This is a genomic window from Kitasatospora sp. NPDC032121 (assembly GCF_055580145.1).
In genome coordinates this window covers 538,869-649,785 of record NZ_JBVILX010000001.1, presented here as the reverse complement: position 1 = coordinate 649,785, position 110,917 = coordinate 538,869, and the positions used below count along the sequence as shown (strand labels likewise).

Genomic DNA, 110,917 nt, shown 5'->3' with positions numbered 1-110,917 from the left:
GGGGCCCGCTGGCTCGGCACCCCGCCGGTCGGCATCCCCACCGACGGCGACCCGCTGGAGGTGCTGCGCGCCGCCCTCCAGGCGCTGCACACCCCGCGCATGACGGACGACGGCCTGCCGCCACTCACCGGCGGCCTGGTCGGCTACCTCGGCTACGACATCGTCCGCCGGCTGGAGAAGCTCCCCGACCTCAACCCGGACGACCTCGGCCTGCCCGAGCTGACCATGCTGCTCGCCACCGACCTCGCCGTGCTCGACCACGTCGACGGCACGGTGCTGCTGATCGCCAACGCCGTCAACCACAACGACCTGGCCAGCGGCGTCGACGAGGCCTGGGCGGACGCGGTGGCCCGGCTGGACGCCATGGAGGCCGAGCTGTCCAAGCCGGTCGACCCGGGCCTGGCCACCTTCACCCCGGCCGGCCCCGGCGAGGTGCACTCGCCGTTCGGCGGCGAGCCGTACCGGGCCGCGGTGGAGGAGGTCAAGGAGCGGATCCGGGCCGGCGAGGCCTTCCAGGTGGTGCCCTCGCAGCGCTTCGAGGCGCCCTGCCCGGCCTCCGCGCTGGACGTCTACCGGGTGCTGCGCACCACCAACCCCAGCCCGTACATGTACCTGTTCCGCTTCCCCGGGCCGGACGGCGCCGCCGAGGGCGGCTTCGACGTGGTCGGCTCCAGCCCGGAGGCGCTGGTGAAGGTCACCGACGGCGAGGCGATGCTGCACCCGATCGCCGGCACCCGGCACCGCGGGGCCACCCCGCACGAGGACGCGGAGCTGGCCGCCGAGCTGCTCGCCGACCCCAAGGAGCGGGCCGAGCACCTGATGCTGGTGGACCTCGGCCGCAACGACCTCGGCCGGGTCTGCGAGCCGGGCAGCGTCGAGGTGGTCGACTTCATGCAGATCGAGCGCTACAGCCACGTGATGCACATCGTGTCGACCGTCACCGGCAAGGTGGCGCCCGGGCGCACCGCCTTCGACGTGCTGACCGCCTGCTTCCCGGCCGGCACCCTGTCCGGCGCGCCCAAGCCGCGGGCGATGCGGATCATCGAGGAGCTGGAGCCCACCCGTCGCGGCCTGTACGGCGGCTGCGTCGGCTACCTGGACTTCGCCGGGGACTCGGACACCGCGATCGCGATCCGCACCGCGGTGCTGCGCGACGGCACCGCGTACGTGCAGGCCGGCGCGGGCGTGGTCGCCGACTCCGACCCGCACGGCGAGGACACCGAGTGCCGCAACAAGGCGGCCGCCGTGCTGCGGGCCGTCGCCACCGCCAATACGCTGCGGAGGCCGGAACTGTCCTGAGGCGCGAGGAGGCGGCCGGGATGCCCGAGGTGCCGTACGACGAGCTGCGCTGGGCGGTCGTGCTCGGCGCCGCCGGACAGCTCGGCGAGCAGCCGGCCGGTCACGGGCGGGTGCTGTCGGGGGTGGCGATCGACTTCCCGGCGGCGCCCGGCGGCCCGGGGCCGCACGGGCCCGACCGGCCGGACCTGGTGGTGCTCGCCCCGGACCTGGCCGTGCTCGCCCGGGACGCGGTGCGCGGCGGGCGGGGCCGGTTCGGCGCGGCCGGGGTCGAGGCGGTGCTGGAGGTGGCCCGGCCCGGTCTGGCGGAGGCGGCGAGGGCGTACGCGCGCAGTGGCGTGCCGCTGTACCTGGTGGTCGATCCGGCGGCGGCGGTCTGCACCCTGCACACCGCGCCGTCCCCCGAGGGCGTGTACCGGGAGGCCGAGCGCGTGCCCTTCGGCAACGACCTGTTCCTGGCGCTCGGCGGCCGCACGGTGGTGCTGCGCACGGACGAGTTCCCGACGCCGTCATCCGCTCCGCCCGCAGCGCCGCCCGACGCTGGGGACCCGGCGCCGTTCCCCACCCCGGGTACGGACCCGGGCGTCGGCCGGGGGATAGTGGACGGGTGACCGCAGAGCAGACTCCCGCCCCCGCCGCTCCCAGCCGCCGCACCCTCGGCGTGATGCTGCTGCTGACGGTGCTGAGCGCCGTCCTGGTGCTGACCGCGGCCGGGCGGACCTGGGCCGAGGGCCGGGCCGGCACCCTGGACGTGTCCGTCACCGGCGGCAAGATCTCCGAACTGCCCGGCGGGCTGGCCCTGGTGGGCCTGGCCGCGGCCGTCGCGGTGTTCGCGGTGCGCGGCGTCGGACGGCTGGCGGTCGGTGTGCTGACCCTGCTGGCGGGGCTCGGCGCGGCCGCCGCCTCGGTGGCCGGGGCGGGCGACACCGCCGCGCTGGACGCCGAGGCCGCCCGCAAGCTGGCGCTGACCGGATCGGCGGCCACCGAGGTCGCGCACACCGCCTGGCCGTGGGTCGCGCTGGTCGGCGGGCTGCTGCTGGCCGTGGCCGGAGTGCTCACCCTGCGGTACGGCCGGGGCTGGCCGGCCATGGGCAGCCGCTACGAGGCGCCGACCCGCAAGGCCCCGGTGAAGACCGACACGCCGGGCGACCTGTGGAAGGCGCTGGACCGGGGCGAGGACCCGACCGCGGTGTGAGCCGCGGGCATGTGACGCGATAGACCCGCCACCCGCTTTGGGCCACCGATGTGTGGCCCGGCACAATGGAACCCGTCAACCCGCCGGCGGCCCCGCAGGCCCGGCCGGGCCCCGAGAGCCAAGGAGCACCACTCAGATGGCAGCAGCAGCACACGGCCACACCCCCGCCGCCTGGACCGGCGTCGTCATCTCCTTCGTCGGTTTCGGCGTCGCGGGCGTCGCGATGATCCTGCCGTCGGTGCTGCTCGTCTGGGTCGGCCTGGCGGTCGTCCTGGCCGGCGGCGTGGTCGGCAAGGCCATGTCCCTCGCGGGCATGGGCAAGCAGGCCAGCACCAACGTGTACAAGTCGGCCGAGGAGCAGATCGCGGCCCGTGAGGCCCGCGCCGCCGTCGCCGCCTGACGAACGGCTCGTCGCACCACACGTTTGTCGTACATCGGAACGGCGGGCGCGCCACGCCCGCCGTTTCGTCGTGTCCGGGCCCGACCCGGGCAGAATCGGGGCGTGACCTCCGCCCCCACCGCCTCCGCCCCGCCGCCCGTGCTGCGCCGGCTGAGCCCGCCGCTGACCGCGCTGGCGGCGGTGGCCGTCCCCGCCGCGTACGTCGCCGTGGTGGACCCGAACACCCCCGGGCACTACCCCGACTGCCCGTTCCTGACCGCCACCGGCTGGTGGTGCCCGGGCTGCGGGGGGCTGCGCTGCGTCCACGCGCTGACCCACGGGGACCTCACCGGCGCCCTGCACGACAACGCCGTCCTGGTCCTGCTGGCCGGGGTGCTGGCGGTGCTCTGGCTGCGCTGGGGCTGGGCCGCGCTGACCGGCGGGCCGCCGCCCAGGATCACCGTCGGGGCCCGGCGCTGGGCGCTGATCGCCCTGCTGGTGCTGGTGTTCACCGTGGTGCGGAACTCGGGGATCGGCGCCGGGCTGGCACCGCCGCTGGTCTGATCCGGCCACCCGGGGGCCCCTTCCGGCCACCGGACCGCCGTCCGTCCGAACCGCCGGCGGCGGGCTCGAAGAGCGGCCGAAAACCAGTGCGAAGACCGGCCGAAAACCGGTGCGGGGCCGGTGAAGCCGCAGCTGGGGGCCGTCGGCGCGGAGGTCCGGTCCGCGAGACGCGGCTCGAACCGATGCGCCCCCCGCCGCCGGGTGCCGATACCATCGAAGAGCCGGTGGGCTGTCGCCCGCCGGCTCGCGCCGACCAACTGGCAGAAAAGATGGGGGCTCCTGAGTGAGTGTGCTCGACTCGATCATCGAAGGGGTCCGCGAGGACCTCGCCGAGCGGCAGGCCCGGGTCTCCCTGGACGAGCTCAAGGAGCTCGCCGCCAGGGCCCCGGAGGCCAAGGACGGCGTCGCCGCCCTCAGGGGCGACGGGGTCCGGGTGATCTGCGAGGTGAAGCGCTCCAGCCCGTCCAAGGGCGCCCTGGCCTCGATCGCCGACCCGGCCGCCCTGGCGGTCGACTACGCGGCCGGCGGTGCGGCCGCGATCAGCGTGCTGACCGAGCGGCGCCGCTTCGGCGGCTCGCTGGCCGACCTCGACGCCGTCCGCGCCGCGGTGGACACCCCGGTCCTGCGCAAGGACTTCATGGTCACCGCCTACCAGCTGTGGGAGGCCCGCGCGCACGGCGCCGACCTCGCGCTGCTGATCGTCGCCGCCCTCGACCAGCCGGCCCTGGTGTCGCTGATCGAGCGCGCCGAGTCGATCGGCCTCACCCCGCTGGTGGAGGTGCACGACGAGGAGGAGATCAAGCGCGCGGTGGACGCCGGCGCCCGGATCATCGGCGTCAACGCCCGCAACCTCAAGACGCTCGAAGTGGACCGCAACACCTTCGAGAACGTCGCCCACGCCATCCCGGACGGCATCGTCAAGGTCGCCGAGTCCGGCGTGCGCGGCCCGCTGGACGTGATCAACTACGCCAACCTGGGTGCCGACGCGGTGCTGGTCGGCGAGACCCTGGTGACCGGCAAGGACCCGCGCGCCGCGGTCGCCGACCTGGTCGCCGCCGGGGCCCACCCCGCCGTCCGGCACAAGGACTGACGCCGCCCGATGAAGATCGCCGCCCGACTTGCCCCCGGTTGCCGCCCGCGCGGCTGCCGCGCACCCGCACGCCGGGTGCTGGGGCGTCGGGTGCGGTACGTCATCGGGTGCGAGCCCGGGCAGGTACCGGGACGGCGATGGCGCGTGACGTCCGGCTGACCGGCCCACCAGCCGGGGCGGCCGAGAAGACGTCATCGTCGTTCATCTCCGTTCAAGGGAAACCACCATGTCCGAGAAGGACTACCTGTCCGGTGCCCAGGTGCCGGACGCGCGCGGCTACTTCGGCGCGTACGGCGGCCGCTTCATCCCCGAGGCGCTGGTCGCCGCGGTCGAGCAGGTCGCCGAGGAGTACGAGAAGGCCAAGGCCGACCCGGCCTTCGCCGCCGAGCTCGACGCGCTGCTCAAGGACTACACCGGGCGCCCGAGCCCGCTGACCGACGTGCGCCGCTTCTCCGCCGAGGCGGGCGGCGCGCGCATCCTGCTCAAGCGCGAGGACCTCAACCACACCGGCTCGCACAAGATCAACAACGTGCTGGGCCAGGCGCTGCTCACCAAGCGGATGGGCAAGACCCGGATCATCGCCGAGACCGGCGCCGGCCAGCACGGCGTGGCCACCGCGACCGCCTGCGCGCTGTTCGGCTTCGACTGCACCATCTACATGGGCGAGGTCGACACCGAGCGCCAGGCGCTCAACGTCGCCCGGATGCGGATGCTCGGCGCCGAGGTGGTGGCCGTCAAGTCCGGCAGCCGGACGCTCAAGGACGCCATCAACGAGGCGTTCCGGGACTGGGTCGCCAACGTCGACTCCACCCACTACCTGTTCGGCACCGTCGCCGGGCCGCACCCGTTCCCGATGATGGTCCGGGACTTCCACCGGATCATCGGGGTCGAGGCGCGGCAGCAGGTGCTCGACCGGACCGGCCGGCTGCCCGACGCGGTCGTGGCCTGCGTCGGAGGCGGCTCCAACGCGATGGGGATCTTCCACGAGTTCATCCCGGACGCCGGGGTGCGGCTGGTCGGCTTCGAGGCGGCGGGCGAGGGCGCCGAGACGCCCCGGCACGCGGCCACCCTCACCAAGGGCGACCCGGGGGTGCTGCACGGCTCCCGGACGTACGTCCTGCAGGACGAGGACGGGCAGACCATCGAGTCGCACTCGATCTCGGCGGGCCTGGACTACCCGGGCGTCGGCCCGGAGCACGCCTGGCTGAAGGACACCGGGCGGGCGGAGTACCGGCCGGTCACCGACGACGCCGCGATGCAGGCACTGCGGCTGCTGTCCCGCACCGAGGGGATCATCCCGGCCATCGAGAGCGCCCACGCGCTCGCCGGGGCGCTGGAGTTGGGGCGCGAGCTCGGGCCGGAGGCGACCATCCTGGTCTCGCTGTCGGGACGCGGGGACAAGGACATGCACACCGCGGCCCAGTACTTCGGACTGTACGACGAGCAGGCCGGCGGTTCGGGCGACGCCTCCGCCGAGGGGGGTAAGTGACCATGACTTCCAAGCTGAGCACCAGCAAGCTGAGCGGCCGGCTGGCGGCCGCCAAGGCCGAGGACCGGGCCGCGCTGATCGGGTACCTGCCGGCCGGCTTCCCGACCGTGGACGGCGGCATCCGGGCGATCAACGCGCTCATCGAGGGCGGCTGCGACGTGGTCGAGGTCGGGCTGCCGCACTCCGACCCGGTGCTGGACGGCGCGGTCATCCAGACCGCCGACGACATCGCCCTGCGGGGCGGCGTGCGGATCAAGGACGTGCTGCGGACCGTCCGGGAGGTCGCCGCGGCGCACCCCGAGGCCGCGGTGCTCGTGATGACGTACTGGAATCCGGTCGACCGCTACGGCGTGGCGCGCTTCGCGGCCGACCTGGCGGCCGCGGGCGGGGCCGGGTGCATCCTGCCGGACCTGCCGGTGGAGGAGTCCGAGGAGTGGCGCAAGGCGGCGGACGAGCACGGTCTTGACACCGTGTTCGTGGTCGCCCCCAGCAGCAAGGACGCCCGGCTGGCGGAGGTCACGGCGGCCGGCAGCGGCTTCGTGTACGCGGCCGCGGTGATGGGCGTGACCGGGACGCGGTCCGCCGTCGGGTCGATGGCCGAGGACCTGGTCGCCCGGACCAGGGCGACGACGGACCTACCGGTCTGCGTCGGGCTCGGGGTCTCGGACGCGGTGCAGGCGGCGGAGGTCGCCCGGTTCGCGGACGGGGTGATCGTCGGGTCGGCGTTCGTCAAGCGGATCCTGGCCGCGGGCGAGGACGAGACGGCCGCGCTGGACGCGGTGCGGGCCCTGGCCGGGGAGCTGGCCGAGGGCGTGCGCCGGCACTGACGCGCGGCAGGGACATCCGGCCGACGGCCCCCCACTCCACCGGGAGTCGGGGGGCCGTCGGCGTTCCACCCGGCGTCGCCGATCCGCTGCGGGGCGCGGGCACGGGCGTGCGGCTCCGCTCCGCGCTCCCGGCCGGGCTCGCGGACCCGAACGGGTGAACAAGGGGTGGGGACACGCATCAGCCGGGGTTGACGGACGTTGAGAGGAGGGACGAGTGCACGAACGGTTTCGCGGTCGAGCGGAAGGGGTGAGCCGGTGCGGAGTCTCCAGCGGGCCGTCCTGCTGCGGGCGGCGACGGCCGTGTTGGTTCTCGGCGCCGCCGTCGGCGTGCACGTCCAGGTGGGGCACGTGCTGGCCAGACGGGGGGCCGAGCGGGCGGAGCGGGAGGCGGTGGCGTGCGCGGAGGCGGCCCGGCACCCCGAGCTGTTCGAGGCGGGGTGGTCGGCCGGGTGCCGTTGACGCACGGATGTTCGTCACATCCGGACAGAACGTCACTCGTCCGGCTTAATTCCTGAATGCGGAGGAACCACTCTTCATCCCCCGCGGTTCATCAGGGAGTGAACGAGCTTCCCGAGGGGGATTCCCTGATGACCGCGCAGCCCGAGGGCTCCGCGCCCGCGCCGTCGGCGCGCCGGCCGGTGCCGGCCTGGAGCGAGTGGCTCGGCACGGTCGTCCGGCTCGGCCTCGCGGTGGTCTGGGGGTGGGCCGGGCTGGCGAAGGTCACCGATCCGGCGGAGGCCGCGCAGGCCGTCCGCGCCTACGAGATCCTCCCCGAAGGCCTGGTCAAGCCGATCGGCTACGGCCTGCCGTTCCTGGAGCTGGCACTGGCCGTGCTGCTGCTGGTGGGCCTCGGCGTCCGGCTGGTGGCCGGGATCTCCGCCGTGCTGCTGCTGGTCTTCATCGCCGGGATCGCCTCCGCCTGGGCGCGCGGCATCTCGATCGACTGCGGCTGCTTCGGCGGCGGCGGGCACGTCGACGAGTCCCAGACGAAGTACCTCCAGGAGATCCTGCGCGACACCGGGTTCCTGCTGATGGCCGGATGGCTGCTCTGGCGGCCCCGCACCCGGCTGTCGGTGGACGGCTGGCTGGCGAGCTGACCCCACCCGCCCCCCCACGACCCCGCCCCCACATCCCGCACCCCGACGAAGGCCCCCGACCGTGGACGTCAACGCAATGAGCGAGAAGAACCGAGAAGGCAAGCGCACCGCCCGCGAGCGGATGCTGGAGCAGCGGGCGGCCGAGGAGGCCACCTCCAAGCGCAGGAAGAAGCTGATCGTCGGCGGTTCCGTGCTCGCGGTGATCGCCGCCGCCGTGATCACCGGCGTCGTGGTGCAGAACCAGCGCTCCAAGCCGGAGACGCCCACCGCCGCCCCGGCCGGGACGATCGGCGACAAGAACCTGGTCATCCCCGTCGGCGCCGCCGACGCGCCCTCCGTCCTCACGGTCTACGAGGACCCGCGCTGCCCCGCCTGCGGCACCTTCGAGCGCGAGTTCTCGTCCACCATCGACCAGATGGAGGACGCCGGGAAGATCTACACGAACTACCACATCGTGTCGTTCATCGACCGGGCCGTGGGCGGCAAGGGCTCCAGGACCGCCGCCAACGCGCTCGGCTGCGCCCAGGACGCCGGGCACTTCCGGGACTTCCACGACGTGCTGTACCGCAACCAGCCGGACGAGACCAACGACGCCTTCGGCGACAAGAACACGCTGCTCGGCCTCGCCAAGCAGGTCAACGGCCTGGACACGCCCGAGTTCCAGGCCTGCGTCAACGACAACAAGTTCGGCGGGTGGGTGTCCGCGGTGCAGCAGGACTTCGACAAGTCCAGCTTCAAGTCCACCCCGACGGTGCTGCTCAACGGCCAGCCGATCTACCCGAAGAACGGCAGCGAGGAGATCACCCCCGCCAACCTGGCGAAGTGGGTGGACGCCGCGAACCAGGGCAAGCAGCTGGGCACGCCGGGTTCGCACGGGCAGAGCCCGGCGCCGACCAGCGCCGCCTCGGAGGCCAACAACCCTTCGCCGACGGCCGGCTGAGCCCGTTCCACCGTGCCGCCCCCTCCCCGTCCGGAGGGGGCGGCGCCGTCCGTTGTTCGGTTTCTGTGACCCCAGGGGTGTCCGAGCGGGCCGCCGGACCCTGTAGCGTCGGAACTGCCATGGATATCGCCTACATTCCCAGCCCGTCGCGGGGCGTCCTGTACCTCGGACCGATCCCGCTGCGCGCCTACGCCTTCTGCATCATCCTCGGTGTCGTCGTCGCCGTCTGGCTCGGCAGCAAGCGCTGGGTCGCCCGGGGCGGTGCCAAGCACACCGTCGGCGACATCGCCGTGTGGGCCGTGCCGTTCGGCCTGGTCGGCGGCCGCCTGTACCACGTGATCACCGACGGCGGCCGACTGTACTTCGCCGAGGGGAAGAACCCCTGGGACGCCCTCAAGATCTGGGAGGGCGGCCTCGGCATCTGGGGCGCGGTCGCGCTGGGCGCGGTCGGCGCCTGGATCGGTGCCCGCCGCCGGGGCGTGCCGCTGCCCGCGTACGCCGACGCCATCGCGCCGGGCATCGCGCTCGCGCAGGCGCTGGGCCGCTGGGGCAACTACTTCAACCAGGAGCTGTACGGCCGGTCGACCACCCTGCCGTGGGGCCTGGAGATCGACAAGACGCTGGCGAACGGCGAGGTCGTGAAGGGCGTCTACCACCCGACCTTCCTGTACGAGTCGCTGTGGTGCGTCGGTGTCGCGCTGCTGGTGATCTGGGCGGACCGCCGCTTCACGCTGGGCCACGGCCGGGCGTTCGCACTGTACGTGGCCGCGTACACGGTGGGCCGGTTCTGGATCGAGTGGCTGCGGATCGACGACGCCCACGTCTACTTCGGCCTGCGGCTGAACGACTGGGTGTCCATCGCGGTGTTCGCGGGCGCGGTGGCGTACTTCGTGATCGTGGGCCGGACGCGGCCCGGGCGGGAGGACCCGGCGAGCATCGACCCGGCCGCGCACCTGGCGGAGGACGCCGAGCCCGCCGACAAGGGCGGGAAGGGCGCCGGGGAGAAGGCCGACGGGAAGGCCGTGGACAAGATCGTGGACAAGGCGGACGGGAAGCCGGTGCTGCGCGAGCCGGCCGGGCCCGTGGACGGGGAACCGGCCGCCGGGACGGCCGGCAAGGACGCCAAGAACCCGATCTGACCAGGGGTTTCCCCCCGACTGAGGCCACCCTTCGCGAACGCCGCGAAGGGTGGCCTCAGTGGTGTTCGGACAGCCTTACTTTGCTGGAAATGCCCAGGTCAGGCGGGCTACGGTCAAGGCCGAGGAACGACGACCGAGGGGAACAACGATGAGTGCGACCGCTGTGGAGGCCGACGCCGGGCACCAGCCGCGGATACCCGCGGCCGACCACCACCGGGACGTCAACGGCGGCTGGCTGCGGCCGGCCGTGTTCGGCGCGGTGGACGGACTGGTGTCCAACTTCGCGCTGATGACCGGGGTGGTCGGCGGTGCGGCGTCCAACGGGACGGTGATCCTGACCGGACTGGCGGGCCTGGCGGCCGGTGCCTGCTCGATGGCGGCGGGGGAGTACACCTCGGTGGCCTCGCAGCGGGAGCTGGTGCAGGCCGAGATCGAGGTCGAGCGGCTGGAGCTGAGCCGCAACCCGCACGGCGAGTTGGCCGAGCTGGCCCAGCTGTACGTCTCGCGCGGGGTGGACCCCGAGCTGGCCCACGAGGTGGCCCGGCAGCTGTCCGCGGACCCGGAGCTGGCCCTGGAGGTGCACGCCCGCGAGGAGCTGGGCGTCGACCCGACCGATCTGCCCTCGCCGCTGGTGGCGGCCGGCTCGTCGTTCCTGTGCTTCGCGCTCGGCGCGCTGCTGCCGCTGCTGCCGTACCTGCTGGGGGCGACCACGCTGCTGCCCGCCCTGCTGCTGGCGGGGGCCGGGCTGTTCCTGTGCGGCGCGGTGGTGGCCCGGGTGACGGCCCGAAGCTGGTGGTTCAGCGGGCTGCGGCAGCTGGTGCTGGGCGGCGCGGCCGCCGGGGTGACCTACCTGCTCGGGTGGCTGATCGGCGGCCACGTGGGCTGAGCGCGGCAGTGCATGACTATGCTGACGAGTGCGTGACGTTTCACACATGAGTGCCGAGTGGCGCCTGGCAGTGTCTCATCATTCGGGCCCCCGACCCGCGGATTCGCATCCGCGGACGGGCTCCCGGAATGGAATCCCAGGCACCCGTGATCGGCTTCCGTGGCGGGCCGGTTTCGCCCCTGTTTCAGGCCGTGGACGGTTGGGCACAATCGTCGGGACGTGCACTGTGGCGCGTCCTCTCACACACCCCTGACCTGCGCGTCGTCCCGCCATCTGGACGGGATATTTCCGCTTCTCGGGATCACGGGCATCATGTAACTTGCACGACACCGCACCATCGCATCAGGGCCAACGTCGTCCCTACTTGCACCAACTTGCCGAAAGACGACGACGGGAGAGCCGATGCTGTCTGCATCCATGCACTCCGCCAACGAGCCCCAGGCCGGCACCGCCCGCCGGCCCTACGCGCTCGTGCCGGATGCGCGACCTGCTGCTCAGGGCCTGTACGACCCGCGGAACGAGCACGACGCCTGTGGCGTCGGTTTCGTCGCCACGCTGACCGGCATCGCCGACCACACCATCGTCGAGCAGGCGCTGAACGTCCTGCGCAACCTGGAGCACCGCGGCGCCACCGGCGCCGAGCCCGACTCCGGCGACGGTGCGGGCATCCTGACCCAGGTCCCGGACGCCTTCCTGCGCGGGAAGGTCGACTTCGAACTCCCGGCCGCCGGCGCCTACGCCGTCGGCATCGCCTTCCTGCCGGACGAGGACGCCGCCGACGCCGCCGCCGTCGCGCAGGTCGAGGCCATCGCGGCCGAGGAGGACCTGACCGTCCTCGGCTGGCGCGACGTCCCCGTCACCCCCGACCTGCTCGGCGCCACCGCACGCGGCGTGATGCCGCGCTTCCGGCAGCTCTTCCTGGCGAAGGACGGCCTGGCCGGCATCGAGCTGGACCGGATCGCCTTCGTGGTCCGCAAGCGCGCCGAGCGCGAAGCCGGGCTGTACTTCCCGTCGCTGTCCGCGCGCACCATCGTCTACAAGGGCATGCTGACCACCGGCCAGCTCGAACCCTTCTTCCCCGACCTGTCGGACCGCACCTACGCCTCCGCGATCGGCCTGGTGCACTCGCGCTTCTCCACCAACACCTTCCCGAGCTGGCCGCTCGCCCACCCGTACCGCTTCGTCGCGCACAACGGCGAGATCAACACCGTCAAGGGCAACCGCAACTGGATGCGCGCCCGGGAGTCCCAGCTCGCCACCGACCTCATCCCCGCCAACAGGAACGGGCAGGGTCTGGAGCGGATCTTCCCGATCTGCACCCCCGAGCACTCCGACTCCGCCTCCTTCGACGAGGTCCTGGAACTGCTCCACCTCGGCGGCCGCTCGCTGCCGCACGCGGTGCTGATGATGATCCCGGAGGCGTGGGAGAACCACGCCACCATGAGCCCCGCCCGCCGCGCCTTCTACCAGTACCACTCCAACCTGATGGAGCCCTGGGACGGCCCGGCCTGCGTCACCTTCACCGACGGCACCCGGATCGGCGCCGTGCTCGACCGCAACGGCCTGCGCCCCGCCCGGTACTGGATCACCGAGGACGGCCTGGTCGTCCTCTCCTCCGAGGTCGGCGTGCTCGACATCGACCAGGAGAAGGTGGCCAAGAAGGGCCGCCTCCAGCCCGGCCGGATGTTCCTGGTGGACACCGTCGAGGGCCGCATCGTCGAGGACGAGGAGATCAAGTCCGCCCTCGCCGCCGAGCACCCCTACGAGGAGTGGGTCGAAGGCGGACAGATCCAGCTCGCCAAGCTGCCCGAGCGCGAGCACATCGCCCACACCCACGCCTCCGTCACCCGCCGCCAGCAGACCTTCGGCTACACCGAGGAGGAACTGCGCGTCATCCTCGCCCCGATGGCGCGCACCGGCGCCGAGGCGCTCGGCTCGATGGGCACCGACTCGCCCATCGCCGCGCTCAGCGAGAAGCCCCGCCTGCTGTTCGACTACTTCGTGCAGCTCTTCGCACAGGTCACCAACCCGCCGCTGGACGCCATCCGCGAGGAGCTCGTCACCTCGCTGCTGTCCAACCTCGGCCCCGAGGGCAACCTGCTGGCCGCCGAGGCCGCGTCCTGCCGCTCGGTCGGCATCACCTTCCCGGTGATCGACAACGACGAGCTGGCCAAGCTGGTCCACATCAACGCCGACGGCGACCAGCCCGGCCTCAAGGCCGTCACGCTCTCCGGCCTCTACAAGGTCACCACCGGCGGCGAGGGCCTCGCCGCTCGGCTGGCCGAGATCGCCGCCGAGGCCGACGCGGCGATCGCCGACGGCGCCCGGATCATCGTGCTCTCCGACCGGCACTCCGACGCCGAGCACGCCCCGATCCCCTCCCTGCTGCTCACCTCGGCCGTCCACCACCACCTGATCCGCACCAAGCAGCGCACCCAGGTGTCCCTGCTCGTCGAGGCCGGCGACGTCCGCGAGGTGCACCACGTCGCCCTGCTGATCGGCTACGGCGCCGGGGCGGTCAACCCGTACCTGGCGATGGAGACGGTCGAGGACCTCGTCGCCCAGGGCGTCTTCATCCAGGGCCTCGAAGCCGAGAAGGCCATCAGGAACCTGATCAAGGCACTCGGCAAGGGCGTCCTCAAGGTCATGTCCAAGATGGGCATCTCGACCGTCGCCTCCTACCGCGGCGCCCAGGTCTTCGAGGCCATCGGCCTCGCCCAGGACCTCGTCGACGGCTACTTCGCCGGCACCACCACCAAGCTCGGCGGCATCGGCCTGGAGGAGATCGCCCGCGAGACCGCCGCCCGGCACGCCAAGGCGTACCCGGCCTCCGGCATCCCGGCCGCGCACCGCGCCCTGGAGATCGGCGGCGAGTACCAGTGGCGCCGCGAGGGCGAACCGCACCTGTTCGACCCGGACACCGTCTTCCGTCTCCAGCACGCCACCCGCAACCGCCGGTACGACATCTTCAAGCAGTACACGGACCGGGTGAACGAGCAGTCCGAGCGGCTGATGACCCTGCGCGGCCTGTTCCGACTGGACGGCCTCGACCGGGAGCCGATCCCGGTCGAGGAGGTCGAGCCCGTCTCCGAGATCGTCAAGCGCTTCTCCACCGGCGCCATGTCCTACGGCTCGATCTCGCGCGAGGCCCACGAGACCCTGGCCATCGCGATGAACCGCCTCGGCGGCAAGTCCAACACCGGCGAGGGCGGCGAGGACCCGGACCGCCTGTACGACCCGGAGCGCCGCTCCGCGATCAAGCAGGTCGCCTCCGGCCGCTTCGGCGTCACCTCCGAGTACCTGGTCAACGCCGACGACATCCAGATCAAGATGGCCCAGGGCGCCAAGCCCGGCGAGGGCGGCCAGCTGCCCGGCCACAAGGTCTACCCGTGGGTCGCCAGGACCAGGCACTCCACCCCCGGCGTCGGCCTGATCTCCCCGCCCCCGCACCACGACATCTACTCGATCGAGGACCTCGCCCAGCTGATCCACGACCTCAAGAACGCCAACCCGGCGGCCCGCATCCACGTGAAGCTGGTCTCCGAAGTCGGCGTCGGCACGGTCGCGGCGGGCGTCTCCAAGGCCCACGCCGACGTGGTCCTGGTCTCCGGACACGATGGCGGCACCGGCGCCTCGCCGCTCACCTCGCTCAAGCACGCCGGCGGCCCCTGGGAACTCGGACTCGCCGAGACCCAGCAGACCCTGCTGCTCAACGGGCTGCGCGACCGCATCGTCGTCCAGACCGACGGCCAGCTGAAGACCGGCCGCGACGTCGTCATCGCCGCGCTGCTCGGCGCCGAGGAGTTCGGCTTCGCGACCGCCCCGCTGGTCGTCTCCGGCTGCATCATGATGCGCGTCTGCCACCTGGACACCTGCCCGGTCGGCGTCGCCACCCAGAACCCGGTGCTGCGCGAACGGTTCTCCGGCAAGCCCGAGTTCGTCGTCAACTTCTTCGAGTTCATCGCCGAGGAGGTCCGGGAGATCCTGGCCTCGCTGGGCCTGCGCTCGATCGAGGAGGCCGTCGGCCACGCCGAGCACATCGACGCCCGGGCCGCGATCGACCACTGGAAGGCCGCCGGGCTCGACCTCGCCCCGCTGTTCCACGTGCCGGAGCTGCCCGAGGGGGCCGCCCGCCACCGCACCACCGCCCAGGACCACGCGCTCGACAAGGCCCTGGACAACCAGCTCATCGAGCTCGCCCAGGACGCCCTGGAGCGCGGCGAGACCGTCCGCATCGAGCTGCCGATCCGCAACGTCAACCGCACCGTCGGCACCATGCTCGGCCACGAGGTCACCAAGCGGTACCGCGGCGAGGGCCTGCCGGAGGGGACCATCGACGTCACCTTCACCGGCTCCGCCGGGCAGTCCTTCGGCGCGTTCCTGCCGCGCGGCGTGACCCTGCGACTGGAGGGCGACGCCAACGACTACGTCGGCAAGGGCCTCTCCGGCGGCGTCATCGTCGTCCGCCCGGCCCGCGAGGCCGCTGCCATCGGCAACGACGCGCAGAACCACGTCATCGCCGGCAACACCATCGGCTACGGCGCCACCTCCGGCCGCGTCCACCTGCGCGGCAAGGCCGGCGAGCGCTTCGCCGTCCGCAACTCCGGGGCCACCCTCGTCGTCGAGGGCGTGGGCGACCACGGCCTGGAGTACATGACCGGCGGCCGGGTCGTCGTCCTCGGCGAGACCGGACGCAACCTCGCGGCGGGCATGTCCGGCGGCATCGCGTACGTCCTGGACCTGCGCCCCGCCAACGTCAACGACGGCATGGTGGGCATCGAGGCCCCCACCGCCGCCGACCGCGACTGGCTGCGCGAGACCGTGCAGCAGCACTACGAGGAGACCGGCTCCACCGTCGCCGCCGAGCTCCTGGCGGACTGGGGCAGCGGGGTCTCCCGCTTCTCCAAGATCATGCCGACCGACTACAAGGCAGTGCTCGCCGCCAAGGACGCCGCTGAGCGCGACGGCCTCTCCGAGGCCGAGACCACCGCGAAGATGATGGAGGCGGCTAATGGCTGACCCCAAGGGCTTCCTGACCACGCCCAAGCAGCTGGCGGAGCGCCGCCCGGTCGACGTCCGGATCAAGGACTGGAACGAGGTCTACGTCGAACGCAGCCTCCTGCCGATCATCACCAAGCAGGCCGGCCGCTGCATGGACTGCGGCATCCCCTTCTGCCACAACGGCTGCCCGCTCGGCAACCTCATCCCCGAGTGGAACGACCTCGCCTACCGGGACGACTTCGTCGGCGCCATCGAGCGGCTCCACGCCACCAACAATTTCCCGGAGTTCACCGGCCGCCTCTGCCCGGCCCCGTGCGAGTCCGCGTGCGTCCTCGGCATCAACCAGGACGCGGTGACCATCAAGAACGTCGAGGTCACCGTCATCGACAAGGCCTGGGACCGCGGCGGGGTCACCCCGCAGGTGCCCGAGCGGCTCTCCGGCAAGACCGTCGCCGTCGTGGGCTCGGGACCGGCCGGCCTCGCCGCCGCCCAGCAGCTCACCCGGGCCGGGCACACCGTCGTGGTGTACGAGCGCGCCGACCGGATCGGCGGGCTGCTGCGCTACGGCATCCCCGAGTTCAAGATGGAGAAGCGCCACATCAACCGCCGCATCGAGCAGATGCGGGCCGAGGGCACCCGCTTCCGCACCGGCGTCCACGTCGGCGAGGACATCACCGGACAGCAGCTGCGCGAGCGCTTCGACGCCGTGGTCGTCGCGGCCGGCGCCACCACCGCCCGCGACCTGCCGGTGCCCGGGCGCGAGCTCAAGGGCGTCCACCAGGCCATGGAGTACCTGCCGCTGGCCAACAAGGTGCAGGAAGGCGACTTCGTGGAGTCGCCGATCAGCGCCAAGGGCAAGCACGTCGTCGTGATCGGCGGCGGCGACACCGGCGCGGACTGCGTCGGCACCGCGCACCGGCAGGGGGCGGCCTCCGTCACCCAGCTGGAGATCATGCCCCGGCCCGGCGAGGAACGGCCCGGGCACCAGCCGTGGCCGACCATGCCGATGACGTACAAGGTCACCTCCGCCCACGAGGAGGGCGGCGAGCGGGTCTACTCCGTCAACACCACCCGCTTCACCGGCGACCAGGACGGCAACGTCCAGGAACTGCACCTCGTCGAGGTGGAGTTCAAGGACGGCCGGTTCGAGCCGGTGCCCGGCACCGAGCGGGCCATCCCCGCGCAGCTCGTCACCCTGGCCATGGGCTTCACCGGGACGGACGTGCGCAACGGACTGGTCGAGCAGCTGGGAGCGGACCTCGACGCGCGCGGTAACATTGCCCGTGATGGCCGGTTCGCCACCAATGTCGATGGCGTGTACGTCTGCGGAGACGCCGGCCGTGGCCAGTCGCTGATCGTCTGGGCCATCGCGGAAGGCCGTTCGGCCGCAGCCGCGGTGGACAGGTACCTGGGCGGCAAGACCCCGCTTCCCGCCCCCATCCGGCCCACCGACCGCCCCCTGGTGGTCTGACGGACGGACGGTCTCCGACCGGCCCCCACCGAACGCCCGGCGCCGCATCGCCGGGAGCTCAACCCGCTGCCCCCGCCAGCGTCGCCGGGCCAACGCGGTCTCCTGGCGCCTGCCCTCTTCCCCGACCAGTTGGAGGGCGGGCGCCGTCGCGTTCTCCGCAGGACCCGACCCCGCAACCGCGACGACCCCCGGACACCCGGGGCCCGTCTCCCGGAACCCGGCCTGAGCCGACCGCAACCCCCACGGTTCGCAAGGCAGCGGACTGTTGTTCGTCGGTGCCAGGTGGCAGACTGCGGCCGACGGCCGGGGGGCTGGGCGAGTGCGGAGGACGACTTCGATGGGCACGACTCAGGCAGGCGGGGGCGCCACCGTACGGCGTCTGCAGCTCGGCACCCAGCTGCGCAAGCTCCGCGAGGCCAGAGGCGTCAGCAGGGAGGAAGCCGGATACTCGATCCGGGCCTCCGAATCCAAGATCAGCCGGATGGAACTCGGCCGGGTCGGCTTCAAGGAACGGGACGTCGCCGACCTGCTGACCCTCTACGGAGTCGAGGCCGAACAGGAACGCGCCACCGTCCTCGGTCTGCTGCGCGAAGCCAACGCCAGCTCCTGGTGGCACGAGTACGGAGACGTGCTGCCCGGCTGGTTCCAGAACTACCTGGGCCTGGAGGAGGCCGCGGCCGAGATCCGCAGCTACGAGGTCCAGTTCGTCCACGGGCTGCTCCAGACCGCCGACTACGCCCGCGCCGTGGTCACCGCCGGCTGCCACGCCAACGGGCCGGAGGAGATCGAGCGCCGCGTCGACGTACGGCTCAAGCGGCAGGCGGTCCTGACCGGCGAGCGGGCACCGCACCTGGTCGCCGTCCTGGACGAGGCCGCGCTGCGCCGACCCTGGGGCGGACCGGAGCTGATGCGGGGCCAGCTGGACCGGCTGCTGGAGGCCGGCGAACTGCCCAACGTCCGGATCCAGGTGCTGCCGCTGGGCAACGCCGGACTGAGCGCGGAGAGCGGCGCCTTCACCGTCCTGGGCTTCTCCGAGGCCGAGTTGGCGGACGTGGTGTACCTGGAACAGTTCACCACCGCGCTCTACCTCGACAAGCCCGCCGAGGTGGCCGAGTACCGCAAGGCGATGGACGACCTGCTCGCCGACAGCCTGAGCCCGGAGCGGACCCGCGACCTGCTGCACGCGGTGCGCCAAGAGCTCTGATCCGTCAGTACGATGATTTCCCATCAGGTCGGTGCATGAGAGGGAACAGATGTCGTACTTCTCCGAGTTGGCGCTGCAGTACATCGATGGCGAGTGGCGCAGCGGCAGCGGCTCCTGGGACATCGTCGACGTCGATCCCTACACCGGTGACAAGCTCGCCACCATCACCGTCGCCACCGTCGCCGAGGTCGACCAGGCCTACCGCGCCGCCGAGCGCGCCCAGAAGGCGTGGGCCGCCACCAACCCGTACCAGCGGCGGCTGGTCTTCGAGCGCGCGCTGCGGCTGCTGGAGGAGCGCGAGCCGGAGATCGTCCAGGCGATCATGCTCGAACTCGGCGGCACCGCGCTGAAGGCGGGCTTCGAGCTGTCGCTGGTCAAGGACGTGCTGCGGGAGTGCCTGCACCTGTCGGTGGCCGCCGAGGGCCGGCTGCTGGCCTCGCCCGCCCACGGCCGGGAGAACCGGCTCTACCGGCTGCCGGTCGGCGTCGTCGGCGTGATCAGCCCGTTCAACTTCCCGCTGTTCCTGGCGCTCAAGGCCGTCGCCCCGGCGCTCGCGCTCGGCAACGGCGTCGTCCTCAAGCCGCACCAGGAGACCCCGGTGGTCGGCGGCGGGCTGATCGCCAAGCTCTTCGAGGACGCGGGGCTGCCGCCCGGCCTGCTGAACGTGGTGATCACCGACATCGCCGAGATCGGCGACAGCTTCCTGGAACACCCGGTGCCCAAGGTGATCTCCTTCACCGGCTCCGACAAGGTCGGCCGGCACGTCGCCACCGTCGCCGCCGCGCACTTCAAGCGGACGGTCCTGGAGCTCGGCGGCAACAGCGCGCTGATCGTGCTGGACGACGCCGACGTGGACCACGCCGTGGACGCCGCCGTGTTCAGCCGCTTCGTCCACCAGGGGCAGGTCTGCATGGCCGCCAACCGGGTGCTGGTGGACCGGAGCGTCGAGGCCGAGTTCACCGAGAAGTTCGTCGCCAAGGTCGCCTCGCTCACCGTCGGCGACCCCAAGGACCCGGCCACCCACATCGGCCCGCTGATCAACCCCGTCCAGGCCGACAACCTCCTCGCCAAGGTCGACCAGGCGGTCGCGGCCGGCGCCACCGCGCTGCTGCGCGGCGGCACGGTCGGCAGCCTGATGTCGCCGACGGTACTCACCGGCCTGGCGCAGGATGCGCCGATCCTGCGCAACGAACTCTTCGGCCCGGTCGTGCTGCTGGTGCCCTTCGACGGCGAGGACGAGGCCGTGCGGCTCGCCAACGACACCCCGTTCGGGCTCAGTGGCGCGGTGCACACCGCGAACGTCGAGCGCGGCGTGCGGCTCGCCCAGCGGATCGAGACCGGCATGATCCACGTCAACGGCGGCACCATCGCCGACGAGCCGGGCGTGCCCTTCGGCGGCGAGAAGAACTCCGGCGTCGGCCGCCTCAACGGCGAGTCCACGGTGGACGCCTTCACCACCGTGAAGTGGATCTCCGTCCAGCACGAGCGCGCGGTCTTCCCGTTCTGACCACGGGCCGCCGAACGGTCATGGCCTCCTGGCGGCAGCCGCCAGGAGGCCCGGAACGCATGACCGTTCAGTCCTGGTAGCGGAGCAGGCCGTCGGTGGCGAGCGTGAAGCCGAAGGGGGCCGGGATCGGGACCGGGTCGCCGAACTTGCCGTTCCACTGGCGGTGGTAGCCGCTGCCGGAGGGCTCGGAGTAGAGCGTCAGATCGCCCTCGCGCGGATCGATCACCAGGTAGAGCGGGATGGCCATGAGCGGGTAGTCGCGAACCTTGCCTACCAGGTCGTTCTCCGGGTTCGACGGGGAGACGATCTCCACGGCGATGGCCGCCTGTTCGGCGGGGACCTGGTTGCCGCCCTCCTCGAGTGCCGAGAGAGGGATGTAGGTCAGGTCGGGGTTGCGCAGCTTGCCGACGTTCGGGGAGGCGAGGTCGGTGTTCTCGCTGGGCATCGTGTCGGCGGGGCGGTGGGCGTCGAACTGCTCGCGTACGAGCAGCAGGTTGCGTTGGTGGATCACCGACGGACCGGCCGTCATGATGATCTCGTCACCGGAGATCTCGATCTTCCAACCGGCCGGAGGCGTGAGGCTCTGCGCGTAGGCCAGCAGCCGTGCGTGGCGCTCCGGGATCTGGAACTCGCTCATGGCGCCATTCTTTCACCGGACGGGCCGGAAGGCCGTCGCCTGCGGGGCGACGGCCTTCCGGTGGGTCGTGCGGGTCAGAAGACCGGCTGGCCGGCGCGGACCAGGCGCCAGGAGTCGGTGAAGAAGTCCGCGGGGTCGATGGTGCCCTTGGCCTTCACCCAGGCGATCATGGTGTTGCGGATCTCGTCGGAGTTCGACCAGACCACCTTGGCCTTGGCGACGTGCGGGAAGTTGCCGCCGCCGTTGGCGCGGTAGTTGTTGACGGCGAGGACGAACTCGGCGGCCGGGTCGATCGGCTTGCCCTGGAAGGACAGGTTGACGATCCGCTGGCCCTTCGGCTGGGCGATGTCGATGTCGTAGCTCAGGCCGTAGACCGAGTCGTAGTTGTAGTCCGGGGTGGCCTCGGCACCGGTCAGCTTGTCCTTGTCGACCGGGGCGCCCGGGGCGAGCTGGTTGTAGTACTTGACCGAGTACTCGAGGTAGTCCTTGAGCTGGGCGCCCGTCATGATGCGGGCCTCCAGGGTGTTCTCGTAGATGTAGAGGCCCGCGGCGTCGCGCAGCTTGACCTGACCGGACGGGATCAGGGCGGTGCGGTTGAACGGGGCGGCCTGGGCGAGCACCGGGAGGTTGGCGTACTGCCCGCCCGCCAGCGCGGCCTTGACGGCGTCGGCCTGGACCCGGCCGATCAGGTCGATGATCGGGGTGGCCTTGAAGGGCGCCTCGGCGATCGAGAGCGCGATCTTGCTGGTGCCGATGTTCTGGTTGACGTACGCGACGACCTTCTTGTGCTGCTCGGCGATCGCGTTGGTGATCTCCGGGTTCTCCGGCACCGTGTTGGAGTTCAGCAGCCGGGAGGAGACCGAGGTGACCTTCCAGGCACCGGCCGCGAACTCGACCTCGAAGTCGAAGCAGGTCAGCCGCTGGCCGTAGCAGAGCGGCTCGGAGAGCACGACCGTCCGGCCGGTCTTCTTGTTGACGACCAGGCGCTGCGCGACCTCCTTGTGGGCGTGGCCCACCAGCACCGCGTCGATGTCGGGGACGGTCTCCGCCAGGGCCACCGAGACGTTCTCGGCCCAGGGCAGCTGGTCGCCCCAGGTGGTCGCCTCGTCGCAGCCCGAGTGCGCGGAGACCACGATGACGTCCGCGCCCGCGGCCTTCATCTTCGGCACCCAGGTGGCGGCGGTCTCGACGATGCCCGGGAAGACCATCTTGCCGCTGACGTTGGCCTTGTCCCAGATCGCGATGCCCGGGTTGGTGAGGCCGAGGATGCCGACCCGCACCGGACGGCCGCCGCCCAGGCGCAGCTCCTTGATCACGTACGGCTTGAAGGCCGGCTTCTCGTTCTTGGCGTTCAGCGCGTTGGCGCCTAGCAGCGGGAACTCCAGCTGGTCCTGGTAGGCCTTCAGGAGCGGGATGCCGTAGTTGAACTCGTGGTTGCCGAGCGCGGCGGCGTCGTACTCCATGAGGTTCATGGCGACGGCCATCGGGTGGTCCGGCACGGTGTTCGCCTCGGTGTCGATCGACTCGATCCGGGCGTAGTAGTAGGACAGCTGGGTGCCCTGGATGGTGTCACCGGAGTCGATCAGCAGGCAGCGGTCCCAGCCCTTCTCCTCGCGCACCTGGTTGGCCAGGGTGGAGATCTTGGCGAGGCCGACCGCGTTGTGGCCCTTGTCGGTGTACTCGGCGTCGGTGAAGTAGTCCCAGTTGAGCACCCGGCCGTGCAGGTCGGTGGTGCCCATCACGGTGAAGGCCTGCTTGTGCGGCTGGGGCCGGCCCTTGGCGGCCGCCGTGTCCGGCTGGGCGGCCGCGGCGGAGGGGGCGGCGGCCAGGGCGGCACCGCCGGCCAGGGCGGCGCCGGCGGCGGTGGCGGCGGACCGGGTGACGAAGTCACGGCGGTTCAGGGGCATGGACGACTCTCCCGAGTGGGACCGACGGCGGATGGGCCGTCAACTGGCATTCGTTGGCAGGTGTGCGTGTACGCGTCGACGCGCGTAGAAGGACGCGCGTAGAAGTGTGCCGTGCAGGTCGGGTCGCTGGATAGCCCCCGGACCTGTCCAGGAGGTGAGATCTTAACGACTCGTTCGTGACGGGACGGGGGAGGTACCGGGTGGTAGGGCGGAGGGCGGACCTCCTCCGGAGACCGACCCCGGGACGGGGGCGAACGTCGGGCTCCCGGGGGCGGCCCCGGGGCGGGGCGAACGTCGGCTTCCGAGGGGCGGCCCCGGGACGGGCGGGCGGGAGGCCGCCGCCGTCCCGGGGCGGACGGTCGGTCAGGACAGTTCGGCCGTGAGCCGGTCGACCTCGCGGCCCAGCTGGACCGCCGGATCCGGATCACCCGGCCCCGCCCAGGGCTGCCAGGTCCGCGCCCGCAGGTAGCCGGCCACCGCCACCGGCAGCCGGTGCCGGACGATCCGCTCCGCCACCGGCCCCGGGCCTGCCGCCCGCAGCGCCGCCAGCAGGGCGTCCACCCGCGCCGAGGGCGGCAGCGGCACCGTGTCCAGGTAGGCGGCCAGCGCCACCAGCTCCGGATCGGGTGCGGGGGCCGGCTCGGGCTTGGGCTCGGGCGGCGCGGGCTTGGGCTCGGGCGCCGGAGGCCGCGGCTCCTCGAGCCCCGGCACCCGCGCGCCGGGCAGCTCGGGGGCACCGGGATCCGGCCCAGGACCCGGGCGGGGTCCCGGGCCGGGCGTCAGCAGCGCGCCCACCCCGTACAGCCCCGCCACGACCCCCGGCCACCAGGCCCCGCCCAGCCCCGCGAAGTGCAGCCCCAGGCCGACCGCGCCACCCGCGCAGCCGACCAGGTTCCTGGCCGACTCCAGGTAGCGCAGCACCCGGGGGCCGAACCCGTCACTGGTAGCCACGGATCTCCTCGAACACCCCGTCCAGCGAACCCGTCCCGTCGAACAGCTTGCCGCCGCTCAGGTCCGCGATCCCCTGGAGCTGGCCCACCGCCGCCTCCCCGAACTTGATCGGGAACACCGGGATCGACCTCTCCCCGGCCGGCAGCGCATCGTGGAAGCGCTTGAAGTCGCCGTCCGTCGCACCGGCGTTGCTCTCCCCGTCGGTCATCAGCACGATCGAGGTGAACCGGTCGTCACCGGCCGCCGCCTGCTGACGCTCGATCACCCGGTACGCCTCCTCCAGCGAGGAGTACACCGCCGTCCCGCCCTCGGCCGCCAGCGACTGCACGTCCGCCTGGATCGACGCCAACTCCGCCTGCGGGCCCGGCTGGCTCCCGGTGGCCGGCACCACGTGGGTCTTGGTCCACTTCACCTCGGAGGCGAAGGAGAGCAGCGTGATCTCCTCGCGGTCCCGGAAGCGGCGCACCCCGCGGGTGTCGTCCGCCCCGGTCAGCCGGCCCAGTGCGCTCTTCAGCGCCGCGATCCGCGAGCCCTCCATCGAGCCCGAGGTGTCCAGCACGTACACCGTCCGGGACGGGCGGCGCAGCTCGTTCTGGTACGCGGCCAGCAGGCCGTCCGCGACCGCCCTGGTGCCCGGGAACGGCAACTCCTTGCGGCGGTCCGCGGGCAGCCCGGCCGCCGGGGTCACGCCCGCCGTCACCGGGCGGCGCAGCGTCGCCTCGGAGATGCGTTTCTGCACGTCCTCCTTGAGCAGGTACGCCGTCAGCCGCTGGAAGGAGTCGCGCTGCTCCGGCGCGGCCGAGGACATCAGCCCGAGCGGGTAGTCCGCCGACACCACGCCGTCCAGCGGCCGCACCACGGTCAGCTGCTGCTGCGGCGGCAGCGTCCGGTTCAGCGACAGCAGCACCGACTCGTAGTTCACCAGCGCGCCCACCGTGCCCGACTCGGCCCGGGTGTACGCCTGCGCCAGCCAGCCGGAGGAACCGGAGGTCAGCTTCTGGCCCTTGAAGAACTGCTTCAGCTGCGGCGAGGCCTTCTGCACGTCCGCGTCGGTCAGCGCCGCGCCCGCGCCGGAGAAGGCCGAGGCCACCGCGACGAGCGTGGAGAAGCCCGAGTTGGAACGGGACGGGTCGGCCATCCCGTACGCCAGCCTGCCGGCCGCGGCCGCGTCCCCGACCTGCGCCCAGGTGACCTTCGAGCCGTCGCCCCAGCCGAGTTCGCCGAGCGTCGAGGAACGCACCCCGATCGCCACCGGCGAGACCATCACCGGGATCTCGGAGACCACCTTGGACCGGCCGGCCGGATCGAGCCGCAGGTACTGGTCGGACGGGAACCACACGGCGTCGTACTTGCCGTCGGCCCGGCCCGAGGCGACGGTGTCCGCGCCGTCCAGGGTGCCCGTCCAGGAGAACTGCACGGTCACCCCGGTGGCCTTGCGGGCCTCCTCCAGAACCGGTGCCAGGTCCTGGAGTTCACTGCCCGCCAGGACGCGCAGCACCCCGGGGCGGGCCGTCTCGGCGGGCGGGCCGCTGGGGTCGGGGCCCGGCCCGGAGCCGGAGCCGCCGGAGGTGCAGGCGGTCGCCGCGACGAGCACGGCGGCCAGCGCGGCCACGAGCCGGCCGCGCCGCTTCTTCGGGATGGTCACTTGGTCCCCTTCGCCGCGGCGGTCAGCTTGATCAGGTTGTCCAGCGAGGGCAGGGTCGCCTGCTTGATCCTGGCGGCGTTCAGATCGGGGGCGAAGGTCGGTTTCCTGTCCCGCATCAGGTTCGCGAAGGCCTCCGGCTTGGCCTGCGGCCGCAGGCCGAACCTGGCCTCCAGGCCGCGCAGCACCTCGTCGTTCTGGAGGACGTCGGCGAGCCTGCGGCCGCTGTCGGTGTGGGCCACGACGGTGTGGTCCGAGTAGACCGTGGTGTCCGGGTACAGCACGACCATGTCGCCGGTGGGCTTGCCCTGCAGCGACAGGGCGGCGGCCTGCGACTCGTACGCGAAGATCAGCGGGCTGCCGATCCCCGCGCCGAAGTCCCGGAACGGCTCGTCGCTGCTGCTCTTCTGGATGCCCTGCAGCGCGTTCGCGGTGTGCAGGACGTCCTTGACGGCGGCGACGCCGGCGTCGTCCGACACCACCTGGTGGTTGTTCGCGATGTACGAGAGCAGCGCGAGGTACATCGCCCCGGAGGACGAGCTCTCCGGGTCGGTGGTGGTCACGAAGAGCTGGCCGGACAGCTCCGGGTGCTCGCGGGCACCCGCCAGGTCCTCCCATCTGCGGTTGCTCCGCAGCGCGTTGACGTACTCGTCCATCCGGAACGTCCAGACGCCGGTGGAGTCCCTGTCGGCCAGCTTGTTCTGCTTCAGGACGTCGGCCACCGGCTGGTGGGCCACGATCACCAGCGGCGAGTAGAACGGCACCGGCGGGGAGTCCTTCAACTTCCAGATGCGCTGGATCTCCTGGGCCGGTGCCGCGCTCGCCGGGAAGGCGAAGTCGAGCCCCGGGGTCTTGTCCGCCTGGTCGCTCATCGTCCAGGAGCCGGTCGAGTCCGCCCTGACCTCCAGGCCCTGCTTCGCCAACTCGGCCTTGACCTCGTCGTTCTCGAAGAAGGCGCGCTTCTCCGAGCCGATCAGGCCGGTGACGGTGACCGTCCTGGTGTCCTTCTTCGGGTCGTCGTCGGGGATCAGCGCGAAGGCGACCCCGCCCAGCAGCGCCAGGGCCGCAACCACCCCCAGTGCGCGTCGCATACCGAACGCCTCCCCCTCGTCCGCTACTTCGTCCGGGTGGTGACCCGGGGCGCCCGGGTAGCCACCCGGGGGTGACGAGCGTCCCGCCGGGCGGGGAGCGGGGGCGGAAGCGGTGGTGAACCAGGGGTGAACACCCCTTCACGGAATCGCATCGACGGGCGGTGTGACGGGGGCGCGCAGGGCGTGCGGAGAGCGCGCGGCGAAGCGCGTTCGCACTGCGGTCCGAGGATGTGTCAGATTGTTCAACTCGCCTTACGCAAACGGTCATCCCGCAGTCCGGGCCCGCGTCGCGGTTACGCACCGGTAATGCCTAGTCTCAGCACTATGCGCCGAGCAAAAATCGTCTGCACCCTCGGGCCCGCCACCGACTCGTACGACCGGATCAAGTCCCTGGTCGACGCCGGGATGGACATCGCCCGACTGAACCTCAGCCACGGCTCGCACGCCGAACACGAGGAACGCTACCGCCGCGTCCGCAAGGCCGCCGACGAGACCGGCCGCAGCGTCGGCATCCTCGTCGACCTTCAAGGCCCGAAGATCCGGCTCGACACCTTCGCCCACGGACCCGTACTCCTCGAACGCGGCGACGAGTTCACCATCTCCACCGACAGGGGCGTCGTGGGGGACAAGGACCGCTGCGGAACCACCTACTCCGGGCTCGCCGCCGACGTCAGCCGCGGCGAGCGCATCCTGGTCGACGACGGCCGGGTCACCCTGGAGGTCGTCGCCGTCGACGGCCCGCAGGTGCGGTGCCTCGTCATCGAGGGCGGGCTGGTCTCCGACCACAAGGGCCTCAACCTCCCCGGCGTCGCCGTCTCCGTCCCCGCGCTCAGCGACAAGGACGTCGCCGACCTGCGGTGGGCGCTGCGGACCGGGGCCGACCTCGTCGCGCTCTCCTTCGTCCGCAGCGGGCGGGACGTCGAGGACGTCCACCGGATCATGGCGGAGGAGGGGCGCCGCGTCCCGGTCATCGCCAAGATCGAGAAGCCGCAGGCGGTGGAGAACCTGGAATCCGTCGTCGACGCCTTCGACGGGATCATGGTGGCCCGCGGCGACCTGGGCGTGGAGATGCCCCTCGAACAGGTCCCGCTGGTCCAGAAGCGCGCCATCAAGCTCGCCCGCCGCAACGCCAAGCCGGTCATCGTCGCGACCCAGATGCTCGACTCGATGATCAATGCCTCCCGGCCCACCCGCGCGGAGGCCTCCGACGTCGCCAACGCCGTCCTGGACGGCACCGACGCCGTGATGCTCTCCGGGGAGACCTCCGTCGGCAAGTACCCGGTCGAGACGGTCAAGACCATGGCCCGGATCGTCGAGGCCGCCGAGAACGACATCCTCGCGGCCGGACTGCTGCCCCTGATCACCGGCGGCAAGCCGCGGACCCAGGGCGGCGCCGTCGCCCGCGCGGCCGCCGAGATCGGCGACTTCCTGCACGCCAAGTACCTCATCGCCTTCACCCAGTCCGGCGACACCGCGCGCAGGCTCACCCGCTACCGCTCGCCCATCCCGGTGCTCGCCTTCACCTACGAGCCCGCCGTCCGCAGCCAACTCGCCCTCACCTGGGGGGTGGAGACCTTCCTCGGCCCGTTCGCCCCGACGACGGACCAGATGGTCGAACAGGTCGACGCGGCGTTGTTGTCCCTCGGCCGCTGCCAGAAGGGCGACATCGTCGTCATCACCGCCGGCTCGCCCCCCGGCCTGGCCGGCTCCACCAACCTCGTCCGCGTCCACCACGTGGGGACCCTGGACGCCTGAGCGGGATTCGACCGGTCTTCCGGGGGCGGCATCCCTCATTCGGGGGGATGCCGCCCCTTCGGCGTCCGAATCGTGGCCTGTGGGAGTAGCGGCTCCATAACATCCGTGTTATGACTTGGGGAGATGTGGAACTGGAACCAGAGGTCCAGGACTGGTTCTACAGCCTGAGCCATGGCGACAGGGAAACGGTCACGTTCTACGTCGACCTGCTCGCCGTCCGCGGCCCATTGCTCGGGGAGCCCCACAGCAGACAACTGGACGGCAAACTTCGGGAACTGCGCTTCCACCTGAACGAACTGGACATGCGCATCACCTACTGGATCGCGTCGGGCAGGAGGATCATCCTGCTGACCGTGTTCCGAAAGACACGCATGCGGGAGATCGCCGAGGTGGACAGGGCGAGGCGGGCGCTGCGTCGGTGCACGGCTGAGCAGCACACCACAGACGAGGACGAGGAGTGGGCCAGATGAGAGAGCGCGCGTCCTGGCGTGCCATGCGTGAAGAAGTCCTGAACCGCCCGGGAGCCGGCGCGGCCTACGAAGCCGCTCGGATCCGCTTCGAACTCGGCGAGGCTGTGCGGCTGCGCCGTGAAGTCCTTGGGATGACCCAGGCGCAGTTGGCGGCGGCGACCGGGATGCAGCAGCCCGCCGTGGCCCGGTTCGAGGCGGGCGGGACGATGCCCACGATCGTGGTCCTGGAGCGTTTCGCGGATGCGCTCGGCATGCGGCTCACGGTCGAGCTGGAACCGTTGGACAAAGCGAGCTGATTTACACCAGAAAGGCGCGAAGCCGGACAGGCCGCGAGGCGGCCAAAAGGTGCCGGGTGCGGGATTCGAACCCGCAAGCCCTTTCGGGCAGATGTGTTTGAGACATCCGTGTATGCCGTTCCACCAACCCGGCGGGGTCAGTCCCGAGAGAGCATACCGGCTGTGTGTGGTCGGCCGCTGCTAGGTACCCTCATTTATGCAGTACCCCGCCGGAACTAGGAGCCCCGTGAGCACCGCCGACGAGCAGGCGCAGCCGCTTGAGACCGATACGCCCCAGATCACGCGGATCGTGATCGCCGAGGACGAGGCGCTGATCCGCCTCGACCTCAAGGAGATGCTCGAGGAGGAGGGGTACACCGTCGTCGGTGAGGCCGGGGACGGGGAGACGGCGGTGCGGCTGGTGGAGGAGCTGAAGCCGGATCTGGCGATCTTCGACGTGAAGATGCCGATCCTCGACGGGCTCTCCGCGGCCGAGCAGATCCACGAGAAGCACCTGGCGCCGGTGCTGATGCTGACGGCGTTCTCGCAGCGGGAACTGGTGGACCGGGCGCGCGATGCCGGGGCGATGGCGTACATCGTCAAGCCGTTCTCGAAGTCGGACCTGGTGCCGGCGATCGAGATGGCGGTGTCGCGGTACGCGGAGATGCGGGCGCTGGAGAAGGAGATCGGGGATCTCAGCCAGCGGCTGGAGACGCGGAAGCTGGTGGACCGGGCGAAGAGTGTGCTGCAGACCAAGTTCGGGCTGAACGAGCCGGCGGCCTTCCGGTGGATCCAGAAGACGTCGATGGACCGTCGGATGACGATGGCGGCGGTGGCCGAGGCGGTCATCGAGGAGGGCGAGGCCCAGGACCGCAAGAAGGCGGAAGAGGGCAAGTCCGAGTAACGCGCGTACGAAGGCCCGGCAGAACGTTTCTGCCGGGCCTTTCGCGTCCGCAGAGGGCTCAGTCCTCGCCGAGGTACGCCTTCCGCACGGACTCGTCGTGCAGGAGGTCGGCGCCCGTGCCGGAGAGGACGATGCGGCCGGTCTCCATGACGTAGCCGCGGTCGGAGAGGGAGAGGGCCGCCTGGGCGTTCTGCTCGACCAGGAGGATGGTCGTACCGGACGACTTCAGTTCCACGATGGTGGACATGATCTTCTGCATCATCAGCGGGGAGAGCCCCATCGAGGGCTCGTCCAGCATGAGCAGCTTGGGCTGGGACATCAGCGCCCGCCCCATCGCGAGCATCTGCTGCTCGCCGCCGGAGAGCGTCCCGGCGGCCTGGCGGCGCCGTTCGCCGAGGATCGGGAACAGGCCGTAGGCCCGCCCGACGTCCGCGGCGATGCCGGCCGCGTCGGTGCGCAGGAAGGCGCCGAGGAGGAGGTTCTCCTCGATGGTCATCCGGGGGAAGATGTGCCGGCCCTCGGGGGAGTGGGCGAGGCCGAGGGCGACGATCCGGTGGGCGGGGACGGTCGAGAGGTCCTGGCCGTCGAAGGTGATCCGCCCGGCGGTGGGCTTGAGCAGGCCGGACAGCGTGCGCAGGGTGGTGGTCTTGCCGGCGCCGTTGGTGCCGATGAGGGTGGTGACCTCGCCCTGCTCGACGGTGAAGCTGATGCCCTTGACGGCTTCGATCTTGCCGTAGGCGACGCGGAGGTCCTGGACCTCGAGAAGTGCGGTCACTGGTCGGACTCCGTAACGTTCTCCGGGGCAGCCGGGGCAGCCGGGGCAGCCGGGGCAGCCGGGGCGGCCGGGGCAGCCGAGTCGGTGCCTTCGAGCGGGGCGCCCAGGTAGGCGGTGATGACGCGTTCGTCGTTCTGGACGGTCTCGCGGTCGCCCTCGACGATCTTCTGGCCCTGGACGAGCACCGCGGTGCGGTCGCAGAGGTTGAAGATGAACCGCATGTCGTGCTCGATGACGAGGATGGAGATCCCCTTGTCGCGGATCGCGAAGACGAGTTCCTCGGCGGCCCTGGTCTCCTGGGGGTTCATGCCGGCGGTGGGTTCGTCGAGGAGCAGCAGGCCGGGTTCGGAGGCGAGGGCGCGGGCGATCTCCAGTTTGCGCTGCTCGCCGTACGGGAGGTTGCGGGCGAGGTGGTCGGCCTTCTCGGCGAGGCCGGTGAACTGCAGGAGGTCCATGGCCTTCGCGCGGCTCTCGGCCTCGGCGCGGTGGTAGCCGGGGCCGCGCAGGACGGCGGAGAAGATGCCCTCCTTGGTGCGGGTGTGCCGGCCCACCATGACGTTCTCCAGGACGGTCATGTTGGCGAAGAGCCGGATGTTCTGGAAGGTGCGGGCGATGCCGGCCTGGGTGACCAGGTGGGGCTTGGGCGGCAGCAGGGTGTCGCGGAAGCGGACGGCGCCCTCGGTGGGGACGTAGAGGCCGGTGAGGCAGTTGAAGAAGGTGGTCTTGCCGGCGCCGTTGGGGCCGATGAGACCGATGATCTCTCCCTCGCCGACGGTGAGGGAGACGTCGTTGACCGCGGTGAGGCCGCCGAAGCGCATGGTGACGCCGGTGACTTCGAGCAGGGGTGCGGCGGTGGTGGTCATCGGGTCGGTCACGCCCCTGCCTTGGTGAGTGCGGTCGGCTCGCCGGCGGTCTGGGCCGGGAGGGCGGTCTCGTGGAACTCCAGCTGTCGGCGCCGGTTGGGGATGAGGCCTTCGGGGCGGACCCGCATCAGGACGATGAGGGCGGCGCCGAAGGCGAGGAGCTGGTAGTCGGCGAGGAATTCGAGCTTCTTCGGGATGAGGAAGAGCAGGGTGGCGCCGGCCAGCGGGCCGCTGATGGTGCCCATGCCGCCGAGGATGACGGCGGCGAGCAGGAAGGCGGAGTTCGGCGGGAGGGCCTCGGCGAAGGTGTACTGGTCGGGGGTGACGGTGTAGCTGACGTGGGCCTGGACGGTGCCGGCCAGGCCGGCGAGCAGGGCGCCGAGGGCGAAGGCGAGCAGTTTGAGGCGGAAGCCGTTGATGCCCATGGCCTCGGCGGCGGTCTCGTCCTCGCGGATGGCGACCCAGGCGCGGCCGATGCGGGAGTTGCCGACGCGGGCGAAGACCAGCACGACGAGGGCGGTGACCAGCAGCATCAGCAGGTAGTAGTTGGAGAAGCGGCCGAGTTCGATGCCGGCGACGGTGTGCGGTTTGCCGAGGTCGAAGCCGAGGATCTCCAGGTCCGGGATGCGGGGGATGCCGTTGGAGCCGTTGGTGACCTTGGGGCCGGTGGTGCCGTTGAGGTTGAGCATGGTGATGCGGAAGATCTCGCCGAACCCGAGGGTGACGATGGCGAGGTAGTCGCCGCGCAGTCGCAGGGTGGGGGCGCCGATGAGGACGCCGAAGACCATGGAGACGACGGCGCCGGTGAGCATCGCGGCCCAGAACGGGAACTGGACGTGGATGGGCGAGGCGGGGGAGCCGGAGACCAGGGCGGCGGCGTAGGCGCCGACGCCGAGGAAGGCGACGTACCCGAGGTCGAGCAGGCCGGCGAGGCCGACGACGATGTTGAGGCCGAGGGCGACGGTGGCGAAGATCAGGATGTTGGTGGCGACGGAGGTGTACTGGTCGCTGGTCTGGGTGAACGGGAAGCTGGCGGCGGCGGCGAAGGCGGCGCCGGTGGTGACGGGGCGGTGCTTGACGGTCAGCGCGCGCAGCCGGGCGATCAGGCCGGACCTGGTCAGGGCGGGGACGGCGAGGGCGACGAACAGCAGGTAGCCGGTGAAGAGTTCGCCGTACTCGGTGTCGATGCCGAAGGTGATGGCGAACAGTCCGAGCCCGAAGGCGAGGACGATCAGCAGCACCTCGACCCAGGAGGGGAGGGCGCGCGGCGCGGCCAGGGGGCGGTCGGCCCGGCCGAGGCGCAGTCCGCTGTTGGCGAGGTGGCCGAGCTGGAGCAGCAGGACGACGCCGGCCGCGATGGCGAGGCCGCCGGCCAGGGCGGTGAGGACGGGGGCGACGGGCTGGTCCGTGGGGACGGCGTGGGCGCCGAACCAGGCGGCGGGGGCGATCGGGACGAGCAGGAAGAGGCGCTTGTCGAGGATCCGCAGCGGGACGGCGGTGCGGCGGTCGAGGGGCAGGCCGAGGGCGCCGAGGACGCCGATCAGGCCGCCCGCGGCGAGTACCCAGCCGCCGGGTTCGAGGTTGGCGAGGCCGCCGAGTTCGGCGGAGATGGCGGACACCGCGTAGACGGCGACGGCGAGGGCGCCGGTGGCGGCGTACAGGACGGCGTTGTTGCTGCGGGTGGGGGCGGCCCAGCGCAGGCCGGGGAGGCCCTGGCAGGCGAGCAGCAGGACGAGGGTGAGCAGGCCGGCGGCGAGGGCGAGCCACTGGAGTCCGGCGGGGGAGCCGTAGTAGGTGAGGTCGCCGGGGAAGTCGGCGGTCCAGGTCCAGGACATGGCGGCGGAGGCCGTGGTGGCGAGGGCGCCGAGTCCGGTGGCGGCCGCGGCGGCGCGGGCGGGCAGCGGGATGACCGGGGTGGTTTCGGTGCGGGTGGTGGTCATGGTGGTCACGCCCTGTCCGCGACGCGCTCGCCGAGCAGGCCCTGGGGCCGGATCAGGAGCACGAGGATGAGGAGAACGAACGCCCAGACGTCCTTCCAGGCGCCGCCTCCGAAGAGGTGCATGCCGGGCAGGTGCTGGATGTAGCCGGTGGCGAGGGCTTCGGCGAGGCCGAGGGCGAGGCCGCCGAGCATGGCGCCGTAGATGTTGCCGATGCCGCCGAGGACGGCGGCGGTGAAGGCCTTGAGGCCGAGGATGAAGCCCATCCGGAAGTCGACCTGGCCGCTGCGCAGCCCGTAGGCGACGGCGGCGACGGCGGCGAACGCGGCGCCGATGGCGAAGGCCATGACGATGATGCGGTCGGTGTCGATGCCCATCAGCTTGGCGGTGTCCGGGTCCTGGCTGGTGGCCTGCATGGCGCGTCCGGAGCGGGTGCGGGTGACGAACCAGCCGAGGGCGAGCATGCACAGCGGGGCGGCGATGATCAGGAAGAGGTCGCTGCGCTGGATGGTGACGGAGCCGAGGCTGAAGGGGTCGCCGGGGAGCTTGGGGAAGACGCGGGCCTTCTTGGCGTCCGGGTAGAAGGAGAAGACGAGTTGCTGGAGGAAGATGGACAGCCCGATCGCGGTGATCAGCGGGGCGAGCCGGGGGGCGTTGCGCAGGGGGCGGTAGGCGAAGCGCTCGGCGGCGACGGCGGTGAGGGTGGAGACCAGGATGCCGGCGATCAGCATGAGCGGCAGGGCCAGCCACAGGGTGGTGCCGCCGGGGAGGGCGAGGTAGGCGGTCAGGGCGCCGAAGCCGCCGACCATGACGATCTCGCCGTGGGCGAAGTTGATGAGCTGGACGATGCCGTAGACCATCGTGTAGCCGATCGCGACGAGCCCGTAGAGGGCGCCGAGGATCAGGCCGTTGGCCAGCTGCTGCGGTAGGTCGTGCACCGCTGGGCCTCCGTAGTGCGTTCGGGGGTTGTCCGCGTGGGTGGTGGATGTGGGTGCGCGCGGGGGCACTGGTGGCGCCCCCGCGCGCGATGGTGGTGAAGTGGCGCTGGTGATGCGGGTGGTGACGGTGCATCAGGCTGCTTGGGCCTGCGTCGGCCCGGGTGGGCCTGCGCGGCCGTGCGGGGCTGCGTCGGCCCGTGCGGGCTTGTGCCGCCCCGTGCGGGCCTGTGCCGGCCCGTGCGGGCCTGTGTCAGCCCTTGAAGGTGCCGGACTTCTCCACGGCCCACTTGCCGTCCTTGACGGTGTAGACGGTGAGCTGCTTGTTGGTGGTGTCGCCGAACTCGTCGAAGGAGACCTTGCCGGTGACGCCGTCGAAGGAGACGTTCTGGACGGCGTCGCGGACGGCCTCGCGGGTGAGGGGCTTGCCGCTGGCCTTCACGGCCTTGACGCCCTGGATGACGGCCCAGGCGCTGTCGTAGGAGTAGCCGCCGTAGGTCTCGTAGGCGTCCTTGTAGCCGGCGGTCTTGTAGTCGGCGATGAACTTCTTGGCGGTGTCGAGGCTTTCGACGGGCAGGCCGACGGCGGTGGCGAAGTCGCCCTGGCTCTTGGGGTTGAGCTTGATGAAGTCGGCGCTCTGGATGCCGTCGCCGCCCATCAGCGGGATGGTGGCGCCGGCCTCCTTGAGCTGGAGGGAGAGCGGGCCGGCCGCGGGGTACTCGCCGCCGTAGTAGACGGCTTCGGCGCCGGAGCTCTTGACCTTGGTGGCGATGGCGGCGAAGTCGCGGTCGTCGGGGTTGACGTGCTCCTCGCCGACGAGGGTGCCGCCGAGCTTGGTGAACTCGCCCTTGAAGGTGCCGGCCAGGCCGGCACCGTAGGTCTTCTGGTCGTCGATGAGGAAGACCTTGGTCTTCTTGGCGTCGTTGTAGAGGAACTGGGCGGCGAACGGGCCCTGGACGGCGTCGGTGGTGGCGGTGCGGAAGTAGGACTTGAAGGGGCGCTTCTTCTCGCCGCTGGCCCACTTCTCGCCCTGGCTGAGGGCGACGCCGGTGTTGGCGGGGGAGACCTCGACCAGGTTCTTGTCGTCGAAGATCTGCTGCATCGACTGCGCCACACTGGAGTTGAGCGGGCCGACGACGCCGAGGACCTTGGAGTCGCCGACCAGCTGGGTGGCGTTCTGCTGGCCGGGGGCGGGCTTGCCGGTGTCGTCCAGCGCCTTGATCTCGAACTTGACGCCGGGGACCTCGTTGGTCTCGTTGGCCTTCTTGATCGCGAGGTCGACGGAGTTGCGGATGCCGAGGCCGAGGGCGGAGAGGTCACCGGTGAGCGGGGCGTCGACCCCGATGACGACGGTGGTGGAGGCGGAGTCGCCGCCGCCGTTGCCGCTGTTCTTCTCTCCGCGGGAGCCGCAGGCGCTGAGGCTGAGGGCGCCGATCACGGCAATGCTCACGACAACTGCTGAACGATGACGCACGAGGGTCCCCTTCGGTTCGGGAGGCGCCCGCGCCGGAGTGGCGGGAGCCGGAGTGCGCGGAGGGCCTGGCCCAATCGAATGGCGCGGTGACTGGCCGTGACTCTAGATGCCGTTGGGCGACTCGGGCAGTGCTGGGAGCAGGCTGTGATTCTCTTGTTATGAGCACACGGAGTATGTGTCTCACGATGTGGTCGTTCTGGCTCGATCGATCCCGCGATGACGGGCGTTTACGCGCTGATAGGGCGATGTAAGGGCCAGAAATGGGGGTTGCAGCTGGCAGCGTCGACTATCGGACGCCCGTGTCCGATGCCCTGGTTCCGGCCTTGAGCGTCCGTATTGCGGACAGCGAGGGCGCGGCCGAGTCGCTCCGGGGCGCCTGAAGGCCTCGGAACCGGCAATTGATCGGATTTCCTACTTGTTACGCAGCGTTACAAGCGCGGGATTCGTGCCCGCCGCCCCCGGACATGCGAACGCCCCCTTGTCCAGATCAACGCCTGCCCAGGCCGGCGGATGGTCAAACAAGGGGGCGGAAAAGGGACTTGATGTTGTCCGGAGTGAACTCACCGACGCCGTAGGGACGTTGTCGGGAGCTTTCGGGGTGCGGTCGGTCAGAGGTCGCGCAGCATGCAGGTCAGCCGGCAGCTGGTGATCCGCCGGCCGGTGTCGTCGGTGATCGCGATCTCGTACGTGGCGGCGGTGCGGCCCTTGAACACGGCGGTCGCCACCCCGGTCACCAGTCCGGAGGTGGCCGAGCGGTGGTGGGTGGCGTTGAGGTCCACGCCGACCGCGTACCGGCCGGGGCCCGCGTGCAGCATCGCCCCGATCGAGCCCAGCGTCTCGGCCAGCGCCGCCGAGGCACCGCCGTGCAGCAGCCCGTACGGCTGCTGATTGCCCTCCACCGGCATGGTGCCGACCACGCGGTCGGCGGAGGCCTCGACGATCCGGATGCCCATCTTCTCGCCGAGGTGGCCGCCGGAGAAGGTCTGCGGGCTCACGCCGAGCTTGGCGAAGTGGTCCAGCACGTCCTGCGGGACGTTCAGGACGGGCTCGGTGTCGGGGGCGGTGTCGGGGGCGGTGTCGGTCATGGGGTGCTCCTGCCGCTGGGGGACGCTGGGTGTCGCTCGGGGGGTTGCTCGGGTGGTTGCTCGGGGCGTTGCTCGGGGGGTGCTCGGGGGCGTTCCGCCTGTGATCGTACGACCGTCCTACTCGTAGGTAACAGCTGTGGCCGGATCGGCGCGGCGCCCTTTTTGTCGGTGCCGGGCCATAGGATCGGTGGCCGGTAGTGGAATCGGCAGGAACGGACGTTGACGTGGCTACGCAGAGTACAGACAAGGGCGCGACGGGTGGCGGCGGGGCCGGCCCGCGGCCCCGGCTGATGCTGCTCGACGGGCACTCGATGGCCTACCGGGCCTTCTACGCCCTGCCCGTGGAGAACTTCAACACCTCCACCGGCCAGCCCACCAACGCGGTCTACGGCTTCGCCTCGATGCTCGCCAACACCGTCCGCGACGAACAGCCCACCCACCTCGCCGTCGCCTTCGACGTCTCCCGGCAGACCTTCCGCTCCGTCGAGTTCCCCGACTACAAGGCCAACCGCGCCAAGACGCCGGACGAGTTCCGCAGCCAGGTCGGCCTGATCGGCGAACTGCTCGACGCCATGAACATCCCCCGGCTGACGGTCGAGGGCTTCGAGGCCGACGACATCATCGCCACCCTGGCCACCGCCGCCGAGGCGGCCGGCTTCGACGTCGACATCGTCACCGGCGACCGCGACTCGCTGCAGCTGGTCACCGACCACGTCACCGTGCTCTACCCGACCAAGGGCGTCTCCGAGCTCACCCGCTTCACCCCGGAGAAGGTCACCGAGAAGTACGGCGTCACCCCGCGCCAGTACCCGGACCTCGCCGCGCTGCGCGGAGACCCGTCCGACAACCTGCCCGGCATCCCCGGCGTCGGTGAGAAGACCGCCGCCAAGTGGGTCAACCAGTTCGGCTCCTTCGACGAACTCGTCACCCGCGCCGACGAGGTGAAGGGCAAGATCGGCGAGAAGCTGCGCGACCACCTCGACTCGGTCAAGCGCAACCGGGTGCTCACCGAGCTGGTCCGCGACGTCGAACTCCCGCTCGGCGTCGCCCAGCTGGACCGCAAGCCGTTCGACCGGGACGCCGTCGGCACCCTGATGGAGTCGCTGGAGTTCCGCAACGCCAACTTCCGCGACCGCGTCTACGGCATCGACCCGTCCGCCGGCGAGGACTCGGCGGAAGCCGAACTCGCCCCCGGCGTCGAGGTCGACGGCGAACTCCTCACCGACCCGGGCACCCTCGCCACCTGGCTCGCCGAGCACGCCGCCGACGGCAAGACCACCGTCGCGCTCGCCGCCGTCTACCAGTGGGCGCTCGGCGCCGGCGAGGTCACCGAAGTCGCCCTCGCCGCCGGGGAGACGGCCGCCTGGTTCGACCCGGCGCTGCTCGCCGAGGAGGACGAGCGGGCCTTCGCCGCCTGGCTCGCCGACGCCACCGCCCCCAAGGCCCTGCACATCGCCAAGCAGGTCATGCGCGCCTTCGCCGAGCGCGGCTGGACGATCGAGGGCGTCGTCGCCGACACCGCGCTCGCCGCCTACCTGGAGAAGCCCGGCCGCCGCACCTTCACCCTGGAGGTGCTCGCCGAGGAGTACCTGGCCCGCTCGCTCACCCCGGCTCCCGCCACCGAGAGCGGCCAACTCGCCTTCGACGCACCGGAGGAGGACCCGACCGCGCACGCCCAGTCGCTGATGCTCCAGGCCCGCGCCGTGCTCGACCTCGCCGCGCTCTTCGACACCCGCCTCGCCGAGGTCGGCGCCGCCGGGCTGATGCACGACATGGAACTGCCCATCGCCGCCCTGCTCGCCCGCATGGAGCGCTACGGCATCGCCGCCGACCGCGAGTGGCTCACCGGCCTGGAGGCCCAGTTCGCCGCCGAGATCCAGCGCGTGGTGGAGGAGGCGCACGCCGCCGCCGGGCGCGAGTTCAACCTCGGCTCGCCCAAGCAGCTCCAGGAGATCCTCTTCGGTGAGCTCGCGCTCCCCAAGACCAAGAAGATCAAGACCGGCTACACCACCGACGCCGACGCGCTCACCTGGCTGGCCACCCAGACCGACAACGAGCTGCCGGTCATCCTGCTGCGCCACCGCGACCAGGCCAAGCTGCGCACCACCGTCGAGGGCCTGCTCAAGACCGTCTCGCCCAAGGGCCGGATCCACACCACCTTCAACCAGATGGTCGCCGCCACCGGCCGGCTCTCCTCGCAGGACCCGAACCTGCAGAACATCCCCGTCCGCACCGAGGAGGGCCGGGCGATCCGCCGCGCCTTCGTCGTCGGCCAGGGCTACGAATCGCTGCTCACCGCCGACTACTCGCAGATCGAACTGCGGATCATGGCGCACCTGTCCGAGGACGAGGCGCTGATCGAGGCCTTCGCCTCCGGCGAGGACCTCCACAACACCGTCGCCTCCCAGGTCTTCGAGGTGCCGCGCGCCGCGGTGGACGCCGAGATGCGCCGCAAGATCAAGGCGATGTCCTACGGCCTGGCGTACGGGCTGTCCGCGTACGGGCTCTCGCAGCAGCTCGGCATCAAGCCGGCCGAGGCCCAGGGCCTGATGGACACCTACTTCGAGCGCTTCGGCGGCGTGCGGGACTACCTGCGCCGGGTCGTCGACGAGGCCCGGGCCACCGGCTACACCGAGACCCTGCTCGGCCGCCGCCGCTACCTGCCCGACCTCAACAGCGACAACCGCCAGCGCCGCGAGATGGCCGAGCGGATGGCTCTCAACGCCCCGATCCAGGGCTCGGCCGCCGACATCGTCAAGATCGCCATGCTCCGGGTGGACGAGGCGCTGCGCGCCGCCGGCCTCACCTCCCGGATGCTGCTCCAGGTGCACGACGAAATCGTGCTGGAGCTGGCCCCCGGCGAGCGCGAGCAGGTCGAGGCCGTCGTCCGCGAGCAGATGGCGGGCGCCTACCCGCTGCGTGCCCCGCTGGACGTCTCCGTCGGCGTCGGCCCCAACTGGGAGGCCGCCGCGCACTGACGGCCCCTTCGCCGAACGGGCCCGGACGCGTGGAGCGTTCGGGCCCGTCGCCGTTCGGGCGGCCCGAGGACCTCCACACGGCCGAGCGGGTCGTGATCGAGGGCTTCGAGTCGGACGGATTCGAGCCCCACCGCCCCGGCGAACTCTTCCCGATGGCGCTGATCGAAGGGCGGGGCGTGGACGTGTTCACCGCGTCGGTCGACGGGGCCGGTCACCCAGGCCGATGACACGAAGGCACCGCGGGTCGTCCTCGGGCCGGGCCCGACCGTACGAGTGTCCGAGCCCGGCGCTACGATCCTGCCGGTCCGCCGCGCGGTGGGCGAGGCTGCGAGCGGGGGCGCGACGATGGCGGAGACGGACGAGGGAACGCGGGGGCGGAAGTTCGCGCGGCCCCGGGCGGTGGTCCCGGTCGCACTGGCAGCGCTGATGCTGGCAGGGGGGTCGGTCTGGGCGCTGTCCGGCGGCGGGGGCGGTGCGCCGGCTTCGGCCGGAACGGGCGGGGCCGCGCCGAGCGCGACGGCGACCGCCGAGCCTCCGGCGGCGGTCGAGCCGTCGGTGACGCCGACGCCAACGCCCACGCCAACCGAGGCGCAGCCCTCGCCGAGCCCGTCGGCGGCGCCGGAGCCCGTCCAGGCCGCCGCCGAGCCCGCGGCCGGCGAGCCGGGCGACGACGCCCCGAGCGCGACCCGGAAGCCCGCCACGAAGGCCCCCGCCGCCCCTGAGGCCACCTCCGCCAAGCCGCAGGGCGGCGCCCAGGCCACGAAGCCCAAGGCCCCGTCCGGCACCGACCCGCACAACGAACCGCCGGTGGCGTGCACCGACTGCGGGACCAGGCCACAGGGCCCGGACCCGGACGCCAACTGCATCCACGACGCGGCCGGCCGCGTCATCACCTGCAGCCCCGTCCAGACCGGCACCCCGATCCTGCGCCCGGGCCAGTCGATGGGCACCCCCACACCGGGCTGGCCGAACCATACCCACTGACCCGGGACCGGCGACGGGGGCCGACCGGATCGTCTTCGACCACCTGCACGCGGCAAGCCTGTCGAGCTGACGCCCGGCTGGGACGCAACCGGCCGGGGCAGTGCCGGCACCCCCGCCGGACCGGATTCCGGTCGCGGGTGCCACCGCGAGTCCAACTGCGGTACGTTCAGGCGCTTTCCGCGTTCGGAACCTGGTGTGATGCGCGCCCACCACCTACTCGAAAGTGTGTCCTCCTGCCGTGATACAGCTGCCGATATCCCCGTCGCACGCAGTCCGTCCCACGACCCCCTCCCGTCGGCGGCGGCCGATCGTCCTCGGTGTGGGCGCGCTTGCCGCCGTGCTCATGGTGGCCGGGTGCAAGGCCGAGTCCGACGCCACGTCGGCCACGGGCACTGCCGGGACGAGCGGCACGTCGGTTCCGAGCGTCGTCGGCATGCACGGGGACAAGGCCAAGGACGCCTTGCGGCAGGGGGACGCCCGCGTCGCCAAGAACGTGGACTTCAAGGACGTCCACCCGGGCGAGTCCCACACCCGCTCGGTGCTCATGCCGAGCCACTGGAAGGTGTGCTCCCAGCAGCCGGCCGCCGGGGAACCCGCGGTGAAGGACATGACGGTGACGCTGTCCGTGGTGAAGAACGAGGAGGACTGCCCGGGGGCCGTACCGCCCTCCCCGGCCGCGAGCGCGACCGAGGCGGCAGGCGCGGCACCGACCTCGACGGCCGCTCCCGCCGCTCCTGCCGCCCCGGTTGCTCCTGCTGCCCCGGCCACCCAGGAACCGGCTCCGGCGCACACCCCGCCGGCGCAGCAGTCCGTGCCCACGCCCACGCAGCACCAGGCGGCTGGGTGCACCACGGATTCCAAGGGCGCCTGCATCGTCCGGGGTCGGTTCTGCCCCAACAGCGCCCACGGCGACACCGGCACCGATGCCGCAGGGCGCGTCCTCACCTGCGAGGACAAGAACGGTTGGCGCTGGGAGTGATCGACGGGCGGAGCCCGGGGCCCGGACCTCTTCGAGGGTGAGCCCGGGCGCGCAGGAAGTCGGCGCGGTCGACTTCCTGCGCGCGGCACGGGTTTCAGGTGTGGCCGACAGCTCGGGTGCGGCAGCCGGCCGGGTGCCCGGAGGACGGCGCTGAACGGTGGTCCGGCTTCTTCGAGGGCGTACGCCCGCCGAGGCGGCCGATGCGGTGGAGCACGGTGTGGCAGATGACGAAGCTGGGTCGGCCGCCGGTGTTCTGACAGGTAGCCCAGCACGGTCGGGTTCGGATGGAGGAGGGCGTCGACGGCACGCCGCACGCCCAAGCCGGTCATGAAACGAGTGCCTGGACCTCATGGACGGTGTGGCATCCGCCCGGAACAGAAGGAACTCGCGGCGGTGCGTTCGGCCATGACCGTCTATCGCACACGAGGAATTCCGGGCGCTTCCGAGCCGGCTCAGCGGGTTGCCGAACTCGTATCCGCGTGAATCCGGCTGGACCTTCCGAGGAGCGCACTGAGCGGGTACGGTGCGAACGGGGATCCGGGAGGGGAGAGCGGAATGAAGCGGCCAGGGTTCGCAATCGCGGTCGTGCTCGACATCGTGCTGCTGATCGGACTGCTCCAAGGCTGGCTGCCCACCAGTTCCGAGGGTTTCCGGAAATTCCTGATCCTCCTCACCACCTTGGTCCTCACGCTCGTCCTCTACTCCGCGATCCGGCCGAACCGGCGCGACTGACGCGGCCGCCCGGCTACTCGCACTTCCACGCCTACCACGTCACCGGCTGCACCCGGATCGGCGAGCCCGAGCACGTGTCCGGGGCGAGGCGCGTGGAGTGCCAAATGGCTTCGGGCACCGTGGGCCCTGCCGATTTGGCAGGGCCCGCGGTGCGGGGAGCTACGGCCCGTCCTCGATAGGTGGCGTCCTTGCCGCCTACCGCCTACCGACGGCCTGACGGCCCGGACTCACTTCAGGTGCCGGGCGAAGAAGCGGGCCCCGGCGTCGACCTCGTACTGCGGGACGCCGGTGTGCCCGCCCATGTTGGCGTGCAGGGTCTTCTCCTTGGAGCCGAAGGCGTCGAACAGGTCCAGGGCTGCCTGCCGGGGGTTCCCCTCGTCGTCCCACTGCAGCAGGACCTGCAGCGGGATGGTGACCTGCCGGGCATCCTCGAAGATTGCGGCGGGCACGAGACTTCCGGCGAAGAGACCGGCGGCCGCGATGCGCGGCTCGACGACCGCCAGCCGGACGCCGATGGAGATGATTCCCCCCTCGTACCCGACCGGGCCGGCGATCTCGGGCAGCGCAAGGAGGTCGTCGAGCGCTGCCTGCCATTCCGGGACGGCCCTCTCGACCAGCGGGAGGACCAGGGCGTCGATGATCTCGCCGCTGACCGGCTCCCCCGCCTCCATGGCCCGGCGCAGGTCGGCGCGGGCCTGGTCGGCGGCGGCCCAACGGGGACGGTCACCGCTCCCGGGGAGTTCGATGGTGGCCGAGGCGAAGCCGTACTCCGCCGCGTAGTACCGGGCCCGACCCGCCAGCCGGGGGTACACCTTGCCCAGTCCGAGCGGCGGGGGACAGATCAGGATCAGCGGTACCGGCGCGGCCGCGGAGGCGGCCGCGGGCGTCCACAGGATGCCGGGGATCTCGCCGAGAGTGAACTCGCGCTCGACGACGTCGTCGTCGAAACGCTGCTCAGAAGTGAAGCGCATGGTCGTGCCTTTCGGGAGTGCTCAGAGACGGCGCTCCCGGACGACGACCTATCGCCCGACCGTGACCCCGGAGGGGAGCACCCATGTCGATACTGCGTTCACGGGTACCACCTCCTCGTTCTCTCACACGGCCTCCGGAAAGGTAGCAGTGGTCGCCGTGGTCCGCCAAGCGGGTTGTTGCGCGGGCTCCGTGGCCGGATGCGGAGCGCACTGAGCGGGTCGGTGCGAACGGGGATCCGGGTGGGCGAGCGAGGGAAGTGGTCCGGCCGAACCGGCGCGACTGACGCCGCTGCCGGGCAGCGTCGGTCGCGCAGGCTACTTCCGCGCGTTGGTGCGGCGGGTGGGTTCCGCCGTGGTCGGGTCTTCGGGCCAGGGGTGGCGGGGGTAGCGGCCCCTGAGATCCGCTCGGACGGCTCGGTAGCCCTCGCGCCAGAAGGACTCCAGATCACCGGTGACGGCGGCGGGGCGGCCGGCGGGGGAGAGCAGGTGGATGGTCAGCGGGACGCGTCCTCCGGCCAGCGCCGGGGCAGCCCTCCAGCCGAAGAGTTCCTGCAACTTGACGGCCAGCACTGGACGTTCGGTGGTGTAGTCGACGCGTATCTTCGAGCCGGACGGCACGGTGATGCGTTCGGGAGCGAGTTCGTCCAGGCGGCCCGCCTCGCCACTCGCCCATGGCAGCAGGCGTTGGAGGGCGGACGTCGTATCGATCCTGGCCAGGTCCGCGCGGCGGCGGGCGCGGGACAGTTCGGGCTCCAGCCACTCGTCGGCGCGTTCGAGCAGCGCCTCGTCGCTGACGTCGGGCCAGGGGCCGCCGATGGCGGTGTGCAGGAAGGTTAGGCGCTCGCGCAGGTTGGACGGGAACGTCAGCAGGGTGCTGACGCCCTCGCGCGCGAGGCCTTGGAGGAGGGCGTTCCGGACGAGGGATGCGTCCGGGCGGTTGAGGGGCTTCTCGGCGAGTTCGATGGCGCCCAGGGACTCCACCTGGCGGGAGACGACTTCGCCCCGCCGGGTGTCCCAGTGGACTTCGGCGCGACCGTCGAGCAATGCCGCACCGGCGAGCAGCGCCGTGCCCTCGTCCAGCGCCGCGGCGTGCAGGATGCGGGCCGAGTGGGACCCCGCCGGGCGGTCGGCGACCGCGACGGCGAGCCAGGGCAGCGCGCCGAGCCGGGTGTCGGGGGCGAGTTCGGCGGCGGTGCCGGAGGCCATCAGGTACGGGCTGCGCTCGCCGGGGGCGGGCCGTTCGACGCGGGCGCGGGCGATCCGCTCGGGGAAGGCGAGGGCGACGACGAGTCCGGCGGCGGTCGCGTCGGGCAGCTGGGTGGCGGGTTCGTCGGAGGTGACGCGCAGCAGGCGGCGGACTTCGTCGCGCCAGCGGCCGGCGTAGGGGTCGCGGGAGTCCCGTACCGTCCGCCACACCGCGCCGAGGTCGTCGCCCAGCGCCCGAGGCGGTTCCTCGGACAGCAGCGCGACCACCTCGGCCGCCCGCCGCGCGCCGACCACCGGCGCGCCGTCGACCAGCGCGCGCCCCAGCCGGGGGTGCAGCCCCGTGCGGGCGAGGCGCACCCCTCGCGCCGTGGCCCGCCCGTCCGAAGAGACCGCGCCGAGGGCGAGCAGGGTCTGCCGGGCGGCGGCCATCGCCCCTGTCGGCGGCGCGTCGGGCAGGGCGAGGCCGGTGGCGTCCGGGTCGCCCCAGCAGGCGGCCTGGAGAGCGAACGAGGTGAGGTCGGCGAGCGCGATCTCCGGGGTGGGGAAGCGGGCGGCGAGGGCGTCCTCGGCCTCGTTCCAGCAGCGGTAGACGGTGCCGGGGGCCTCACGCCCGGCGCGGCCGGCCCGCTGGCGGGCGGCGGCGAGCGAGGCCCGGACGGTGACGAGGCCGGCGAGGCCGCGGGCGTGGTCGGTGCGCGGTTCGCGGGCGAGCCCGGCGTCGACCACGACCCGTACGCCGGGCACGGTGAGCGAGGACTCGGCGACGGCGGTGGCCAGCACGACCCGGCGGCCCTCGCCGGGCGAGAGGGCGGCGTCCTGCACGGCCTGCGGGGCGCGGCCGTGGAGTTGCAGGACGTCGAGGCCCACGCCGCCCAGCGCCCCGGCGACCCGGGCGATCTCGCCGACGCCGGGCAGGAAGCAGAGCACGTCCCCCTCCTGCTCGGCGAGGGCTCGCCGCACCACCGCCGCGACGTGGTCGAGCAGCGCCGGATCGACCCGGATGCCGTGGGCGGGCCGGACGGCGCGCGGCGGTGGCGCCCAGAGCACCTCGACCGGGTGGGAGACGCCGTGCGCCTCCACCACGGGTGCGCCGCCGAGGAGTTCGGCCCAGGCCTCGGTGTCGGAGGTGGCCGAGGCGCAGACCAGCCGGAGTTCGGGCCGCAGCGCCGCCCGGACGTCGAGCAGGAAGGCGAGCGCGGTGTCGGCGTCCAGGTGCCGTTCGTGGCACTCGTCCAGGACCACCACGTCCACGCCGGGGAGCTCCTGGTCGCGCTGGAGCCGCTGCAGCAGCACACCGGTGGTGACCACCTCGACCACCGTGTCCGGCCCGACGCGTCGCTCGCCTCGCACGGTGTACCCGACCCGGCCGCCGACGGTCTCGCCGAGCAGCCAGGCCATCCGCCGGGCGGCGGCCCGTACGGCGAGCCGGCGCGGCTCGGCGACCAGCACCCGCCGTACCGGGCCCTCGGGGGAGAGCAGCCCCGCCAGCGCGAGCGGCACCAGCGTCGTCTTGCCGGTGCCGGGTGGTGCGGCGAGGACGGCGGTGCCGTGCTCGTCCAGCGCGCCGTGCAGGGCGGGCAGGGCGGTGCGGACGGGCAGTTCGCGCCAGGCGGGACGCAGGGCCGGGTTCATCAGGGCGCTCAGCCCCGTTCGGTGACGAAGATCGCGGTGCCGGGGATCAGCCGCCCGCGCAGCGGGGACCAGCCGCCCCACTCCTGCTCCAGGCCGGCCGGCCACTCGGGCTCGATCAGGTCCACCAGGCGGAAGCCGGCGGTGACGAGTTCGCGGACCCGGTCGCCGAGGGTGCGGTGGTGCTCGACGTAGGTGGCGCGGCCCTGCTCGTCCTGTTCGACGTACGGGGTGCGGTCGAAGTAGGAGGACATCGCGGTGAGGCCCTCGACGCCCGGCTCGTCGGGGAACGCCCAGCGGATCGGGTGGGTCACCGAGAACACCCAGCGCCCGCCGGGCCGCAGCACCCGGTGCACCTCGCGCATCAGGGCGGCCGTGTCGGCGCTGAACGGGACGGCGCCGTAGGCGGAGCAGGCGAGGTCGAAGGACGCGTCGGCGAAGGGCAGCACGGCGGCGTCGGCCTGGACGACCGCGACGGGTGCGGTGCCGCGGCCGAGGTCGATCCGGCGGGAGTGCTGGAGCTGGCGGTAGGAGATGTCCAGGGCGACCGGTCGGGCTCCCTGGGCGGCCAGCCAGCGGGAGCACTGGGCGGCGCCGGCGCCGATCTCCAGGACGTCCCGGCCGGCCACCTCGCCGAGCAGGTGGGCGTCGGCCTCGTCCAGGCCCTCGGGGCACCAGGTGAAGCGGTCGTCGCCGAGGAACTCGCCGTGTTCGTCCTGGTACTCGTCGGCGTTGCGGTCCCACCAGTGCCGGCTGGCCCGGCTGCTCTCCCCGGTGCCGGCCTCCCGGCGGGTGGCCTCGTCGCCGTCCTCCTCCTCGTCCCGCGCGGGGGAGGTGTCAAGATCGTGCAGGTCTGACTGGGGGGTGGTGGCCACGGTGACAATGCCCATCGCGTAGGGTATGGAAGTGCGGAAGCGCCGCTGCCGCGAACCGGCCCGTGAGGGTCCGGATCCTGGCGGTGGCATCCGGGGACAGGGCCCCTTCGGGCGCCGCCGCGAGGCGCGCATTCGGAGGATATGGCCTGATCCGTACCGGGCTCCACCGTCTTGCCGTCCTTCGGCATTGACCGTGCCTGGCCGTCCCCGTATGCTACAAGTTGCGCTGCGGGCCTGCGCGCCTCGGACGGAGCAGGTCGCGCTCGCATCTGTCGAAGACCCCACGGTCGCAAGACGGACACCGGTTCTCGTTGTACGGGATCTTGGTGTGCCGTGTTCTTGGCTGTCCGGCTTTCGGTGGGAGCGATACAGGCCCTCCGCGTGGCATTACCTACGACTTTCATGTCCGTACCGGAGCCCTTTTCCTAATGACGAGCCCCACCGACTCCTCCCTCAGCACCACCCCGCAGGTCGCGGTCAACGACATCGGCGACGCGGAGGCGTTCCTCGCCGCGATCGACGAGACCATCAAGTACTTCAACGATGGCGACATCGTCGAGGGCGTCATCGTGAAGGTCGACCGTGACGAGGTTCTCCTCGACATCGGTTACAAGACCGAGGGCGTCATCCCGTCCCGCGAGCTCTCGATCAAGCACGACGTTGACCCGCACGAGGTCGTCGCCGTCGGTGACAACATCGAGGCCCTGGTTCTCCAGAAGGAGGACAAGGAGGGTCGTCTCATCCTGTCCAAGAAGCGCGCTCAGTACGAGCGTGCCTGGGGCACGATCGAGAAGATCAAGGAAGAGGACGGCATCGTCACCGGTACCGTCATCGAGGTCGTCAAGGGTGGTCTCATCCTCGACATCGGCCTCCGTGGCTTCCTCCCGGCCTCGCTCGTCGAGATGCGTCGTGTCCGCGACCTCCAGCCCTACGTGGGCAAGGAGCTCGAGGCCAAGATCATCGAGCTGGACAAGAACCGCAACAACGTGGTCCTGTCCCGCCGTGCCTGGCTGGAGCAGACCCAGAGCGAGGTCCGCCAGACCTTCCTCACCACCCTGCAGAAGGGCCAGGTGCGCTCCGGCGTCGTCTCCTCGATCGTCAACTTCGGTGCCTTCGTGGACCTGGGTGGCGTCGACGGTCTGGTTCACGTCTCCGAGCTGTCCTGGAAGCACATCGACCACCCGTCCGAGGTTGTCGAGGTCGGCCAGGAGGTCACCGTCGAGGTTCTCGACGTTGACATGGACCGCGAGCGCGTCTCCCTGTCGCTGAAGGCGACCCAGGAGGACCCGTGGCAGCAGTTCGCCCGTACCCACCAGATCGGCCAGGTCGTTCCGGGTAAGGTCACCAAGCTGGTTCCGTTCGGTGCGTTCGTCCGCGTGGACGAGGGCATCGAGGGTCTGGTCCACATCTCCGAGCTGGCCGAGCGCCACGTCGAGATCCCGGAGCAGGTCGTCCAGGTCGGCGACGAGATCTTCGTCAAGGTCATCGACATCGACCTCGAGCGTCGTCGCATCAGCCTGTCGCTGAAGCAGGCCAACGAGGCCCTGGGTGCCAACCCGGCCGAGGTCGAGTTCGACCCGACCCTGTACGGCATGGCCGCCTCGTACGACGACCAGGGCAACTACATCTACCCGGAGGGCTTCGACCCCGAGGCGAACGACTGGCTGCCCGGCTTCGAGAAGCAGCGCGAGGAGTGGGAGCGCCAGTACGCCGAGGCGCAGGCCCGCTTCGAGCAGCACCAGGCCCAGGTCATCAAGAGCCGCGAGGCCGACGCCCAGGCTGCCGAGGAGGGTGGCGACGCCGTCGCCGCTGCCGCCGGTGGCTCCTACTCGTCCAGCAGCGACGAGGGCTCGGGCGCCCTGGCCTCCGACGAGGCCCTGGCCGCCCTGCGCGAGAAGCTGGCCGGCGGCCAGAGCTGAGGCTCTCGCTTCCCGCTAGCCGATAGCTAGACGGTGGGCCCCACCCGGAATTTCCGGGTGGGGCCCATTTCGTTTTTTGCGATGATTTATACCGACTTGACTTATGTGAAGCTGATGTGAAGAAAAGTGTGAGATGAGGCTCATTGCCCATCTATAGGCCTTGGTTCGGGTTCCACCTAGATTGAGAGGAGCTGCCCGAAAGGCTTTTCATGCGCAATACCTCCTCCGTCGCCCCCACCGCCGTGGTCGGCGGCCGGCTCGCGGCCATCGGCCGGTTCTGCTTCCGTCACCGTCGCTGGGTACTCGGCCTGTGGGCCGTCGTCCTGGTGGTCGGTGTCCTGATCGGGGGCCGGGTCTTCGAGGGCTCGGTGGCCGGGGCGTCCTCCGCCAGCGCCGAGGCCGACCGGGGGAGCGCGGTGGTCGCCGCGGCCGACCCGGCCAAGGGCACCGTCACCGCCGTGGTGGACGGCAGGCCGGTGGGCGATCCGACGGTGAAGGCCGCCGTGGAGCGGGCCACCGCCGAGATCGCCGCCCTGCCCGGCGTCTCCTCCTCGCTCGACGCGTACGGCACCGGCCCGGAGGCGGCCGCGCTGAGCTCCGCCGACGGGACGGCGAGCCTGGTCACCGTTCGGATGGCCGACACCGCGAGCACCGCCCAGACCGACGCCGTCACCGCGCGGCTCGCCGCGCTGGACGGAGTGGGCGGCGCCCACGTCACGGTCGGCGGGGACCTGGTGCTCCAGCAGGAGGTCAAGCAGCAGACCGAGAAGGACACCCGGTTCGGTGAGCTGGTGACGCTGCCGCTCACGCTGATCGTCATGGTGCTGGTCTTCGGCGGGCTGGCGGCGGCCTCGCTGCCGGTGATCGGGGCGGTCGCCTCGGTGGGCGGCGCGCTGCTGGCCATGTTCGGTTTCAGCCGGATCATGGACATCGACACCAGCGTGCTGCCGATCGCCACGGTGCTGGGGCTCGGGCTCTCGATCGACTACGCGCTGCTCATGGTGAATCGTTTCCGCGAGGAACGCGGCCACGGCGCGGGCATCGCCGCCGCCGTGGAGCGGACCGCGGCGACCGCCGGACGCACCGTCGCCTTCTCCGGGCTGACCGTGGCCGTCGCGCTCTCCGGCCTGTTCGTCTTCACCAGCCCGGTGCTCGGCGCGGTGGCGGCGGCCGGAGTGAGCGTGGTGGTGATCGCCGTCGCCGCGGCGCTCACCCTGATCCCCGCGCTGCTCGGCTTCGCCGGCGCGCGGATCAAGACGCCCACCGCGCCCGTCGCGGACGAGGGGTTCTTCAGTCGGACCGTGCGCCGGGTGCGCAAGCGGGCGGTCGCCGTCACGCTCGCCTCCGTCGCGCTGCTGATGGCGGCCGGGGCGCCGTTCCTCCACGCCGACATGCGCAACTCCGGCGCCGCGGTGCTGCCCGCCTCCTCGGCCGGGCGACAGGTCGCCGAGACGATCGACCAGCGCTTCCCGCAGGTCTCGGCCGCGCCGATCACGGTGGTGGTCGAGGGCGGGGCGCCGGTGGCCCAGGCGTACGCGGACGACGTGATCGCCAAGCTGCCCGGGGTGAGCGGGGTACGGGCGGTGTCGCCGGTGGGCGACACGGTCTCCACGATCGACGTGCTGGTGCACGGGGACCCGCAGGGCGCACAGGCCAAGCAGGTGGTGGAGGAGCTGCGGGCCGACCGCGGCGGGCTGACCACCTACGTCACCGGCGGCGCGGCCTCGGTGGTGGACTTCCAGGACGAGCTGCTCTCACGCGGGCCGTGGGCGCTGGGCCTGGTGGCGGTCGGCACCCTGGTGCTGCTGTTCCTGATGACCGGCTCGGTGGTGATGCCGGTCAAGGCGCTGCTGATGAACCTGCTCTCGCTGGGCGCCTCGCTCGGCGCGCTCACCCTGGTGTTCCAGGACGGCTGGTTCAGCGGGCTGCTCGGGTTCAGTCCGACCGGCGGACTGGAGACCTTCATCCCGGTGCTGGTCTTCGCCTTCGCCTTCGGGCTGTCGATGGACTACGAGGTGTTCCTGCTCTCCCGGATCAGGGAGCTGACCCTGCGCGGGCACGACTGCGTCCGGGCGGTGGAGCTGGGCGTGCAGCGCAGCGGTCGGATCATCACCTCGGCGGCACTGCTGATGGTGATCGTCTTCGCCGGGTTCGCGCTCGGGGACATGCTGATGGTCAAGCAGATGGGCATCGCGCTGGCCGTCGCCGTCGCGGTGGACGCCACCCTGGTGCGCTGTCTGCTGGTGCCCGCCGCGATGAGCCTGTTCGGCGAGTTCAACTGGTGGGCGCCCGCTCCGCTGCGGCGGCTGCACCGGCGGTTCGGACTGAGCGAGCACGTCGACCTGCCGGAGATCCGGCCGGCGGCGGTCCCGGTGCCGCGGCCGGTGGCGGAGCCGGTGGGAGAGAGCCCGGTGGGAGCGGCGCCGGCGGGCAAGGATCTGGTGGGCTCAGCCCAGTCGGCGTAGCAGGTCGACCGCCGCGCGCAGCCGGTGCTGCTCCTCGGGGGTGAGCCGGGCCTCGATGGCGGTGGCGATCCGGTGCTCGCGGCGGGCGCGCTGGTCGAACAGGGCCCTGCGGCCGGCCTCGGTGGCGGTGACCAGCAGCTTGCGGCCGTCGGTGGGGTGGGGCTGCTGGGTGACCAGTCCGGCCTCGGTCATCAGCGCGACGGTGCGGGCCATCGACTGGTGGCGGACCCGCTGGAGCGCGGCGAGTTCCGCGACCGTGCAGGTGCGCCCGTCGCGGACCAGCAGGCCGAGGACACCGGCCTGGTTCTGCGGCAGCTCGTCGCCGTCGCGCAGGGAGCGGACCAGGCCCCCGAGGGCGGCGCGCAGGTCGGCGGCGAGTTCCAGGGTGTCCGGGTGTGGGTGCGGGTGCGGGTGCGGGGCTTCGCTGCTCATGGGATGAGTCTATCGGGAAGATCTACAGCATTGCTGTACAGCCTTGCTGTATGGTTCCCGGTATGCGAATCACCAAGTTCGGACATGCCTGCGTACGCGTCGAGCACGGCGACACCACCGTCGTCGTCGATCCCGGGGCGTTCACCGACTCCGCTGCCGCCCTGGCCGGCGCGGACGCCGTCCTGATCACCCACGAGCACATGGACCACTTCGAGGAGTCCGGGCTGCGCGCCGCGCTGGAGGCCGACCCGGCGCTGCGGGTGTGGACCAACCGGGCCGTCGCCGCCCAGCTGGACGGCGTGGCGCGGCGGGTCACCGTGGTCGGCGAGGGCGACGCCTTCGAGATCGGCGGGCTCGGCGTTTCGGTGCACGGCGAGTGGCACGCGGTGATCCACCCGGACATCCCGCGGGTGCACAACATCGGCTTCCTCTTCGACGGCCGGCTGTTCCACCCCGGCGACGCGTTCACCGTGCCGCCGCACGCCGTGGAGACGCTGCTGCTGCCGCTCGCGGCGCCGTGGAGCAAGGCCTCCGAGGTGATCGACTACGTCCGGGAGGCCGGTCCGCGCCGGGCGGTGCCGGTGCACGAGGCGGTGCTCAGTCCGATCGGGTTCGCCGTGCAGACCCGGCTGGTCGGGCCGCAGGGGCCGGGGACGGGAGCGGAGCTGACGGTGCTGGGGGAGGGCGAGAGCCTTGAGCTGGACTGAGGGGGCTCCGGGGTGGCCCGTGCTGACGGGTCCGGAGCCGCGCCGGTAGCCTGACGCCATGCTGAAGATCGGACTGACGGGTGGCATCGGCGCGGGCAAGAGCGAGGTGTCCCGGCTGTTCGCCGCGCGCGGCGCGGTGATCGTGGACTCCGATGTGATCGCCCGCGAGGTGGTCGCCCCCGGGACGGACGGTCTGGCGGCCGTGGTCGCCGAGTTCGGACCGCAGGTGCTGCGCGAGGACGGCACACTGGACCGTCCCGCGCTCGGGGCGGTCGTGTTCGCCGACCCGGAGCGGCTGAAGGCGCTCAACGCGATCGTCCACCCGCTGGTGCGGGACCGTGCCGCCGAGCTGGAGGCGGCGGCCGCGCCGGACGCGGTCGTGGTGCACGACGTGCCGCTGCTGGCCGAGAACGGCCTGGCGCCGCTGTACGACCTGGTCGCGGTGGTGGACGCGGCCGACGAGGTGCGGGTGGACCGGCTGGTGCGGCTGCGCGGGATGGCCGAGGAGGAGGCCCGGGCCCGGATGGCCGCACAGGCCTCCCGGGAGGACCGGCTGGCGATCGCCGACCTGGTGATCGACAACAGCGCCGGCCTGGCGGAGCTGGAGGCGCGGGTGGACGAGGTCTGGGAGGAGCTGGCGCGGCGCGCGGCGGCCTGAGCCCGGGCTTCCGCTGAGGGCCGGGGCTGCGGATACACGCCGCGGATACACGCTGCGGATACGGGCCGGGTTCGGTGCCGGGGTCCAGGCGGCGCCGAGCGGCAGCCGGTGGCGGCGGCGCAGGGCCAGGGCGAGCACGCCGATCGCGATCAGGCCCGTGCTGGTCGCCGGTGAGGCGGTCGGGCCGAAGTCCGGGTCGCCGGCGGCGAGCGGGACGAGGAGCAGCAGCACCAGGACGGTCGGCGCCCCGCCCGGACCGGGCGGGGCAGGTGCGGCGGTGGGCCGGGCAGCGGTGCGGCGAGGTCCTCGGCCGACGGACCGGCGGCCGACCGTCCGGCGTCTGACGGCCCGGCGGCCGACTCGCGGGTGGCCGACCGGTCGGTGGGCTGCTGCACGAGGGGCACGCTTCCACACCGGCGCGGCGCCGGGACGATCGTCGGATCGAGTGGCCGGGAAGGGACTGGTGAAAGGTCCGGGCGGGAGGGGAGCATGGCGGGATGGATGATCGTTTCTCGCCCGAGCCGGCCCCCGCCGGGGTGCCGGTGGTCGAACGGCTCGCGCAGTACGGCCGCGTCGAGCAGGAGGAGGTCCTCGGCCCGGGGAAGGACCCGTACGGCGTCGCGTACACCGGGCTGACCTTCCGGCCCAAGGAGATCCACTTCGGTATCCGGGCCGCGGACGGCCGGCTCGTCGCCCACACCGGGCTGGTGCCGCTGCCGCTCACCGCGGGCGGCACCGACCTGACGGTGATGGGCGTCGGCGGGGTCTGCGTCGCCCCCGACCGGCGGCGCGGCGGCCTCGCGCAGGCCGTGGTCGGGGCCGCCCTCGACCACGCGCGCACGCTCGGCCACCGGTACGCGCTGCTGTTCTGCCGCCCGCCGCTGGCCGCGTTCTACCGGGGGCTCGGGTTCCGGGAGGTGGTGCGGGGGGTGACGGTGGAACAGCCCGAGGGGCGGCTGGCGGAGATGCCGTTGCGCACCATGTGGGCGCCGCTGGCCGCCGGGGCCGGGTGGCCGGAGGGCCCGGTACGGCTGCGCTCGCTGCCGATGTGAGGTGCGCCCGGGCCGCCCCGGGCCCGGCTCGGGCCGGCGCGGCGAGGAGGCCGGCCGTTCCGGGCCGGGGTCAGGCCGTCGTGGCCGGGGTGCCCGCGTCCGCGTGGGCCACGGCGGCGCCGGCCAGGGCGCGGATCATGGGGTGCGCCCGGGTGCCGTCGCCGGACAGCTCCGGCTGGAACAGCGAGGCCAGGAAGAACGGGTGGCCGGGCAGCTCCAGGATGCGTGCCTCGCCCGACCCGTCCGCGCCGCTGAACCGCAGGCCGTGCGCGGACAGCCGGTCCAGGTAGGCGCCGTCGAGGCCGTACGCGCAGTGGTAGCGCTCCAGGACGCGGGTGGCGCCGAGGACCCGCTCGGCGAGGCTCCCGGGGGTGACCGTGACGGACCCCTCGTGGCCGACCAGCGAGCAGGCCAGCGGCGCGATCACCTGCTGCTCGGCGTCCGGGTGCGCCTCGCCGTGGACGGCGTCCGTCAGGCCGCAGACGTTCAGGGCGTACTCCAGCACCGCGTGCTGGAACCCGGCGCAGGTGCCGAGGAAGGGGATGCCGCGCTCGCGGGCGGTCCGGACGGCGGCCAGCGCGCCCGCCTCGCTGCGGTACGGACTGCCGGGCAGCAGCCAGACCGCGTCGAAGCCGGCCAGGGCGTCGGGCGCGGCGGCGTCCCCTGTCGGGATCCAGTAGGCGTCCAGGACGAGGTGGTCGTGCTCGGCGAGGGCGTCCAGCAGGCCCGGGATCCGGGCGTGCGAGCGGACGGCGGGGGAGCGGTCGCCGACCAGGGCGACCCGCGGGGTCAGGTAGGTCATGGGGCTATCCTGACCCCGCACCCGAGATCAGTGCCAACGATGATTCCTTAAGCTTCGATCAGATCGGTTGATGGCCGCCGTGGACCCGCAGCAGCTGCGCACCTTCGTCACCGTCGCCCGCCTGGCCTCCTTCTCGGAGGCCGCGCGGGAGCTCGGCTACACCCAGTCCGCGGTCTCCCAGCAGATCGCCGCGCTGGAGGCGGACCTCGGGGCGGCGCTGCTGGTCCGCCGTCCGGTCGGGCCGACCGGCGCCGGGCGGCGGCTGCTGGAGCACGCCGCGCCGCTGCTGGTCCGGCTGGAAGCGGCGCGTGCCGACGTCGCGCGCCTGGCGGGCGCACCGAGCGCCCGGCTGGTGCTCGGTGCCACCCCGCTGGCGGTCGGGGCGACCCTGGGCCGCGCGCTCGGCGAGGTGCGCCGGAGCTACCCCGGGGTGGAGCCGGTGGTCCGAGTGCTCGCCCAGGACGCGCTGCCCGCCCAGGTCGCCACCGGAGAGGTCGACCTCGCCCTGATCGACGGACTGGCCGCGCCCAGCGACCCGCTGGCGCTGCCCGACGTCGGCCCGCTGCGCACCGTCGCGGTGGCCGAGCGGCCGGTCGCCGTCGCCCTGCCCGTCGGCCACCCGTTGGCCGGCCACCGCGGCCTCGCGCTCGCCGACCTCTCCGCCGCCCGCTGGCTGGACGCGCCCGACCTCACCCCGACGGCGGCCCGGCTGCGCGCGGCCGCGGGCGTCGACGGCTTCCGGCCCGCCATCCGCTACCAGGGCACCGACCTGCACGGACTGCTCGCGCTGGTGGCGGCCGGGCACGGGCTCACCCTGTTGCCCGAGCCGGTGCTCGCGCGGGCGCCCGGGGTCGGGTCCGCGCCGATCGCGGAGCCCCGGCTGGCGCACCGCACCGAACTCGTCCACGGCAGCCTGCCGGAGGGCCCGGCGGCGCTGCTGGTGCGTCTGCTGGAGGGATCCCGGGGCGATCGGGACCGGTCGGCGGCGGCGCCGAATTCGGTTGCACGGGGTGCTGGCCCCGATGAAATGATCACGCGATGAGTACCGGAATCATCATCAGACGGGTGCGGGCCGAGGAGTGGCAGTCGCTCAGGGACCTCCGCCTGGAAGCGCTGCAGGACCCGGTCGCGGCCGTGGCCTTCCTGGAGACGTACGAGCTGGCCGTCACCAGGCCCGACGAGTTCTGGCAGGACCGCACGACCCGGGCCGCGACCAGCCCGGACGTGGCGCAGTTCGTCGCGCAGACCCAGGACGGGCGCCTGCTCGGCTCCATGACCGGGGTGGTCGAGCGGGTCGGCGGGGACGGGGCCCTGGAAGGCGACGTCATCGAGGTCGACCAGGTGCACGTGGTCGGGGTCTACGTCCGGCCTCAGGCGCGCGGCACCGGGCTGGCGCGGGACCTGATCCGGGCCGTCCAGGACTGGGCGTGGTCGCTCACCGAGCCCAGGATCGAGCGGGTGCGGCTGTTCGTCCACGAGGACAACCCGCGGGCCGAGGCGATGTACCGCAAGGCCGGCTTCGAGCCCTCCGGCGTGTCGCTGCCGGTGCCCGGCGACGGGGCCGGCCGGGAGGTCGAGCTGGCGGTGCTCCGGGGCTGACCGGGGGCGGAGGCGGTCGGTTGTGGAGACTCGGGCACCAGGCGTTCACGCCCCGGGCCTGACGGTGGTCGGCCGCGAGGTGCTGTCATGAGCACAGTCGCCCGGCGAAGGGCCGGGCCGGCCCAGGAGTGCTTCCCCCATGATGCTCCGTCACCGTCTCACCGTCGTCGCCTCGACGGCTGCCCTCGCCGCCGCCGGGCTCGCCGCCGGCACCGCGCGGGCCGCCGCCCCGGCCCCGGCGGCCACCGTCGGGTCCCGTGCGCTCGCGGCGAGCTGCTCGCAGGCGTACCTGCCGCTGCCCGACCCGTACTGCACCCCCGGTGCGTACAACCCGGACGTCACCCAGGCGACCATCGGGCAGACCATCTGCGTCTCCGGCTGGACCGCCACCGTTCGCCCGCCGACCAGCTACACCAACGCGCTGAAGGTGCAGCAGATAGCGGCGTACGGCTACGCGGACACCAGCACGGCGGACTACGAGGAGGACCACCTCGTGCCGCTGGAACTCGGCGGCGCCCCGCGCGACCCGGCCAACCTGTGGCCCGAGCCGCGCTACGGCAGCCAGCCGGCGCAGAGCAAGGACTCCGTCGAGACCAAGCTCAAGAACGCGGTCTGCGGCGGCCGGGTCGGCCTCGACGACGCCCGCGCGGCGATCGCGAACGACTGGACCACCGCCCTCGGCGTCCTGGGGCTGTGAGCCCGGCTCCCCGGGAGCGGGCGTGAAGGGGCCGCCCGGCCCGTCCGGTCCCCAGGGGGGCGGACGGGCCGGGCGGCCTTCCGTGCCGTGCGGTTCCTCCGTGCCGTGCGGGTGGGCGCCCGCCGGGGGTCAGTGCCCGTTGCAGCCCGGGAGGGCCTCGCACATCGGCGCGGCCATGCCGGTGCCGACGTACTTGTCCTCGGGCGCCTTCCAGGCGTCCTTCGGCTGGGCGCCGGCCTTGGTGGTGGCCCAGACGGTCAGCTCGCTGACCACGCCGCCGTCGCTGACCACGTACTCGTGCAGGGTGACGGTGCCGCCGTCGGCCTGCGGGACGGTCAGGACGGCCGCGAAGTAGGGCGCCTCCGGGGCGCTGTCGACCTTCACGGTGGCGCCGGGCACGGTCTTGGCGCAGGACTTGACGGCCTCCGTCAGGCGGGCCTGGGCCAGGTTGGTGGACTGCTTGGCGCCGCTGCTGTGGGTCGGGTCACCGTGGAATAGCAGGGTCTGCTGGGCCGCCCAGCGGTCCCCGCCGAAGCCGACCTCGGACTTCGCGGCGGCGGTGCCGGTGAACAGCGCCTCGTCGTCCTTGGCGACCGCGGCGCGGCACAGCTCCATGCCCTTGAACTGGGTGACGCCGGAGACCTGCTTGGCGTTGGCCGCCAGCGGCGTGTAGTGGTAACTCTCGTCCATCGGGATGCTCTTGGTGTCCATCCAGGCCTTGTCCGGGATGCCCTTGTCGCTTCCGGTGGGCTTGGTGGGGTTGGTGGCGGGGGTGGTGGCCCCGGCCGGGGCGGCGATCGTGCCGCCGTCCTGGCCGTTGTCCGGCCCGCAGGCGCTGAGCGCGCCCAGGCAGACGAGGGCTGCGGCGGTGGCGGTGACGACTCTGGTGGTGCGCAACTGACGGTTCCTCGGATGTCCGGTGGCATTGGTCGGGGTCGGGCGCGCGCCGGCCGTGGGCCGCTGGTGCGCGGCGCCGTCCGTCCGTCCTCGCCGCCCGGTCGACCCGTGGTCACGGGCGTGCGGCATGGCGGCTCCTCCCCCTGTGCTTGGGGCCGCCTGGCTCCTCGCCCCGCCCGCCGCCCCGGGATTGAGGGGTGGTCAGGGCCGATGCGCATCGACGGTGATCGAAAACCTATGCCAACGGACCGTCGGTCGCAAAGCCGGGTTCCGGGCCGGACGCCCGGATTCCCTTTTGTGGTCGATGGTGCTGATTGGGCCTGTGTGGTCGATGTGATCGGATGCGGTGGGGCCGTGGGCGGGGCGCGGGGTGGCCCTCGGGGTGCGTGATCGCCCCCGCGCGGGGCCGGCGGCCGGGGACGCGTCCGGCCTGGTCAGGCGACCAGGCCGCCGATGCCGGAGCGGCCCGCCGGAACGCCGTCGAGGGTGACCACGGTCTGTCGGCCGACGGCCTCGCCGAACACGGCGGCGATCGCCCCGGCCGCCGCCGCGACCAACCGGGCGGGCGCGTCCGGGAACTGCGGCAGGTGGTACGCCGCCTCCCGCATGCTCAGTGTGACCACGGGGGCGGCCTCGTCGGTCGGCACCCCGCCGATGCCCCGGCGGCGCTGCGGGACCCCGACCAGCTCGACCGCGACCCGGGGGCGGAACTGCTCGCCGAAGACCGAGGTGACGGCGTCGGTGAGGCCGGAGATGAGCGTCGGCTCGACGTCGGGGGTGAGGGACTCCTCGCGGATGTGCAGGCTCAGGTGCGGCATGGTGGAGTTCCGTTCGGCTCGGTTCGTACCATGGGCTGACGGGTTCGCTTTGCACGTAAAACAGCTTTGATATCAAAGATAGTTGGGGAGAGGTGGGCGATGTCAACGCCCGGGGGAGAACCGCGGAACGCGGGAGCGGCGGGCGGGGAGGGGCTCGACGACGCCGTGCGGTCGATGCTGCTGCTGATGCCCCGGCTGGTCGGGCGGGCCAAACGGATCCCCGTCCCCGAAGCGCTGCGCGGCCTCGCGCTGGCGCCCCGGCACCTGTCCCTGCTTGCCTGCCTGCTGCTGGACGGGCCGATGGGCGTCAACGAGCTCGCCGCCCGGCTGGAGGTCGCCCCCACCACGGTCAGCCTGATGGTCGGGGACCTCAGCCGGCAGGGCGTCCTCGAGCGGCGGGAGGACGAGGCAGACCGGCGGCGGCGCATCGTCGCGATCACCCCCGACCGGCTGCCCGCCATCGAGGCCTGGCTCGCCCCCGGGGCCGCCGCCTGGCGCACGGCCCTCGGGCCGCTCGGCGCGGCCCAGCGACGCCTGGTGGTGGACACGTTGCTGGCGTACGAGGCGGCGGTGGGGCGGGAGCGGGACTGACGGTCGGGGTGGCGCGGTACGGCGGCCGGGGCGCGGGACGCTACCCGCGGGCGCCGGGGACGCCGAGCTGCTGGGCGAGCCAGGGAAGGGCCCGGGCGAAGGAGGCGGAACCGGTCTGCCAGGTGTGCTTGCCGGAGCCGACCACGTTCACCGTCCTGATGCCGTCCTTCCTGGCCGCCGCGTCCAGGGCCCTGGCGGACTCGATCTGGCCGTGCTCCTCGTCGCCCTGGGCGAAGTAGCCGGACACGCCCTGGTAGCGGGGGTGTTGGGCGAGCACGGTCAGCGGGTCGTGGGCGGCCCAGGCCGCCGCGTCGCCGCCGTACAGCTCCTGGACGGTGTGGTCCCGGTCGCCGATGTAGGGGGCCTTGTCACCGGAGAAGTCGCCGAAGTGGGTGAAGACGTCCGGGTGCTCGACGGTGAGGTCGAAAGCGCAGGTGCCGCCCATCGACCAGCCGGCCACGCCCCACTTGTGCGGGTCGGTGGCGGCGTTGAAGGTTTTCTGGACGAACGGCGGGACGTCCCTCAGCAGGTGGCTCTCGGCGTGGCCGTGCGGGCCGTCGACGCACTCGGTGTCCACCCGGAAGCCGCCGGTGGCGTCCACGAAGACCAGGATCGGCGCGAAGCCGTTGTGCTTGGCGGCGAAGGCGTCGGCGGTCTTGACGGCGTCGCCGGAGCGGATCCAGTTGTCCGGCGCCGCGAACTCGCCGCCGATCATCTCCAGCACCGGCAGCTTGGGCCGGGACCGGCTGCGGAACCAGGCGGGCGGCAGGTAGACCAGCTCCTGGCGGTGGGCGAAGCCGCTGGCGGTGTCCGGTATGTCGACCTGGACGATGCGGCCGGTGCCGCTCCTGCCGTGGATCGACCCGAGCTCGGCCAGGGTGATCTGGTCCGGTAGCGGCTGCCCGCCGAGCTCGCCGATCGCGTCGCTCAGGGTCGGGTAGTAGCCGGTGGCGATGTTCAGGCTGTTCGCCGCGGAGAACAGCGCCAGCAGCACGGTCGGCGCCACCAGCGCCCGCCGCCACCACCGCGCGCCGCGCCAGCCGAACCCGAGCACGCACAGCGCCGCGACGGCCACCCCGCCCCACAGCCACACCCCGAGCGGGATCGGGTCGGTGATCCCGCTCAGCGCCGGCACGGCGAAGGCGGCGACCGCGGTGAGGGTCGACGCCGTCCCGAGCGCGAGCGGCCCCCGCCTGCGCAGCCACGGCAGGTCCCGCCGGCTCGCGGTGACCAGGAGCAGCGCGAGGGCCGTGGCCTGGACCGTCCACGGGAACCAGCCGTCGAGCAGGGAGACGTTCATGCGGCCGGAGGCTAGGCGCGGCGGATGAGAGGCCGGTTAGAGGCTGACGGTTCGCTGGAAGAGCGCTGTGAGGAGGAAGGGCACGCCGAACAGCGCCGAGTCGGGCCCCTGGGCGGCCATCGGGCGGATCTCCAGCGGGGTGAACCCGCGGAACAGCGAGCGGAGTTCGTCCGGCGAGTAGGCCAGGCCGCCCTCCAGCGCGCCGAGCCGGTAGAGCTCCTCGTCGGGCCGCTCGGACCCCATCGCGCCGGCCGCGAAGGCGGTGACGGCGAAGTGCCCGCCCGGCGCCAGGACCCGGTCCAGCAGGGCCAGGTAGCTGACCCGGCGGTGCGGCGGGAGGTGGTGCAGGCAGCCGGAGTCGTAGACCAGGTCGTAGCGGGCGTGCGGGAGTTCGGCCTCGAAGATGCTCGCCCGGTGGAACCTCGGGCCGGTGTCCGTGTCGAGGCCGCCCGCCTCGCCGGCGCGCTCCTCGGCCCAGGCGATGGCGGTGGCGGAGAGGTCGACGGCGTCCACCTCGAAGCCGAGGGTGGCCAGGTGGATCGCGTTGCGGCCGTTGCCGCAGCCGAGGTCGAGCGCCCGGCCGGGGGCGAGCAGGCCGCGGTCGAGGTAGTGGGCCAGGTTCTCGTCCGGCTTGGGAGCGAAGAACGGGCGCCCGGCGGACCGGTCCGCGTAGAACCGGTCCCAGAACGGTTCGGCCGGCGGGAAGAGGCTGTCGAGGAGGGCGAGGACGTCTTCGGTGGTGCGGATCGTACGGTTCATGCGGCCGAGCCTAGGCGGCTCGCCGGACGGGTGCGCGGAGCGCGATGACCGCTGTACGGAGGCCTGTTGGGCCTGTCGACGGCCAGGTCGGGACGAGGGGCCGGGCCCGGGGCCGGCGGGCGGCGGCGCCCCCGCCAGGAGCCGGGAAGGGCCGTTTCCGCGGGGCGGGGAGAGGCGCCCGGGGGAGCGTTCCGGAAATTCCTCCGGGAACTTCCGGGTGAAGGGCCGAAGGGTGCGCGGAGCCGGTCAAAACGGCACGCCGGGGCCGGACATGACGGCGATGAGAACCTGGTGGGACCGTGACGGCCCGCGCCGCCCGTGTGCTAGGTTCGCGCGCATTCGAACGGTCCGGTGTGCACGGGGGGAAGCATGGTGGCGGTGCCGATGAGTGCCCGGTGGCTGACCGGGCTGGGGATCGTGGCGTTCCTGCTGCCGATGATCGCCATGACGGCGGGCCGCGGGACGTCGGCGCTGGTGTTCTACCTGCCCGCGCTGTTGTGCGTCGCGGTCTGTGCCGTGCCGTCGTTCTTCCGCCGCCGGGACCGTTTCCGGATCGCCTGCGCGGCCGCCGGGATGACGGTCGCGGCGGTGTCGGCTCCGCCGGGGGTCCTCGGCCTCTGGTTCGCGGTGTTCGCGCCGGGCTGGGCCCGCCTGTTCTACCTCGCCTTCCTCGCCCTGCCGGTCACCGCGATCGCCGCACTGATCGCCGGCTTCCAGCGGGCCAAGGGCCGCGAGAGCGGCCGGCGGGCGGTCGCGGTCGCCTGGGCGGCCACGGCGATCACGGTGGCCGGCTGGGGGTACATCGGCGGCCTCGCGATGGCCTGAGCGACGGACCTTCGAGAGGATCATCGGATTGCCGTCCCACGGCCCGGTCGGATAGGAAACTCGCATGCTCAGGGGAAGCAAGGTCGGGCTCAGGGCCCGGCACGAGGAAGACATCCCGGTCCTGCGGACCGAACTCTTCGACGACGTGGTCACCTCCGCGCGGTCCGAGGGCGCCCCGTGGCGGCCGGTCTCGCCCGGCTCGACGGACCGCCGGCTCGTGGTGGACGACACCGTGCCGACCCACGTGCCCTTCTCCGTCGTGGAGTTGGACGGCGGCGCGCTGGTCGGCACCGCGACGCTGTGGGGCATCGACACCCACCACCGGTCCGCGCACATCGGCCTCGGCATGCTGCCCTCCTGCCGCGGCAAGGGCTACGGCACCGACGTGGTCGCGGTGCTCTGCCACTACGGCTTCGTCGTGCGCGGCCTGCACCGGCTGCAGATCGAGACGCTGGCGGACAACGCCGGGATGCTGCGCTCCGCCGAGCGCAACGGCTTCGTCCGCGAGGGCGTGCTGCGCTCCGCGGTCTGGGTGATGGGCGAGTTCGTGGACCAGGTGGTGCTCGGGCTGCTGGACCGGGACTGGAAGCCGGACGGGAACCACCCCCGGCCGGAACGGCCCGGGGCCGGCGGATGATCACCGTCCCGGCCGGCCGGGTCACCCTCTCCGACCGTCGCACCCAACGCAGTTGGGCCGTCGAGGTGGCCTCGTACCGGCTGGCGGCCTGCCCCGTGACCCGCGAGCAGTACGAGGGCGCGACCGGCGACCACCGCCCCGCGCACAGCGTCTCCTGGCTCGACGCCGTCCGCCACTGCAACGAACTCTCCCGCCGTGAAGGCCTCGTACCCGCCTACGCGGTGGACGGCGAGGAGGTCTCCTGGGACCGCGCCGCCGACGGCTACCGGCTGCCCACCGAGGCCGAGTGGGAGCACGCCTGCCGCGCCGGCACGGACGGCCCGCGCTACGGCCCGCTGGACGAGATCGCCTGGCACCGCGGCAACTCGGGTGAGCGGGCGCACGAGGTGGGCGGGCTGCGCCCGAACGCCTACGGGCTGTACGACCTGCTCGGCAACGTCTGGGAGTGGTGCTGGGACCACTACGACCCCGAGGTGTACGGCAGTTACCGCGTGCTGCGCGGCGGCGGCTGGTTCGACGAGCACTGGAGCTGCCGCGCCTCCGTCCGCCGCCGCAGCCACCCGACCCTGCGGATCGACGACGTGGGATTCCGGCTCGCGCGCTCGATCGCCGGGTGAAGGCGGGCCGGTGAAGGACGGGTCGGGCGCGGTGAAGGCGGGCGCGGTGAAGGCCGGGCCGGGCGCGGTGGACGTCCCTCCGGCGCGGTGAGTCGCGGGCCCTCGGACATCCGTCCGGAATTTCTCGCGGAATCGAGGAACCGTCACGAACGGACCCGCGTTGGCGCCTGCATGAGTGACGAGAGATCCGATGAGCCGGTGTCCCTGCGCCCGATCGCCGAGGCCGACCTGACCGTGATCGAGGAGATGGTGAACGACCCGGAAGCCCTGGGTGAGTTCCAGTGGTACGGCTGGCGGGACCCGCAGCGGTTCCGCCGCCAGTGGCTGGAGGGCGGGCTGCTGGACGACCGGCAGTGGATGCTGGCGGTCGTCGTCGGGGGCGGGTTCGGCGGCTTCGTCGCCGCCAACCGCAGCGGGGTGCGGCCGTCCGCCCCGTACTGGAGCATCGGCGTGCAGCTGCGGCCCCAGGTGCGCGGGCGCGGGATCGGCACCCGGGCCCAACGGCTGCTGGTGGACTACCTGTTCGCGCACTCGCCGGTGATGCGGCTGGAGGCGGACACGGAGGCCGGCAACCTGGCCGAGCAGCGCGTCCTGGAGAAGCTCGGCTTCACCCGGGAGGGCGTGCAGCGCGCGGTGACCTTCCGCGGCGGCGAGTGGCGCGACGTCGTGCGGTACAGCCTGCTGCGCACCGACCCGCGGCCCTGACCGGCCCCGACAGGCTCCGGCGGACCTGGACGTAGCGGACCTGGACGCCGAACCACTCCTCGGCGAGGGCGTCCGGCGTCCGCGCCGAGGGCTTCGACTCCCGCAGGTGCCACGGCAGGTTGCCGTGCACGTGGAGCAGGGTGTACGCCCTCGGCAGGCGGGACTCGACGCGGCGTCCGTAGGCGTCCGGCAGGTGGCCGAGCAGGTGCGGGCCGGCCCGGGCGGTGAACGCGGCGCCGTTCCGCGGCGTCGGTTCTCAGCCCCCGTCCCGGCGGCTGCCGCAGGCGTCGGCGTCCGTGGCGACCGGCTCCGGGGTGGACGGGTCGCGGGTGAGCAGGTAGCGGGCGCCGGGCCCGGCCTCGCCCGCGCGGTCGGCGGCGTTGTAGAGGGCGCAGCGCGACAGCGAGAGGCACCCGCAGCCGATGCAGCCGGAGAGCTTCTCCTTGAGCCGCCGCAGTTCGGCGATCTGCTCGTCGATCCGGCTCTGCCAGGACTCGGCCACCCGGTCCCACTCGGTGCGGCTGGGGGCCGGGCGGTCGGGGAGGCGGTCGAGGGCGACCTTCGCCTCGTCCAGCGAGAGGCCGACCCGCTGGGCGGCGCGGACGAAGGCGATCCGGCGCAGCGTGCCGCGGGTGTAGCGGCGCTGGCCGCCGGTGGTGCGGGTGGCGTGGATCAGGCCGAGGCTCTCGTAGTAGCGCAGCGCGGAGGGGGCGAGGCCGCTGCGCCGGGCGAGTTGGCCGATGGTGAGCAGGTCGCTGTGGTGCGGGCCGGGGGCGTGGCGGGCTTCGGGCCGGGCTTCGGGGCGGTCTTCGTGGCGGGCGGTCACGGGGACCCACTCTAGCCATTTGACCTCAAGTCGGCTTTAAGTTGCACGATCGGGGGCATGACGACGAACCCGACGGCCGAGGCCGGGACCGGCACCCGTTTCGAGGACCTGCCCGCCCTGATGAGCCTGATGACCGGCGACGAGAAGCACGGCCCCGCCGCCACCTCCACCCTGGACGCGCTCTGGGTGCTCTACGACCGGGTGCTGCGGGTGGCCCCGGAGACCGCCGACGCGCAGGACCGCGACCGCTTCCTGCTCTCCAAGGGCCACGGCCCGATGGCGTACTACGCCGTGCTGGCGGCCAAGGGCTTCCTCGACCCGCAGGTGCTGCCGAGCTTCGGCGGCTACGACTCGCCGCTCGGCCACCACCCGGACCGCATGCTGGTCCCCGGCGTGGAGATCGCCTCCGGGTCGCTCGGCCACGGCCTGCCGCTGGCCGTCGGCACCGCGCTCGGGCTGCGGGCCCAGGGCCTGACCGACCCTGCGGTCTGGGTGCTGGTCGGCGACGCGGAGTTCGACGAGGGCTCCAACGCCGAGGCGGTGGCCTTCGCCGGGGCCTACGGGCTGGAGCGGCTGCACGTGGTGGTGATCGACAACTCCTCCGCCACCCACGGCTGGCAGGGCGGCATCGCCCAGCGGTTCGCGGCCGAGGGCTGGTCGACCGCGACGGTGGACGGCCGCGATCACGAGGCGCTGTACCGCGCCTACACCGCCGAGCACCCGGGCCGCCCGCACGTGGTGGTCGCCCGGGTCGAGCCCAAGTACTCCTGAGCACCCACGTACTCCTGAGCACCCACGTACTCCTGAGCACCCACGACTCCTGAACACGCCGAGCCCCGCCGACCTCCCGGCGACGAAAGGATCTTCACCGATGGACACCATGCGCGACCGCTTCGTGGCCGTGACCACCCGCCTGCTGGACGAGGACCCCCGGCTGGCCCTGGTGCTCGCCGACATCACCGCGGCCGCCTTCGCCCCGGCCCAGGAGATCCACCCCGACCGGGTGGTCAACGTGGGCATCCGCGAGCAGCTCCTGATCGGCGCGGCGGGCGGCCTGGCGCTCACCGGGATGCGGCCGATCGCCCACACCTTCGCCAGCTTCCTGATCGAGCGGCCCTTCGAACAGGTCAAGCTGGACCTCGTCCACCAGGGCGTCGGCGCCGTGCTGGTGAGCGCGGCGGGCTCGTACGACTGGCCGGCCGGCGGCCGCACCCACATGTCCCCGGGGGACGTCGCCCTGCTGGACACCCTGCCGGGCTGGACGGTCCACGTCCCCGGCCACCCGGACGAGGCCGAGCAACTGCTGCGCCACGCCTACGCGGACGGCGACCGCAACGTGTACGTCCGGCTGTCGGTGCAGCAGAACGCGGCCCCGCTGCCGGTCGAACCGGGCCGCTTCACCACCGTCCGGACGGGCTCGCGCGGCGCGGTGCTCGCCGTCGGGCCGATGCTGGACGCGGTGCTCGCGGCCACCGAGGGCCTGGACGTCTCCGTGCTGTACGCGGCGACGGTGCGACCCTTCGACGCCGCCGGACTGCGGGCGGCGCTCGGCGAGCGGGCCGATGTGGTGCTGGTCGAGCCGTACCTGGCGGGCACCTCCGCCGGCGAGGCGCACGCGGCGCTCGCCGACCGCCCGCACCGGGTGCTGGGCCTGGGCGTGCCGCGCGAGGAGCACCGGCACTACGGCTCGATCGAGGAGCACCTGGCCGCCTACGGCCTGGACGCCCCGTCGCTGCGGGAGCGGATCGGCACCTTCCTCTGGTAGGCGACTCCCACGGCGGGTTCCTGCCGGAGGTGGACGCTCAGACGGCGACGATCGCCACCGCGTCCGCCGCCAGCCGCACCGCCGGCCCCTCCAGCGCCGCCGCCCCGAAGGCCGCCACCACCTCGCGCCCGGTGGCCCCCAGCGCCGGCGCGGCCTCGCCCGGCCCGAGGTTGACGGCGATCCGGTACGGCCCCCGGTGCACCACCAGCAGGCCCGCCGCCTCGTCGTGCGTCACCCGCACCGCGCCGAGGTCCGGGTCGGACAGTTCCGGGCGCTCGCGCCGCAGCCGGATCAACGTCCGGTACCAGGCCAGCAGTTCGGTGTGCGGGGCGCGCCGGGGCTCGGTCCAGTCGAGGACCGAGCGCAGTACGGTGGCGGGTTCCTGCGGGTCGGGGACGGCCTCGGCGGCCCAGCCGTGCTCGGCGAACTCCCGCCGCCGGCCCTGCCGGACGGCCTCGGCGAGGTCCGGGTCGGTGTGGTCGGTGAAGTACTGCCAGGGGGTGGTGGCTCCCCACTCCTCGCCCATGAAGAGCATCGGGGTGAACGGCGAGGTGAGCACCAGTGCCGCGCCGCAGGCGAGCCGGCCGGGGGAGAGGCTGGTGGAGACGCGGTCCCCGAGCGCCCGGTTGCCGACCTGGTCGTGGGTCTGGAGGTAGCCGAGCAGTCGGTGTCCGTCGCCGAGCGGGGCGAACGGGCGCCCGTGGGTGCGGCCGCGGAAGGAGGACCAGGTGCCGTCGTGGAAGAACCCCCGGGTGAGCGCCTTGGCGAGGGCGGCGAGCGGCGCGCGCGCGAAGTCCCGGTAGTAGCCGTGGGATTCGCCGGTGAGCGCGCAGTGCAGGGCGTGGTGGAAGTCGTCGCTCCACTGGGCGGTGAGGCCCTGCCCGCCGGCCTCGGGCGGGGCGGTGGTGGCCGGGGAGTTGCGGTCGGACTCGGCGATCAGGAACAGCGGCCGGTTGGTTGCGACGGCCAACTTCCGTACTTTGCTGGAGAGTTCCTCCAGGAAGTGGACCGCCCGGTGGTCCACGAGGGCGTGCACGGCGTCCAGCCGCAGCCCGTCGATCCGGTAGTCGCGCAGCCAGGCCAGCGCGCTGCCGATCAGGTAGGCGCGCACCTCGTCCGAGCCGGGCGCGTCCAGGTTGACCGCCGAGCCCCACGGGGTGTGGTGCCGGTCGGTGAAGTACGGGCCGTACGCGGGCAGGTGGTTGCCGGAGGGGCCGAGGTGGTTGTGGACGACGTCCAGCACCACCCCGAGGCTCCTGCGATGGGCGGCGTCCACGAAGCGCTTGAGCCCGTCGGGGCCGCCGTAGGGCTCGTGGACGGCCCAGGGCGAGACCCCGTCGTAGCCCCAGCCGTGCTTGCCGGGGAACGGGCAGACCGGCATCAGCTCGACGAAGTCCACGCCCAACTCGACCAGGTGGTCCAGACGTTCGGCGGCGGCGTCGAAGGTGCCGCGGGCGGTGAAGGTGCCCACGTGCAGTTCGTACAGCACCGCGCCGGGCAGCGGCCGGCCGCGCCGGCCCTCCTGCGACCAGCGGAACGCGGCGTGGTCCACCGCGCGGCTCGGCCCGTCCGGCCCGTGCGGCTGCCGGGCCGAGCGCGGGTCGGGCAGCGGCGGGCCGTCGTCGAGCCGGAAGGCGTAGTCGCCCGCCGGAGCCTCGCCGGACCACCAGCCGTCCCGGTCCGGGCAGCGGGCCAACTCGTAGGCGAAGCCGTTGACTTCGACCCGCACGCGGTCGGCCGCGTGGGGCGCCCACACCTCGTAGGCCGGCATCATCCCCTCCTCGTCAGCAGCGCCACCGGCAGGGCCGCCAGCAGCTCGGCCACCGGCACCGCGCCCGCCGGGAAGCTCCGCCCGGTCAGCTCGTCCGTCCACGGCCCGCCCGCCGGCAGTTCCAGCACGGTGTCGCGCCAGCCGCCCGCCCGCTCCAGCCCGTACGGCAGCCGGGTGACGGCGGTGACCACGTCCTCGCCCCGGGCGAAGGCCAGCAGGTGGTCACCGGCGAGGCCCACGGCGTGCAGCGGCCGGTACGGGCCGAGCGGGTGGGAGCGGCGCAGGTGCAGCGCGGTGGCGGTGAGGTGCAGCTTCTCCCGGGCGAGGTCGCCGGGGCGCGGCGCGGCCGCGTCGGTCAGCCGCACGGCGAGCGCCCCGAAGTCCACCACGCCCCGGTTGTCCGGGTCCACCAGGGTGTACAGCGGCTCCTCGCTGCCCTGGTAGAGGTCCGGCACGCCCGGCACGGTGAGGTGCAGCAGCGCGGCGGCGAGGGTGTTGGCGCGGGCGTACGGGGCGAGGGCGTGCACGGCGCCCTCGATCCTGGGCAGCAGCCCGGGGTTGCCGTGGACGGAGCGGGCGCGCTGCTCCAGGGCCCGCTCGTAGCCGGGGTCGGGGCTGGTCCAGGAGGTGTGCAGCTTGGCCTCCCGGGCGGCCTTGAGCAGGGCGGCGACCAGCCGGTCCGGGTCGATCGGCCAGGCGGCGACCAGGGTGTGCCAGAGCAGCCAGTCGGCGTCCCGGTCGAAGCCGGGGCCCGCGGCGGTGGACCACGCGGCGGCCTCGGCGGCCCAGGCGTCCGGCCGCTCGGCGAGCACGGCGAGGCGGGCCCGGGCGTCGGCGCTGCGCTTGGTGTCGTGGGTGGAGAGCGCCGTCATGCTGTGCGGCCAGGTGCCCTCCAGGTAGCGGCACCAGTCGTGGAACTCCGCCGGGTGCAGCCCGGGCCGGGCGGGCTCGCCGCCGACCTCGTTGAGGCCCGGCAGGGCGTTCCAGCGGTAGAAGGCGGTGTCCTCGACGCCCTTGGCGGCCACCGCGGCGGCGGTCTGGGCGAAGCGCGCGCAGAACTCGTCCTTGTCGGCGCCGCGGCCCAGCTCGCCGAGCGCGAGCGCGGCCACCAGCCGGTCGGTCGGGTCGGCGGAGCCGTCCAGGGCCGCCCGCAGCTGCTCCACCGACGCCGTCGACGGCGCCTCGCCGGGCCGGGCGTACGGCCGGTACGCCGGGTAGCCGGTGAGCAGCCGGCCGAGCGCCGCGCGCAGCTGCCTGGGCGCGTGGTCGGCGTGCGCGGGCTCGGCCGCGCCGATCCGCAGCGCGATCCGCACCAGCCGCTCGACCTCGGCGGCGAGCTCGCCGTCCGGCCCGGCCATGTCGGCGCGCCCGCGCCGGGCCTCGGCGATCGCGGGGTGCGGGTCGGCACAGAGGTCTCGGACCGGCCCGCCGTGCAGGAAGGACTCGTACGCCCCGGCGAGGCGGCAGGCACCCGCGTGGTCGATGAGCACGCCGTCGATCCGGCGCAGCGCGTCGTAGCCGGTGGTGCCGGCCACCGGCCAGTCCGCGGGGAGCCGCTCCTCGCCGGTGAGGATCTTCTCGACCACGACGTACGCCCCGCCGGTGGCCGCCGCCAGGCGCTCCAGGTAGCCGCGCGGGTCGGCGAGCCCGTCCGGGTGGTCGATCCGGAAGCCGTCCAGGACGCCGTCGGCGTGCAGCCCGAGGAGGACGGCGTGGGTGGCGGCGAACACCTCCGGGTCCTCGGCGCGCAGCGCGATCAGCTCGTTGACGGTGAAGAAGCGCCGGTAGTTGAGCTCGGTGCGGGCCAGCCGCCACCAGGCCAGCCGGTACCACTGGCGGGCGAGCAGCTCCGGCAGCGGCAGCTCCTCGGTGCCGGGGCGCAGCGGCAGCTCGTGCCGGTGGTAGCGCAGCACCCCGGCGTCCACGGTGAGCTGGTCCAGCACCGCGCCGAGCCGGTCGCCGAGCAGCGGCAGCAGCACCCGCCCGCGCCCGGGGGCGTCGACGGGGCCCGCCTGGGCCGTCCAGTCGATGTCGAACCAGCGCGCGTACGGCGAGTCGGGCCCGTCGCGCAGCACCTGCCACAGCGGCCGGTTGAGCCGCTCGGGGGCGGGCACGGCCATGTGGTTGGGCACCACGTCGGCGATCAGCCGCAGGCCGTGGCGGTGCGCGGCGGCGGCCAGCTCGCGCAGCGCCGGCTCCCCGCCGAGCTGCTCGCTGATCCGGGTGTGGTCGACGGTGTCGTACCCGTGGGTGGAGCCGGGGACGGCCTCCAGCAGCGGGGAGAGGTGCAGGTGGGAGACGCCGAGGGCGGCCAGGTAGGGGACGGCGGCGGTGGCGTCGCGGAGGGTGAAGCCGGGCTGGAGCTGGAGGCGGTACGACGACGAGGGGACGGCGGCGGCCGGGCGGGGCTGCGCGGGCTCGGCGGCGGGGGTCATAGCTCCATAGGTACCCGGGGGAGGGCGCCGCCAAGACCCGCTGCTGACCCGAACAGGTGACCTATCCGGCCGTCCGAAGGGCCGCGCCGCTCCCGGGGAACGGCCGGGCACCGCCTGCGAGGACCCGCTTCGAGGACCGCCTTCGGGTACCGCCTGCGCGCGCCGGCTACGCGGGCCGTTGCAGCACCATCAGCGAGCGGTCGGTCAGCCACAGGCGGTCCCCGGCCTTGACCCGCGCGCCGGTGCCGGGGGCGGGCAGCCGGGGCCGGGCGGTGTCGACCACGACCTGCCACTCCTGCCCGTGGTCGGCGGGCACGGTGAACTCCAGCGGCTCGAAGTGGGCGTTGAACATCAGCAGGAAGGAGTCGTCGACGATCCGCCCGCCGCGCCGGTCCGGCTCGGAGATCGCGTAGCCGTTGAGGAAGACGGTCAGCGACTTGGCGTGGCTGGCGCCCCAGTTGCGCTTGGTCATCTCCTCCCCGGTCGGGGTGAACCAGGCGATGTCGGTGAGGTCGTCGAAGCCGCCGGAGGCGGACACCGGCCGGCCGTGGAAGAACCGCCGCCGCCGGAACACCGGGTGGTCGCGGCGCAGCCAGATCATCCCCTGGGTGAACTCCAGCAGCCGCGCCTGCGGCCCGTCGCCCTCGGGCCAGTGCACCCAGGTGAGCTCGTTGTCCTGGCAGTAGGCGTTGTTGTTGCCCAGCTGGGTGCGGCCGAGCTCGTCGCCGTGCGAGAGCATCGGCACGCCCTGGGAGAGCATCAGGGTGGCGATGAAGTTCCGCTGCTGGCGCTCCCGCAGCTCCTCGACGGCCGGGTCGGCGCTGGGGCCCTCGACACCGCAGTTCCAGGAGCGGTTGAAGGACTCGCCGTCCCGGTTGTCCTCGCCGTTGGCCTGGTTGTGCTTCTCGTTGTACGAGACCAGGTCGCGCAGGGTGAAACCGTCGTGGCAGGTCACGAAGTTGATCGAGGCGATCGGGCGGCGGCCGTCGTCCTGGTACAGGTCGGAGGAGCCGGTGAGCCGGGAGCCGAACTCGGCGAGGGTGGCGTTCTCGCCGCGCCACAGGTCCCGCACGGTGTCCCGGTACATGCCGTTCCACTCCGTCCACAGCGGCGGGAAGTTGCCCACCTGGTAGCCGCCCTCGCCGAGGTCCCAGGGCTCGGCGATCAGCTTGGCCTGGGAGACCACCGGGTCCTGCTGGACCAGGTCGAAGAAGGAGGACAGCCGGTCCACCTCGTGGAACTGCCGGGCGAGGGTGGCGGCGAGGTCGAAGCGGAAGCCGTCCACGTGCATCTCGGTCACCCAGTAGCGCAGCGAGTCCATGATCAGCTGGAGCACGTGCGGGCTGCGCATCAGCAGGCTGTTGCCGGTGCCGGTGGTGTCCTCGTAGAAGCGCTGGTCCCGGGCGAGGCGGTAGTAGGAGACGTTGTCCAGGCCGCGCAGCGACAGCGTCGGCCCCAGGTGGTTGCCCTCGGCGGTGTGGTTGTAGACGACGTCCAGGATCACCTCGATCCCGGCCGCGTGCAGCGCCTTGACCATGGACTTGAACTCCTGCACCTGCTGGCCGCGGTCGCCGGTGGAGGAGTAGGAGGAGTGCGGGGCGAAGAAGCCGACGGTGTTGTAGCCCCAGTAGTTGGCCAGGCCGAGGTCCCGCAGCCGGTGGTCACGGACGAACTGGTGCACCGGCATCAGCTCGATCGCGGTGATGCCGAGCTTGGCCAGGTGCTCGATCACCGCCGGGTGGGCCAGGCCCGCGTACGTCCCGCGGATCTCCTCGGGGATGCCCGGGTGCAGCCGGGTGAGGCCCTTGACGTGGGCCTCGTAGATGACGGTGCGGTGGTAGTCGGTGCGCGGCGGGCGGTCGGTGCCCCAGTCGAAGTACGGGTTGATGACCACCGAGTGCATCGTGTGCGGGGCGGAGTCCAGGTCGTTGCGGCGCTCGGGGGCGCCGAAGTGGTAACCGTAGACCGACTCGTCCCAGTCGATGTGCCCGCTCATCGCCTTGGCGTACGGGTCCAGGAGCAGCTTGGCACTGTTGTGCCGCTGGCCCAGGCCCGGGTTGTACGGACCGTGCACGCGGAAGCCGTAGCGCTGGCCGGGCTGGACGCCCGGAAGGTAGGCGTGCCGTACGAAGGCGTCCGTCTCGCGCAGTTCGACGGCCGTCTCGGAGCCGTCCTCGGCGATCAGGCACAGCTCGATCCGGTCGGCGCTCTCGGAGAACACCGCGAAGTTGGTGCCGGCCCCGTCGTAGGTGGCGCCGAGCGGGTAGGGCGTACCGGGCCAGACCTGCATGACTCCTCAACTTCCTTCCTGGCGACGGAAACTGGCACGTGATCCGAGGGCGATCCGGATCGCCTGCCCGGACCGGACGCTCTCTTCCCGGCCGGGCGGCCGGGCATGTGCGCGACCGGGCGCCGTGACGCACGGCACAGCGGCCGCGACGGGCGGCACAGCGCATACTCCCCGAGCCCGTCCCCGGCGGCCGGGACATCCGGCCCGGGTTGGGCCGAACGAGCGCCCACCGGGCATTCGTGTGAAGAATGCGCCCGGTGGTGCGGGGGAGCCCCCCGGGCATCCGGCTGCGAGCGGCTCGCGCCGGGCAGTACCCTTGATCGTCCGGCCGCGTGGGCGGGCCTCCAGGAAGTCACAGGGAGTCAGCGGCCCCCGCGCCCGCGGGGGCCGGCCGCAGCAGACCAGACGAGGTGGCGCATGGTGTTCCCCGCCGACGGCCCCGGCCGGGGCGCGGCCCGCAGCGAGGCGCCCACGGTCGTCATGCGCCCCACCCTGACCGGCCGGGCCCTGGTGCCCGCCCAGGGCGGCCCGGTCGAGGTGCCCGCCCTGGCCTGGTCGGCCGGCGAATGGGAGGACGCCTACCAGCGGGTCCGGCTGTCCGGCCGCGCCTACGTCTGGCTCAACCTCGTCGAACAGCGGCTGCGCGCCCTGGTCGACGAGGTGCTGCACCCGATCTACGCCCCCGCCCACGGCGAGGACTGGGTCACCGCCGCCGCCGGGCCGGCCGGCGAGGAATGGGCGCACCGGGCCGGAGCCGTCCGCGAGGTCAGCCGCCGCAAGGGCTACCTCCTCGACCCGGCCGACGACGACCCGCTGGTCTTCCTCACCCTGCCCCAGCTGCGCGAACTGATGGTGCAGCACTGGCCCTGCTTCGAGCCGTACCTGGCCGACCGGCGCGAGATCGAACTGGCGCTGGACGAACTGGAAGTGGCCCGGCACGTGGTCTCCCGCAACCGGGCGCTCACCCAGACCGTGCTCGCCCAGACCGAACGGGCCGCCGCCCGACTGCTGGCCGTGCTGGACGGCGGCGCCGGCGGGGTGCCCGCCGACGTGGTCGAGTCCCTGGTGGCCGGCCGGTACGCCGACGTCGTCGCCGTGCACGCCGACCGGGTCCGGCTCCAGCGCGACCTGCCCGTCGAGGACCTGCTGGACGGCGCCCGGCGCCTGGACGCGCTCGGCATCGGCCTCGGCATGCTCTGCCAGAACTACACCGGCAAGCGCCTGGTGCGCCTGGCCGGCGAGGGCTGCCGGGTACGGCTGCTCTTCCTCAACCCGGCGAGCAGCGCGGTGCGCCGCCGCGAACGCGAACTCGGCCTCAGCCGCAGCGAGTTGTCCCGCTCCATCGAGATGAACATCATGCACGTGCGACGGGTGCGGGCCCGGTTGCGGGACCAGGGCGGCTTCGAGATCCGGGTCTTCGACGAGACCCCGCGCTTCACCGCCTACCTCGTCGAGGGCCCCCGCACCGCCGGCCAGGCCGGCGGCCGACGGCAGGGCCGCGACCTCGGCGTCGTCCAGCCCTACCTGCGCCGCGCCCGCGGCATGGAGTCCCCGGCCCTGGTGCTGCGCGGCGGCGCCGGCCAGCAGCCCGGCGGCACCGAACCCGGACTGCTGGAGGTCTACCGCGAGGAGTTCGAGGGCGTCTGGGCCGACTCCCGGCCCGTCTCCTGAGCCGCGCACCCTCGAATGAGGCGCTGGTCGGGGCGGTCGCGCCGCCTCCGGACCGCGGCCGTGAACAGCGAACCCGACTGGAGCCTGCGCCCCGCCACACCCGAGGTCCCTGCGCTCTTGAGTCGGCGGTGGACGGCGAGGTACGCCGCGGCCTCCCTTCGCCGATGTCGGCGATCCGGCCCCGGTATCCGGCTCGCACACCGTCGAGGACCCGCTCGAGCACGGCCCGGCGCAGTGGATCGGGCGTGGCATCGACGCCTGCCCGGACCTCGCGACGGTGATGACGCCGAGGCGGCGCTCATGGTCGGCTCCTTCGCCCCGGTCCGAGGAACAGCGCAGGGCGGGCGGGCCCGTGATCGGGCTCCCCGTGGGTCGGGCTGTCGGTGGGGCGGGTGATGATAGGGGCTGTTTCGAGAGGCAGGACGGAAGGACACACCTGATGAGCTGGTGGCAGCAGCCACTGGTCGGCTTCGACCTGGAGACCACGGGCACCGACCCGGCCGTGGACCGCATCGTCACGGCCGCACTCGTGGACACCGTCGGGGCCGCCCTGGTGGGCACCGCGCACTGGCTGCTCGACCCCGGGGTGCCGATACCCGCCGAGGCGGAGGCGATCCACGGGATCGGGGACGAGGTGGCGCGGAGCAAGGGCAGACCGGCGAAGGAAGCGGTGGAGGAGATAGCCGCCGCGCTGTGCGAGCGGATCGCCGACGGGCGGCCGGTGGTGGCGTTCAACGCGCCGTTCGACCTGTCGCTGCTCGACGCCGAGCTGCGCCGGCACGGGCTGGCGACGCTCGCCGAGCGCCTGGGCCGCCCCGTCGGGCCGGTGCTGGACGCGCTGGTGATCGACCGCGCCGTGGACAAGTACCGCAAGGGCTCGCGCACCCTGCAGCGGGTCTGCGAGCTGTACGGGGTGGAGCTGACGGACGCCCACGAGGCGGGCAGCGACGCGCTGGCCGCCGTCCGGGTCGCCGTCGCGCTGGCCGGCCGCTACCCGAACGAGGTCGGCGCGCTGGACCCGGCCGAGCTGCACCGGCGGCAGATCGACTGGTACCGGCAGTGGGCCGAGGGCCTCCAGGCCTGGCTACGACGCGGCAAGGACCCGCAGGCGGTGATCGACCCGCGCTGGCCCGCCCGGTGACGGACGCCCGCCCGGTACGCCCCGCCCGCCCCGCGGCCCCGCCCGGCTTCCTCGCGCTCGCCGCCGAGGTCGAGCCCTGGTTCGGCCCGATGGCCGCCGAGCCGGGCTTGCGCCGCGCCGGGCCCCGACGGCCTTACGCGGCCGGGAAGTCGAAGGTGTAGCCCTGGGCGACCAGCCAGGGCAGCAGCTGCTTGAGCGCGGCCACGGTCTGGCTGCGGTCGCCGCCCCCGTCGTGCATCAGGATGACGCCGCCGGGCTTGAGCTGCTTCTGCACGGCCGAGACGATCGCCGGCGTCCCCGGCCGCGCCCAGTCGCGCGGGTCGACGGACCAGCCGAGCGAGGACATCCCCAGGCTCGCGGTGATCTGCTCGTTGTCGGCGTTGAAGCCGCCGCCCGGGGCGCGGAACCAGCCGACCTCGGTGCCGGGGCCGCCCGCCTGGACGATCATGTCCCGGGCGGCGGTGATCTCTTGCACGGCCTTGTCGTGCGGGAGCTTCGCGAACGGCTGCGGGTGGTGGACGCTGTGGTCGCAGAGCCGGTGCCCGGCGGCCAGGACGCGCTTGACCATGGCCGGGTTGGCGGCGGCGTTCTGGCCGATCTCGCAGAAGGTGGCCTTGACGTGGTACTGGGCCAGCAGGTCGAGGATCTGACCGGTGGCCGGGCCGGGGCCGTCGTCGAAGGTGAGTGCCACGGTGCGGCCGCCGGAGGCGGTGGAGCCGATCACGGTGCCCGCCCCGGTGTGCGGGGGCGGCGCGGCGGGCGAGGACGGGTCGGCGGCCGGTGCGGTCGGGGTGGCGGCCGGCGTGGCGGGCGCGGTGGACACCGGGGAGCCCGTGGCCGCGGGCGGGTTCGGCTTCGCCGGCGCCGACGGGGCGGAGGCGGGCGCGGAGGGGGCCGCAGGGGAGACCGGCGGCGCGGCGTCCGAGCCGGGTGCCGGCGCGATGGTGGTCGCCGCCGTCCCGCTCGGCCGGGCGGCGTCCGGGGACGGCGTCCCGGCCGCGGCGGCGCTCGGCGCCGCCTGGGGCGCCTTGTCGGCCGTCCCGCACGCGGCCAGCCCCAGGGCGGCGGCCAGCGCCGCACAGCCCGCCAGCAGCCGGCGCCGGGAGCGGGACGGTCGGGTCGGGGCGAAGGGGCGGCGGCGGGCGGTCCGGTGCATGGCGGCGGCTCCTGAGGTGCGAGTACGGTGCCGATCTCTCGGGTCAGGACGACTGTCCGACAGGACGCCGATCGTACGTTCCTCGGTTGCGGACCGGACCGGACCGCCGTAAGAGTCTTCTCACACCCGCCCCGGTGGCACAGCCGCCCCGCCACGGGTAACGGGAGGGCCGTCAGAACGGGTACCAGCGCACCTCCGCGGCCCCGTCCCGCAGCGAGTCCACCCGGCGCCGGAACTCCTTCAGCGCGGCCGGGTTGCTGGCCGCCTGCTGCGCCACCCAGGAGGCGCTGGCGGTCTCCCGGGCGCCGCGCAGCACCGTGAAGCCGGGCCACTCGCGCACGTCCCACCCGTACGCCTCGGTGAACGCCCGGTACTCCTCGGCGGGCACGCCGTACCGGTCCTGGCTGAGCGCGAGGACCACCAGGTCGTGCTCGCGCAGGTCGTTCGCCATGAACTCCAGGTCGAGCAGCACCGGGCCTTCGGGGCCGATGTGGACGTTGCGCGGCAGCGCGTCGCCGTGGATCACCCCGGGGTGCAGCTGTGGGACGAGGTCCGGCAGGGCGGCCTCGAAGGCGTCCCGGCGGTGGCGCAGGAAGGCGACGTCCGCCGGGTCGACGTGGCCCTCGGCGGAGGCCAGCCAGCGTTCGACCGGGGCCAGCAGGTCGCGCCGGCCGAGCGTGAAGGGCGGCAGCGGCAGCCGGTGCAGGGCGCGCAGCAGCGGGGCGAGGTCGACCGGGCGGGCGGGCCGGACGGCGGGCGCGAGCCGGTGCCAGAAGGTGACCGGGTGGCCGTCGGCGAGCTGCGGCTCGGGCGCCACCGCGTCGTACGGGCGGACCACCGGCACGTCCTGCCCGGCCAGCCAGTGGGCGAGGGCCAGCTCGCGGTGCGCCCGGTCGTACAGCTCGGGGCCGCGGCCGACCTTGGCGACCACGGCCGGGACGCCGAGGTCGAAGACGGCGTTCTCGCCGAGCGCGAGCAGCGTGGCCCCGTCGGGGGCGGCCAGTCCGGCCGACTCGCAGGCCTGGGCGAGCAGCAGCCGGGCGCGGCCCTCGTCGAAGGGGATCATGACTGGTTCCGTTCCGCCGACGTTCGTCCGGAGGATCCCGGACGGTGATCATCATGACGCACGGACACCGGGCCCCGCGCGTTGCGGGACCCGGCGTCGGGGCGTTCCGGCGGGGGCTCAGACCCCGGCCCGGCGGTGGCGCGCCCCCTCCGTGGCGGCGGCGGCCGGCCGGGCGGGCGGCGCGGCCCCGTCGGCGCCGAGCGGCGGGACGGACTCGCCGTGCGAGAGGTCCGGCAGCCAGTGCAGCCAGCGCGGCAGGTACCAGTTGCGCTCGCCCAGCAGCGTCATCACCGAGGGCAGCAGCACCGCGCGGATCACCGTGGCGTCGATCAGCACCGCGACCGCCAGGCCCACGCCCATCTGCTTCATCACCTGCATGGACAGCGAGCCGAAGACCGAGAACACCCCCACCATGATCACCGCGGCGCTGGTGACCACCCCGGCCGTGGAGCGGATGCCGTGGGCGACGGCGGCCCGGGTCGGCAGGCCGCGGTCACGGCCCTCCTTGATCCGGGAGACCACGAACACGTGGTAGTCCATCGAGAGCCCGAAGAGGATCACGAAGAGGAACAGCGGCACCCAGGACTCCACCGCGCCGACCCCGGCGGTGCCCAGCAGCGAGGCGCCCATGCCGTGCTGGAAGACCAGCGTCAGCACCCCGTAGGCGGCGCCCACCGAGAGCAGGTTGAGCACCACGGCGGTGGCCGCGACGACCGGGGAACGGAACGAGGTGAGCATCAGCAGGAAGGCGAAGGCGACGACGAAGCCGAAGACCAGCGGCATCGAGCCGGTCATCTTCCGGTTGAAGTCGTACGAGGCGGCGGTCTGGCCGGTGACCGGCGCCTCGGTGCCGGGCACCTTGAGCACGGTGGCGGGCAGCAGGTCCTCGCGCAGGCTCTTCAGGGCGTCGTTGCTGGTGGCGTCGTTGCCGCTGCCGTTGAGCGGGATGCTGACGACGGCCACGTTCCGGTCGGCGTGCACGGCGACCTCCACCGGGCCGTGCATCCGCCCGCCGGCCAGCGCCCTGGCCTGGAGCTCGGCGATCGCGGCGGTCATCGCGGGGGAGTCGATGTCGGCGGCCCTGATCACCACGGTGGCGGGGGCGGGGCTGCCGGGGAAGGCGGCCTCGATCTTCTGCGAGGCGGCGACCAGGGCGTTGCCCCTGGGCAGCTGCTGCTGGAAGGTCAGCTTGGCGGTGTGCATGGTGAGCAGCGGTGCGGCCAGGGCCAGCAGGAAGGCGCAGGCGAGCACGGTGGCGGCCAGCGGGCGGCGCAGCACCGGGGTCAGCACCGCGTTCCAGAACCGTCCGCCGTCCTGTCCGGTGTCCTGGCGGCGCAGCTTGGCGAGGAACGGCACCCGGCCCTTCTCGACCCGGTCGCCGAGCAGCGACAGCAGCGCGGGCAGCACGGTGAGCGAGCCGAGCACGGCGGTGATCACGACCACGATGGTGGCGAAGGCCATCGCCTTGAAGGTGGAGATCCCGGTGAGGAACATGCCGGCCATGGCGACGACCACGGTGATGCCGGAGACCAGCACCGCCCTGCCGCTGGTGGCGGCGGCCACGGCCAGCGCGGTGGCGGCGTCGCGTCCGGCGGCCCGCTCCTCGCGTTCGCGGCGCAGGTAGAACAGGCAGTAGTCGACGCCGACGGCGAGGCCGACCAGCAGCATCACCGAGCTGGCGTCGCCGCTGGTGTGCAGGAACCCGCTGCCGAGCGCGACCAGTCCGGCGGCGGCGACGAAGGCGGTGAGCGCCAGCACCACCGGCAGCACGGCGGCGACCAGCGCGCCGAAGGCGACCAGCAGGATGCCGAGGGCGAGCGGCACGGCCGTCCACTCGGCGCGGGCGAAGTCGTTCGTGAGCTGGTCCTGCACCCACTTGCCGGAGCTGGCGTCGCCGAGCTGGACCACGGTCAGGCCGGGGTTGCGCTTCTGCACGCCGGCCACCGCGTCCAGCACCGGCTGGACGTGGTCCACGGCCTCGGTGGCGTCACCCTTGAGGGTCAGCGTCACCAGCGCGGAGTGGCCGTCCGCGGAGACCGCCTTGGTGTCGTACGGCGAGTGGACCTCGGCGGCCTCGCCGGTGCCGTTGACGGCGGCGACCACCTGGGCGACGACGGCGCGGAACTCCGGGTCGTCGGCGCCGCGGGTGGCGCTCTGGACCAGCACGGTCTCGCCGGCCGGGCTCTTCAGGCCGGCCTCGTCGAGGATCCGCGCGGCCCGGGAGACCTGCCCGGGGACCTGCTCGGCTTCGGTGATCTTCGTACTGCCGTGCAGGCCGCCGAGGACGGCGGTCAGGACGACGAACAGCAGCCAGCCGAACACGGCCGTCCTGCGGTGCCGGGCGCTCCAGGCGCCCATCGCCGCCGCCAGGCCGAGTCTGGGCTTCACGGGCTTCACGGTGGTTCTTCCCCCCTGGGAGATTCGGCGGTCGTCGCCGGACGGGAGCGGCGGCGGCCCCGGGTCGCGGGAGCCGCCGATCGCGGTGCGCCGACTGCGGTCCGGCGTCCCGATCGACAGTAGGGAAGCGGGGGTTGACGGTTAATCCGGCTGGCGGGTGGCCTCTTCCTGGTGCTCTCCTCGGGGGCCGGGTGGGGTTTTCCCTACCCCCGGACCCCGAGATCTCCTCCTGAGGGGTAGGGGATCCACCTCCACCCTGAGGGGGAGAAGTCTCCACCCGCAGTACGAGGTCAACGGGCCCGCGTCCGGGAGAAACTGGGCGGGGCCGCTTCGTGGCGGCCCGACGGGGGTTGAAGCACGCGGGGGCTCCTTGCCGGGCGGCAAGCAAGTGCTCGTAGGATGATGCCCCAGATCCACTTACCTGCCGACCGGCAAGGGAGCGTCCGCGGGCGTTCCCGAGCCGGCCTTGCCGTCGCCCCGAAACCCGTCCCCCGAGGGCTGCGGTGAACCATGCCCAGGAGGCATCACGAGCATGTTCCACCGACTAGGACAATTCGTCGTTCGCCGTGCGTGGTGGGTGATCGCCGCATGGGTCGTCGCGATGATCGCCATCGTCGCGACGGCGCCGAAGGTCACCTCGCAGACGGACGAGTCCGCGTTCCTGCCCAAGCACTACGAGTCCATCCAGGCGGCGCAGCTCCAGGCAGAGGCCTTCCCGGCCAGCTTCACGCCCTCCGCGCTGGCACTCTTCGAGCGCAACGACGGCGGCGCGCTGAACGACGCCGACAAGGCGGCGATGGCCAAGATCGTCCAGGGTCTGACGGACAAGAAGATCGAGGCGGTCGAGAAGATCATCCCGGTCGGCGAGCAGACCACGTCCAAGGACGGCAAGTACGCGCTCGCGCCGATAGCCATCGACAAGGCCAAGCAGCAGGACCCCAAGGCGTTCGGCGACGTCGCCAAGCACCTCCGCGAGGAGGGCAAGGCGCTCGCCGCGGGGACCGACGTCAAGTTCCAGCTCGGTGGCGCCGCCGCGCAGTCGCTGGACCAGCAGGAGGCCTCCGGCTCGGCCGACGCCCTCATCGGGATGGCGACGATCGTCCTGGTCGCGATCATCGTCGGGATCATCTTCCGCAGCATCCTGGCCGGCATCCTGCCGCTGCTGGTCTCGCTCGTGGTCGCCATGCCGACCTCGAACGGCCTGATCAACTACGCCACCAAGGCCTTCGGCCTCGAGACCACCCCGATACTCTCGGCGATCCTGATCGTCGTCGTGCTCGGCGTCGGTACGGACTACTTCCTCTTCCTGGCGTTCCGCTACCGTGAGCGACTGCGGGCCGGTGACGACCGCAAGGAGGCCGTGGCCAACGCGGTCGGGCGGGTCGGCGAGGCGATCGCCTCGGCCGCCGGTGCGGTCACCGTCGCGTTCGCCGTGCTGATCCTCTCCAGCCTGGGCATGTTCAAGGCCCTCGGCCCCGCGCTGGCCATCGCCGTGGTGGTCACCGCCTTCGCCTCGCTCACCCTGGCCCCCGCCCTGCTCGCGGTCATCCCGGCCCGTGCCGTGTTCTGGCCCGGCAAGAAGTGGATGCGGGAGCCGAACGACGCGCGCTTCGCCGCGCTCGGCCGGATGGTGCAGAAGCGCCCGGCGGCGGTCGCGCTCGCGTCCGGCGCCGTGTTGCTGGCGCTGTCCGCCGGCGCCCTGAGCTACAACGGCACCTTCGACCTGGCGGGCAGTTCCATGCCCAAGGAGAAGGAGTCGATGGTCGTCCAGGACAAGATGATCAACGGCTTCTCCGCCGGTGCGGCCGACCCGACCCACGTCTTCCTGACCAGCACCAGCGGTGCCAAGCTCGACCCGGGTGCGTTCGAGTCCTACGCCGCCAAGCTCGGCGGGGTGTCCGGAGTGGCCCAGGCCGCGCCGAAGCCCCAGCTCAGCGCGGACGGCGTGACGGCCGACTTCACCGTCATGCTCACGCACAAGCCGGACAGCAACGAGGCGATCGACACGCTCGGGCAGCTCCGGGAGGTCGCGCACGGCCAGGCACCGGCCGGGACCGCGGCGAAGGTCGGCGGCCTGACCGCCGTCTACAAGGACATCAACCTCGCGATGACCCATGACTACAAGCTGGTCTTCCCGATCGCGGGTCTGCTGATTCTGCTCATCCTCGCCCTGCAGCTGCGGAGCGTGGTAGCCCCCTGGTACCTGATGGCCTCGGTCGGCCTCGGCTTCACCGCCACCCTCGGCGCCACCACGCTGCTCTTCCAGAACATCGGCGGGGAGACCGGTCTGATGTTCATGCTGCCGATCCTCATCTACCTGTTCGTGGTGGCGATCGGCACCGACTACAACATCCTGATCATCGCCCGCCTCCGCGAGGAGGCCCGGGAGGGTCGCAGCCCGCGTGATGCGGCGCGCGAGGCGCTGCACCACGGCGGCCCGACCGTCGCGGCGGCCGGTTTCATCCTGGCGGCGTCCTTCGCGACCTTCATGCTCGCGGGCAACGTCTTCATGCTGGAGTTCGGCTTCGCGATGGCCTTCGGCATCATCCTGGCGGCCTTCGTGATGGCGATGTTCTTCACGCCGGCGCTCACCGCGCTGATCGGCAACAAGGCCTGGTGGCCCGGCCACGGCGCCGACCCCGGCCACGGCCAGGGCCCGGCCCCGTTGACCGACGCCCACGGCGTGCCGGAACCGGCCGGTCGGCACTGACCCGGACGGGTCGGTACGGGCAGGCGGCGTCCCGCTTCGGCGGGGCGCCGCCTGCCCCTTTCCCCGGGCCGCCAAACGTGATCTCCCGGGCAGAAAATCCCCGGTCAACCCCGGTTCCACCGTGCTACAGTCGAAGCAGTTGCAGTTTTGGTTCCCATGAACGTGGTGTGCGCCTGCTGGTTCCAACCGCCAGGCGCATTTGTTTTGTCCGGTGTTTCAGTCTCCGGATGGGGATCGCGGCTACTTGGGGATCCACGAGGTGTGGATCCCTGATGCCCCAGTTAGAGGAGACGGTTATGGCTACCGGCACCGTGAAGTGGTTCAACAGCGAAAAGGGCTTCGGCTTCATCGAGCAGGATGGCGGCGGCGCCGACGTGTTCGCCCACTACTCGAACATCCAGGCTCAGGGCTTCCGTGAGCTGTTCGAGGGCCAGAAGGTCGAGTTCGACGTCACCCAGGGCCAGAAGGGCCCGCAGGCCGAGAACATCCAGATCATCGGCTGACGTCGGCTCCCACGCTGACTCGCGATCATCGCGAAGCGGGGCCCGCACCCATGGTGCGGGCCCCCGCTCATGCCGCCGTACGGCCGGGGCGGCGCACTTTCCCTTCCGACGGCCGACCCAGCCCGCCGACCGGGCTGTAGACCGACGGACGGAGATCCCGTGACCAACCCTGCCCGCCCGCCGCGCGACCGCGGCCCCCGCAACTCCGACCAGGCCCGCCGCACCGCCGGCACCGCCTCCGGCGACGGCCGGCGCAAGCCGCGCAGCCGCGCCGGCGCCCCCCGGCAGAACCGCCCCGCCGCCACCCCCGAGGCCGCCGACTTCACCGTGGTCCAGGGCACCCCGGCCCGGCCCCCGGCGGCGTCCTTCGCCGAGCTGGAACTGCCCAAGGCGATCCTCTCCGCGCTCACCCGCCAGGGCGTCACCGAGCCCTTCCCGATCCAGGCCGCCACGCTGCCCGACTCGATCGCCGGGCGCGACGTGCTCGGCCGCGGCCGCACCGGCTCCGGCAAGACCCTGGCCTTCGGCCTGCCGCTGCTCGCCCGTACCGCCGGGCGCCGCGCCGACCCCCGGCACCCGCTGGCGCTCGTCCTGGTGCCCACCCGCGAGCTGGCCCAGCAGGTCACCGAGGCGCTCACCCCGTACGCCACCGCCGTCAACCTGCGGATCACCACCGTCGTCGGCGGCATGTCGATCGGGCGGCAGTCCAACGCGGTGCGCCGCGGCACCGAGGTGCTGGTGGCCACCCCCGGCCGGCTCGACGACCTGATCGGGCGCGGTGACGTCAAGCTCTCCGACGTCGAGATCACGGTCCTCGACGAGGCCGACCAGATGGCCGACATGGGCTTCCTGCCGCAGGTCAGCAAGCTCCTGGAGCAGGTCGCCGAGGGCGGGCAGCGGATGCTGTTCTCCGCCACCCTGGACCGCAACGTCGACCGGCTGGTCAAGCGCTTCCTGACCGACCCGGTCACCCACTCCGTCGACCCCTCGGCCGGCGCGGTCACCACGATGGACCACCACGTCCTCCAGCTGGAGCCCGCCGACAAGGCCTCCGCCACCGCGCACATCGCCTCCCGCGACGGCCGCGTCATCATGTTCGTGCACACCAAGCACGGCGCCGACCGGCTGGCCAAGCAGCTGCTCGCCAACGGCGTGAAGGCCGCCGCCCTGCACGGCGGCAAGTCCCAGCCGCAGCGCAACCGGGTCCTCGACCAGTTCCGGGACAGCCACGTCACCGCGCTGATCGCCACCAACGTCGCCGCCCGCGGCATCCACATCGACGGCCTGGACCTGGTCGTCAACGTCGACCCGCCGGTCGACCACAAGGACTACCTGCACCGCGGCGGCCGCACCGCCCGTGCCGGCGAGTCCGGGACGGTCGTCACCCTGGTGCTGCCCGAGCAGCGCCGCGAGGTCAACCGGCTGATGACGGTGGCCGGCATCCGCCCGACCATCACCAAGATCCGCCCGGGCGACGCCGACCTGGCCCGGATCACCGGCGCCCGCACGCCCAGCGGCGTCCCGGTGACGCTGGCCGTGCCGGTCCCCGCGGACCAGGCCGCCTCCGGCGCCGCGGACCAGGCCGCCTCCGGCGCCGCGGCCCAGGCCGGCGCCGACAAGCCCGCCGGGGCCAAGTCCGGCTCCCCGCGCCGCCGCTCCGGCAAGCGCTCCGGGCTGCCCACCGACGTCGACATGAACGGCAACCCGCGCCGCCCCCGCCCCAAGCAGCGCATGGGCGGCGCCGCCCAGGGCGAGCGCCCGCAGGCGGCCGGCTTCATCGGCCGCTCCTCGGGCCGCGCCAAGCCCGGCAGCGGCTCCAAGTCCGGCTCCAACTACGGCACCGGCCGCCAGCGCCGCAAGGCCGACTGACGGCCGTCCGACCCGCACCGAACGGGCCCCGCACCTCCCCACGACAGGGGGCGTGCGGGGCCTGTCCGGCTTTCCGGGCCCGTCTCGGTTCTGCGGGGGCCCGTTCGGCTCTCCGGGCCCGTTCGGTTGTCCGGTGCCGGGGAGTCGAGCAGGCCCGGCGAAACTGCCGCTCGGAGCGACGGCCCTGATCAGGGCGCCCATGCCCGGCAGCTGCCGGTGACCTGCCGGTTGACGGCCGACCGCGCACCCCCGAGTCTTTCACGCGGCCCACACATCCGACGCACCGTCACCACGGTCGCGCCGACGGTGGGTCGACGTGATCCCACGACCCGGAAGGACCTTCCATGCGCCGTATCGCAGCCGTGTTCGCCACCGCCCTGCTGACCGGAGCCGCCGCACTCACCGCGCCGGCCGCCGACGCCGCCGAGCGGGCCACTCAGAGCTCCCAGAGCTCCCAGAGCTCCCAGAGCTCCCAGAGCTCCCAGAGTTCTCAGAGCTCGCAGAGTTCGCAGACCGCGGCGGGCGCCGACGCCCTGGCCGCCGCGAGCTGTTCCGTCGGCAGAAGCGGCACCGGCTTCGTCGGCACCTGCTCGGGCATGGACCCGAACCAGACCTGGCGCGTCGCCGGCAGCTGCCAGAGCATCGGCGCCAACGGGTTCCCCGTCTTCTCGGCGGCGTACGGTGCCTGGGCCGCCGGCAACGGCACCGCCACCGCGATGTGCATGTGGCCGGCGATGCCGACCTCCGGCTGGATCGTCTCCGGCCCCGCCGTCCCGGCGGGCCCGACCGGCCAGATCTCCGGCTACGCGAGCAAGTGCGTGGACGTGCGCGGCGGCATCAACTCCAACGGCACCCCGGTCCAGATCTGGGACTGCCTCGGCAACGCCAACCAGCAGTGGAAGATCGGCACCGACGGCACCATCCGTGCCTTCGGCAAGTGCCTGGACGTCTCCGGTGGCAACACCGGCAACGCCACCCTGGTGCAGATCTACGACTGCAACGGCACCGGCGCCCAGCAGTGGCAGGCCCGCGGTGACGGTTCGCTGCTCAACCCGCAGTCCGGCCGCTGCCTGGACGACCTCGGCTTCTCCACCGCCAACGGCAACCAGCTGGGCATCTGGGACTGCAACGGCGCCGACAACCAGAAGTGGAACCTCCCGGTCTGACGATCCCGGTAGGCCCGTACGTTCCGTCGCCCGGCTGGACGGACTCAGTGGCGGCCCGGTTTCCGGGCCGCCACCAGGGCCAGCACACCGATCACCAGCAGCATCCAGCCGCCGTTGCCGGGAAAGCAGACGACGCACACCGGCAGGCCGACCGCGATCAGCGACCAGCCGATCAGGGCGGGCAGTTCACCGGTGGCCCGGAGGCTGCGGCGGGCCAGCAGGCCGAGCACCACCACGGCCGCCCCGCCCAGCGTGAACCCGACCGCGGCAGCGGGGGACGCGCGCCCGGCCGCACCGGGCTCGACCACCGCGGCCAGCACCCCGTCCCGCACGATCGCCCCCCACGCGTAGGGCCGCCACAGGCCGAACAGCAGGTGCAGCACCGCCGTGCCGATGACCAGCCCCGGTATCCAGCGGGCCAGGCCCCTGGTCATGATGCCCTCCCCGCGCCGCACCGAATGCTCCGTACCCCGCCGTATGCTACGGCCGCCGCCCCAGGGCCCGCCGCGCCGCCCGCGCCCCCGCGAGCCCCCGCGCGCCGTCACGGACGGCGATCATGCGGGAGTGGATCGAGGCCGCCATCGCGGACGCCGACGAGCCGGTGCCGCTCAGCGTGATCACCGCGGCGGTCGCCGAGTACCAGCACCGCAAGGCCTCGTGAGGCTCAGGCGGTGAGGGCCGGGGCGGCCTGCGCCGTCCGCAGGGCCTGGGCGTGGCGTTCCAGGAGCAGTGCGGCCACCTCGGGGCACGCGCCGAGGACGCCGGCCAGGACGTCCGCCCCGGCGGCCCCGGCGGCGGCCGCGATGCGGTCCGGCAGCAGCCCGGGTGCCAGCAGGTACGGGGCGACGGCGGTGCGCCCGGCGCCGCCGGCGCGCAGGGCGGCGAGCGCGTCGGGGACGCGCGGGCCCGCCGCGGAGGCGTAGGCGACCTCGACGCCGGCCCAGCCGCGGGTGCGCCGCCACTCGGCGGCGACCGCGCGGGTCGCCGCGTCGGCGGCCGGATCGGAGGAGCCGGCTGCCGCCAGCACGACCCCGGTACGGGCCCGCACCGCCGGCGAGCCGACCGCCAGACCGGCCTCGGCCAGCCGCCGGTCCAGGGCCGCGAGCAGCAGCGGCGAGGGGCCGAGGACGTCCGCGACCGGCAGCCGGGAGCCGGCGGCACGCAGCGCGGCCGGGATGTCGTGCTTGGCGTGGAACGCCCGGTTCAGCAGCAGCGGCACCGCCACCGCGTCCGCCAGCCGTCCCACCACCTGCGGGATCCGTGGCGCGCAGTGGTCCAGGTACGCGGTGGCGACCTCGACGTCGGGCCGCCGTGCCCGCACCTCCTCCACGAGCGCGGCCACCGTCGCGGCGTGGCGCGGGTCGCGGCTGCCGTGGGCGATCAGGAGGAGGGCGGGCATCAGCGGTGCCTCACTTGCTCGCGGCCAGCAGTCCGCGGTTGCGCAGCACCCGGCGCTCGACCGGGGTGAACACCAGCAGCTCGATGGCGATGCCGACGAAGAGGATGAGGATGATGCCGAGCAGGACGCCCGACATGTCGGAGAACTCTCGCTGGTCCTCCAGGAAGCGGCCGAGTCCCCGGCCCAGGTCGGGCGAGGACGCGACGAGTTCGGCGGCCATCAGGGAGCGCCAGGAGAACGCCCATCCCTGCTTGAGGCCGGCCAGGTAGCCGGGCAGGGCCGCGGGGATGAGGACGTGGCGCGCCCCGGTGAGGCCGGTGGCGCCGAGGGTGCGTCCGGCCCGCAGGAACAGCGGCGGCACCTGGTCGATGCCGGCCACCAGCCCGTTGGCGATCGACGGGACGGCACCCAGCAGGATCACCGCGTACATCATCGAGTCGTTGATGCCGAGCCAGATGACGGCCGCGGGCACCCAGGCCACCGAGGGCAGCGACTGCAGGCCCTGCAGGACCGGCCCGATCGCGGTGCGCACCGGCCGGACCCGGGCGACGACCAGCCCGATCGGGGTGCCGATGACCACGGCGAGCAGGAAGCCGGACAGGCCCCGCCAGACGCTGGTCCAGATGATCGAGAACAGGGTGCCCTGGTACCAGAGGTCCTGGGCGGAGCGCCACACGTCCGCCGGGCTGGGCAGCTTGTAGGAGGACGTGAGCTGCAGGCTGTACGCCCCCTGCCACAGCGCGAGCACCACGAGGACGCCGATCAGCGGCGGCAGGGCCTTGCCGCGCAGCGCCTCGCCGAGGGATCCGCGCTGGGTGGTGACGGCGTCGAGGGCGTCGAGGCCCGCGCCGACGTCGGCGGTGTCGCTCGCGCTCCCGGTGGGCTTGGCGAGCGTGGTGTCAGTGCTGGCCATGGCGGCGGATCTCCCCACGCAGTTCTTCGGTGATCTCGATGGACAGGTCGGCGACGCCGGCGGACTCGATGCGGCGCGGCTGCGGCAGGTCGATGTGCCACTCGCGGGCGACCCGGCCGGGGCGGGAGGAGAGCAGGACGACCCGCTGGGCGAGGCGGACGGCCTCGCGGACGTTGTGGGTGACGAAGAGGACGGACAGCTGCCGTTCGGCCCAGATGCGGGTGATCTCGTCGTGGAGGACGTCGCGGGTGATGGCGTCGAGGGCGGCGAAGGGCTCGTCCATGAGCAGCACCTGGCTGCCCTGGGCGAGGGCGCGGGCCATGGCGACGCGCTGGCGCATGCCGCCGGACAGCTCGTGCACGCGCTTGCCGTACGCGCCGGCGAGGCGGACGAGTTCGAGGAGGCGTTCGGCCTCGGTGCGGCGCTCGGGGCGGGGGACGCCGGCCAGCTTGAGGGCGAGTTCGATGTTCCGGCCGGCGGTGAGCCAGGGGAACAGGGCGTGTTCCTGGAACATCAGCGCGGGGCGGCCGCCGGGCACCTCGATGGTGCCGGCGCTGGGCCGGTCGAGGCCGGCGACCAGGTTGAGCAGGGTGGACTTTCCGCAGCCGGAGGCGCCGAGCAGGGTGACGAACTCGCCGGGGGCGACGTCGAGGGTGATGTCGTCCAGGACGTGGGTCCGGGCGCCGGGGCGGCCGAAGGACTTGTGCACGTGCGAGATCCGGACGGCGGGCGCGCCGCCGGGGGCGTCGGCGCCGGGGGCGTCCGCCGAGGTGGTCAGTGCCGGAGTCATCCGGGCACCTCCTGCGTGAGTGGTCATGGGGTCCTCCGGGCGGGAGGGAGAGGTCTGGGCCGGGGCCCGGGCCCCGCCCGTCCCGGTGGGCATCGATCGGGGATCGACCGGGCGGGCGGGGGCCGGACCGCGGAGTCGGGACGGGCGGCGGCGCCGGGACGAAAGGCGGTGCCGGGACGAAAGGCGGCGCCGGGACGAAAGGCGGTGCCGGGACGAAAGGCGGCGCCGGGACGAAAGGCGGTGCCGGGACGAACGGCGGTGCCGCGGTGAACGGCGGCGCTGGGGCGAACAGCCGTGCCGCATAAGCTACTTGGCGCCGAGTCCGGCGTCCGCGACGGCCGGCCGGCCCTGGGCGGCGAGCACCTTGTTCAGCAGGGTGAGGTCGTAGATGCCGTTCAGGTTGGGCTTCTTCAGGAGCCCGGCGGTGACGGCGTGGTCGGCCTCGGCCTGGAGGGTGTTCGCCAGCGGGTCGTCCAGGAAGTCGATGTCGGCCCAGGCCGGGTCGAGGACGGCGGGCTCCAGGGCGTTGCCGGCCTCCTTCCTGATCGCCTCGTTGGCGTCGGCCTTGGCCTTGTCGGAGTCGGCCTTGATGAAGGCGTTGGTCTTCACCGAGCCGCGCAGCACGGCCTCCACCACGTCCGGGTGCTCCTTGAGGAACTTCTGCGAGACGATGATGTTGGTGATCACGAACTGCTTGTCCGGCCAGACGTCCTTCTCGTTGAGCAGGACCTTCGCGCCGAGCGTGACCAGCTTGGAGGCGGTGGGCTCGGGCACCCAGGCGCCGTCGATGGAGCCGGACTTGTAGGCGTCGGGGGTGACCTTGTTGTCGGTGCGCACCACCGAGACGTCACCGGCGCCGGAGGCCGCGTCGACCTTGTAGCCCTTGCCCGCGAGGTAGTTGAGCAGGGCGACGTCCTGGGTGTTGCCGAGCTGGGGCGTGGCGATCTTCTTGCCCCTGAGGTCGTCCAGGGAGGCGATCCGGTCCGGGTTGGCGACCAGCTTGACGCCGCCGGAGGCGGAACCGCCGATGATCTTCAGGGACTTGCCGTCGGACTTGGTGTAGCCGTTGATCGCGGGGGAGGGGCCGATCCAGCCGATGTCGATGGAGCCGGCGTTCAGGGCCTCGATCTCGGCGGGTCCGGCGTTGAAGACCTGGGTCTTGACCTGGGTGGAGCCGAGCTCCTTCTGGAATATGCCTTCCTGGAGGCCGACCAGCGGGGTGCCGTGGGTGAGGTTGGCGAAGTAGCCGATCCTCACCGTGTCCGCGGACAGCTTCGCGCCGGAATCCCCGGCGGTGGCCGCGGTGCCGGCCTTGGTGTCGGAGGACTTGCCGTCGGCCTGCGAGCCGTAGCCGCAGGCGGACAGCAGGGCCACCGCGGTCAGGCCGGCCGCGGCCGCGGCGGCGGGCCGTCTGATCCGCCCGGCGCGGGGGCGGGGGCGGCTATGGGCGGACGGGCCGTGGGCGGACGGGCTGTGCGGGGGCGTGCCGTGCGAGGGTGCCGGGTTCGGTGCCATGGTGAGTCCTGTTCGCGGACGGACCGTCAGGAGGCGGTCTCGGGCGGAAGGTGCGGAAGGTGGTGCGCGCGGCAGCGGTGTGCCGGGGCAGGCCGGGCGGCCGTGGGGGAGGGCAGCCCGGTGACAGGGCGAACTCAGCCCTGTCGGCCCGCACATCGGGTCAGGCCGCCCTGGCCGCTGCCGAGGACGCCGCTGCCGATGCGGCCGCCTTCCTTGTCCATGCCCGAGAACGCCTCGCTGGGCATCAGACCCAGTCCTCCTCGTCGGGTGTGCCGGTGGTGGGTGCGGTGTCGAAGGCCTCGCCCGCCATGCCGGCGGTGAGGGTGGTGCCGTCGGCCGGGTCGATGAGCAGGAACGATCCGGTGCGGCGGTTGTCGGTGTAGCTGTCGAGGGCCAGCGGCTCGGCGGTGCGCAGCACGATGTGGCCGATGTCGTTGACGTCCAGCCCGTCGGTGCCGGAGCGCTGCTGCAAGGTGTCGATGTCGATCCGGTAGCTGATCTCCTTGACCAGTGCCCGCACCGTGCGGGTGGTGTGCTTGAGCAGGACCTTGTCGCCGGCGCGCAGCGGACGCTCGTTGAGGTGGCTGACGGTGGCCTCGATGTCCTTGGTGGGGACGGGCGCGGGGCCGGCCGCGATGAGGTCGCCGCGGGAGATGTCGATGTCGTCGGCGAGGCGGACGGTCACCGACTGCGGGGCCCACGCGAGGTCCGTCTCCCGGCCGAGCGCGTCGATCCCGGCCACGGTGGTGGTGTGGCCGGAGGGCAGGACCGTGACGGTGTCGCCCACCCGCAGGACGCCGGAGGCGAGTTGGCCGGCGTAGCCGCGGTAGTCGGGGTGCTCCTCGGTCTGCGGGCGGATGACGTACTGGACGGGGAAGCGGGCGGGTTCGGCGCCCGGGTCGCTGCCGACCGGCACCGTCTCCAGGTGCTCCAGCAGGGTCGGGCCGCCGTACCAGTCCATGTGCGCGGACGGCTCGACCACGTTGTCGCCGGCCAGCGCCGAGATCGGGACGGCCAGCACGTCCTTGACGCCGAGGGAGGCCGCGTAGGCGGTGAACTCGGCGGCGATGGCGGCGAAGACCGGCTCGGCGTAGTCGACCAGGTCCATCTTGTTGACGGCGAGGACGACGTGCGGCACGCGCAGCAGCGCGGCGACGGCGGCGTGCCGGCGGGTCTGCTCGACGACGCCGTTGCGGGCGTCGACGAGGACGACGGCGAGTTCGGCGGTGGAGGCGCCGGTGACCATGTTGCGGGTGTACTGCACGTGGCCGGGGGTGTCGGCGAGGATGAACCGCCGCCGGGGCGTGGCGAAGTAGCGGTAGGCCACGTCGATGGTGATGCCCTGCTCGCGTTCGGCGCGCAGGCCGTCGGTGAGCAGCGCGAGGTCGGGCGCCTCCTGGCCGCGGCTGCGGGAGGCGTGCTCGACGGCCTCCAGCTGGTCGGCGAGGACGGACTTGGAGTCGTGCAGCAGGCGGCCGACGAGGGTGGACTTGCCGTCGTCGACGGAGCCGGCGGTGGCGAAGCGCAGCAGCGAGGTGGCGGCGGTGTGCTGGGTGGCGGTGCTGGTCATGGTTAGAAGTACCCCTCGCGCTTGCGGTCTTCCATCGCGGCCTCGGAGAGCTTGTCGTCGGCGCGGGTCGCGCCGCGCTCGGTGAGGCGGCTGGCGGCGATCTCGGCGATGACGGCCTCGATGGTGGTGGCGTCGGAGTCGACGGCGCCGGTGCAGGACATGTCGCCGACGGTGCGGTAGCGGATCAGCCGCCGCTCGACCGGCTCGTGGTCCTTGGGGCCGCCCCAGTCGCCGGCGGTGAGCCACATGCCACTGCGGGCGAAGACCTCGCGCTCGTGGGCGTAGTAGATCTCCGGCAGCTCGATGCCCTCGCGCTCGATGTACTGCCAGACGTCGAGTTCGGTCCAGTTGGACAGCGGGAAGACGCGCACGTGCTCGCCGACGGCGTGCCGGCCGTTGTACAGCGACCACAGTTCGGGGCGCTGGCGGCGCGGGTCCCAGGCGCCGAACTCGTCGCGCAGCGAGAAGACGCGCTCCTTGGCGCGGGCCTTCTCCTCGTCGCGGCGCCCGCCGCCGAAGACGGCGTCGAAGCGGTTCTGCTCGATGGCGTCCAGCAGCGGCACGGTCTGCAGCGGGTTGCGGGTGCCGTCGGGGCGCTCGCGCAGGACGCCGCGGTCGATGAAGTCCTGGACGTGGGCGACGTGCAGGCGCAGGTTGTGGCGAGCGGTGACGCGGTCGCGGTAGGCGATCACCTCGGGGAAGTTGTGCCCCGTGTCGACGTGCAGCAGGGAGAACGGGATGGCGGCGGGGTGGAAGGCCTTGAGCGCCAGGTGCAGCATGACGATGGAGTCCTTGCCGCCGGAGAAGAGGATCACCGGGCGCTCGAACTCCCCCGCGACCTCGCGGAAGACGTGCACCGACTCGGCTTCCAGCGCGTCCAGGTGGGACAGCGCGAACGGGGCGTCGTCGGTCCGGACCGGGCTGTCCGTCGCGGTGGTCATGCCAGGCCCCTCTCGGTCAGGAAGACGTACAGCTCGGCGGCGGACTCGGCCACCTCGCGGCCCCGGGTCTGCAGGCGCAGCTCGGGGTCCCGCGGCGCCTCGTACGGGTCGTCCACCCCGGTGAGGCCGGAGATCTCCCCGGCGGCCTGCTTCGCGTACAGGCCCTTGACGTCGCGTTCGGCGCACAGCTCGACGGGGGTGGCGACGTGCACCTCCAGGAACTCGGTGCCGTTCGCGGCGTGGCGCTCGCGCACCGCGGCGCGGGAGTCCGCGAACGGGGCGATCACCGGGGCCAGCACCTTGACGCCGTTCGCCGCCAGCTTCTCGGCGACGAAGCCGATCCGGGTGACGTTGGTGTGGCGGTCCTCGCGGGAGAAGCCCAGGCCCTTGGAGAGGAACTCGCGGATCTCGTCGCCGTCCAGGACCTCGACCCGGTGCCCCTCGGCGCGCAGCCGCTCGGCGAGGGCGAACGCGAGGGTGGTCTTGCCCGCGCTGGGCAGCCCGGTCAGCCACACGGTGGCGCCGCGCTCGCAGGGTGCGGCCGTGGGGGCCGCCTCTGCGGCTCCGTCGGCGGCCAGGGTGTGAGCTGTCACGGGTTCTTCCTTACGCAGTGGTTGACGGTTCGTCCGGCGGGTTCGTCAGAGGTGGATGCCGCACTCGGTCTTGCCGGAGCCGGACCAGCGGCCGGCCCGGGCGTCCTCGCCCTCGCCGGGCTTGCGGGTGCAGGACAGCGGGGAGCAGCCGATCGAGGTGTAACCCTCCCACAGCAGCGGGTTGAGCAGCACGCCGTTGGCGGCGACGTAGGCGTCCACGTCCTCCTGGGTCCAGCGGGCGATCGGCGCGATCTTGACCTTGCGGCGCTTCGGGTCCCAGGACACCACCGGGGTGTTCGCCCGGGTCGGCGACTCATCGCGGCGCAGCCCGGTCGCCCAGGCGTCGTAGCCGGCCAGGCCCCGGTCGAGCGGCTCGACCTTGCGCAGCGAGCAGCACAGGTCCGGGTCGCGGTCGTGCAGGTGCGGCCCCAGCTCTGCGTCCTGCTCGGCCACCGTCTTCAGCGGGGTGAGCGTGATGACGTTGACCGGCATCGTCGCGGCCACCGCGTCCCGCGTCCCGATGGTCTCCGGGAAGTGGTAGCCGGTGTCCAGGAACACCACGTCCACCCCGGGGAACACCGAGGACGCCAGGTGGGCGACGACCGCGTCCTCCATCGAGGAGGTGACGCAGAACCGCGGGCCGAAGGTGTCCGCGGCCCACCGGAGGACCTCCTGCGCGCTCGCCTCCTCCAGCTCGCGGCCGGCCCGCTCCGCGACCGACGCGTGGTCAGGAACGGTGCTGCTCATGTGACGTACCCCCGTGGTCGGTCGGTGCCAGCAGGCCGAGGAACTTCAACTGGAAGGCGCGGCGGCAGCCGTGGCACTCCCAGGCGCCGTGCCCGGCCTCGGAGGGGCGCAGGTCCTCGTCCCCGCAGTACGGGCAGAAGAAAGGGGCCGCTCGTTCACTCACGACAGCTGCTCCTCGGTCGCCCGGGCCGCCCACTGGGCGAAGCGCTCGCCCTCGGTGCGGTCGGCCTGGTAGCGGGTCAGTACCCGTTCGACGTAGTCGGGCAGGCCCGCGCTGGTGACCTTGAGGCCGCGGACCTTGCGGCCGAAGCCGGCCTCCAGGCCGAGCGCGCCGCCGAGGTGCACCTGGTAGCCCTCGACCTGGTCGCCGTGCTCGTCGGTGACCAGCTGGCCCTTGAGGCCGATGTCGGCGACCTGGATGCGGGCGCAGGCGTTCGGGCAGCCGTTGATGTTGATGGTCAGCGGCTCGGCGAAGTCCGGCAGGCGCTGCTCCAGCTCGTCGATGAGCGTGCGGCCGCGCTCCTTGGTCTCGACGATGGCGAGCTTGCAGTACTCGATGCCGGTGCAGGCCATGGTGCCGCGGCGGAACGGCGAGGGGGTGACCCGCAGGTCGAGCGCCTCCAGGCCGGCCACCACGGCCTCGACGTGCTCCTCGGCGATGTCGAGGATGAGCATCTTCTGCTCGGCGGTGGTGCGCACCCGGTCGCTGCCGTGGGCGGCGGCGAGGTCGGCGATCCGGCCGAGCAGTTTGCCGTCGACCCGGCCGACGCGCGGCGCGAAGCCGACGTAGAACCGGCCGTCCCGCTGCCGGTGGACGCCGACGTGGTCGCGCCAGCGGGCGGCGGGCTCGGCGGGGGCGGGGCCGTCGAGCAGCGGGCGCCCGAGGTACTCCTCCTCCAGCACCCGGCGGAAGCGCTCCACGCCCCAGTCGGCGACCAGGAACTTCAGCCGGGCTCGGTTGCGCAGGCGCCGGTAGCCGTAGTCGCGGAAGATGCCGATGACGCCGCCGTAGACGTCGGGCACCTCGTCCAGCGGGACCCACGCGCCCAGCCGCACGCCCAGCTTGGGGTTGGTGGACAGGCCGCCGCCGACCCACAGGTCGAAGCCGGGCCCGTGCTCGGGGTGGACCACGCCGACGAAGGAGACGTCGTTGATCTCGTGCGCGACGTCCAGCAGCGGGGAGCCGGAGACGGCGCTCTTGAACTTGCGCGGCAGGTTGGAGAAGTCCGGGTTGCCGATGAAGCGGCGCTGGATCTCCTCGATCGCGGGGGTGCCGTCGATGATCTCGTCCTCGGCGATGCCGGCCACCGGGGAGCCGAGGATGACGCGCGGGGTGTCACCGCAGGCCTCGGTGGTGGACAGGCCGACGGCCTCCAGCTTCCGCCAGATCGCCGGGACGTCCTCGATCCGGATCCAGTGGTACTGGATGTTCTGGCGGTCGGTCAGGTCGGCGGTGCCGCGGGCGTACTCCTCGGAGACTTCGGCGATCGCCCGCAGCTGGGGGACGGTCAGCCGGCCCCCGTCGATGCGCACCCGGAGCATGAAGAACTCGGCGTCCAGCTCGTGCGGGTCCAGGATCGCGGTCTTGCCGCCGTCGATGCCCTCCTTGCGCTGGGTGTAGAGCCCCCACCAGCGCATCCGGCCGCGCAGGTCGGCGGGGTCGATCGAGTCGAAGCCCCGGTGCGCGTAGATCGTCTCAATGCGTGTCCGCACATTGAGACCGTCGTCATCCTTCTTGAACTGCTCGTTGGCGTTAAGGGGGGTGTGGTGGCCCATGCCCCACTGGCCCTCGCCGCGGTGGCGGGTCACCTTGCGGGCCGCTGCGGGGCGGCGCTCGGCGGCGCGGTCGGCCGTGGGCTCGACGGTCTCGGGGGAGGTGGCCATGGTGAAGTCCTTCGGGGCAGGTGGCGCTGGCGCCGAATGGGTCGCGGGGCGTGCTCGGCCGTGCGGTGCTGCTCTGACCTGCGGATTTCTCAAGGCCTTGAGGGCAGTGACCGGGACCGGGCGGGCTCCTGCACATCCGCTGCGGCGGAGATGGCGGGGAGGGTCGACGCCGGGTGCGGTGGTGCGGGCGGCGTTGGGCTCAGGTCACCGGACAGATGGCGCTGGACACGCGAAGGAGATCGACGTGGAGTCGACCTACCAAGGTGGTTCCGGCGCTAGACATGGCAAGAGATTCGCACGGCGCGGGACTCGCGGTCCACTAACATCCGAATAATGGACGCTGATGTTCCGTCATATGGGACGTCCGGATGTTCCCGCCGCTCCCCGCCCGGACGCCCGGCCACACGTCCCCGCCCCGGGGAGATCAACCGCGCGGCCCCGGCCCGATACGGTTGACCCTGTGCAAGCAGCAGGCGATACGAGCAGACCGAACGCCGAGCGGCCCTCCCGACGCCGGGGCAAGGGCTCCCGGCGCGCGGCCAAACAGGCCACCTGGTACCGCACGGCGTGGGACCTGGTGAAGGACACCACCAACACCTGCGTCGAGTACCGGGTCACCGGGCTCGCCGCGGAGGCGGCCTTCTTCACCCTGCTGTCGATCCCGCCGCTGCTGCTCGGCCTGGCCGGCACCCTCGGCTACCTCGACCAGTTCCTCGGCGCGGAGACCATCGAGCGGCTCAAGCACGACATCGTCTCGGCCTCCGGCACGGTGCTGTCGGACTCCTCCGTCAACGACGTCGTGGTCCCGCTGCTCAACCAGGTGTTCGACACCGCCCGGCCCGACCTCGTCTCGATCGGCTTCCTGCTGTCCCTGTGGTCCGGCTCCAGAGCCCTCTACATCTTCATCGACACCATCACCGTCATGTACGGGCTCGACGGCAAGCGGGGCATCGTCAAGACCCGGCTGATGTCGCTCGGCCTCTACTTCGGCGCCCTGGTGATCGGCTCGCTGGTGCTGCCGCTGCTCATGGCCGGGCCCGGGCTGGTGGAGAACGCCGTGCCGGGGGTGGCCGGGCTCGTCGGCGCCCTCTACTGGCCGGTCGCGATCGTGCTGCTGATCGTCTCGCTGACCACCCTCTACCACCTGGCCGTCCCGGTCTCGACCCCGTGGCGCGAGGACATCCCCGGCGCCCTGGTCGCCTTGGTGGTGCTGGTCTTCTGCAGCGTCGGCCTGCGGGTCTACCTGGTCAGCTCGATCGAGGGCCGCTCGGGCGAGGGCCCCTCGGTGTACGGCTCGCTGGCGGCGCCGGTGGCCGTCCTGCTGTGGATCTTCGTGGTGGCGCTCGCGGTGCTCATCGGCGCCGCGATGAACGCCGCGATAGACCGCCGCTGGCCCACCCTGGAGACCGCCGACGCGCGCGCCGAGAACGAGCGCGCCCACGAGGAGGCGGCCGCCGCCGTGGTCCGCGAGGTCGCCGCCCGGCGGGCCGTCGAACGGGCCCGGCGCGCCCGCGAACTCGGGCTCGCCGAGGGCATCGAGGAGGAGTGGGGCGAGGACGAGGGCGACGACGTCGACGCGCCCTCCGAGTACCCCGAGCGGTGGGCCGACGTGCTGGCCGCGGACAACGTGCGCGGGCGGCTCACCGCCCGCGGCGGGCCGCACCACCGGCCCGGACCGCCGCCGCCGGACAGCGACCGGCCGGCGGGGCCGCCGCCGGGGGGTGTGCCGGGGCCGCAGCCGGGAGCGCCTGGTGCGGGGGGTTCGCAGCCGGGCGGGTCCGGTGCGCCTGGTGCGGCGGGTTCGCAGCCGGGGCCGGTGCCGGGGTTCCCGCCGCGGCCACCCCGGCCGCCGTGGGAACAGCGGTAGGCGGGCGGACGACAGGAGACGGGCAGGGCCTCTCCCGCGGGTGCGGGGGAGGCCCTGTCGCGTCGGTGGGTCAGGTGGCCGACCGGGGGGCGGCCCGGTCCGGCGGGGTCGGGGCTGACCGGTCGTACGGGTCGTAGGGTGACGGGTCGGTCGCGAGTGCCTCCGCCGTACGGCCCTGGGCCTGGGTCGGGAGCGGCTCCGGGGAGGGCCGGGGCGGGTCCAGCGCGGTGCGACCGGAGGAGTCGCTCAGCTTGATCAGCAGCGCCAGCATCAGCCAGTTCGCCAGCAGCGACGAACCGCCGGCGGCCAGGAACGGCAGCGCCTTGCCGGTCAGCGGCACCAGCCCGCTCACCCCGCCGACCACCACGAACACCTGGAGCGCCAGCGCCGCCGACAGGCCGGTCGCCAGCAGCTTGCCGAACGGGTCGGTCAGGCCGATCGCGGTGCGCAGACCGCGCTGGATCAGCAGCACGTAGACCAGCAGCACCGCGGTCACCCCGGCCAGGCCCAGCTCCTCGCCGATGGTGGTGAAGATGAAGTCGCTGCGCCCGGCGAAGCCGATCAGCCAGGGCCGCCCCGAGCCCAGGCCGGTCCCGGTCAGGTGTCCGGTGCCCAGGCTGAACAGCGCCTCGGCGGGCTGCTCGGAGATCGCCTGGTCGTGCACCGGCTTGTAGTAGTCGAGCGGGTGCAGCCAGGCCTCGACGCGGCCGTGCACGTGCGGCTCCACGGTGCCGACCACCGCCGCGCCGCCGACCGCCATCAGCAGGCCGAGCACCACCCAGCTGGTGCGCTCGGTCGCGACGTACAGCATCACGATGAAGACGCCGAAGAAGATCAGCGAGGTGCCCAGGTCGCGTTCGAAGATCAGCACCAGCAGGCTGACCACCCAGATCGCCAGCACCGGGCCGGCGTGCCGTCCGCGCGGCAGGGTCAGCCCCCAGACCTTCCGCCCGGCCAGCGCCAGCGCGTCCCGGGAGGCCATCAGGTACCCCGCGAAGAAGATCGTGATCGCGACCTTCACGAACTCGTCCGGCTCGAAGGAGAGCCCGAACAGCCGGATCCAGCGCTTGGCGCCGAAGCTGTCGCCCGGGGAGAGCACCGGCGCGGCCAGCAGGACCAGCGCACCCGCCATCAGCAGGTAGACGTAACGCTGGAAGAAACGGTGGTGCTTGACGAGGACGATCAGCGCGAGCGCCACCGCCACCGAGACGAACACCCACATCAGCTGGGACGGTGCGGCCGGGATCTTCTGGTAGTCGCCCTTCGCGGCGTGCGCGGCCTTGTAACTGAAGTCCAGCCGGTCCAGCAGCACCAGCCCGAAACCGGTCAGGAAGACGCCCAGCGGCAGGATCAGCGGATCGGCGTACGGGGCGAACCGGCGCACCGCCAGATGGGCCACCCCGGCCAGCGCGCCCAGCGACAGGCCGTGCACCAGCAGCCCGGGCGGCATCCGGCCGGTGAGCGCCAGGTCGGCGTCGATGTGTCCCGCCAGGCAGACGGCCACCGCGAGGGCCAGCAGGCCCAGTTCGATGTTGCGGTGGCGCGCCGCGAGGCGGCGGCCGTCGCCGCGTGCAGTCGTTCGCACCTCTTGTCATCCCCTTGTCGAGCACGTGGCGGGTCTCGCCGACGGCGCATCCTGCCAGACGTTTGTGTCTTCGCCGCGGTTGCCGGAAGAAGCGGTGGGAGGGCAGAACTTTGCCTGGGCAAAGCTTTGTTGGGCTCGGGTAAAGCCTTGTTCAGGCCCGGGTATAGAGGCGGGCCCCGGATGCGGCGGGGCGGCCGCGCAGGGACATCATGGCCGGGCGCCGGGGTGCCCCGGTGCCGGGGCGGCCGACCCGGGGTCGCCGACCGGGCGGGGCCGCCGGGACGAGCGAGGTGAGCGGGCGGATGAACGCAGTGGTGGACGGCGCGGCGAGCAGGCTGGCGGGTGGCCCGCTGGGCGGCCCCGCTTCGGTGCTCGCCTACAGCGGGCCGCCGCCGTGGCGGTGGTCCGACCTGGCGACGTCCTGGACGGTGGAGCCGCTGGTGCTCACGCTGTCGGTGCTGCTCGCCGTCTGGTACATGGCGGCGGTGCGCAGGGTCGGCCGGGCGGCCGGGGAACGGCTGGCTGGGGAGCGGGCGGTCGCGGGGGGCGGCGGAGACCGGGACGGCGGTGCGCGGCGCGTCGGCCGGCGGCCGGGGACCGGGGCCGGCGGCGGGCGCTGGCAGCCCACCCGTACCGCGGCGTTCCTCGGCGGGCTGCTGCTGTGGATCTGGTGCACCTGCTCCGGCCTCGGCGTGTACGACCGGATCCTCTTCACCGACCGGGCCGTGCAGGTCGTCCTGCTGCTCATGGTCGTCCCGCTGCTGCTCGCGCTCGGCGCGCCGGTCTCGCTGCTGGTCGAGTCGGCGTCGGCGGCCCGGCGGGAACGCCTCCTGCGGGCGCTGCGCAGCCGCCCGTCCAAGGTGCTGATGTTCCCGGCGGTCTCCACGGCGCTGCTGATGGCGCCGCCGTGGCTGCTCTACTTCACGCCCTGGTACGAGTGGTCGGTGTCCAGCGGGCTCGGGAACACGGTGCTGCACCTGGCGCTGGTGCTGCTGGGCCTCGCGTACTTCTGGCCGCGCCTGCAGATCGACCCGGTCGGGCACGAGTACCCGCACCTGGTCGGGCTGTTCATCACCTTCGCCGAGGTGATCTTCGACGCCGGGCTCGGGATCGTACTGATCTACGGCGGGCACCTGGTCGCCGAGCACCACTACCTGGCGCTCGGGCGGCCGTGGGGGCCGAGCCTGGCACAGGACCAGACCTGGGGCGGCAACGCGTTCTGGGTGCTGGGGGACCTGGTCGGGCTGCCGTTCCTGGCCGCGCTGGTGCGGCGGATGGTCGTGCAGGGGCGGGAGGAGACCGAGGCGGTGGACGCCGAACTCGACGCCCGCTTCGCGGCGGCGGCCGCGCGGGCACGGGCGGCGGGGCAGGCGGAGGAAGAGGAGACGGGGATGCGGCCGTGGTGGCTGGACGACCCGAACCTCAAGCACCGGTACGGAAGAGGATAGGGCGGGCCAATTTTGGCCCGCTGAGGCGTCCTCGGTGCCCCCCTCGCCACGTTTCCGCAGGTCAAAAATACGTTGGCCGAAATCCCCCGCCCCGCTAGCGTGTGACACATCCGGTTCGGGGGCCATTGGGCCGCCCGAGGAGTAGAGAGCAGGAGGTGAACCCCAGTGGTCGTTGTCGCCCCGATAGCTGCCCAGGGCAGCACTCGCGTTCACCTCCTTTCCCCGGCCGCCGGCTGAGCCCTTCACGCCAGCCGTAGCCCGCCGGGACCATCTCCTCCCGAAGGGCCACTGCGTTGTTCAACGCTGCCTCCGTTCCGTCGTTCTCTTCTCTCTCTTCCTCCTCCCCGTCGTCCTCCGCTGACGCCTCCGCGCTGGCCGGCTACGGCTGGACGCCCGAGCTCGCAGAGCTGTTCACCCCGTTCGGCGAGGCCGGGCTGCTCCCGGCCCGGATCGTCCGGGTCGACCGCGGCCAGTGCGACGCCGTCATCGCCGACCCGGAGTCGGGTGAGTTGCGCACCGTCCGGTTCGACACCCGGCCGGTGGGCGACGCCGACATGATCAACTGCCCGTGCACGGGCGACTGGGCGGCGGTCGACCTGCACGCCCAGCCGATGGCCTCCGTCGCCGCCCTGATGCCGCGCTCCACCGCGATCATCCGCAAGGTGGCCGGCAAGCGCTCCGACGGCCAGGTGCTGGCCGCCAACGTCGACACCGTGCTGATCGCCTCCTCCCTCGCCACCGACCCCGACCTCGGGCGGATCGAGCGCTTCCTCGCCCTGGCCTGGGAGTCCGGCGCCGACCCGCTGGTCGTCCTGACCAAGGCCGACCTCGTCGACGACGCCGACTTCATCCGGTCCGACGTCGAGGCGGTCGCCCCCGGAGTCACGGTGATCGTGGTGAGCGCCGAAACCGGCGAGGGCATGGACGTGCTCCGCGCCTGCACCCCCGGCACCACCGCGGTGATCGGCCAGTCCGGCGTCGGCAAGTCCACGCTCACCAACGCGCTCGTCGGCATCGACGTGATGACGGTCCAGGAGGCCCGCGCGGTCGACCAGAAGGGCCGCCACACCACGACCACCCGCGAGCTGATCCCGCTGCCCGGCGGCGGCGTGCTGATTGACACCCCCGGGCTGCGCGAGGTCGGCCTCTACGGTGGCGAGGGCGTGGACCTGGCCTTCGCCGACATAGCCGAGCTGGCCGAGGAGTGCCGCTTCCACGACTGCGGCCACCACACCGAGCCCGGCTGCGCGGTGCAGGCGGCGCTGGCCGACGGCACCCTGCCGCAGCGCCGGATGGACAGCTACCTCAAGCTCCAGCGCGAGAACGAGTGGATCGCCTCGCGCTCGGACGCCCGGGTGGCCAAGACGAGGCTGAAGAAGTGGAAGACGATCACCAAGTCGATGCGAGCTGCGGGAGGTTCGGTGAAGCGCTGACCCCCGGCGTAGGCCGGCCGCCGCGCAACGGCCGCCGGCCGGCCTCCGCCGGGCCCGCCCGGCTCAGCGGAGGTCGGCCGTCAGCCGGAAGCGCTGCAGGACCACAGGAGTGGTGTCGTCCACGGTGAACTCCGGGTCGTCGAGGGCGTCGAGCAGCTCCGGGCTGCTCCAGAACTCCTCGTGGGCCGCGCGCCACTCGGCCACGCTGGTGCACCCCTCGCCCTCGTCCAAGGCGTGCTGGAGGTCGACCTCCGCGAGCGGGACCACTCGGACGTCCGTGGTCTCGATCACGGCGACCCTGCGGCCGTCCGAGTCGAGGACCGCGGCGAACTCGCCGGGCAGCGGCAGGGGCTCGCCCTCGTGCTCGTAGTCGGCGACCAGGCCGGTGGTGCTGGTCTTGGCGCCGTCGAGGATCGCGGCGACCAGCTGGTCCCGCAGCGGGCCGGGGAACGCGAACTCAGCCGGAGGCAGGGCGACGATGCGCGGGTCGTCCGGACCGGTGTAGGACTGCTGCTCACTCATGGCGCGAGGGTAGCGGCGGGACGGCCTACGGGCGCGCGAATTTCGGGCCCGGCGGCCGCGGCCGGGCCGCGGGAGCCGGCTGGGAGCCGGTGGCTGGTGGGTCCAGTGGGCCGAGAGCCAGTGGTGGTGGGCTCGTGGGCTCTGGGGCCACGGGGCCGTGAGCCGTGGGGCCGTGGCTGCGGGCCGTGAGCGCCATGAGCCGTGAGCCGTGGGTTATGGCCCCACCGGGTGGCGGGTGGCGGGTGGCGGGTGGCGGGTGGCGGGTGGTGGGTGGTGGGTGGTGGGGCGGGAGGGGTGGGGGCGGGGGGAGGGGGAGGGCCCCCCGAAGTGGCGATCAACGGCAATGTCCGATTTCCGCCAGTCACCCCCCTCCCAGTGCCGCAAACTGGACAGCGTGATCGACGACGACATCCGGTACCGAGCCGTGGACAGCCGTGACTCCCGCTTCGACGGGGTCTTCTTCACGGCGGTCACCACCACCGGCATCTACTGCCGTCCGAGCTGCCCCGCCGTGACTCCCAAGCGCGTCAACTGCGTCTTCTACCCCAGCGCCGCGGCCGCCCAGGGCGCAGGATTCCGCGCCTGCCGGCGCTGCCGCCCCGACTCCGTGCCGGGCTCGCCCGAGTGGAACCACCGCGCCGACCTGGTCGGCCGCGCGATGCGTCTGATCGGCGACGGCGTGGTGGACCGCGAGGGCGTCGACGGCCTGGCCGGCCGCCTCGGCTACAGCGCCCGCCAGGTGCAGCGCCAGCTGACCGCCGAGCTTGGTGCCGGCCCCATCGCGCTGGCCCGAGCCCGCCGCGCGCAGACCGCCCGCCTGCTCCTCCAGACCACCGAACTGCCCGTCACCGACGTCGCGTTCGCGGCCGGCTTCGCCTCCGTCCGCCAGTTCAACGACACCGTGCGCGAGGTCTACGACCGCACCCCCAGCGGCCTGCGCGCCGAGGTCGCCGCCGGCCGCCGCGGCGCGACCCCGGCCGGCGGCCTCACCCTGCGCCTCGCCTACCGCGGTGCGCTCGACAGCGAGCACCTGATCGACTTCCTCGCCCTGCGCGCCGTCCCCGGCGTGGAGGAGGTCGTCCCCGGCGCGCGCCCCGGCGTGCGCGTGTACCGCCGCACCCTCGCGCTCCCGTACGGCCACGGCATCGCCGAGGTCGATGGCCTGGCGCCGGGCGAGCCGCCCACCCGCGGCTGGCTCGACTGCCGCCTGCTGCTGACCGACCTGCGCGACCTGCCGACCGCCGTCCAGCGCCTGCGCATCCTCTTCGACCTGGACGCCGACCCGCTCGCGGTCGACGAACAGCTCGGCGCGGATCCGCTGCTCGGCCCGCTGGTCCGCGAGCGCCCCGGTCTGCGCTCGCCCGGCCACGTGGACCCGCACGAGCTCGCCGTCCGCGCCGTCCTCGGCCAGCAGATCAGCGTCGTCGCCGCCCGTACCCTGGCGGGGCGGCTCGCCGAGAAGTACGGCACCCCGCTGCCCGAGCCCAGCGGCGGTCTGCGCCTGCTCTTCCCGACCGCGGCGGCCCTGGCCACTGCCGACCCCGAGGACTTCGCGATGCCCGCCGCCCGCCGCCGCGCGCTCACCGGCCTGTGCGCCGCGCTGGCCGAGGGCGTGGTCCGGCTCGACAGCGGGGTCGACCGGGAGGATGCCGCGGCCGGTCTGCTGGCGCTGCCCGGCATCGGCCCCTGGACGGTCGGCTACCTGCGGATGCGGGCCCTGGCCGACCCGGACGTCTTCCTCCCGAGCGACGTGGGCGTCAAGCACGGCCTGCTCCGCCTCGGCGCCGCCGGGGACCCGAAGTCCGCCGCCCGCGCCGCCGAGGCCTGGGCGCCGTGGCGGTCCTACGCCGTCCACCGGCTGTGGGCCGGTCCCGCCGGCACGGGCCCGGCCGGCACCGGTCCCGCCGGCACCGCCCCCGCGAGCAGCGGCATCAGCATCAGCACCAGCGCCACCAGCACCGGAACGGAGAACGAACGAGCATGAGCACCACCGTCTACACCACCATGGAGAGCCCCTTCGGTCGGCTGCTGCTCAGCGGGGTGCTGCCGGAGGACGGCGGCCCGGCCGCGCTGGCCACCGTCACCGCGCCCGGCCAGAAGTACGCGCTGGCCGAGCCCGCCGACGACTGGGTGCTCGACCCGGAGGCGCTCGCCGAGCCGGTGGCCCAGCTGACCGACTACTTCGCCGGCAAGCGCACGGGCTTCGACCTTCCGCTCGCGCCCGAGGGCACCGAGTTCCGCCGCAGGATCTGGGCCGCGCTGGACGAGATCCCGTACGGCAAGACCGTCACCTACGGCGAACTCGCCGTGCTGGCGGGGCAGGAGCCGCGCATGGTCCGGGCGGTCGGCGGCGCGGTGGGCGCCAACCCGCTGCTGATCGTCCGCCCGTGCCACCGGGTGCTCGGCGCCAGCGGGGCGCTCACCGGCTTCGCCGCCGGCGTGGACCGCAAGCGCTGGCTGCTGGACCTGGAGAGCGGCACCCTGTTCTGACCACCGGGGCCCGAGCGCTCAATCGGAGCGCTCAGCTTGAGCGTTCAGCCCGAGCGTCCAGTCGGATCGCTCAACTCCTCAGCTCCACCCGCCAGTTGTTGCTGCGCATGAACCGCCCGGGCGGGAACTCGAAGTCCGTCTCGCCGAGCAGCGTGAACCCGGCCTTCACGCAGACCGCGTTGGAGGCCGGGTTGTCCACCGACGGGAACGCGTGCAGGTGCGGGTGGGCTGCCTCGCGGCGGGCGGCCGCGACCGCCGCGCGGGTGGCGGCGACGGCGATGCCCCGGCCCTGGTGGCCGGGCAGCACGTTCCACCCCATCTCGTGGACGGTCCGGCCCTCCCACGTCCGGGTGCCGTAGCCGACCGACCCGACCGCCTCGCCCTCGGGCAGCAGCACGATCCGGTACATGCGGCCGAGCCCGGACGGGACGAAGTCCAGGTAGCGCCGGTGCCGTACGAGCAGTTGCTCCTCGCTCTCCGGCCCGCCGACGTGCTTCTTCATCTCCGGCGTGTTGATCCGGCGCAGCAACGCGAGGTCGCCGTCCGCCCAGGGTTCGATCCGTACCTCTGCGGTGGTCATGCGGGGACGGTAACGCCGGGCGAGTCCCGGCGACCATCGGTTTTCACCCGGCCGCGGGCGCCTGTTCGGCCCCGGCGCCCGGCTGGCCGGCGCCCGGCTGGGCGAGGGCGCGGGCGAGCTGGTCCAGCGCGGGCAGGGCGTCGACGACCGCCGCGCGGTCGGCCGGGTCGAGGGTGTCGAGCGCGGCGGCGATCCGGCGCTCGTGGGCGTGCTGCCAGTCGTCCAGCTGTCGGCGTCCGGCCGGGGTGAGGGCGATGCGGGCGGTCCGGCGGTCGCCGGGGTCGGCCTGGCGGTCCACGAACCCGGCGTCGAGCAGCTTCCCGACCAGCCCGCTGACGGTGTTGGGGGCGAGACGCTGCCGCGCGGCCAGCTCGCCGACCCGCAGCGGGGCGGCGGCCAGCGTCTGGAGGAGTTCGACCTGCGCCATCGGCAGGGACTCCCACGGGTAGTCGGTGCGGATGCTGCTGCGCAGCGCGCGGCGCAGCCGGGTGACGGTGTCCGTCAGCTGTCGGGCGTGCTCGACCGCCGGGTCGGGGCTTCCGGTGGCGGGGTCGGGAACGTGTGGTGACGACGGCATGGCGGACAGCGTATCGCCTGGTGCGGGGCGGTTCTGCGGCCGGTTCGGGTCCCGTGGGCGCACCGGGTCGGCTCTGTTGCGGGCTTCGCGGCAGGTGTCCGCCGGGCGCCGTCCGGCACCGTCCGTACCGCACTGTCCGTACCGCACCGTCCTTATCGTGGGACGGGTCCTGTCGCAGAGCGATCTGCTCGTAGCACGAACATGTCTGTATCCGATATATTCGGCCCATGAACGCCACCGCCCTTGCCTCGCGGCTGCTCACCGAGCGGCCCCGGCCGCGCGGTATAGCCGGCTGGCGCCACGCCCACTGGCTCGCCGTCGGCACGGTCTGCCTCGGCGCCTTCCTCGGTCAGCTCGACGCCAGCGTCATCGCCCTGGTCTTCCCCGCGCTCGGCCGCCACTTCGACGCGGGCTTCGCCGCCGTCGAGTGGGTCGCCCTCGCCTACCTGCTGGTCCTGGTCGCCCTGCTGGCCCCGATCGGCTGGCTGTCCGACCGGGTCGGCCGCAAGACGATGTACATCGGCGGCTTCGCGGTCTTCGGCCTCTCCTCCCTCGGCGCCGGATTCGCCGGCAGCCTCTGGGTGCTGGTCGGCTGCCGCGCCGTCCAGGCGGTCGGCGCCGCGATGATGCAGGCCAACAGCGTCGCCCTGGTCGCGCGCGGCGTCCCCGGGCACGCGATGCGGCGCGCGCTCGGCATCCAGGCCTCCGCCCAGGGCCTCGGCCTGGCGCTCGGGCCCAGCCTCGGCGGGCTGCTGGTCGAACACGCCTCGTGGCGCTGGGTGTTCTGGGTCAACGTGCCGATCGCGGTGTTCGGCATCCTGGCGGGCTGGTACCTGCTGCCCCGCACCCGGACGGCCGGCGTCCCGGCCCACCTCCCCACCGGCGCCCCCACCATCGTGCCTGGCCCCCGCCGGACCGATCCCCGGGAGACCCGAGAGGCCCGGGAGACCCGGGAGACCCGAAAGGCCGGCGAATCCCGCGATTCCCGAGAGCCCGCCGCCCGCTTCGACCTGCCCGGCATGCTGCTGCTCACCGGGGCGACCACCTCGCTGCTGCTCGCCCTGTCCACCGCCTCCGGCCTGCCCCTGCCCGGCTGGGCGGTGGCCGCCCTGCTGCTCGCCTCCGCCGTGCTGGCCCTAGGCCTGGTGCGCCAGGAGCGGCGGGCCGCCCGGCCGATCCTGGCGCCCGGACTGCTCAACACCCCGGGTGTGCGTTCCGGTCTGGTGGTGGCGCTGATCGGCTACCTGCTGCTGTTCTGCCCACTGGTGCTGGGTCCGGTGCTGCTCACCGGCGCGGGGGTGTCGACGGCGCGTGCGGGCCTGGTGGTCACCCTGCTGCCCGCCGCGTTCGCGTTCGCCGCGACGGTCGGCGGCGGGCTGCTGCCCCGAGGCTGGTCGGACGTGACCAGGTGCCGCGCGGGGGCGCTGCTCGCGGCCGGCGGACTGCTGCTGTTCGCCCTGCTGCCGGCCTCGGACGTGTCGGCGCTCCCGCTGCTGGCCGCCGGCTACGGGCTGGGCCTGTTGCTGCCCGCCAACAACGCCCTGGTGATGCGGGCGATCCCGGCGCAGAGCTCGGCGGTCGGCGGCGGCATGGTGAACATGGCCCGCAGCCTCGGCACGGCGCTCGGCATGGCGCTCTCCGTCCTCGGTGTCCACCTGGCGGGCGCCGAGTCCGGTGGGCGGACGGTGCTCTTCGTCCTCGCCGCCGTCGCGGCCGCCGCCGCGCTGCTCACCCGGCCCGCCCGGCCCGCCCGCTCCTGAGCCCCGCGGACCATGCCCACGAACTGAGCCCCGGCAGACCACGCCCAGCGACCTGAGCCCCGCGGACCAGCCCAGCGACCTGAGCCCCGCGGACCAGCCCAGCGACCTGAGCCCCGCGAATCACGCCGGAGCGCCCCGCGAGGAGCCGGCAGAGCCAGCCCCTAGGCGTCCGTACGGGCGTTCAGGATGTCCTGGGCCCGGTTCAGGCCGCGCCGCACCAGGCTCTCCAGGGCGTCCGCGCAGCGGTCCAACTCGCCCGGCAGGGCGGCCAGTTCCTCCTCCGAGAACTTCTTCAGCACGAAGTCCCCGACGCTCTGGCCCTTCGGCGGACGGCCGATGCCGAACCGCAGGCGGACGAAGTCCCGGGTGCCGAGCACCTCGCCGACCGAGCGCACGCCGTTGTGGCCGCCGGGTCCGCCGGCGCGCTTGAGCCGGGCGGAGCCGAACGGGAAGTCCAGGTCGTCCTGCACCACCACGAGCCGCTCGACCGGGACGCCGTGGCGGCGCAGCAGCGCGGCCACCGGGCGTCCGGACAGGTTGATGGACCACAGCGGCTTGGCCAGCAGCACCCGGTGGCCGTCGACGTCGATCTCGGCCACCCGGGTGGCGATGCCGCGGCGGCGGAACCGGGCGCCGTGGCGCTCGGCCAGCCGGTCCACGGCGAGGAAGCCCGCGTTGTGCCGGGTGAGCCGGAACCACGGGCCGGGGTTGCCCAGTCCGGCGATCAGCCAGGGGGCGTCGGGGGTCATGCGGGGAGTCTCCGGAGGGTGTGGGGGAGGACGGCGGACGGCCGGAGCGGGGGGGGGGGGGGGGGGGGGGGGGGGGGGGGGGGGGGGGGGGGGGGGGGGGGGGGGGGGGGGGGGGAGGGGGGGGGGGGGGGAGGGGAGGGGAGGGGGGGGGGGGAGGGGGAGGAGAAA

General features: G+C 73.0%; 98 protein-coding genes and 1 tRNA gene (1 of these 99 running past the window's edge). 54 read left to right on the top strand and 45 right to left on the bottom strand.

Annotated features, from left to right (window positions below; translation table 11 throughout):
- The 18 genes from ACZ5OX_RS02975 to ACZ5OX_RS02890 all read left to right on the top strand — a co-directional run.
- On the top strand, positions 1-1,299 hold the 3' portion of the coding sequence (locus tag ACZ5OX_RS02975) for an anthranilate synthase component I (protein ID WP_465628456.1). 225 nt of this gene lie to the left of the window's left edge; 1,299 of the gene's 1,524 nt are visible here — the last part of the coding sequence; its start codon lies off the left edge, out of view; the stop codon is at positions 1,297-1,299.
- A 20-nt stretch (positions 1,300-1,319) separates the two neighbouring features.
- Positions 1,320-1,907, top strand: coding sequence for a Uma2 family endonuclease (locus ACZ5OX_RS02970; RefSeq protein ID WP_465628455.1), 588 nt, complete (start codon positions 1,320-1,322; stop codon positions 1,905-1,907).
- Complete coding sequence (locus ACZ5OX_RS02965; RefSeq protein WP_465628453.1) at positions 1,904-2,491, top strand: TIGR02234 family membrane protein; 588 nt, start codon at positions 1,904-1,906, stop codon at positions 2,489-2,491. The genes ACZ5OX_RS02970 and ACZ5OX_RS02965 overlap by 4 nt, the downstream gene beginning before the upstream one ends.
- A gap of 136 nt (positions 2,492-2,627) precedes the next feature.
- Entirely contained in the window at positions 2,628-2,891 is a 264-nt protein-coding gene (locus ACZ5OX_RS02960) for an HGxxPAAW family protein (RefSeq protein ID WP_449789801.1), read from the top strand.
- A 102-nt stretch (positions 2,892-2,993) separates the two neighbouring features.
- A complete protein-coding gene (locus ACZ5OX_RS02955) occupies positions 2,994-3,434 on the top strand; it encodes a DUF2752 domain-containing protein (RefSeq protein ID WP_465628451.1) in 441 nt (146 codons plus the stop codon).
- A 283-nt stretch (positions 3,435-3,717) separates the two neighbouring features.
- Positions 3,718-4,524, top strand: coding sequence for an indole-3-glycerol phosphate synthase TrpC (gene trpC / locus ACZ5OX_RS02950; protein WP_465628450.1), 807 nt, complete (start codon positions 3,718-3,720; stop codon positions 4,522-4,524).
- 9 nt (positions 4,525-4,533) lie between these two features.
- Entirely contained in the window at positions 4,534-4,683 is a 150-nt protein-coding gene (trpM, locus tag ACZ5OX_RS02945; RefSeq protein ID WP_188296911.1) for a tryptophan biosynthesis modulator TrpM, read from the top strand.
- Between the two features lie 67 nt (positions 4,684-4,750).
- The gene (gene trpB, locus ACZ5OX_RS02940) at positions 4,751-6,013 is read left to right on the top strand and encodes a tryptophan synthase subunit beta (RefSeq protein WP_465628448.1); all 1,263 of its coding nucleotides are present in this window, start codon (positions 4,751-4,753) and stop codon (positions 6,011-6,013) included.
- Between the two features lie 2 nt (positions 6,014-6,015).
- Positions 6,016-6,840: a tryptophan synthase subunit alpha gene (trpA, locus tag ACZ5OX_RS02935; RefSeq protein WP_392869232.1), complete on the top strand. Its 825-nt coding sequence runs from the start codon at positions 6,016-6,018 to the stop codon at positions 6,838-6,840.
- A 255-nt stretch (positions 6,841-7,095) separates the two neighbouring features.
- Entirely contained in the window at positions 7,096-7,299 is a 204-nt protein-coding gene (locus ACZ5OX_RS02930) for a hypothetical protein (protein WP_465628446.1), read from the top strand.
- A 128-nt stretch (positions 7,300-7,427) separates the two neighbouring features.
- Positions 7,428-7,937 (top strand): MauE/DoxX family redox-associated membrane protein, encoded by a 510-nt coding sequence (locus tag ACZ5OX_RS02925; protein ID WP_465628444.1) that lies wholly within the window; start codon positions 7,428-7,430, stop codon positions 7,935-7,937.
- Between the two features lie 76 nt (positions 7,938-8,013).
- A complete protein-coding gene (locus ACZ5OX_RS02920) occupies positions 8,014-8,877 on the top strand; it encodes a DsbA family protein (protein WP_465628442.1) in 864 nt (287 codons plus the stop codon).
- Between the two features lie 119 nt (positions 8,878-8,996).
- Positions 8,997-10,016: a prolipoprotein diacylglyceryl transferase gene (gene lgt / locus ACZ5OX_RS02915; RefSeq protein ID WP_465628440.1), complete on the top strand. Its 1,020-nt coding sequence runs from the start codon at positions 8,997-8,999 to the stop codon at positions 10,014-10,016.
- 148 nt (positions 10,017-10,164) lie between these two features.
- Complete coding sequence (locus tag ACZ5OX_RS02910) at positions 10,165-10,902, top strand: VIT1/CCC1 transporter family protein (RefSeq protein WP_449789794.1); 738 nt, start codon at positions 10,165-10,167, stop codon at positions 10,900-10,902.
- A gap of 417 nt (positions 10,903-11,319) precedes the next feature.
- Positions 11,320-15,921, top strand: a complete 4,602-nt coding sequence (gene gltB, locus ACZ5OX_RS02905; RefSeq protein ID WP_465628885.1) for a glutamate synthase large subunit — start codon at positions 11,320-11,322, stop codon at positions 15,919-15,921.
- On the top strand, positions 15,914-17,374 hold the full coding sequence (locus ACZ5OX_RS02900) for a glutamate synthase subunit beta (RefSeq protein WP_465628437.1): 1,461 nt from the start codon (positions 15,914-15,916) through the stop codon (positions 17,372-17,374). The genes gltB and ACZ5OX_RS02900 overlap by 8 nt, the downstream gene beginning before the upstream one ends.
- Positions 17,375-17,711: 337 nt before the next feature.
- A complete protein-coding gene (locus ACZ5OX_RS02895) occupies positions 17,712-18,578 on the top strand; it encodes a helix-turn-helix domain-containing protein (RefSeq protein WP_465628435.1) in 867 nt (288 codons plus the stop codon).
- 49 nt (positions 18,579-18,627) lie between these two features.
- Positions 18,628-20,085, top strand: coding sequence for an aldehyde dehydrogenase family protein (locus ACZ5OX_RS02890; protein WP_465628884.1), 1,458 nt, complete (start codon positions 18,628-18,630; stop codon positions 20,083-20,085).
- 67 nt (positions 20,086-20,152) lie between these two features.
- Here ACZ5OX_RS02890 and ACZ5OX_RS02885 read toward each other — a convergent pair whose 3' ends face one another.
- The 5 genes from ACZ5OX_RS02885 to ACZ5OX_RS02865 all read right to left on the bottom strand — a co-directional run bounded on the left by ACZ5OX_RS02885 (position 20,153) and on the right by ACZ5OX_RS02865 (position 26,313).
- The gene (locus ACZ5OX_RS02885) at positions 20,153-20,722 is read right to left on the bottom strand and encodes a Uma2 family endonuclease (RefSeq protein WP_465628433.1); all 570 of its coding nucleotides are present in this window, start codon (positions 20,720-20,722) and stop codon (positions 20,153-20,155) included.
- 74 nt (positions 20,723-20,796) lie between these two features.
- Positions 20,797-22,629 carry a bifunctional metallophosphatase/5'-nucleotidase gene (locus ACZ5OX_RS02880; RefSeq protein ID WP_449789790.1) on the bottom strand — a complete coding sequence of 611 codons (1,833 nt, stop codon included), beginning with the start codon at positions 22,627-22,629 and terminating at the stop codon, positions 20,797-20,799.
- Between the two features lie 363 nt (positions 22,630-22,992).
- Complete coding sequence (locus ACZ5OX_RS02875) at positions 22,993-23,580, bottom strand: hypothetical protein (RefSeq protein ID WP_465628431.1); 588 nt, start codon at positions 23,578-23,580, stop codon at positions 22,993-22,995.
- Positions 23,567-25,225, bottom strand: coding sequence for a VWA domain-containing protein (locus tag ACZ5OX_RS02870; protein WP_465628429.1), 1,659 nt, complete (start codon positions 25,223-25,225; stop codon positions 23,567-23,569). The genes ACZ5OX_RS02875 and ACZ5OX_RS02870 overlap by 14 nt, the downstream gene beginning before the upstream one ends.
- On the bottom strand, positions 25,222-26,313 hold the full coding sequence (locus ACZ5OX_RS02865; protein WP_465628428.1) for a hypothetical protein: 1,092 nt from the start codon (positions 26,311-26,313) through the stop codon (positions 25,222-25,224). The genes ACZ5OX_RS02870 and ACZ5OX_RS02865 overlap by 4 nt, the downstream gene beginning before the upstream one ends.
- A 324-nt stretch (positions 26,314-26,637) precedes the next feature.
- Here ACZ5OX_RS02865 and pyk point away from each other — a divergent pair, with 324 nt between their 5' ends.
- The 3 genes from pyk (at position 26,638) to ACZ5OX_RS02850 (ending at position 28,834) form a co-directional block, all read left to right on the top strand.
- On the top strand, positions 26,638-28,068 hold the full coding sequence (gene pyk / locus ACZ5OX_RS02860) for a pyruvate kinase (protein WP_465628427.1): 1,431 nt from the start codon (positions 26,638-26,640) through the stop codon (positions 28,066-28,068).
- A 110-nt stretch (positions 28,069-28,178) separates the two neighbouring features.
- The gene (locus tag ACZ5OX_RS02855) at positions 28,179-28,538 is read left to right on the top strand and encodes a type II toxin-antitoxin system RelE/ParE family toxin (RefSeq protein ID WP_465628426.1); all 360 of its coding nucleotides are present in this window, start codon (positions 28,179-28,181) and stop codon (positions 28,536-28,538) included.
- Positions 28,535-28,834 carry a helix-turn-helix domain-containing protein gene (locus ACZ5OX_RS02850; RefSeq protein WP_465628424.1) on the top strand — a complete coding sequence of 100 codons (300 nt, stop codon included), beginning with the start codon at positions 28,535-28,537 and terminating at the stop codon, positions 28,832-28,834. Before ACZ5OX_RS02855 ends, ACZ5OX_RS02850 begins: the two co-directional genes overlap by 4 nt.
- A gap of 50 nt (positions 28,835-28,884) precedes the next feature.
- Here the strand turns inward: ACZ5OX_RS02850 and ACZ5OX_RS02845 are convergent.
- Positions 28,885-28,967: transfer RNA gene (locus ACZ5OX_RS02845), tRNA-Leu, on the bottom strand.
- 93 nt (positions 28,968-29,060) lie between these two features.
- Here ACZ5OX_RS02845 and ACZ5OX_RS02840 point away from each other — a divergent pair.
- A complete protein-coding gene (locus ACZ5OX_RS02840; protein ID WP_465628422.1) occupies positions 29,061-29,717 on the top strand; it encodes an ANTAR domain-containing response regulator in 657 nt (218 codons plus the stop codon).
- Between the two features lie 58 nt (positions 29,718-29,775).
- Here ACZ5OX_RS02840 and ACZ5OX_RS02835 read toward each other — a convergent pair whose 3' ends face one another.
- The 6 genes from ACZ5OX_RS02835 to ACZ5OX_RS02810 form a co-directional block, all read right to left on the bottom strand.
- A complete protein-coding gene (locus tag ACZ5OX_RS02835; RefSeq protein ID WP_465628421.1) occupies positions 29,776-30,492 on the bottom strand; it encodes an ABC transporter ATP-binding protein in 717 nt (238 codons plus the stop codon).
- Entirely contained in the window at positions 30,489-31,355 is an 867-nt protein-coding gene (locus tag ACZ5OX_RS02830) for an ABC transporter ATP-binding protein (protein WP_465628883.1), read from the bottom strand. The genes ACZ5OX_RS02835 and ACZ5OX_RS02830 overlap by 4 nt, the downstream gene beginning before the upstream one ends.
- 8 nt (positions 31,356-31,363) lie before the next feature.
- Positions 31,364-33,295, bottom strand: a complete 1,932-nt coding sequence (locus ACZ5OX_RS02825) for a branched-chain amino acid ABC transporter permease (protein WP_465628882.1) — start codon at positions 33,293-33,295, stop codon at positions 31,364-31,366.
- Positions 33,296-33,300: 5 nt separating this feature from the next.
- Entirely contained in the window at positions 33,301-34,230 is a 930-nt protein-coding gene (locus ACZ5OX_RS02820; RefSeq protein WP_359819021.1) for a branched-chain amino acid ABC transporter permease, read from the bottom strand.
- Between the two features lie 250 nt (positions 34,231-34,480).
- Positions 34,481-35,701, bottom strand: coding sequence for a branched-chain amino acid ABC transporter substrate-binding protein (locus ACZ5OX_RS02815; RefSeq protein WP_449789783.1), 1,221 nt, complete (start codon positions 35,699-35,701; stop codon positions 34,481-34,483).
- Positions 35,702-36,309: 608 nt separating this feature from the next.
- Positions 36,310-36,786, bottom strand: a complete 477-nt coding sequence (locus ACZ5OX_RS02810) for a PaaI family thioesterase (protein ID WP_465628420.1) — start codon at positions 36,784-36,786, stop codon at positions 36,310-36,312.
- A 290-nt stretch (positions 36,787-37,076) separates the two neighbouring features.
- Between ACZ5OX_RS02810 and polA the strand changes: the two genes are divergently transcribed.
- The 5 genes from polA to ACZ5OX_RS02785 all read left to right on the top strand — a co-directional run bounded on the left by polA (position 37,077) and on the right by ACZ5OX_RS02785 (position 42,459).
- Complete coding sequence (polA, locus tag ACZ5OX_RS02805) at positions 37,077-39,764, top strand: DNA polymerase I (RefSeq protein ID WP_465628881.1); 2,688 nt, start codon at positions 37,077-37,079, stop codon at positions 39,762-39,764.
- A 29-nt stretch (positions 39,765-39,793) separates the two neighbouring features.
- On the top strand, positions 39,794-39,991 hold the full coding sequence (locus ACZ5OX_RS02800) for a hypothetical protein (RefSeq protein ID WP_465628419.1): 198 nt from the start codon (positions 39,794-39,796) through the stop codon (positions 39,989-39,991).
- A 118-nt stretch (positions 39,992-40,109) separates the two neighbouring features.
- Complete coding sequence (locus ACZ5OX_RS02795) at positions 40,110-40,748, top strand: hypothetical protein (protein ID WP_465628418.1); 639 nt, start codon at positions 40,110-40,112, stop codon at positions 40,746-40,748.
- A gap of 433 nt (positions 40,749-41,181) precedes the next feature.
- Entirely contained in the window at positions 41,182-41,727 is a 546-nt protein-coding gene (locus ACZ5OX_RS02790; RefSeq protein ID WP_465628417.1) for a hypothetical protein, read from the top strand.
- Between the two features lie 585 nt (positions 41,728-42,312).
- Positions 42,313-42,459 (top strand): hypothetical protein, encoded by a 147-nt coding sequence (locus ACZ5OX_RS02785; protein WP_465628416.1) that lies wholly within the window; start codon positions 42,313-42,315, stop codon positions 42,457-42,459.
- 227 nt (positions 42,460-42,686) lie between these two features.
- Here ACZ5OX_RS02785 and ACZ5OX_RS02780 read toward each other — a convergent pair whose 3' ends face one another.
- The 3 genes from ACZ5OX_RS02780 to ACZ5OX_RS02770 all read right to left on the bottom strand — a co-directional run bounded on the left by ACZ5OX_RS02780 (position 42,687) and on the right by ACZ5OX_RS02770 (position 47,155).
- The gene (locus ACZ5OX_RS02780; protein ID WP_465628415.1) at positions 42,687-43,430 is read right to left on the bottom strand and encodes a dienelactone hydrolase family protein; all 744 of its coding nucleotides are present in this window, start codon (positions 43,428-43,430) and stop codon (positions 42,687-42,689) included.
- Positions 43,431-43,745: 315 nt separating this feature from the next.
- Positions 43,746-46,268 (bottom strand): ATP-dependent helicase HrpB, encoded by a 2,523-nt coding sequence (gene hrpB, locus ACZ5OX_RS02775; protein ID WP_465628414.1) that lies wholly within the window; start codon positions 46,266-46,268, stop codon positions 43,746-43,748.
- 8 nt (positions 46,269-46,276) lie between these two features.
- Complete coding sequence (locus ACZ5OX_RS02770) at positions 46,277-47,155, bottom strand: class I SAM-dependent methyltransferase (RefSeq protein ID WP_465628413.1); 879 nt, start codon at positions 47,153-47,155, stop codon at positions 46,277-46,279.
- A gap of 413 nt (positions 47,156-47,568) precedes the next feature.
- Here ACZ5OX_RS02770 and rpsA point away from each other — a divergent pair, with 413 nt between their 5' ends.
- Positions 47,569-49,059 carry a 30S ribosomal protein S1 gene (gene rpsA / locus ACZ5OX_RS02765; RefSeq protein WP_030061640.1) on the top strand — a complete coding sequence of 497 codons (1,491 nt, stop codon included), beginning with the start codon at positions 47,569-47,571 and terminating at the stop codon, positions 49,057-49,059.
- A gap of 209 nt (positions 49,060-49,268) precedes the next feature.
- Entirely contained in the window at positions 49,269-51,524 is a 2,256-nt protein-coding gene (locus tag ACZ5OX_RS02760) for an MMPL family transporter (protein WP_465628412.1), read from the top strand.
- Here ACZ5OX_RS02760 and ACZ5OX_RS02755 read toward each other — a convergent pair.
- Positions 51,507-51,956, bottom strand: coding sequence for a MarR family winged helix-turn-helix transcriptional regulator (locus tag ACZ5OX_RS02755; RefSeq protein ID WP_465628410.1), 450 nt, complete (start codon positions 51,954-51,956; stop codon positions 51,507-51,509). The genes ACZ5OX_RS02760 and ACZ5OX_RS02755 overlap by 18 nt on opposite strands.
- Before the next feature lie 62 nt (positions 51,957-52,018).
- On the opposite strand from ACZ5OX_RS02755, the gene ACZ5OX_RS02750 reads away from it, so the two are divergent.
- The 3 genes from ACZ5OX_RS02750 (at position 52,019) to ACZ5OX_RS02740 (ending at position 54,373) form a co-directional block, all read left to right on the top strand.
- Positions 52,019-52,663, top strand: a complete 645-nt coding sequence (locus tag ACZ5OX_RS02750) for an MBL fold metallo-hydrolase (protein WP_465628408.1) — start codon at positions 52,019-52,021, stop codon at positions 52,661-52,663.
- Positions 52,664-52,721: 58 nt separating this feature from the next.
- Positions 52,722-53,321 carry a dephospho-CoA kinase gene (coaE, locus tag ACZ5OX_RS02745; RefSeq protein WP_465628406.1) on the top strand — a complete coding sequence of 200 codons (600 nt, stop codon included), beginning with the start codon at positions 52,722-52,724 and terminating at the stop codon, positions 53,319-53,321.
- Positions 53,322-53,818: 497 nt separating this feature from the next.
- Complete coding sequence (locus ACZ5OX_RS02740) at positions 53,819-54,373, top strand: GNAT family N-acetyltransferase (protein WP_465628404.1); 555 nt, start codon at positions 53,819-53,821, stop codon at positions 54,371-54,373.
- 70 nt (positions 54,374-54,443) lie between these two features.
- On the opposite strand, the gene ACZ5OX_RS02735 is transcribed toward ACZ5OX_RS02740, so the two are convergent.
- The gene (locus ACZ5OX_RS02735) at positions 54,444-55,175 is read right to left on the bottom strand and encodes a CTP synthase C-terminal region-related (seleno)protein (protein WP_465628402.1); all 732 of its coding nucleotides are present in this window, start codon (positions 55,173-55,175) and stop codon (positions 54,444-54,446) included.
- Between the two features lie 70 nt (positions 55,176-55,245).
- Between ACZ5OX_RS02735 and ACZ5OX_RS02730 the strand changes: the two genes are divergently transcribed.
- From ACZ5OX_RS02730 to ACZ5OX_RS02720, 3 genes are all read left to right on the top strand, one after another.
- Positions 55,246-56,217: a LysR family transcriptional regulator gene (locus tag ACZ5OX_RS02730; RefSeq protein ID WP_465628400.1), complete on the top strand. Its 972-nt coding sequence runs from the start codon at positions 55,246-55,248 to the stop codon at positions 56,215-56,217.
- Positions 56,214-56,774, top strand: coding sequence for a GNAT family N-acetyltransferase (locus ACZ5OX_RS02725; RefSeq protein ID WP_465628398.1), 561 nt, complete (start codon positions 56,214-56,216; stop codon positions 56,772-56,774). The genes ACZ5OX_RS02730 and ACZ5OX_RS02725 overlap by 4 nt, the downstream gene beginning before the upstream one ends.
- A 139-nt stretch (positions 56,775-56,913) precedes the next feature.
- Complete coding sequence (locus ACZ5OX_RS02720) at positions 56,914-57,471, top strand: hypothetical protein (protein ID WP_465628397.1); 558 nt, start codon at positions 56,914-56,916, stop codon at positions 57,469-57,471.
- Between the two features lie 129 nt (positions 57,472-57,600).
- Here ACZ5OX_RS02720 and ACZ5OX_RS02715 read toward each other — a convergent pair whose 3' ends face one another.
- Positions 57,601-58,368 carry a hypothetical protein gene (locus ACZ5OX_RS02715; protein WP_465628395.1) on the bottom strand — a complete coding sequence of 256 codons (768 nt, stop codon included), beginning with the start codon at positions 58,366-58,368 and terminating at the stop codon, positions 57,601-57,603.
- 434 nt (positions 58,369-58,802) lie between these two features.
- Complete coding sequence (locus tag ACZ5OX_RS02710; RefSeq protein ID WP_465628393.1) at positions 58,803-59,186, bottom strand: hypothetical protein; 384 nt, start codon at positions 59,184-59,186, stop codon at positions 58,803-58,805.
- Positions 59,187-59,285: 99 nt separating this feature from the next.
- Here ACZ5OX_RS02710 and ACZ5OX_RS02705 point away from each other — a divergent pair, with 99 nt between their 5' ends.
- Positions 59,286-59,777 carry a MarR family transcriptional regulator gene (locus ACZ5OX_RS02705; RefSeq protein ID WP_465628392.1) on the top strand — a complete coding sequence of 164 codons (492 nt, stop codon included), beginning with the start codon at positions 59,286-59,288 and terminating at the stop codon, positions 59,775-59,777.
- 40 nt (positions 59,778-59,817) lie between these two features.
- On the opposite strand, the gene ACZ5OX_RS02700 is transcribed toward ACZ5OX_RS02705, so the two are convergent.
- Positions 59,818-61,077, bottom strand: coding sequence for an alpha/beta hydrolase (locus tag ACZ5OX_RS02700; RefSeq protein WP_465628391.1), 1,260 nt, complete (start codon positions 61,075-61,077; stop codon positions 59,818-59,820).
- Between the two features lie 36 nt (positions 61,078-61,113).
- A complete protein-coding gene (locus ACZ5OX_RS02695) occupies positions 61,114-61,836 on the bottom strand; it encodes a class I SAM-dependent methyltransferase (protein ID WP_465628389.1) in 723 nt (240 codons plus the stop codon).
- A 384-nt stretch (positions 61,837-62,220) separates the two neighbouring features.
- On the opposite strand from ACZ5OX_RS02695, the gene ACZ5OX_RS02690 reads away from it, so the two are divergent.
- The 4 genes from ACZ5OX_RS02690 (at position 62,221) to ACZ5OX_RS02675 (ending at position 64,620) form a co-directional block, all read left to right on the top strand.
- Positions 62,221-62,661 (top strand): hypothetical protein, encoded by a 441-nt coding sequence (locus ACZ5OX_RS02690; protein ID WP_465628387.1) that lies wholly within the window; start codon positions 62,221-62,223, stop codon positions 62,659-62,661.
- 64 nt (positions 62,662-62,725) lie between these two features.
- Positions 62,726-63,298 (top strand): GNAT family N-acetyltransferase, encoded by a 573-nt coding sequence (locus ACZ5OX_RS02685; RefSeq protein WP_465628385.1) that lies wholly within the window; start codon positions 62,726-62,728, stop codon positions 63,296-63,298.
- On the top strand, positions 63,295-63,915 hold the full coding sequence (locus tag ACZ5OX_RS02680) for a formylglycine-generating enzyme family protein (protein ID WP_465628383.1): 621 nt from the start codon (positions 63,295-63,297) through the stop codon (positions 63,913-63,915). The genes ACZ5OX_RS02685 and ACZ5OX_RS02680 overlap by 4 nt, the downstream gene beginning before the upstream one ends.
- 171 nt (positions 63,916-64,086) lie before the next feature.
- Complete coding sequence (locus ACZ5OX_RS02675; RefSeq protein WP_465628381.1) at positions 64,087-64,620, top strand: GNAT family N-acetyltransferase; 534 nt, start codon at positions 64,087-64,089, stop codon at positions 64,618-64,620.
- A gap of 256 nt (positions 64,621-64,876) precedes the next feature.
- Here ACZ5OX_RS02675 and soxR read toward each other — a convergent pair whose 3' ends face one another.
- Positions 64,877-65,446 (bottom strand): redox-sensitive transcriptional activator SoxR, encoded by a 570-nt coding sequence (gene soxR / locus ACZ5OX_RS02670; RefSeq protein WP_465628379.1) that lies wholly within the window; start codon positions 65,444-65,446, stop codon positions 64,877-64,879.
- Positions 65,447-65,503: 57 nt separating this feature from the next.
- Here soxR and ACZ5OX_RS02665 point away from each other — a divergent pair, with 57 nt between their 5' ends.
- Together ACZ5OX_RS02665 and ACZ5OX_RS02660 are read left to right on the top strand one after the other, a co-directional pair.
- Positions 65,504-66,217 (top strand): thiamine pyrophosphate-dependent enzyme, encoded by a 714-nt coding sequence (locus ACZ5OX_RS02665; protein ID WP_465628377.1) that lies wholly within the window; start codon positions 65,504-65,506, stop codon positions 66,215-66,217.
- 100 nt (positions 66,218-66,317) lie between these two features.
- Positions 66,318-67,211, top strand: coding sequence for a transketolase family protein (locus tag ACZ5OX_RS02660; protein WP_465628375.1), 894 nt, complete (start codon positions 66,318-66,320; stop codon positions 67,209-67,211).
- Between the two features lie 37 nt (positions 67,212-67,248).
- Here ACZ5OX_RS02660 and treZ read toward each other — a convergent pair whose 3' ends face one another.
- The 3 genes from treZ to glgX all read right to left on the bottom strand — a co-directional run bounded on the left by treZ (position 67,249) and on the right by glgX (position 73,707).
- A complete protein-coding gene (gene treZ / locus ACZ5OX_RS02655) occupies positions 67,249-68,982 on the bottom strand; it encodes a malto-oligosyltrehalose trehalohydrolase (RefSeq protein ID WP_465628880.1) in 1,734 nt (577 codons plus the stop codon).
- Positions 68,982-71,417, bottom strand: a complete 2,436-nt coding sequence (gene treY, locus ACZ5OX_RS02650; protein ID WP_465628373.1) for a malto-oligosyltrehalose synthase — start codon at positions 71,415-71,417, stop codon at positions 68,982-68,984. The genes treZ and treY overlap by 1 nt, the downstream gene beginning before the upstream one ends.
- 166 nt (positions 71,418-71,583) lie before the next feature.
- On the bottom strand, positions 71,584-73,707 hold the full coding sequence (gene glgX / locus ACZ5OX_RS02645; RefSeq protein ID WP_449789756.1) for a glycogen debranching protein GlgX: 2,124 nt from the start codon (positions 73,705-73,707) through the stop codon (positions 71,584-71,586).
- 480 nt (positions 73,708-74,187) lie between these two features.
- Between glgX and ACZ5OX_RS02640 the strand changes: the two genes are divergently transcribed.
- Together ACZ5OX_RS02640 and ACZ5OX_RS02635 are read left to right on the top strand one after the other, a co-directional pair.
- The gene (locus ACZ5OX_RS02640) at positions 74,188-75,378 is read left to right on the top strand and encodes an SAV2148 family HEPN domain-containing protein (RefSeq protein WP_465628879.1); all 1,191 of its coding nucleotides are present in this window, start codon (positions 74,188-74,190) and stop codon (positions 75,376-75,378) included.
- Positions 75,379-75,817: 439 nt separating this feature from the next.
- Positions 75,818-76,519: an exonuclease domain-containing protein gene (locus tag ACZ5OX_RS02635; RefSeq protein ID WP_465628371.1), complete on the top strand. Its 702-nt coding sequence runs from the start codon at positions 75,818-75,820 to the stop codon at positions 76,517-76,519.
- Between the two features lie 133 nt (positions 76,520-76,652).
- On the opposite strand, the gene ACZ5OX_RS02630 is transcribed toward ACZ5OX_RS02635, so the two are convergent.
- The 3 genes from ACZ5OX_RS02630 to ACZ5OX_RS02620 form a co-directional block, all read right to left on the bottom strand.
- A complete protein-coding gene (locus tag ACZ5OX_RS02630) occupies positions 76,653-77,675 on the bottom strand; it encodes a polysaccharide deacetylase family protein (RefSeq protein WP_465628369.1) in 1,023 nt (340 codons plus the stop codon).
- A gap of 172 nt (positions 77,676-77,847) precedes the next feature.
- Positions 77,848-78,741 (bottom strand): phosphotransferase enzyme family protein, encoded by an 894-nt coding sequence (locus ACZ5OX_RS02625; protein ID WP_465628368.1) that lies wholly within the window; start codon positions 78,739-78,741, stop codon positions 77,848-77,850.
- A gap of 117 nt (positions 78,742-78,858) precedes the next feature.
- Positions 78,859-81,099 (bottom strand): MMPL family transporter, encoded by a 2,241-nt coding sequence (locus ACZ5OX_RS02620; RefSeq protein ID WP_465628878.1) that lies wholly within the window; start codon positions 81,097-81,099, stop codon positions 78,859-78,861.
- Between the two features lie 571 nt (positions 81,100-81,670).
- On the opposite strand from ACZ5OX_RS02620, the gene ACZ5OX_RS02615 reads away from it, so the two are divergent.
- The 4 genes from ACZ5OX_RS02615 to ACZ5OX_RS02600 all read left to right on the top strand — a co-directional run bounded on the left by ACZ5OX_RS02615 (position 81,671) and on the right by ACZ5OX_RS02600 (position 87,386).
- Positions 81,671-83,848 carry an MMPL family transporter gene (locus ACZ5OX_RS02615; protein WP_465628367.1) on the top strand — a complete coding sequence of 726 codons (2,178 nt, stop codon included), beginning with the start codon at positions 81,671-81,673 and terminating at the stop codon, positions 83,846-83,848.
- A 296-nt stretch (positions 83,849-84,144) separates the two neighbouring features.
- Entirely contained in the window at positions 84,145-84,351 is a 207-nt protein-coding gene (locus ACZ5OX_RS02610; protein ID WP_030060364.1) for a cold-shock protein, read from the top strand.
- Positions 84,352-84,510: 159 nt separating this feature from the next.
- Complete coding sequence (locus tag ACZ5OX_RS02605; protein WP_465628366.1) at positions 84,511-86,220, top strand: DEAD/DEAH box helicase; 1,710 nt, start codon at positions 84,511-84,513, stop codon at positions 86,218-86,220.
- A gap of 344 nt (positions 86,221-86,564) precedes the next feature.
- On the top strand, positions 86,565-87,386 hold the full coding sequence (locus ACZ5OX_RS02600; protein ID WP_465628365.1) for a ricin-type beta-trefoil lectin domain protein: 822 nt from the start codon (positions 86,565-86,567) through the stop codon (positions 87,384-87,386).
- A 44-nt stretch (positions 87,387-87,430) separates the two neighbouring features.
- Here the strand turns inward: ACZ5OX_RS02600 and ACZ5OX_RS02595 are convergent, their stop codons facing one another.
- The 12 genes from ACZ5OX_RS02595 to ACZ5OX_RS02540 form a co-directional block, all read right to left on the bottom strand.
- Entirely contained in the window at positions 87,431-87,820 is a 390-nt protein-coding gene (locus ACZ5OX_RS02595) for a DUF6463 family protein (RefSeq protein ID WP_465628364.1), read from the bottom strand.
- A 230-nt stretch (positions 87,821-88,050) separates the two neighbouring features.
- Positions 88,051-88,785, bottom strand: a complete 735-nt coding sequence (locus ACZ5OX_RS02590; protein ID WP_449789748.1) for a sirohydrochlorin chelatase — start codon at positions 88,783-88,785, stop codon at positions 88,051-88,053.
- Positions 88,786-88,795: 10 nt separating this feature from the next.
- Complete coding sequence (locus tag ACZ5OX_RS02585; RefSeq protein WP_465628361.1) at positions 88,796-89,698, bottom strand: ABC transporter permease; 903 nt, start codon at positions 89,696-89,698, stop codon at positions 88,796-88,798.
- Positions 89,685-90,488 carry an ABC transporter ATP-binding protein gene (locus ACZ5OX_RS02580; RefSeq protein WP_449789746.1) on the bottom strand — a complete coding sequence of 268 codons (804 nt, stop codon included), beginning with the start codon at positions 90,486-90,488 and terminating at the stop codon, positions 89,685-89,687. The genes ACZ5OX_RS02585 and ACZ5OX_RS02580 overlap by 14 nt, the downstream gene beginning before the upstream one ends.
- Positions 90,489-90,794: 306 nt before the next feature.
- Positions 90,795-92,003, bottom strand: coding sequence for an aliphatic sulfonate ABC transporter substrate-binding protein (locus ACZ5OX_RS02575; protein ID WP_465628360.1), 1,209 nt, complete (start codon positions 92,001-92,003; stop codon positions 90,795-90,797).
- A gap of 244 nt (positions 92,004-92,247) precedes the next feature.
- Positions 92,248-93,573: a sulfate adenylyltransferase subunit 1 gene (locus ACZ5OX_RS02570; RefSeq protein WP_465628359.1), complete on the bottom strand. Its 1,326-nt coding sequence runs from the start codon at positions 93,571-93,573 to the stop codon at positions 92,248-92,250.
- Positions 93,574-93,575: 2 nt separating this feature from the next.
- On the bottom strand, positions 93,576-94,514 hold the full coding sequence (gene cysD, locus ACZ5OX_RS02565) for a sulfate adenylyltransferase subunit CysD (protein ID WP_465628358.1): 939 nt from the start codon (positions 94,512-94,514) through the stop codon (positions 93,576-93,578).
- Positions 94,511-95,092, bottom strand: a complete 582-nt coding sequence (cysC, locus tag ACZ5OX_RS02560) for an adenylyl-sulfate kinase (protein WP_449810040.1) — start codon at positions 95,090-95,092, stop codon at positions 94,511-94,513. Before cysC ends, cysD begins: the two co-directional genes overlap by 4 nt.
- 60 nt (positions 95,093-95,152) lie before the next feature.
- A complete protein-coding gene (locus ACZ5OX_RS02555) occupies positions 95,153-95,854 on the bottom strand; it encodes a phosphoadenylyl-sulfate reductase (RefSeq protein ID WP_465628356.1) in 702 nt (233 codons plus the stop codon).
- Positions 95,835-96,017: a hypothetical protein gene (locus ACZ5OX_RS02550; protein WP_392869085.1), complete on the bottom strand. Its 183-nt coding sequence runs from the start codon at positions 96,015-96,017 to the stop codon at positions 95,835-95,837. Before ACZ5OX_RS02550 ends, ACZ5OX_RS02555 begins: the two co-directional genes overlap by 20 nt.
- Entirely contained in the window at positions 96,014-97,738 is a 1,725-nt protein-coding gene (locus tag ACZ5OX_RS02545) for a nitrite/sulfite reductase (RefSeq protein ID WP_465628354.1), read from the bottom strand. Before ACZ5OX_RS02545 ends, ACZ5OX_RS02550 begins: the two co-directional genes overlap by 4 nt.
- Positions 97,739-97,937: 199 nt before the next feature.
- The gene (locus ACZ5OX_RS02540) at positions 97,938-98,021 is read right to left on the bottom strand and encodes a putative leader peptide (protein ID WP_318264789.1); all 84 of its coding nucleotides are present in this window, start codon (positions 98,019-98,021) and stop codon (positions 97,938-97,940) included.
- Positions 98,022-98,198: 177 nt separating this feature from the next.
- Between ACZ5OX_RS02540 and ACZ5OX_RS02535 the strand changes: the two genes are divergently transcribed.
- The gene (locus ACZ5OX_RS02535; RefSeq protein WP_465628352.1) at positions 98,199-99,605 is read left to right on the top strand and encodes a YihY/virulence factor BrkB family protein; all 1,407 of its coding nucleotides are present in this window, start codon (positions 98,199-98,201) and stop codon (positions 99,603-99,605) included.
- Between the two features lie 70 nt (positions 99,606-99,675).
- On the opposite strand, the gene ACZ5OX_RS02530 is transcribed toward ACZ5OX_RS02535, so the two are convergent.
- Entirely contained in the window at positions 99,676-101,190 is a 1,515-nt protein-coding gene (locus tag ACZ5OX_RS02530) for an FtsW/RodA/SpoVE family cell cycle protein (protein WP_465628350.1), read from the bottom strand.
- Positions 101,191-101,492: 302 nt separating this feature from the next.
- Here ACZ5OX_RS02530 and ACZ5OX_RS02525 point away from each other — a divergent pair, with 302 nt between their 5' ends.
- Entirely contained in the window at positions 101,493-102,638 is a 1,146-nt protein-coding gene (locus ACZ5OX_RS02525) for a cytochrome c oxidase assembly protein (protein ID WP_465628348.1), read from the top strand.
- Between the two features lie 293 nt (positions 102,639-102,931).
- Positions 102,932-104,071 carry a ribosome small subunit-dependent GTPase A gene (gene rsgA, locus ACZ5OX_RS02520; RefSeq protein WP_465628346.1) on the top strand — a complete coding sequence of 380 codons (1,140 nt, stop codon included), beginning with the start codon at positions 102,932-102,934 and terminating at the stop codon, positions 104,069-104,071.
- A 63-nt stretch (positions 104,072-104,134) separates the two neighbouring features.
- On the opposite strand, the gene ACZ5OX_RS02515 is transcribed toward rsgA, so the two are convergent.
- Positions 104,135-104,593: an ASCH domain-containing protein gene (locus ACZ5OX_RS02515; RefSeq protein WP_465628344.1), complete on the bottom strand. Its 459-nt coding sequence runs from the start codon at positions 104,591-104,593 to the stop codon at positions 104,135-104,137.
- Positions 104,594-104,936: 343 nt separating this feature from the next.
- On the opposite strand from ACZ5OX_RS02515, the gene ACZ5OX_RS02510 reads away from it, so the two are divergent.
- Together ACZ5OX_RS02510 and ACZ5OX_RS02505 are read left to right on the top strand one after the other, a co-directional pair.
- On the top strand, positions 104,937-106,577 hold the full coding sequence (locus tag ACZ5OX_RS02510) for a DNA-3-methyladenine glycosylase 2 family protein (protein ID WP_465628342.1): 1,641 nt from the start codon (positions 104,937-104,939) through the stop codon (positions 106,575-106,577).
- Positions 106,574-107,083, top strand: a complete 510-nt coding sequence (locus ACZ5OX_RS02505) for a methylated-DNA--[protein]-cysteine S-methyltransferase (RefSeq protein WP_465628340.1) — start codon at positions 106,574-106,576, stop codon at positions 107,081-107,083. The genes ACZ5OX_RS02510 and ACZ5OX_RS02505 overlap by 4 nt, the downstream gene beginning before the upstream one ends.
- A 70-nt stretch (positions 107,084-107,153) precedes the next feature.
- On the opposite strand, the gene ACZ5OX_RS02500 is transcribed toward ACZ5OX_RS02505, so the two are convergent.
- Together ACZ5OX_RS02500 and ACZ5OX_RS02495 are read right to left on the bottom strand one after the other, a co-directional pair.
- Positions 107,154-107,663 (bottom strand): GNAT family N-acetyltransferase, encoded by a 510-nt coding sequence (locus ACZ5OX_RS02500; RefSeq protein ID WP_465628338.1) that lies wholly within the window; start codon positions 107,661-107,663, stop codon positions 107,154-107,156.
- A 43-nt stretch (positions 107,664-107,706) separates the two neighbouring features.
- Complete coding sequence (locus ACZ5OX_RS02495) at positions 107,707-108,240, bottom strand: MarR family winged helix-turn-helix transcriptional regulator (RefSeq protein ID WP_465628336.1); 534 nt, start codon at positions 108,238-108,240, stop codon at positions 107,707-107,709.
- A 227-nt stretch (positions 108,241-108,467) separates the two neighbouring features.
- Here ACZ5OX_RS02495 and ACZ5OX_RS02490 point away from each other — a divergent pair, with 227 nt between their 5' ends.
- Positions 108,468-110,000, top strand: coding sequence for an MFS transporter (locus ACZ5OX_RS02490; RefSeq protein WP_465628334.1), 1,533 nt, complete (start codon positions 108,468-108,470; stop codon positions 109,998-110,000).
- A gap of 161 nt (positions 110,001-110,161) precedes the next feature.
- Here the strand turns inward: ACZ5OX_RS02490 and pth are convergent, their stop codons facing one another.
- Complete coding sequence (gene pth / locus ACZ5OX_RS02485) at positions 110,162-110,749, bottom strand: aminoacyl-tRNA hydrolase (protein WP_465628332.1); 588 nt, start codon at positions 110,747-110,749, stop codon at positions 110,162-110,164.
- Positions 110,750-110,917 lie beyond the last annotated feature (168 nt).

What these genes read in the sequence shown, in the direction of transcription:
- ACZ5OX_RS02970 (WP_465628455.1), top strand. Translation starts at nt 1,320, where the DNA reads ATGCCCGAGGTGCCGTACGACGAGCTGCGCTGGGCGGTCGTGCTCGGC.
- ACZ5OX_RS02960 (WP_449789801.1), top strand. Translation starts at nt 2,628, where the DNA reads ATGGCAGCAGCAGCACACGGCCACACCCCCGCCGCCTGGACCGGCGTC.
- trpM (WP_188296911.1), top strand. Translation starts at nt 4,534, where the DNA reads ATGAAGATCGCCGCCCGACTTGCCCCCGGTTGCCGCCCGCGCGGCTGC.
- trpB (WP_465628448.1), top strand. Translation starts at nt 4,751, where the DNA reads ATGTCCGAGAAGGACTACCTGTCCGGTGCCCAGGTGCCGGACGCGCGC.
- trpA (WP_392869232.1), top strand. Translation starts at nt 6,016, where the DNA reads ATGACTTCCAAGCTGAGCACCAGCAAGCTGAGCGGCCGGCTGGCGGCC.
- ACZ5OX_RS02925 (WP_465628444.1), top strand. Translation starts at nt 7,428, where the DNA reads ATGACCGCGCAGCCCGAGGGCTCCGCGCCCGCGCCGTCGGCGCGCCGG.
- ACZ5OX_RS02920 (WP_465628442.1), top strand. Translation starts at nt 8,014, where the DNA reads ATGAGCGAGAAGAACCGAGAAGGCAAGCGCACCGCCCGCGAGCGGATG.
- lgt (WP_465628440.1), top strand. Translation starts at nt 8,997, where the DNA reads ATGGATATCGCCTACATTCCCAGCCCGTCGCGGGGCGTCCTGTACCTC.
- ACZ5OX_RS02910 (WP_449789794.1), top strand. Translation starts at nt 10,165, where the DNA reads ATGAGTGCGACCGCTGTGGAGGCCGACGCCGGGCACCAGCCGCGGATA.
- gltB (WP_465628885.1), top strand. Translation starts at nt 11,320, where the DNA reads ATGCACTCCGCCAACGAGCCCCAGGCCGGCACCGCCCGCCGGCCCTAC.
- ACZ5OX_RS02900 (WP_465628437.1), top strand. Translation starts at nt 15,914, where the DNA reads ATGGCTGACCCCAAGGGCTTCCTGACCACGCCCAAGCAGCTGGCGGAG.
- ACZ5OX_RS02895 (WP_465628435.1), top strand. Translation starts at nt 17,712, where the DNA reads ATGGGCACGACTCAGGCAGGCGGGGGCGCCACCGTACGGCGTCTGCAG.
- ACZ5OX_RS02890 (WP_465628884.1), top strand. Translation starts at nt 18,628, where the DNA reads ATGTCGTACTTCTCCGAGTTGGCGCTGCAGTACATCGATGGCGAGTGG.
- ACZ5OX_RS02885 (WP_465628433.1), bottom strand. Translation starts at nt 20,722, where the DNA reads ATGAGCGAGTTCCAGATCCCGGAGCGCCACGCACGGCTGCTGGCCTAC.
- ACZ5OX_RS02880 (WP_449789790.1), bottom strand. Translation starts at nt 22,629, where the DNA reads ATGCCCCTGAACCGCCGTGACTTCGTCACCCGGTCCGCCGCCACCGCC.
- ACZ5OX_RS02865 (WP_465628428.1), bottom strand. Translation starts at nt 26,313, where the DNA reads ATGCGACGCGCACTGGGGGTGGTTGCGGCCCTGGCGCTGCTGGGCGGG.
- pyk (WP_465628427.1), top strand. Translation starts at nt 26,638, where the DNA reads ATGCGCCGAGCAAAAATCGTCTGCACCCTCGGGCCCGCCACCGACTCG.
- ACZ5OX_RS02855 (WP_465628426.1), top strand. Translation starts at nt 28,179, where the DNA reads ATGACTTGGGGAGATGTGGAACTGGAACCAGAGGTCCAGGACTGGTTC.
- ACZ5OX_RS02850 (WP_465628424.1), top strand. Translation starts at nt 28,535, where the DNA reads ATGAGAGAGCGCGCGTCCTGGCGTGCCATGCGTGAAGAAGTCCTGAAC.
- ACZ5OX_RS02830 (WP_465628883.1), bottom strand. Translation starts at nt 31,355, where the DNA reads ATGACCACCACCGCCGCACCCCTGCTCGAAGTCACCGGCGTCACCATG.
- ACZ5OX_RS02825 (WP_465628882.1), bottom strand. Translation starts at nt 33,295, where the DNA reads ATGACCACCACCCGCACCGAAACCACCCCGGTCATCCCGCTGCCCGCC.
- ACZ5OX_RS02810 (WP_465628420.1), bottom strand. Translation starts at nt 36,786, where the DNA reads ATGACCGACACCGCCCCCGACACCGCCCCCGACACCGAGCCCGTCCTG.
- polA (WP_465628881.1), top strand. Translation starts at nt 37,077, where the DNA reads ATGCTGCTCGACGGGCACTCGATGGCCTACCGGGCCTTCTACGCCCTG.
- ACZ5OX_RS02795 (WP_465628418.1), top strand. Translation starts at nt 40,110, where the DNA reads ATGGCGGAGACGGACGAGGGAACGCGGGGGCGGAAGTTCGCGCGGCCC.
- ACZ5OX_RS02790 (WP_465628417.1), top strand. Translation starts at nt 41,182, where the DNA reads ATGCACGGGGACAAGGCCAAGGACGCCTTGCGGCAGGGGGACGCCCGC.
- ACZ5OX_RS02780 (WP_465628415.1), bottom strand. Translation starts at nt 43,430, where the DNA reads ATGCGCTTCACTTCTGAGCAGCGTTTCGACGACGACGTCGTCGAGCGC.
- hrpB (WP_465628414.1), bottom strand. Translation starts at nt 46,268, where the DNA reads ATGAACCCGGCCCTGCGTCCCGCCTGGCGCGAACTGCCCGTCCGCACC.
- ACZ5OX_RS02770 (WP_465628413.1), bottom strand. Translation starts at nt 47,155, where the DNA reads ATGGGCATTGTCACCGTGGCCACCACCCCCCAGTCAGACCTGCACGAT.
- rpsA (WP_030061640.1), top strand. Translation starts at nt 47,569, where the DNA reads ATGACGAGCCCCACCGACTCCTCCCTCAGCACCACCCCGCAGGTCGCG.
- ACZ5OX_RS02760 (WP_465628412.1), top strand. Translation starts at nt 49,269, where the DNA reads ATGCGCAATACCTCCTCCGTCGCCCCCACCGCCGTGGTCGGCGGCCGG.
- ACZ5OX_RS02755 (WP_465628410.1), bottom strand. Translation starts at nt 51,956, where the DNA reads ATGAGCAGCGAAGCCCCGCACCCGCACCCGCACCCACACCCGGACACC.
- ACZ5OX_RS02750 (WP_465628408.1), top strand. Translation starts at nt 52,019, where the DNA reads ATGCGAATCACCAAGTTCGGACATGCCTGCGTACGCGTCGAGCACGGC.
- coaE (WP_465628406.1), top strand. Translation starts at nt 52,722, where the DNA reads ATGCTGAAGATCGGACTGACGGGTGGCATCGGCGCGGGCAAGAGCGAG.
- ACZ5OX_RS02740 (WP_465628404.1), top strand. Translation starts at nt 53,819, where the DNA reads ATGGATGATCGTTTCTCGCCCGAGCCGGCCCCCGCCGGGGTGCCGGTG.
- ACZ5OX_RS02735 (WP_465628402.1), bottom strand. Translation starts at nt 55,175, where the DNA reads ATGACCTACCTGACCCCGCGGGTCGCCCTGGTCGGCGACCGCTCCCCC.
- ACZ5OX_RS02730 (WP_465628400.1), top strand. Translation starts at nt 55,246, where the DNA reads ATGGCCGCCGTGGACCCGCAGCAGCTGCGCACCTTCGTCACCGTCGCC.
- ACZ5OX_RS02725 (WP_465628398.1), top strand. Translation starts at nt 56,214, where the DNA reads ATGAGTACCGGAATCATCATCAGACGGGTGCGGGCCGAGGAGTGGCAG.
- ACZ5OX_RS02720 (WP_465628397.1), top strand. Translation starts at nt 56,914, where the DNA reads ATGATGCTCCGTCACCGTCTCACCGTCGTCGCCTCGACGGCTGCCCTC.
- ACZ5OX_RS02710 (WP_465628393.1), bottom strand. Translation starts at nt 59,186, where the DNA reads ATGCCGCACCTGAGCCTGCACATCCGCGAGGAGTCCCTCACCCCCGAC.
- ACZ5OX_RS02705 (WP_465628392.1), top strand. Translation starts at nt 59,286, where the DNA reads ATGTCAACGCCCGGGGGAGAACCGCGGAACGCGGGAGCGGCGGGCGGG.
- ACZ5OX_RS02700 (WP_465628391.1), bottom strand. Translation starts at nt 61,077, where the DNA reads ATGAACGTCTCCCTGCTCGACGGCTGGTTCCCGTGGACGGTCCAGGCC.
- ACZ5OX_RS02695 (WP_465628389.1), bottom strand. Translation starts at nt 61,836, where the DNA reads ATGAACCGTACGATCCGCACCACCGAAGACGTCCTCGCCCTCCTCGAC.
- ACZ5OX_RS02690 (WP_465628387.1), top strand. Translation starts at nt 62,221, where the DNA reads ATGAGTGCCCGGTGGCTGACCGGGCTGGGGATCGTGGCGTTCCTGCTG.
- ACZ5OX_RS02685 (WP_465628385.1), top strand. Translation starts at nt 62,726, where the DNA reads ATGCTCAGGGGAAGCAAGGTCGGGCTCAGGGCCCGGCACGAGGAAGAC.
- ACZ5OX_RS02680 (WP_465628383.1), top strand. Translation starts at nt 63,295, where the DNA reads ATGATCACCGTCCCGGCCGGCCGGGTCACCCTCTCCGACCGTCGCACC.
- ACZ5OX_RS02675 (WP_465628381.1), top strand. Translation starts at nt 64,087, where the DNA reads ATGAGTGACGAGAGATCCGATGAGCCGGTGTCCCTGCGCCCGATCGCC.
- ACZ5OX_RS02665 (WP_465628377.1), top strand. Translation starts at nt 65,504, where the DNA reads ATGACGACGAACCCGACGGCCGAGGCCGGGACCGGCACCCGTTTCGAG.
- ACZ5OX_RS02660 (WP_465628375.1), top strand. Translation starts at nt 66,318, where the DNA reads ATGGACACCATGCGCGACCGCTTCGTGGCCGTGACCACCCGCCTGCTG.
- treZ (WP_465628880.1), bottom strand. Translation starts at nt 68,982, where the DNA reads ATGCCGGCCTACGAGGTGTGGGCGCCCCACGCGGCCGACCGCGTGCGG.
- treY (WP_465628373.1), bottom strand. Translation starts at nt 71,417, where the DNA reads ATGACCCCCGCCGCCGAGCCCGCGCAGCCCCGCCCGGCCGCCGCCGTC.
- glgX (WP_449789756.1), bottom strand. Translation starts at nt 73,707, where the DNA reads ATGCAGGTCTGGCCCGGTACGCCCTACCCGCTCGGCGCCACCTACGAC.
- ACZ5OX_RS02640 (WP_465628879.1), top strand. Translation starts at nt 74,188, where the DNA reads ATGCGCCCCACCCTGACCGGCCGGGCCCTGGTGCCCGCCCAGGGCGGC.
- ACZ5OX_RS02635 (WP_465628371.1), top strand. Translation starts at nt 75,818, where the DNA reads ATGAGCTGGTGGCAGCAGCCACTGGTCGGCTTCGACCTGGAGACCACG.
- ACZ5OX_RS02630 (WP_465628369.1), bottom strand. Translation starts at nt 77,675, where the DNA reads ATGCACCGGACCGCCCGCCGCCGCCCCTTCGCCCCGACCCGACCGTCC.
- ACZ5OX_RS02625 (WP_465628368.1), bottom strand. Translation starts at nt 78,741, where the DNA reads ATGATCCCCTTCGACGAGGGCCGCGCCCGGCTGCTGCTCGCCCAGGCC.
- ACZ5OX_RS02620 (WP_465628878.1), bottom strand. Translation starts at nt 81,099, where the DNA reads ATGGGCGCCTGGAGCGCCCGGCACCGCAGGACGGCCGTGTTCGGCTGG.
- ACZ5OX_RS02615 (WP_465628367.1), top strand. Translation starts at nt 81,671, where the DNA reads ATGTTCCACCGACTAGGACAATTCGTCGTTCGCCGTGCGTGGTGGGTG.
- ACZ5OX_RS02610 (WP_030060364.1), top strand. Translation starts at nt 84,145, where the DNA reads ATGGCTACCGGCACCGTGAAGTGGTTCAACAGCGAAAAGGGCTTCGGC.
- ACZ5OX_RS02600 (WP_465628365.1), top strand. Translation starts at nt 86,565, where the DNA reads ATGCGCCGTATCGCAGCCGTGTTCGCCACCGCCCTGCTGACCGGAGCC.
- ACZ5OX_RS02595 (WP_465628364.1), bottom strand. Translation starts at nt 87,820, where the DNA reads ATGACCAGGGGCCTGGCCCGCTGGATACCGGGGCTGGTCATCGGCACG.
- ACZ5OX_RS02590 (WP_449789748.1), bottom strand. Translation starts at nt 88,785, where the DNA reads ATGCCCGCCCTCCTCCTGATCGCCCACGGCAGCCGCGACCCGCGCCAC.
- ACZ5OX_RS02585 (WP_465628361.1), bottom strand. Translation starts at nt 89,698, where the DNA reads ATGGCCAGCACTGACACCACGCTCGCCAAGCCCACCGGGAGCGCGAGC.
- ACZ5OX_RS02580 (WP_449789746.1), bottom strand. Translation starts at nt 90,488, where the DNA reads ATGACTCCGGCACTGACCACCTCGGCGGACGCCCCCGGCGCCGACGCC.
- ACZ5OX_RS02575 (WP_465628360.1), bottom strand. Translation starts at nt 92,003, where the DNA reads ATGGCACCGAACCCGGCACCCTCGCACGGCACGCCCCCGCACAGCCCG.
- ACZ5OX_RS02570 (WP_465628359.1), bottom strand. Translation starts at nt 93,573, where the DNA reads ATGACCAGCACCGCCACCCAGCACACCGCCGCCACCTCGCTGCTGCGC.
- cysD (WP_465628358.1), bottom strand. Translation starts at nt 94,514, where the DNA reads ATGACCACCGCGACGGACAGCCCGGTCCGGACCGACGACGCCCCGTTC.
- ACZ5OX_RS02555 (WP_465628356.1), bottom strand. Translation starts at nt 95,854, where the DNA reads ATGAGCAGCACCGTTCCTGACCACGCGTCGGTCGCGGAGCGGGCCGGC.
- ACZ5OX_RS02545 (WP_465628354.1), bottom strand. Translation starts at nt 97,738, where the DNA reads ATGGCCACCTCCCCCGAGACCGTCGAGCCCACGGCCGACCGCGCCGCC.
- ACZ5OX_RS02540 (WP_318264789.1), bottom strand. Translation starts at nt 98,021, where the DNA reads ATGTCTAGCGCCGGAACCACCTTGGTAGGTCGACTCCACGTCGATCTC.
- ACZ5OX_RS02525 (WP_465628348.1), top strand. Translation starts at nt 101,493, where the DNA reads ATGAACGCAGTGGTGGACGGCGCGGCGAGCAGGCTGGCGGGTGGCCCG.
- ACZ5OX_RS02515 (WP_465628344.1), bottom strand. Translation starts at nt 104,593, where the DNA reads ATGAGTGAGCAGCAGTCCTACACCGGTCCGGACGACCCGCGCATCGTC.
- ACZ5OX_RS02510 (WP_465628342.1), top strand. Translation starts at nt 104,937, where the DNA reads ATGTCCGATTTCCGCCAGTCACCCCCCTCCCAGTGCCGCAAACTGGAC.
- ACZ5OX_RS02505 (WP_465628340.1), top strand. Translation starts at nt 106,574, where the DNA reads ATGAGCACCACCGTCTACACCACCATGGAGAGCCCCTTCGGTCGGCTG.
- ACZ5OX_RS02500 (WP_465628338.1), bottom strand. Translation starts at nt 107,663, where the DNA reads ATGACCACCGCAGAGGTACGGATCGAACCCTGGGCGGACGGCGACCTC.
- ACZ5OX_RS02495 (WP_465628336.1), bottom strand. Translation starts at nt 108,240, where the DNA reads ATGCCGTCGTCACCACACGTTCCCGACCCCGCCACCGGAAGCCCCGAC.
- ACZ5OX_RS02490 (WP_465628334.1), top strand. Translation starts at nt 108,468, where the DNA reads ATGAACGCCACCGCCCTTGCCTCGCGGCTGCTCACCGAGCGGCCCCGG.
- pth (WP_465628332.1), bottom strand. Translation starts at nt 110,749, where the DNA reads ATGACCCCCGACGCCCCCTGGCTGATCGCCGGACTGGGCAACCCCGGC.